The sequence below is a fragment of the Clostridium sp. CM041 genome, from assembly GCF_055081035.1.
Window position 1 is genome coordinate 576,712 of sequence record NZ_CM143648.1, and the last position, 115,343, is coordinate 692,054.

Consider the following 115,343-nt stretch of genomic DNA (forward strand, 5'->3'; position numbering starts at 1 on the left):
TAGCATTTATACTTATGAAAAAAGATAAAACCTCTAAAATTATGGTTGATGCAACAATAATTGAAACTAAAAAATTAATACAAAATCATTCAATAGGAATAAAAATAATGGCAATTGTTACCCCTTTATCATTTATAATAGATATCATATTCATTAAAAAATTCAACTTCATAGGTTCAGACTCTACAGCTCTAATAGGTGGTACAGCAGCAATAATAATGATTATTTCATCTATAATACATACTGATTTTAGAACGTCATTAGGAGAGGTTACTAAATATATTAAAAGCGGTTTTACTTTTGGTATAAACATATTTGCACCAATTATAATTATTGGTGCGTTCTTTTTTCTAGGAAGTGAAAGTACCGCAGTTGATATATTGGGTAATGGAGCTAGCGGCCTTCTAAGTGATATAGGAATATATGCTGCAAGCAAGATACCATTATCTAAATACTCAGTTATAGGTATCCAAACAGCAGTAAGTACTCTTCTTGGACTTAGCGGTTCAGGTTTCGCAGGTCTACCGCTCGTAGGCACTTTAGCTAACACCTTTTCAAATACTATTAATATAGACAAGGAAAAGGTTGCGGCATTTGGTCAAATAATTACAATATGGATAGGTGGAGGAACTATAATCCCTTGGAGTGTAGTTGCTGCAGCAGGAATATGTAAGGTTGAACCCTTTGACGTAGCTAGAAAAAATGTTATTCCTGTTATTTGTGGAATAGTTGCTACCGTGCTACTAGCTATGATAATATTATAGTCTAACGACATTTCAGAAGTCTTTGCCGCGGCACCGCAGGTGATGATTTAACCATTTAAAAAATAGAATAATATATTTTAAGGAGAATTTCAAAGATGAATATTCAATGTTTTGGAAGAAAAAAGTGTTTTGACACACAAAAAACTGAACGATATTTTAAGGAAAGAAATATAAAATATCAATTTATAGATTTTAATATTAAAGGACTAAGTAAGGGTGAATTACAAAGTGTGAAACATTCTGTAGGATTAAACAATTTAATTAACACGAAAGCAAAGGATTATAAAAAATCAAATTTACAGCAAATTAGAGGTGAGGAGACCAAAGAAGAAATTTTATTGAAAAATCCTCAACTTTTTAATACCCCTATAGTACGTAATGGAAAGGAAGCCACTGTGGGCTATGTACCAGAGATATGGACAACCTGGGAATAAGGGATATTCAATTAAATAATAAGTCAGTATATTAACAGCTTTGACTTGTTATTTATTTTCATGCCCCTAAATAATATTAAATATGTATTTTAGAAGATATCATTAGATTATCTCCTAAAATACTACAATAACTTATGAATATTAATTTGAATTCGAATGTTTTGATAATCTAGGGATTAATTGTTTAGCTATGATTATAGCTATAATTGCCTTTATAATATCTCCAGGTATAAATGGTATGCAAGCGTATTTAAGAGCTGCATAAAAATTTATATTTTTCCCTAAATAATTCGTAAAAATAAAATAAAAGTAGGGTATCCCCATAAGATACATTACGGAACTTCCTAAAATAACAGAACATATTATTGTAGAAAGAGATTTATTTTTCTCTGTAATCTTGCCAATTACATATGCTACAACAATAAAAGATATTAAAAATCCAAAGGTAGGACTTACTACAGAAGTTAATCCTCCTGTTCCGCCAGAAAAAACAGGTAATCCAATTAACCCCAAAATAAGGTATGTGATTTGAGATAGTGCACCTAACTTGGCACCTAATATAAGTCCAGATAAAAGAACAAAAAAAGATTGTAGCGTTATAGGAACTGGACCTAGAGGTATAGAAATAAAGCCTCCTACTGCCGTTAATGCAGTAAATAATGCAGTAATTATTAAATCTCGTGTAGATAATTTCAAAATAAATTCCTCCCTAAAAAATTATAAATATGATGTCTGAAACATTGTAAACCCAATTAAATTTATGGTTTACAATGATAATATCATGGATTATTTTGAAAGTCAAACAAACTATAGCTAAGAATTTATTATTTAACAGGAGGGTTTAAAATTGTATTTAATTAGTTTTCTTGAATTTATTGAAATTAAAACAAAATTGGCCAGTATGATACCATTTATATTGGGAACACTTTATTCTTTATACCGATATAAAAGCTTTAATTTGAAAAATTTTATTATTATGGGTATCTCACTATTAACATTCGATATGGCTACAACCGCAATTAACAATTATATTGATTACAAAAAAGATTTAAAGTGTAACAGACATAATCATGAAAATAAAAATGGAATCATAAGATATAACATCAAAGAATCCACAGCTGTAGCTATAATTTTTACCTTACTTGCAATAGCAATTTTCTTTGGGATTCTATTAACTTTAAACACTAATGTAGTTGTGCTCTTAATTGGAATTATTTCATTTTTAGCAGGTATATTCTATACATATGGGCCTATTCCAATTTCACGTATGCCACTAGGTGAAGTATTTTCTGGAGTATTTATGGGATTTATAATTCTATTTTTAGCTTGTTACATTCATATATCTGATAGAAATATAATTTCTATAATGTATGTTAGTAATATGTTAAACATCAGCATAAATCTAGTAGAATTGTTTTATATCTTTTTGATCTCCACCCCAACAATCAATGGCATAGCAAATATAATGCTTGCTAATAACATTTGCGATCTTGAAGAGGATATAACAAATAAGAGATACACGTTGCCTTACTATTTAGGTAAGGGGAATGCACTTACCTTATTTAAGACCCTATATTATATTGCATACCTAGATATTATAATTTTAGTTATATTGAAAATTTCACCAGTTTCATCATTGCTGGTAATTTTAACTATAATACCATTGAATAAAAATATAAAATTATTTCACCAAAACCCTATTAAAAGTGAAACCTTCATTTTATCCGTGAAAAATTTTGCATTAATGAACATGACTCACATCATATTAGTATTAATAGCGCTTATATTTAATTGGTAGGTATAAAGCAGCCCCCTTAAATCATCTCCTGCGGAGCTGCAAACAGCTTCGCAGAAGCTGCATTGACGACTTCAGAAGGAGAGTTATACCCCCCACTGAAGTTTTTTATTTGTTAGGGCAAGTAACTCCTACTTATAAGTTTTCATATTACTTTTATGTTAGTTGAAATATAATAAATTATGATTATTACTGGTATTATTATATAATATAAAAGAAAGTTGAAAATTAGCAAGTGCTACACTAGCTATATAAAGGAGAAAATATATGAATGAAACCATTTTAATTGTAGATGATGAAGAAAGAATTAGAAATCTTGTGTCCATTTATTTAAGGAAAGAACAATATAATATTTTGCAAGCAGAAAATGGCAATGAAGCTGTTAATATATTTAATAAAAATAAAGTAGATTTGATTATTTTAGATGTAATGATGCCTATTATGGATGGCTGGGATGTATGCAAGGAAATAAGAAAGACCTCAAATATCCCTGTTATAATGCTCACAGCTAAATCCGAAGAAGATGATGAATTATTGGGGTTTGAATTAGGCACGGATCATTATATTACGAAGCCATTTGTCCCAAAGCTACTAGTTGCTAAAGTGAAAGCAATTATAAGGCGAACTTACAGCACTGAACCTGTTCTAAAGGAAGGAAATAACTTTGACGGCCTTGTAGTTGATAATTTAAGCCATGAGGTTACTGTAGATAATAGTGAAATATATCTATCCCCAAAGGAATTTGAACTACTAAATTATTTTATACTTAATAAAAGGATCGTATTAAGTAGAGAAAAAATATTGGATGCTTTATGGGGTATTGACTACTTTGGAGATTTAAGAACTGTAGATACTGTTATAAAAAGATTAAGAGAGAAGCTAGGTGAAAAATCTTATCTTATAGCAACCATAAGAGGAGCTGGCTATAAATTCGAGGCGAAAAATGAAAAGTAAAAAGAGCATCACTAGAAAGCTTTTCGCTATAACCTCTATAGTTTTTATAGTTTTTATAACTACTAATTTGATAGTGCAGTCTGCATTTTTTGAGCAGTTTTATATAAAATGGAAAAAGAATAATCTTGAACATAATCTTGTTAAATTCAAAAGCGAATATTCTTTACTCCAAAAAGATGAAGATAAAATTAATTTAGTTAGTTCTTTTGAAGAAAACAATAATTATAAAATAATTACACGAGATAGATTAGGAAATTTAAAATATCTTACAAAAACAATTGATGAAAGAAAAGACTCTATAAAAGTAAGAATCATGAACCAAATAATGTCATCTGAAATAGAAAATAGCGGTGGTATTAATAAATTTAAAGAAGAAGGAAAATCCCTGATTTTTACTACTGAAGAAACCCCCGATATGGTAGCAAGTGTATCAGGTATATTATATGCTGAAAATAGCGATGAAATTGTGTATGCTTTTGCTTCACTACAGCCAGTAAATGAAGCCGTTCAAGTTATAAAGGTATTTTACTTGTATTTCTACATAGGTGCCCTAGTTATAACTCTATTTCTTTCTTTAATTTACTCAAGCATGATTGCAAAGCCATTGATAAAAATAACTAAAACGGCAGCTAAAATGGCAAAGCTTGACTTTACAGAAAAATGTGAGGTTAAAAGTGAAGATGAAATAGGAGCTCTCGCGACTTCACTTAACCTTCTATCAGAAAATTTAAATGAAGCATTAACCTCACTTAAAGAATCTAACGCACAATTAGAAAAGGATATTGAGAAAGAAAAGAAACTAACAGAAATGAGGAAAGACTTTGTGGCATCAGTTTCCCACGAGCTTAAAACCCCTATAACCCTTATAGAGGGGTATACACTAGCGTTAAACGATGATGTTTTAGAAGGCGCAGAAAAACAATATTTTATTGATGTCATAATGGATGAATCAAGGAAAATGAACAATTTAGTATCAGATATGTTGAATTTGTCTCAACTAGAATCTGGGAATTTTAAATTGATTGAGGAAGTATTTTTTCTTGATGAACTAATAAATCCAGTTACTAAGAAATTTTCATCTCTACTTAATGAAAAAAACATTAAGCTCGAATTAAATTTAATCCAAAATGTAAAAGTAAATGCAGATTGGAACAGAATAGAACAGGTACTAACAAACTATATGACTAATGCAATAAGACATACCTATGATGGCGGATCCATAACAGTAAAAATGATAAATATAGAGGGTGCTATCCGCGTCGAAGTGGAAAATAGCGGAAGTAAAATTGATGATACTGAAAAAAATAAGATATGGGATAACTTCTATAAAATCGATAAATCAAGAACTAGAAAGCTTGGGGGAACTGGTCTAGGTCTTTCCATAGTCAAAAACATAGTATTACTTCATGGTGGTAGCTGTGGAGTAGAAAACACAGAAATTGGAGTTGAATTTTATTTTATTTTAAAAAAACAATAGTAGCCTGTAATTATAGCTACTATATTTCAAAAATGGTATGTAAAATGATTTGATCTATCGTTACGACTCAGGCATTCCAATAGTGAATAGCTGAGTCGTAACTATCATTTTACATGCCATTACATATTTAAATTATAATTGTTATAAACTTATTTTTAAAAAATGTACACGATTTGCTCCCCAAGAATCTCCATAAAATATGTTTAAAGCCTCAAAGGTATGTTGAGAAATTAAAGGCTGTGAATATCTAAAAGCGGTGATAATCGCAGAGTGAAAAATATTTCCATCATTATCTTCAAAAAAAATTAAATCACCTAATTCAAGAAGGCGAGTATCATATATTTCAAGACCCTTAATCCCTGAAGCTTTAGATTGTTGATTAGTCTTTAAAGACCAATAAAGGGAATTTGCCACAGCCCATGGAACAGACCATGTATCATCATTTGTACTATTTGTATTAGCCTTTCTGTACCACCAAGGATGTGAGCCTTTAAACCTCATAGGTGCTCCCCCAGCTAATAGACACTGAGATACAAAGTTTGCGCAGTCGCCACTAGTCTCATTATTAATAAGAGAGAAGTACCTAAAACTGGGGTTTGGATGCAAGGCATAGGTCATTGCATAATTAACCGCATTTATTCTAGAATATTGATTTGATCTAAAAAAATCCATGTTACACTCCATAAAATTACTATTATTAAATTCTATGATAAAGACAGTGAGAATGTTCATAAAAATTAAAATTTCATATTTTATTCACAACCCTAGCGAACGTCATATAATAACGAACTTTTTGCTAGAATTGTAATCTTGGTCCAACTCAAACATCAAGATCAAAACTCCGTAACAAAATAATTTTTTATTCATAATATATGGTGAAAACTATTTTTTATGGAGGATATACATGTACATGTGTCCCTATTTTTATAATATGATGAGATTAAATAAATATATGCAGCAGAACAATGAAATGATGCTTGCTAATACGATGCGATCCATAGCACGAGCTTCTGATGTATCCTTAAATGACACCAATATAAATTTAATTTTAGATTTAAAAAATCATCTCTATGAAATTCCAAAACATTTTCGCAAGTCGACTAATATATTAAGTACACAAAGTAGTAAAGAATTAAATCTTAGTGGATTAAACACATTAAACATTTCAGGTAGTCAACAATTTTCCGAGTATAATCTGCCTCTTGTAATAAATAGTCTAGGAACTTCATTACCTATAGCAGTTATTGACTTGAGGCAAGAATCACATGGGTTTATTAATGGAGTCCCTGTTAGCTGGGCTAATGCAAAAAATGATGCTAATATAGGATTAACAAAGGATCAAGTGATGTCTGATGAATATAAAAAATTAAATAGTATTAAATTAAATGTGCCTATTACTTTTTATAATCATAATAATATAGGTATAGTTCCAAAAAAAGTTGAAGATGAAGAGCATCTTGTTAATTCTAAATCACTATCATATAAACGCATTCCTGTTACTGATGGTAAGATTCCAACAGATGATATGGTTGATTACTTCGTAGAGCTCGTAAAATCACAATCTAAAAATACCTGGGTTCATTTTCACTGTAAACAAGGTATAGGAAGGACTAGTACCTTCATGATTATGTATGATATGATGAAAAATGCCCACCAGGTTATGGCAGATGATATTATAAATAGACAATTACTATTAGCAAATTTTGATGAGAGTCATATTAAATCTTTTTATAATAATAATGAAAGAATTAATTTTCTGCGAAATTTCTATAAATACTGTAATGGAAATATAGATGTCTAATATTAAATGGAGCGACTTTAAAAAAACTCTCAATAGTAGTAATTTTATGAAAAATCCTACAATTCCAACTTATTTATATGTTATTTCTCAAGATACAATGACGCCTTGTGAGCGGACAATGATAGCCACCCTTCAAGGGCTTATTAGTAGTCAATCATCTATTCAAATATATACACTTAATTCCTCACAACCAGATTATCAAATATGGCTAGATGATTTAAAAAATAGTTATGGAGTTTTATACGAAAATACATCAGATCCGTGGCGCTTATTAGATGTATTTAAGGATTATATTGATGGATATGTACTTTACAATAATAAATCGCTAAAAGATCCTTCGATAAATAATGCTTGTTCACTTGCCTCGTTAAATAATTGCATTGCAGTTGATGAAGCTATCCAAGACAAAGTACGCGCCTATGGAATTACAAATATTAAAGGCGATTGCAGAAACACAGATGAAAAATGGGCGTACGATAATTTATGGGATTCTGGCCTCAATCATTCCATAATAATTGAGTTATCCCCGAGCAAAGATTCCGCCTTAAGAGATTATGGTATAATGACCAAATCCCTAATATTTTATGAGGATAAAATAAATGATACAACGCTTCGCGATAAAATATTCTCATCCATGGAAAAGGACTCCATTTGCCTCGGGTGGGGACCCGATGAATTTATTAATATAAGTACGGTTTCAAAATATGGTATTAGCATGGTTGCCGCAGATTGGTCATATAATTTAACTGTATTAAGTTCATTCCCATCATTACCAATGACTCAAAAAACGTTAATGAACATTCCTAATAAAGAAAATGTTCATAATGTAACATTTATTGTGTCAGATGGAGATAATCAACAGTGGAACCTTGGAACTAATTATGGTTCTCACAAATGGTATGGTTCTCCTTATAAAGGTAAATTTAATTTGGGGTGGTCATTAAGCCCATCTTTATATTACCTTGCACCTACTGTATTTAAATTATATTATGAAAGTGCAGCTCATGGAGCTACTAATGATTATTTTATAGTTCCACCATCTGGAAATGGGTATATGTACCCAAGTAAATTTGATAAGGATGCTCTCGGAATATATATTAATAGATTAAATGATTATATGAAAAAAGTAGATCAAAAATATATATCAATTATAGATGACTCGTCTTTTTATGATAAGGAGCTTTGGGGCAAATTTACTATGAAGTCTAATATACATGGGTTGTTTTATCTTGATTATCATAGGCACGATAATTATCACGGAGAAATTATTTGGTCTAATAATAAACCTATAGTTTCATGTAGAGATTTACTTTGGAATACTCTTGAAAGTGAAGATGAGCTCGTGAAAAATATTAATCATAGAGTTGACTCTGGGCAAGTAGATATTACTAATTCTAATAGCTACACCTTTGTTTATGTTCATGCATGGAGCAAAAGCCTTAGTAATATTGAAAGGGTTGTGGATAGGTTAAAGGAAAATCCCAAAGTGGCAATAGAAACCCCTAAAACATTTATGGAGTTAATAAGTAAGAATGTTAAAAGCTGATAAACAGCATAATAACTTGCTTCCTCCTTTTGAACGATAAGTTTTTATGGACACTATCCCTGTTCCTCACACGAAGTAATTTATTCAATATGTTATTTAGTTAATATTACTTATAAATTATCATTATAACCACAATCAGAACCATTCAATATAATAAAAGTTATATTGAATGGTTTTGTTTTTACTTGTTTTCAAGCCTTTTTACTGATTTTATATGTATTTTTCAAAGATTTCATGGCATACTTACAATGTAAACATAAAGTATACACAGTAAAATGCATTGTAAACAATGGTATACACGTGTTAACAATTAAAAATTATTTATATTATATAAAAAATTCAATGATAAATATAAGTAAATCACTAAAAAATCATTGAAACCAAGTATCCTAGGAATTATACTGTTTATATAGCAGCTTCTAAGAAGATGAACAGCGCCGAAGGGTATGATTTAACGACATTTCAGAAGGAAAGTCTACCACTCCTATAAGTGGTAGTATAAATCTCCTTCTGAAGTCGTCAATGCATCTTCTGTAAAGATGTTGCAGCTCCGCAGGAGATGATTTAACAAGCTGTAGATAAATTTAAAGTATAAATGCCATTAAGTTATGAAAATAATTAAATTTATTCTATTTATTATAGAAAATACAGGCCTAAGAGAGGAAGTACGAAATGGATGCAATATTAAGCGTAAGAATCAGTGATGAATTAAAACAAAAATTTAATGAGTTAGCTCAGAGTGAAGGAATAAACAATAAGGAATTGATGGAGCAAGTAGTTAAGTATTACGAATTAAATAGAGCAAGAGAAGGGGACAGTACTATGTCCGAAGATATAAAAGAATTACAAACAATAACCAGTAGAATGGCAGATATATACATAAACATAGTAGAAAGAAATAATATTAAAGCCTTAGAGGTAAAAAATATCCATAGAAATGAGTTAATAGACAATAATAAGGAAAATGAAAAACTAAAAGGAGAAATTACATTATTAAAAGAAGACAACAAAAAAATAAGCTCACTGGGAAAAGACCTATCTGATGCAAAGCATATAACTAAAGAATTACAAGAAAATATTAAGAACTTAAAAACCCTTAATAATATGCAGGAAGAAAAAATATTAAGCCTAGCTAATACCAATGAAAAATACATTAAATTCGAAGATGAGATTATAGAGCTTAAAACATCCCTTGATAAGTCATTGAATGAAAATATGCAACTTAAGAATGAATTGTTAAGTAAAAAGGATGAACAAGATAAATTAATAAAACAGATAGATCAATTAAACCAAATAAACAAAAATAAAATAGATGAGCTGCAAATTAAAGCTAAGCAAGATGTTGAAATGCAGCGGGAAAGAACAAGCTTTGAAATGGACAAAGAACTTTTAAAATTAAAAGAGGGGCAACAAATCAAAACACAGGAATTACAAGAAAGCTTTAATGAGAAAATTACTAATTTATTAAAAGAAAAAGAGGAAGCGGCGGAAAAATTTAAAAATATGATTTTAGAAATGGATAAAAAAGAAAATGAAGCTAACGTTATTGCTAATAATAAATAACACACCAACAGAGACTGATATAACCTATATTTTTAAAAGGTGAAATTGAATAAAGAAATAAGAGGTATACTTTACTAGAGGGTGTAAATTATTTTGTGTATTCTCTTCCTTTAAGCAAAATAATTGAATTATTTAATTATGAAAAAATGTTAGTATAGTTGATAAATGTTGTTACTTTGTAATTGCTTTTCAGTATATTATTTCCATTTTTAGTTATTAATATACTCTCTAAATATTAGGTTAGGGTAGTATTGAAAAGTGATTTGAGTCGTTATTGATGAATCATACATGAACGGATTGCCTTTGGGTAGTCCGTTTTGCTTGTTTAACGGGAAAATTTAAGCTATAACCCTTAGGGGTTTGGGGGACGGAGTCCCAAAGCTACGCTCCTTCATTTAGGATCTCACTAAATAATATATTGAGCTGGCTGATAACAATGTCCCAATTTGCATATACTCTAGTCCATTTCTTACTTACCTTTTCAGTTGCCAAATATAGCATCTTCATAAGACTATCATCATTCGGGAATATAAGCTTTGTCTTCGTAACTTTTCTAAATTGACTGTTAAGACTCTCTATAGCATTTGTGGTATATACAATTCTACGAATATAATCTGGAAATATTATGCCGTAAAAATCCATCTTATCTTACTTATCTATAATAGATAAATAATTTGTACTAAATATTATGATCATACTTCGTATTAATATGTGTCAGCTAGATCATTCCTGCCTTTTAACACATCCTGCTGTATAATCTGTAACACTTTTTCAGACTCTTCAAATATTGGACTGTGGGCAGATTCCTTAAAAAGATAAAATCCCTTTGCAGGTGCACCAAGTTTTTTAAGATAAGCTTCCGACATCGAATAGTTTACCGTATAATCATATATTCCCGAAAAGAAATATACCGGAATATCAAGTTTTGTTATCTTGTTACTCAAATCCGTTCTGTAAAGCTCCTCGTTTAAAACAGTAGAATTTGAAAATGCTTTTCCACGCCATATATTAATTTTTTCTCTCAACGTATATTCCCGATTCTGCATAACTGGCATAAAAATTCCAGCGACTACTGATTTCATTTTATGCGTTGTACCAATTCCTGCTCTATGCATCACATTATCCCTTATTTTATTGTATGCATCTGGCAGATGATCCATTGTTTCAATAGGTATTCCCTGAAGCATCTTTACAGTTTTTTCATCACCTGTTACCTTGAAGTACTTAATCATATATTTATATGCGATTTTTTCCGATTCCATTTGATTTGATATTTGTCCGACACCAATATAAGCATGGTATAACTCATATGATATTGCCGCTGCCTCTATAGCTAATGAAACGGCCTGAAAAACAAAGAGCTTATAAAACAGTGTTAAACAATATAATAAGGCTTAAAGGAATCACTGGCAATAGGTATTTGTAACAAAACAACGAAAGAAGAATAATATAAATGGTGAATATTATTTTGGAGGTACTTATGTACGACTACCGTTATAAAGACTGTGAAAATGTTGGACAAAAAATTCCTATGGCCAATATGCCAATGGAGAATACGCCTATGACGAAAATGCCTATGGCTAATATGCCTATGGCTAATATGCCTATGGCCAATATGCCTATGGCCAATATGCCTATGATGAACATGCCTATGGCGAATATACCTATGATGAATATGCCTATGGAGAACATGCCTATGGCGAATATGCCTATGATGAACATGCCTATGATGAACATGGCCATGATGAATATGTCTATGATGAATATGGCCATGATGAATATGCCAATGTATGATGAAGATGATGAAGATGATGAAGATTTAAAAAGCATGTATCCTAAGATCTATAGAATGATACATCCCATGGTAAAAAAACATTGTGATATGATGGAATCCAAGTATGGCCCAATGTATTGCCCTAGTAAGGATGAAATGGAGCATATGTGTAAAGAAGTATCTGAAAAGTGTGAAAAACATTATAGGGATGACGATGATAATGATGATGAGGATATGAGAGACACACGCCGTCAAGGCAGAAGAGGTCCGATTCAAGATTTAATCAGAATACTGTTTATCAGAGATTTACTTGGACGAAGGAGAAGAAGACGTAGAAGAATGTTCCATCATGGATATTAAAATAAACGTCTGTTGACATAAAAAAACACGAATATCTAATTTGTTAAAATGCTTTGTCATACTTTATGAATACATTTTATAAGTTTTTAACCCTACGTAAAGGAATACCTTTACGTAGGGTTATTCATTTTAACATCAAACTATCGTTTTTATTTAAATTATGAGATAGATAATGTGATAAAATATAAGAAAGATAATACTAGCTAGGTATATAAAGGAGATTTACACAATGAAAATACTATTTGTTGAGGATGATAGAATAATTGCATCAGGGCTTTGCTACTCACTGACTCAAGAGGGGTATTTTGTTACCCACTGCTTGAATGTTGAGTCAGCAAAAACTATGCTGCATAAAAATAGCTTTAACTTGGCAATACTTGATTTATCTCTTCCAGATGGAAGCGGCTACGATATTTGTAAAATAATTAAGGCAAAGGAAGATATACCAGTAATATTTCTAACGGCAATAGATGATGAAGTTAATGTAGTTATGGGGCTTGATATGGGGGCAGATGACTATATAACAAAGCCATTTCGTATAAGAGAGCTTCTATCTCGAATTAAATCTGTACTTCGCAGATATGATAAAACAGAAATTACAAAAACAATCATTGAGTTTAGCGGTATAAAGATAGACACTACACAGGCAAAAGTGTATAAAGAAGCGAATGAAGTTACATTAACATCTCTTGAATACCGACTACTTCTAATCTTTGCAAATAATCAGAGGCAAGTTATTGATCGCAATCAACTTTTAGAAGGTCTATGGGATTTTGCAGGGGATTTTGTGAATGACAATACTTTAACGGTATATATTAAACGTTTGCGTGAAAAAATTGAGGATGACAGCAAAAATCCAACAATTATAAAAACAGTTCGTGGAATTGGATATAAGGGAGGTGATTAATATTCTACGAAATAAAGAAATAAAGATATATATAACTCTTTTGGTTTCAATTTCACTAATAGGATCAGTTGCCTGTTTTTTCGTTAATATAATTGCAGGAATTATAGCACTTTTAGTTTTGCTTTTAATAATTGTTATATCTTTTATTTTTACCAGATGGAGATATAATCAATTATACCAATTATCTGAGTATCTAAGGATAATTACAAGTGGAGATTATTCCCTTGATATTAGAGATAATGATGAAGGCGAGCTTAGTATACTTAAAAATGAAATATACAAAGTAACTGTGACTTTATATGAACAGGCTGAACTATTAAAGAAAGATAAACTTTTTCTTTCGGATTCGATTTCTGATATTTCCCATCAACTTAAAACTCCAATAACTTCAATGTTTGTTATGACAGACCTTATATGTGACAAAAGTCTAACCCAGGATAAACGCCAAGAATTCACCCAAAATATTCGGTCACAACTTGAAAGACTTAAGTGGCTTGTTGCGTCACTACTAAAGTTATCTAAGATTGATGCAGGTACAATTGAGTTAAAAAAAGAGAATGTAAATGTACGGGAGCTTATCAGTAGGGCTACCCATCACCTGCTAATTCCTATGGAACATAAAGATCAAACCCTTGAAATTAGCGGTGATGAGCATACTGAGTTTATTGGCGATTTTAATTGGTCCTCAGAGGCTGCTTCAAATATAATAAAAAATTGTGTTGAGCATACACCTTGTGGTGGAAATATAGGTGTTGATTTTTGCGAAACTCCAATATATACAATGATGAAAATATTTGATAATGGTGAGGGGATCCATAAGGAGGATTTACCACATATATTCGATCGCTTTTATAAGGGCATCAATGCTCCCAACGACAGTATAGGTATTGGACTCGCCATGTCAAAAATCATTTTGCAGAAACAAGGTGGTACAATTGAAGTTACCAGTGAGAAAAACAAAGGTACAAAATTTATTATAAAGATTTATAAAAGTGTTGTGTGACAAAATCGTCACACAAATAGTCACTGTAAAGTCATATTAGACAGATATACTAAGGTTACAAACTAACAGAGGAGTGAGCAGCAATGGAGATATTAAGAGTAGAAAATCTGTCTAAAATATATGGTAGGGGTGAATCATCTGTAAAGGCTCTAGATAATGTGTCGTTTTCAGTCAATAAAGGGGAGTTTGTTGCAATTATTGGACCATCGGGGTCGGGCAAATCAACACTTTTACATATATTGGGTGGCGTTGATACGCCAACAAGTGGAAAGGTTTTTGTAGAGAATGCTGACATTTACGAAATGGATGAAACAAAGCTTGCCATATTTAGACGTAGGCAAATAGGTCTTATCTATCAATTTTATAATTTAATACCAGTTTTGAATGTGGAAGAAAATATTACCCTACCGCTATTACTGGATGGTCAAAAGATAAAAAATGGGCAACTAGATGAGATAATTAACACGCTGGGCCTTGTAGATAGATTAAATCATCTGCCTAATCAGCTTTCAGGTGGTCAACAGCAACGTGTATCAATAGGAAGGGCATTGATTAATAACCCAGCGCTCGTACTTGCAGATGAGCCTACAGGAAACCTTGATAGCAAAAACAGTGGAGAAATAATAGAACTTCTAAAGCTGTCAAATAAAAAATACCATCAGACCTTAATAATAATCACTCATGATGAACGCATTGCTTTGCAGGCAGACCGAATAATTTCAATTGAAGATGGGCGAATCGCAAAGGATGAGGTGATTCGAAGATGAATATCATAAATTCTTTGACCCTTCGTCACATGAAATCAAATAAAAAGCGTACTATTGTTACAATTATTGGTGTTATATTATCAGTTTCTATGATAACAGCCATACCTACCTCTGTGATGTCTTTCCTTAGTATGATGCAGCAAAATACCATAGAGGATACAGGTAATTGGCATGTACGCTATAACAATTTACGTAGTGAAAACATTAATGAAGTGATGAATGATAAAAATACGGCAAATGCAGCTTTAAGCAGGAATATAGGATATTCAAAGCTTGAAGGTTCTAAAAATAAGAGTAAACCCTATCTTTTTATAGAAGAATATGATAAGCAGGGCATGGAAAGCTTTAATTTAGATTTAGTTAAGGGTCGTCTCCCTAAAAAATCAAATGAAATAGTTATATCTTCTCAGATTTCAGAAAATGGTGGCGTGGCATATAAGGTTGGTGACGTGCTTAAATTAGATGTTGGAAAGCGTTATGAAGATGGAAATAAGGAAGCCCTTGGACAGATTTATAGCTTCCAAAAGCAAGGCAAAGATAAAAAAGGTGAAAAACTTATTGAGGAATATAAAAAAGAATATACTATAACAGGAATTATAAGTAGACCCAACTTCGAACTCTACTGGTCACCTGGCTATACAGTGATATCCTATCTTGATAAAACGGAGCTTGCGCCTACTGACACTGTTGATATATCAGTAGTTTGGAAAAATGTGAGCAAAAAAGTAAATACACAAGCAAATAAGCTTTCGGAAAGAATAGGAATTCCTAGCGATAATAAAATCTACAATAGTAGCCTTTTAAGGTACTATGGAATTATTAATGATCATTTACTCTTAACTCTATATATTCTTGCAAGTATAATGATGGTTATTATAATTATAGGTTCCGTAGCGCTTATATATAATTCCTTCGCAATTTCAATTTCGGAACGTAGCCGTTATTTAGGGATGCTTGCAAGTGTAGGCGCAACAAAAAAGCAAAAGAGTAAATCTGTATTTTTTGAAGGTTTTGTTGTTGGGGTTATCGGTATTCCTATAGGTGTATTTTTGGGGACAGTAGCAATGGGTATAACTTTTAAGCTTGTGCAACCGCTAATAGAAGGCTTCGGAATAGTTGTTAAACTAAAGCTTGTAATATCTCCAGGTGCAATACTAGTGGCTATATTACTTTCTATTATTACTATTTTAATATCAGCTTACATTCCCGCAAAGAGTGCATCTAAGATATCGCCTATTGATGCGCTGTGTCAATCACGAGACATCAAGCTCACCAGTAGAGTTGTGAAAACATCTAAACAGACAAGATTTATATTTGGATTTGAAGCAGAGCTTGGGCTTAAAAACTTAAAGCGCAATAGTCGCAGATATAAAACTACCATATTTTCCTTAGTTATTAGTATTGTCCTATTTTTATCAGTTTCATCCCTATCCTTGCTGTTTCAAAAATCAGCAGAAAGTAAAGTTAATAATATGCCTTATGATGTTAATGTTTTTGTAACATCCTCTGCTACATTACAAGAGAAAAAGAATTTTTATAATGCCATAACAAAAATGAAATATGTGGATGAAAGTATTATTGAAGAAACTATGAATAATGCTGTAGTAGATGTTAAAAGCAGTTTAATTCCTGATGAAATTAAAGCAAGGATTTCACCAAATAATAAAGATGAAAAGGCTAAAAATTATAAAACACATTTTACGATAAAATCTATTGATGAGGCCGCACTTAAAAGATACGCTAAAGAAACGGGAACTGATCTTACTAGTTTAAAAGATATTGTAAATCCATCTGGCATACTCATTAACACTGTGTCTATCAAAGCGGATTATAAATACCTACGTATGAACCGCTTTAATATTAAGCCAGGAGAAAAATTGAAATTTACAGATACTGTAGGTAATAAGCCTAATGAATATAGTGTTTTATTAGAAATAGCAGCCCTTGCAGATAAGACGCCTATTGGTGAAACCAAGTTAACTAATATAGAAGAACCTATGATCATAGTATCAAAGGATGTGTATGCTAGTATACAAGGGAAGCTGCCAAAAATATCTGAGATTAGCCAGGTTGATATGCTTATTAAAAGTTCTAATCCTACAAAGCTTGTGGAAAGTATTAAGGAATATGAAAATAAGACCTCAATTGCAAGTGTAACTATTACTGATTTTACAATGCAAAATAAACAAGCCAGGCAACAAATGACCTTTATCTATGTATTTTTCTATAGCTTTATAGCAATTATTACCTCTATTTGCGTAGCTAATATTTTAAATACCATATCAACTAGCATATCCCTACGTAGACGGGAATTTGCAATGCTTAAATCCGTTGGAATGACACCAAAGAGTTTCAATAAAATGATTAATTACGAAAGCTGGTTTTATGGAATTAAGAGCTTGCTCTATGGGCTTCCTATTAGTTTTGGAATGATGTATTTGATTTACAGGGTTTTGAGGGACTCATTCGATATTCAATTTGCTGTTCCATGGGGTAGTGTTATTGTGACTATAATTGCTGTATTTGCAATTGTCCGTTCAACGATGATATATGCAACTTCAAAGATTAAAAAAGAGAATATTATTGATGCACTAAAAATAGAAAATATATAAGGTAACATTAATGTTTTTCTAAAAAGCTAGTTTGGAGGTTAGCATCTCCTTGCTAGCTTTTTAATATTGCAGCATCGCAGGTGATAATTTAATTGACATGAAAATTTTTCTTATAGTGTAACTTTTTATGAACTTATACGTGTAAGATGTATAATAAAATAGTTAAGCTATGTTTTTTTCGCAAAGAGGTGATGATTTGATTGATGATAATACAATAATGGATCTAGTCAAAAGTGGTAATAAAATACTACTTGGAAGAAATGGAGCAGGCAAAACTACTTTGATGAGGATACTAGCAACTCTGCTTAATAAAAGTAGTGGCGAAATCAGCATTTGTGGAATAGATATTTTAAAAACTAAAGAATTAAGAAAACTTATTGGATATCTTCCTCAGAACTTCTCAGTTTATCCAAATCTATCCGTTTATGAAGCCATGGATTATTTAGGAGTTTTATCAGAGGTTCCCTCAAGTGAGAGGAAAAAAGTAATTCCAGAACTTTTAGAAAAGGTTAACTTGTTAGATTGTAAAAAAGTAAAGGTTAGGGCTCTGTCTGGCGGAATGAAAAGAAGACTTGGAATAGCTCAAGCAATTTTGCATAATCCAAAAGTTCTAATAGTTGATGAGCCAACTGCAGGGTTGGATCCAAAGGAGAGAATTCGATTTAGAAACCTTCTTTGTGAACTAGCAAAGGATAAAATAGTTATTCTTTCAACACATATAATCGGAGACATTGAGGCCACCTGCAAAAACATTGGAATATTAGACAATGGGAGCCTTATATTTAAAGGAACTGTTCAGGAATTAAAAAGCAAAGCAGAAGGAAAAGTTTTTTCTATGAACGTTAACCCCGAAGAATTAGAAAGAATAAAACAAAAATATATTATAACAGGTATGATTATGTTAGGGGACAGTATCTCCATTAGGGTTATCTCAGATGTTCCTCCAAGCGATAATTCCCAAATTCGAGAACCCACTATTGAAGATTCGTACATGCTTATGATTGGAGGGATAGATAATGTTTAATCTATTTTCAAAGGAATGTAAGCAATTAGGTAAGAGTTTGATTTATATAGTTTTTATTTGTATCGCCATAGTATTTTATAATACCCAATACTATTCAAGTATAAAAGGAAATGATCCACAGTATCAAGGAAGTGCTTTGATAAAGCCTTCTTATGTTCAAGATGTTGAAAAGTACAATAAAGAGAATGATGGGTATCCTTATGGATCTACCTTTAAAGAGATACCAGAACAAATTATTTCTAAATCAACATCAATGATGTATGGAGAGCATATGCAAGGAACATACTCATCCTATCCACATAGCTTGTTTAAAAATGTTAAATTAGATAAGGAAGACACGAAAAAGATAGAAGAAATTTTATGTCAAATAACAGGAAAATCTCTAAGCGAGTTAGACAAATTGCATAAAACCGAAAAATGGAGTGAAATACATTTTAGCAGCAGCTCAAAAGACTATGCTAGCTTTAAAGTATTAATGGAGGAAGCTAATAATATAATAGGAGAGCAATCTAATTATTCAAAAGAAAATTTAAGAAGGTTTGGCGTTAGACCAATAACATATGAGGAAGCAATGAAAACTTATAAAGATTTAATAGAAAAGGATAAGATTACAAATGGTTTTGCAAGGATATTTTGCGACTTTATGGGAATCGTAATGGGTTTATTTCCGGTGTTTGTTGTAGTATCTTTTATTAGGAAAGATAAAAAAAGCAATATGAAACAAGTCATTTATAGTAGAAGAGTAAGCTCTACTAAGTTAATCCTGTCGAGATATAGTGCTTTAGTTATAATGATGATGGTTCCAATTTCCTTACTTGCAATCGTCTCAACACTTCAGGCCGCAAACATTAGTGAAAAACTTAATTTAACGGTAGATTATTTTGCGTTTTTTAAATATTCAATAGGCTGGCTTATGCCAACGCTTATGGCAGTAACTGCGGTAGGGATGTTTTTAACTCTTCTTACAGAGACAGCAATAGCTATTCCAGTTCAAATGTTTTGGTGGTACTCATCTATATCTAAAGGCGTATTAATTGGAAGTTATGATTTAAGTCAATTAATGATAAGATTCAATACAATAAAGGAGAGAGATGAATTTATTTTTCTTATAAATAATATATTTTTAAATAGAATGTTCTTTATCTCGATATCGGCAATTTTCGTGGTTGCATCTATTTATATATTAAATCTAAAGAGAATAGGAAGGATTGATTTTTATGATAAGTATTCGAAATGTTTTACAAATTTCAAAGGTAAATTTAAGAATAGCTTTTCGAAATAATTTATTATTCTCAATTGTATTATTAATTGTAGCTCCCATAATCTTTAGCATTACCAACTTGGATTTTCCAATGGCTGCAAGAATATGTGAGCAATTTATTGTAATGATTGGAGTAGTAATTCTAGTTCCAATCTTTGCACCAGAAGAAGATGGAAATATAAAAGAGACAATAAACGCAAAGGCTATTTCTCCTATATTTGTTTATATAATAAGAATACTAATATCAGTAATTTTACTAGTATCACTAATAGCATTATTTGTTAATATATTGATTTATCTTGGTGGAACCTTTACTTCAGGAAGGTTAATAATGGGAACATTTATATCTGCATTATTTCTAGGCGGATTAGGGTTATTTGTTGCTTCCCTTACTGAAAATGTAAGCATAGGGTATATGATACCAATAGTTTATTTTGTCTTTGATATCATGACAAAGGGTAAATACACAAAAAACTTTTGTATATTTTCTTTAATGAATAATAGCTTTAAAGAAAAATATTATCTTCTTGTAGCAGCAGTAGTTTTAATAATTTTATCATTATTAGTTTATTGGGTTAAGACTAGCAGGGGTGTCGCCAACATTTGAATTTGTTTCTATTATTTGTTTATTGGACATTAGGAGCAGGATGCATTAACTCCTCAAAAACCTCCAGAAAATAAATTCATTAGAATCTTATCTAAAGTAGGATTTGGAGGGAATATAGTTTTATTTATATGCTCTATATTAATTATTATTGGATTTGGCATTATACCTTAATAATTAAGTGACATAAAAAAGGTGTTCATAATAAATTGATACAAATTTATTATGAACACCTTTTAATTTTTGATATAAATAAAAATAATATATATTTGAAACTTTATTCATTAATTATGTGTATATAATAGAGAGAATTATTTTGGAGATGATTTAAGGTAGAAGCCGGAGGGGACGTTGTGGAGATTGAAAAAAAATTAATATCGAGATGCAAAAACTATGACAAATCCTCATTTATTGAACTTTTTAAGATTTACGAGCGGTATTTGTATAGCATTTGCTATAGTTACACTCAAAATGAACAGGATTCTCTTGATATTGTACAAGAAATTTATATAAAGATTTTTAAAAATATATCAAGTTTTGATGAGACAATGCCTTTTCGCCCTTGGTTACGAAGGATTTCAGTAAATACTTGTATTAACTTTAAAAGAAGTATTAAAACAAACATCATTTCATTAAATTATGAATATGCTAATAAACTTTGTTTAGAAGATACTATTGTTTCTGACTACAATTTAGAAGAGGAAGTTGAGAAAAAGGAGTTTAAAAAGATTATTGAGTCTAGACTTAAGAATTTATCTGATAATTATAGAATGGTAATTGCATTAAGATATTTTGATGATCTGAGTTACTTGGAAATTTCAGAATTGTTAAATAAACCACTTGGAACAATTAAAACGGACTTGTATAGGGCTAAAGCGATATTAAAGAAACAACTAGAAAGTGAGATGGAGGCGTAATTATGTGCTGTAAATTTGATAAGGAACTGTTATATGCTTTTGATGATAAGACAATTAAACCATTGGAGAAAATATTCATTGAAGAGCACATAAAATACTGCACTGACTGTCAAAAAGACCTAAAGCTAATAACTATAATTAATGAAAATATTAAAGATGAGCTAAGTCATATTGAATTTCCTGATAAACTAAGCATAATTTCACAACTTGTTGCAGAAAACTGCATATCCGAAATGGACAATATTAGCATTAGGATGAAGGTTCACAATATTATTGCGACATACAAGGGCATACATAACGTTATAACAGAATCAAGCGAAGCATATAAAAATAATCCATATAATAATTTCATAAGTAATAGAATTGATGCTACTTTTAATTATATTAAAACGCCTGTAAAACATATGATTAAAAACAAGATAAATGAAATGAGTATAGTAAAAAAATTAAAATTAAAAGTAGGTTAGATTGCTAAAGGAAAAGGAGGTGCAAGCTTGTTTGTTTTATTTTCAATAATAAAAATACTACTTTATTTATTAATCACTATATTTGGCTTGATTTTATTGTTTATAATAATACCATTTGAATATGAATTCAATACAAAAATTGATGAAAAAATTAGGACAGATGTAAATTTATCATTTTTTAAAAATTTTTTAAAGATGATGGTAGCATATGAGGATAAAGAAACATTATTTTTAATAAAGGTGATGGGATTATGCATTATTAGAAAAAAAATTAAAATGTCCAATAGAAAAAAAGAAAATGAAAAGGTAAAACTAAAAAAGAAAAAGAAGAAAAATGTTGATTTTAATATAAAGGATTATATCCAAGGAGCATTCATAAATGATTTAATTAATTACTTTAAAGATATAATAAATATTACTAAACCAAAAAGAATCAAAATCAATGGCGTTTATGGATTTGAAGATCCTTCATTAACGGGTATAGCTTGTGGAATTGTCCCTTTAGTATCAAGTCTTATTCCTACAAGCGATATTAATTTGCAACCAGTGTTTGATGATGAAATAATTGATATTTATTGTGAAATTCATGGCAGAATTTCTTTATTGGTAGCTGCAATAAAAACACTTAAATTCATTCTTAAGAAAAATAATAGAGGGAAAATATTTAAAAACTTTAGAAAATCTGAAACTTATTAATAATTTATGTGTATTGTTAAGTATAAAGTTAATAATGATTACGCAATCAATAAATACTTAAATTTAAAATATTAGGGGGATTAAGTTATGATAAATATTACAGAAAATACCGAAGCATTATTCTCAAACCTTGAAAAATTTTTAAAAACAGAAACAGTAGTGGGGGAGGCAATAATTATAGGGGAAACAACACTCATACCACTTATTACAGTTTCATTCGGATGTGGAACTGGCGGTGGCACAGGCAACTCTACTAAGGATGGTGAGGGTTCTGGAGGCGGACTTGGAGCAGGAGCTAGAATAACCCCAACTGCTATTTTAGTTATAAAAAATGGAGAAGTAACAATGCTTCCTATAAAGGGTAAATGTAATCTTGAAAGTCTTATTGAAATGGTACCAGAAATAGTATCTAAAGTAAGCTCAAAAATGGGATGTTGTAAGAACAAAAAAGAAGGGTCTGAAGAAGATACTAAAACGGAAAAAGAGTAATTAAACATTATTAAATACATTAAAAAAAAGCATCTATAATATATTTATAGATGCTTTTTTGTATTGATAAAAAATATGAAATCAATTTATACATAATTTTACTAAATATTTGAAACTTATATTAATATTATGTATAATTGAATAATTACACAATGGTAATTTAAAGGGGAGGGATCTAGCCGTTTATGAGAAAATTTAACAAAGTATATTTAGGTATTATTTTAGGTGTGAGCTAGTAGGTCCTAATGCTGGTTGGCAATACATAAAAATGTTTATTAAAAATAATGGCACCTATGCTGTTGTTTTGTAATCAGTAAACAAAGTTATTGGTAGTTAACATAATGAATAGAAAAAAGGAGTTTAGAATTATGCTGAATTTACGCTACAAAGGATATGCAATGGCTATAGTCGGTGCGATTTTGTGGGGGATTTCTGGTACTGTTGCACAGAAACTTTTTCAAAACGAAGGATTTCAACCTGGCTGGCTAGTAACAGTAAGAATGATAACATCAGGTGTACTATTGCTCTTATTCGCAAGTATTAAAACTAATGGACAACATAAGGTTTGGTCTGTATGGAAAGACTCTTCTAAACGATTACATTTGATTATATTCGGGATAATTGGGATGCTCGGAGTACAATATACTTATTTTATGTCCATCAAATCAGGTAACGCTGCGACAGCCACTTTGTTGCAATATTTAGCTCCGATATTTATAGTAGCATATTTGGCAATACGATTAAAAAAAGTCCCAAGCCCAAAAGAATTTATTTCAGTTGGTTTAGCTATTTTGGGAACATTTCTTCTTGTGACTAACGGCACGGTTGATAGGCTTACTATTTCGTTACCTGCCATCGCTTGGGGAGTTGGGTCAGCAATTGCCCTTGCCTTTTATACATTATATCCACATAGTTTGCTTAAGGAGTGGGGGGCTGTGATTGTTGTAGGTTGGGGTATGCTTATAGGCGGAGTTGGGCTGAGTTTCATAAACCCGCCATGGAATATACAAGGTCAAAATTGGTCTTTGCTTTCTAGTTTATTTGTTGGATTTGTGGTTTTATTCGGTACACTAATTGCCTTTTATTTGTACATAGCTAGTTTACAATATATTGCACCTACTGAAGCTAGCTTATTGGCAAGTGCAGAACCTTTATCCGCTACACTTGCTTCTATATTTTGGTTGCATGTTCCTTTTGGATTGTTTGAAGTAATCGGAGGAATGTGTATTATATCTACAGTAGCAATTTTAACTTTAGGGTCTAACACTAATAAAAAACCCTTATAAGAAAAAGAAAAAACCAATTATAAAAGGTTATGTTTTAAAAAACAAAAATATTGTATAATGTTGTATAGAATGATCGTTAAGAAATTTTTAGTGGCAACTTTTTATTGTGAGAGGGGTATAAAAATGATAAGAGAAGCAGTAGAAAATGATTTGATTGATATTTTAGAAATTTGTAATGATGCAATATTAAATACAACAGCTGTCTATGATTATAAAGTTCACACAATTGATGACAGAAAACAATGGTATGAAAAAAAGAAGAAAGAGGGGTATCCAATATTAGTAGTTGAAGAAAATAATAAGGTTATCGGATTTGCTACATTTGGGCCATTCAGAGCATGGCCTGCATATAAATATACTATTGAACACTCTATTTATGTTAATGGTAACTGTAGAAACAAAGGCATAGGAACACTACTAGCTAAAGAACTAATAAGATTTTCCAATGAAAGAGGATTTGCAACCATGGTGGCGGCAATTGATGAATCAAATGAAAAAAGTATCAAATTGCACGAAAAATTGGGGTTCGAGTATTCAGGTAAGATAAATAAAGCTGGATTTAAATTTGGTAAGTGGCTCAATCTTGTTTTTTATCAATTAGAGCTTAAAGGCCCTGAAAACCCAATAGATGGTTAGTGTGTAAGTTTTATAATAATTATAGAATACATAGAATGGCTGAAAATTTCATCAATCTAATAAATAATCAAAAATACCCCATAATATTTTGAGGCCACTGAAAAAAGCACTCTTTTTTCAGTAAAGTTTTTGTCTTAAACAGAAAAAGCATGAAATACCCATATTTTTGGATATTTCATGCTTTTCAACTTGATTATTCTCTTTAGATTCACTGTAAAGATTACTATAGTTAATCATTAATTCGTCATAAACAAATGAAAAGTCAACAAGGTCATTAATTTGCTTTAAAATGTTATGTTTCTGAATAATTAACGAATATAAGCTATGGTATGTATTTATTTCTATTTCCAATTGTCCTTTTAGCATAATAGTTTAACCCCTTTTATTTTATTCTACTATACTAATTCGACATATCGTTTAAAATTCCTTTTTGTTTTTTAATCTTTTATATAAAAAAATCGCCATAATTAATTTGATGACGATTTTTCATATAGTTTTACAGTGGCCTCATAATTTACGGAGTATTTTTCTATTAATATTACACTATTTAAGACAATATTAATAGAAAATAGGAGCTAATTTTTTTTATTTCTCGCTATGAAAACAATAATATTCACAGCAGATAATCCTACTAAAATGTATATTGCTCTAGCAAGGAAGGGAACAAATCCAAAGATAAGACTAACTAAGTTAACATTTAACAATCCTAAAAGTCCCCAATTTAAAGCACCAATCAATACAAACACGAATGAAAGTTTGTCGATAATACTAAGCTTATACATAATTACCCCCAGACTAATATAATTATTCTATTTGTATAAATTATATTATAAATATAATATTTTAGAACTGTTTAATAATTTCTTTAAAGCGTATATAATGTTATGGTATATAAATTTATATACTAAAAAATAATTTGGAAAGTACAAATTAAGTATACGAACATTTTCATTACTTTTAGCACTATTGTATGTTATAATATGAATGAAACTTGTTTTATATTTAAAATTGTACGTATGGAGGCAGAATATGAGAAATTCTTATAATACACCATTAAATAGTAGATATGCATCAAAAGAGATGAGTTATTTATTTTCAGATGATATGAAGTTTAGAACATGGAGAAAGCTTTGGGTTGCACTAGCTGAAGGTGAAAGGATATTAGGAATCAATATTACAGAATCTCAAATTGAAGAGCTTAAATCCTATGTAGATAATGTGAATTACGAAGTGGCTGAAAATAAAGAAAAAGAAATACGACATGACGTAATGAGCCATGTATATGCATATGGGGTTCAATGTCCTAATGCGAAGGGTATTATTCATTTAGGGGCTACTAGCTGCTATGTAGGCGATAATACAGACTTAATAGTCATGAAAAAGGCTTTACTATTAATTAAGAAAAAATTAATTAATGTAATTAGTAAATCTTCAGAATTTGCATTAAAGTATAAAGATGTTCCTACACTAGGTTTTACCCATTTACAGCCAGCTCAATTAACTACTGTAGGTAAAAGGGCAACCCTATGGATTCAAGAATTAATAATGGATCTAGAAAATTTAGACTTTGTAATAGATAGAATAAAGTTACTAGGGGTTAAAGGAACAACTGGAACCCAAGCGAGCTTTATGAATCTATTCGAAAATGATGAGAAAAAAGTAAAAGACTTAGATAAATATGTAGCGAATAAAATGGGCTTTGAAGATACATATCCCGTTACTGGTCAAACTTATTCTAGAAAAGTAGACTCTATAGTATTAAATACTTTATCAGAAATAGCTCAAAGTGCATATAAATTCAGTAATGATTTAAGGATACTTCAAAGCATGAAAGAAGTGGAAGAGCCTTTTGAAAAAAATCAAATTGGATCCTCTGCAATGGCATACAAAAGAAACCCTATGCGTTCTGAGCGAATTAGCTCTTTATCAAGATATATTATAGTGAATTCATTAAATCCTGCTATAACAGCTGCAACACAATGGTTTGAAAGAACATTAGATGATTCAGCTAATAAGAGAATATCCGTAGCTGAAGCTTTCTTAGCACTTGATGGAGTATTAAATTTGTATATGAATATAGCTGGAAATATGGTAGTATATGAAAAAGTAATTACTGCTCATGTAAACCACGAGCTTCCATTTATGGCTACAGAAAATATCCTTATGGAAGCTGTTAAAAGGGGCGGGGACAGACAAGAACTTCATGAGAACATTAGAGTTCATTCTATGGCTGCAGCAAAACGCGTTAAAGAAGAAGGCTTAAATAATGATCTTATAGAAAGAATAATAAATGATGATAGTTTTAGGATGTCAAAAGAAGAGATATTTGCTGTAATTGACCCGATTAAATTTGTAGGTAGAGCTCCAAGTCAAGTAATAGAATTTATAGATGAATATGTAAAACCAATAATCGAGGCCAATAAAGATGCATTAGGAGTAGAAACTTCTATAAACGTATAATCCTTAGTATTGGATAGAAATTATACTATAAAAAGCTATCAGTGATGCAAACAAAACTGATAGCTTTTTTAGTTTAACGACATTTTAGAAGGAAAGTCTCCCAATTCTATAAGTAAGAGTTACATAACCTAACAAATAGAAAATTTCAGTGGTAGTATAAATCTCCTTTTGAAGTCGGTAATATTGTAGCTCCACAGGCCATGATTTCACTATAACTTTCGAAGAATAAAATTCAAATTGCATGTGGAAATAATAAAAATAATAAAAACATTTGTTTATTTTTATTATTTTAGAAAAATCAGGATTTTGCTCCCCCTCTTGTAGTATAATAATGTCGTGAAATGTAAGTTTCACGACATTATAATGATTTTTGGAGGTACTTATGAAATCGAATATAAATACTATTTATAACAATGAACTCCCACCGTTTCTAAATGATTATCTGAATTATTTATCTACTATTAAAGGATGTTCTAGTTCTACTGTTGTTGCTTATACTGCTGATTTATCATTGCTATTAAAGTTCTTAAAAATATACAAAGGTCTAGTCTCTTCAGAAAATGCTCTGCCTCTTGAGAACATTATAATTAGTGACCTAACTTTAGATACATTAAAAACTCTTACATTGCAGGATTTATATGCCTATATCTCCTATCTTGGGAAATATAGGGCTAATGGTAACTACGCTAAAGCAAGAAAAATTGCATCTATAAAGTCCCTATTCAAGTATTTAACCACTAAGGCTAAAGTGCTAACTATAGACCCGACAATAGATTTAGAGTCACCAAAACTTGGTAAAAGAAGTCCTGTTTTTTTAACATTAAGTGAAAGTAAGGCACTACTAGACGCTACAAGCTCTAGAGATAAGCATTCTATTCGCGACCATAGTATTATTACATTATTCTTAAATTGTGGTATCAGGCTGTCAGAACTTTGTAGTATAAACATATCCGATTTTAAAGATGATACATTATCTATTATTGGGAAAGGAAATAAAGAACGAACCATTTATTTGAATAAAGCTTCATTGAAATCAATTTATAAATATTTGCCTATTAGAAATATGAACATAGATAAAATTCATTCTGAAGATAAGGATGCCCTTTTTATAAGTGGTAAATATGGAAGAATTAATAAACGCACTGTGGAGAGAATTGTAAAAAAATATATAGGTAATGCTGGACTTAATAAAGATAAGTATACTCCTCATAAATTAAGGCATACATCTGCTACTCTTATGTATAAATATGGAAATGTAGACATTAGAAGTCTACAAGAAATATTAGGCCATGAAAATATATCTACCACCCAAATATATACTCATGTAGATAATGATAAATTAAGAAATGCGGTTAAGTCAAATCCACTTTCTGATGAATAAAAAAAAGTATATATTACGCGTATTGCAATACGGTTAATGCATTATGCGTAATATATACTTTCTAATACTTATATTTTTTTTAGTCTTATAAGTCCAGGAAATTCTTCTTGAAGTAATCCTGAGTTATCATCTTCATTTTCAAGTAGCTCTTTTGCCCCGTCTATGTCATCTATAAATTCCCAAACCTCATTGTTTTCAGGTATGAACTCATCTTTATGTAGTTTTAAAAATTCATCGCTGGCTACCACTGAGTCATAATCTTCAAGTTTTGGTAGTTCATCATTTTCATTTTCATCATTATCTACTTCTTCCGCTAAATTAATTTCAGACCTGTCACAAATATTTTCGTCTACCTCTTCTACCCCTTCAATCTCATTATCCTCAAAAACTTCATCAATTTTTATAGCTTTTACATCGTAACCTTCCATTTCTAAGCATTTACCGCAATTATTACATTTCTTATTTGAATTTAATTCACAGACTTCACATTCTCCACAACTATTACAAATTTTCTTATTATTAAATATACAATTTTTAGACATACAACACTCCAATCTATTTATTTCAAATACTTTCATAATAGACTATTATAGCAAATATATTTTCAATAATCAAACACTAACACCCCTTAATAATGACTTATGTATTCATACATAATAATATATAATTTTTTATTTTTATTAATAACTATAAAACAGAACGTAAGTTTGATGTTATTACATTTATATGGTATAATTATACTATGAATGGGAGGCGTTTACATGTTAACTGAAAAAAAAGATAAGCAAAGTGAAATATATAACTTTATAAAGAAACAGGTACAACTAAAAGGATATCCACCTTCAGTCAGAGAAATATGTGATGGCGTAGGATTAAGATCTACTTCGACTGTTCATGGGCATTTAGCAAGACTAGAAAAAAAAGGATTTATCCGTAGAGACCCTACCAAGCCTCGTGCAATTGAATTAATAAAGGATTCTGTCATAAGAAAAGAACTTATAGATATACCTATTATAGGGAAAATCACTGCTGGCAAACCAATACTCGCAGTTGAAAATGTTGAAGATACATTTACACTTCCTTTAAATTTCACTAAAACCAATAATGAACTATTTATGCTTAAAGTTTCTGGTAGCAGCATGATTGAAGCAGGAATATTGGATAAAGACCTTGCTATAATTGAGAAAATCAATACCGCTAAAAATGGCGATATAGTTGTAGCTCTTATTGATAATGAAGCAACTATTAAAAGATTTTTCAAGGAAAAAGATCATATAAGGCTTCAGCCTGAAAATTCAACTATGTCCCCTATCATAGTTGATGACTGTGTAATTTTAGGTGTACTTGTTGGTATTTACAGAAAGTATTAAATATCCACCTTTAAAGATTTTATGTAACAAAAAAGTCCTGCAATGAATATATCAATTGCAGGATTTTTTTATTCTATTATTAAGTCATAAATATTTACTTTCTAGTTCAAATAACTCTTGAAAGTGCTATTAGTATTCCAATTTTAGCATGATCAAACGTTAATCCACCCTGTAAATATGCTATATAAGGCTCTCTTATTGGAGCGTCTGCAGATAATTCTATAGATGCTCCCTGAATAAATGCACCTGCTGCCATTATAACCTTATCTTCATATCCTGGCATGTCCCACGGTTCACATTGAACAAAAGAATCAATGGGAGACCCCTCTTGTATACCCCTACAGAAATTAATTAACTTTTCCTTATCATTAAATTTAATTGCTTGAATTATATCACTTCTTTTATCAGTATACTTAGGAAGAACTTCAAAACCTGCAAGTTCCATAATTCTTGCACAGAAAATAGCGCCCTTCAATGCTTCCATAGCTATATGTGGTGCTATGAATAGTCCTTGATATAAAGAACGCATAACTCCAAACGTAGAACCACATTCCCCTCCTATTCCAGGAGTTGTTAGTCTGTAAGAAGCTTGTCGTACATATTCTTCTTTACCTGCAATATATCCACCTGTAGGTGCAATTCCACCACCAATATTTTTTATGAGGGATCCAGCAACTATATCTGCTCCTACATCTGTAGGCTCCGTAACATCAATAAATTCACCATAACAATTATCTACAAAACAAATAACCTTTGGATTTATAGCTTTTGCAGCGCTTATAATATCATCTATTTCAGAAATTAATAATGCTTTTCTCCAGCCATATCCAGTAGATCTTTGAATATGAATTAGCTTTATTGACTTATCTTCAATCAGTGTCTTTTTCATTAAATCAATATCAACTTTAGAGTTATCGTTTAATTCTAATTGTTTATATTTTACACCATAATCTTTTAATGAGCCTATATCCTCCTTAGCATTTATACCTATTATATTAAGAAGTGTATCATAAGGTGTTCCGCATACCGATATCATGGTATCATTAGGTCTTAAATTACCAAATAAGGACGCTCCAATTGCATGTGTTCCATTTACGAAATGCGGCCGAACGAGTGCACTCTCACAATTGAAAATTCTTGCATATACTTTATCTAATGAATCTCTCCCAATATCGCCATAACCGTATCCAGATGAATTTGTAAAATGGCATTCGCTAATTCGTTCATCTTGTAGTGCGGTCAAAACCTTAAGTTGATTAAACTCTCTTATTTCATCAAGAATTTTAAACTCATCTTGTACATCTTGTATTGCTATATCATAGAGTTTTAGCGTTTTTGAACTTATTTTATACTTCTTTTGAAGGTATACTTTTGTTATGTCTATCATGATTCCAGGTCCCCTTTTTATTATGTATATATTATGTGTTTTAAACTTTAACTACCGTAATAATAGTAACATAAATAATACCGATGTAGAATAGTTTTATTTATATATCAATCATATTAGTATGTATTTAATTGTCTCTTTCTTTACTATTACAGCACCGCAGGTGATGATTTAACTTTTTCAATAATCTCTTCAACAGTTTCCTCTAATTCTTTTCCAACTTTTTTATACTCAATTTCAAATTTTTCATTTTGATTTTTCATAAAATACATTAACGCATAATAAGTAGGCTTAAATTTATCCTTTAGCTTAAATTCAGCTTCATTAAACATTTTAAATAAGGAATTGTATTGTTTTTTAGCCATTAGAAAAATTAAATATTCATTAATAGATTTATTATATTTATCTGTATTATTAGCTGATCTTAAAAATAAGCGAGCTTTTTCTAAGGATTCTTCTATTCGATCATTAGAAAGTAAGGTTTCAGATAAAACATAAATGGTATTAAAATCATTTTCATTTTTTTCATTTTTTTCATTTTTTTCACTTTTGTTAATTAGGTCCTCTTTATTGCACCAGCTTTCAAAAAAACCCACAAGCCATTTCACCTGCTGTTTTTCTTTTTCTCCCCCAAACCTCATCATATACCATATGTTAAAAAATCGTTCTTTTATTTTGTACATATAATTTTTCTTATTTACAGGTGTTTTATTTATTACTCCGTTTTTTTCTAATTGATTTAACTGAGCGGATACTTCTTTACTTTGCATTCTTATTTTATCTGCTATTTCTTTTGTGGTTATGGCATCAAAGCGTAAAGCTATAACATCAACAATTTCCTGTTGCACTGGAGATAACCTATCCATTGTATGTTTATAAAGAGGTGTTACTCTATCTAGTAATGTATCTAATTGTTTAAATACGGGTCCGTTGTCAACATTTAAAATATCGAAAAGTAATGCCATGATTCTTGGCACCCCACCTGTTAACCGCCTTAAAGCTTCTATTTTCCCACTGTTACTTTTAAGTATCTCATTTATACCCTTCTTATTAAAAATTCCACCTAACTTTTCAAAAAATTCCACAGTTTCTTCTGAATTTAATCCTTCTAATTTTATCAGATTAAAGAAGTTATAGAAGGGATTACTATAATCAAAAGTAAATTCTAAAACTTCTGAAGATGCTCCTATAATTCGAATTTCAGCAGAGGTTAATAGAATTTCTCTAAGTTTTTGCTGCTCATAGATTTTAAACTTCTTTAGAATACCGAAAGTATCATCTATTAATAGTATTAATTTTTTATTTTTTTCTTTAAGTTTTTGCTCAAGTATTTTAAAGCATATATCTTCGTAGTCTTCTACCTCTGCATATTTATCCATTTCATCATAAAGCCCTACAAACTCATCATTTTCCATTTCAAGATTCGCAGCCGTTACCTCCCAAAGTTTAAACAGTCTCCGTATACTGTATTGCTCCTCAGGAAATATAACAGGGATAAACTTTGCTTTTAGCTGCTTATCTCCTTTTATTTCAAAGTATATTCTTTTTAATAAAGTTGTTTTACCATATCCTCTTTGACCTTCTATGATATAATGCTGCTCTGGATATTTCATGTCAGAATTTTTTATATCTTTAAAAATCTTTTGAAATTCTTTTTTCCTTATTACAAATCTATCAACTAATTCTTGATGCGATAAATTATTGGGATTATAAAAACTTAAAGTACTAGTTTGCATTTTTTTTACACCACCACATTCTTAATATAGGAGAGGTAAATGTATATAATTTTTCCTCCTCATCATTATTTATATATCCATCATCAATAATAGTATTTAAGAGATCTTTATATGTTTCGCAAAGATTATATTTTACAGCTAAATCATATATTTCGTTATAAGTTATCTTCTTAGCTTCTGTTATAGCTATTATGTTTAATACTTCTATAATAAACTTATAGTCATTATTTTTGTACACCTTAAGCCTCTCATGCCAACTGCTAAATTTATTATTTTCCTCTATCATCCGTTTAATTGCTATATCAACCGATTTATTATATATAGAGCATATTTGATCTTCATCATAAATATCCTGAATTTTATCCATAGCAAGTTGAATATAAAAAGGAATCAACCACTTAATTTCATGTAGCATATGATTTATAGTAGCGGTATCCATTGTGAAATCAAGCCCTTTAAGTAGTTCATTTATAAGACTTTTCCCCTCTGATTCACTTAGTGGAGTGACTTTTAAAATATCTAGATCATTTATAAACTTTGAAGAGTCCATTCGTCTTGCAATACCCTCGAGGCTTATGGACCCTGTATATATGAATTGAAATTTATTATTTATATCACTATTTTGTCTTAATGCTCTATTACTTTGAAGAAGATGAACTGCATATGTAGTGCCTTCATTTTGTTGAATATTTTCTATCGTTTGAGCAAATTCATCTATCATTATAATTAATTTGTGCCCTTCTAAATCAATAGATCTCATAATTTCTATAAACTTTTCATAATAATTAAGTTCAATAGTCTTAGTAAACTTAACAGTGTCTATGCCTACTTCGTCAATACTTTTAAAAATGGTTTTAGCTAAATCTTTAATTGAATTTATTACTTTGTCTCTTTTCTTTATTGAATCGCAATTTAAAATGGCCTTTACAATTTCCTTATAATACTTATTTTCGTTGTAAACAGACTCCGTAATTACATAGATTATATAATATTTATCCCTTGGGTTATCTTCTATATACCTCATTAAAGATGTTTTCCCAACCCTTCTTGGAGCTGAAATTATAATACTACTAGCTGAATCGATTTTTCTCCATAATTTATTTATTAAAATAGGTCTTTTAAAAAAATTTTCACCTCGTGCAGCTTGCCCTGTTGTAATTTTCATAATTAGCACCTCCGCAATTACTTATATTTACAATTATATCTAACAAAAAATATTTTGTCAAGCATTCTAACAAAATATTTTTTGTCAAAGTCAAACCCCTTATTCACTTTTTTTACAATTACTAAACAATTTAAGAAACATGTAACCTAACTACTTAAAATAATATCTGAGGATTACTATAGCAAATAAAACTTCCTATTAATAATATCAATCCTAAAATTCTAATAATTAAGATAGTTTTTTTAATCCCTAATTTACTAAATGTTTCTGGTGTTCCAAATGGGAATACAATAATACAGCACTTAATATCATAACGCCTACACATATGTTATTTTCTCATTTTATTATTTATGCTCTTTCCATAAACAATCCCCTATCTTCATTTCAGTAAAAACAGCCTTAAAAGAATTTTTACTTGGTGAACATGCAAGTAACCCAATATTAATTTCTTTTTCACCTTCAAACAAGTGGAAAATCCGCATCTGTTTGAAATTTACACCATCAAAGGAATTTTCAAGACAATAATCACTCTCTCGTCTGCTTAATCTATACCACATACAATTTACAAATGCTCCAATATCCGTAGTTGCCCAATCAGAATATCCATGATTTGTTACCACACTTCCAAGCCATGCAGTATTATTGTCATGAAATTCTATTCCTGCCTTTACCCAATTTTCACTGTTTTGATAAATTGCAACTCCACATTGGTCAAACAATGCTGTACTATTAAACTCTGCCTTTACTGTAAATGAAAAATATCTTTCATCTGTTGTAATATAAAGAACATGAGCATTATCATTTCTAAATCCATAATAAGTTCTTTGCCAAAAATCAGTGTTAGGGTCTGTTATAATTTCAACTCTATCTCTTCCAATTACATAATTTCGAGGTTTAAAAAACCATTTTTCTTCTTTATCACTAATTTCAAACATCTTAATCCTCCCCCAATTCAAATAACTTTTAATACATAATAAAATACAACTGCGTCGTAACTAATGTAATATTATCATAATTTACCACACTTTGGAACAATTTCCTCATAAATAAAGACCATACATTGTTTATATATACGCAACACTAAAATCAATTGTCCAAGCCATTTATATGTGAATTAGTATAGATAAACAAGCAATGTTGGCGCTACTACGATAATAATAGGGACGACTCATAGTCCCCACTTCATTGATATATCAATAATGTGGAGACTCAGTACAAGAAACGGAAAACAGTCCCATTTCAATAACTCTGTTACTTTATCTTTGTTTCCTTCAATATCAAATTTATCATCAAATCAACAAACTTGTCTGGTTCGTTTCTCCATGGATCGTGCCCTGAGTGTTCAAACCAAATGAGCTCTTTAGAAGGGGCTTTTAGTGAATTGAAATAATCCTCAACCAATACTGGTGACGCGTTGACATCGTGACGACCTTCCATAAAGTACACTGGAACATCTAACTTTATAGCTTGTTTACGTAGATCTAAATTGTATAACTGAGGATAGACATGATTAAAAGTAGTAACTAAACCAAAAAAATAATTTACTTTATCGCATAACCCATACTCAGTACCTCCAATTTCACCAAATGTATTATATCCTGCTCTCTCAATTTCAGAATTTTTTGTCATATGTTTACTCAAGTACTGTGAGAGGGTAGAAAATTTCCAAACTACATCTTTACCATGGTATGGTGGCAGGCCTTGATTTTTCATTTTTTCAATTTGTTTTATATCTCTGCTATCTTTTGCCATCTTAAGCACTAGTTCATACATACGGACATCGGTTTCAACGAATTCAACCATCTGACCAGTACCAATAAAAGCAGAAAATAGTTCTGGGTAACATTGCACAAGCAATATACCTAGTGCACTCCCCCACGACTCACCAAGTACATATACCTTTTCTTGTTTAAATCTATTGCACAGGTACTGTGTTAGCTCATGTCCATCAGAAATATATCGCTCAGGGGTAATTGATTTAAGAGGTACAGCATTAATTGACTTACCCGCCCCTGGTTGATCCCAGTTAACAACCACATAATTATCTTCAAGTTTTTTTAGTTGCTCTCTGGTTGCGGCTAGCTGTGTTCCACCGGGACCACCAGCTAGAAAAAGTAGCACCGGATTATTTTTATTTTTTCCACGAATAGTTATCCACTGATCACTACCACCTAGACTTACTTTCTCTAAGGTAGCAATACTACCCACTAATGGTTTGCCATTATCTCCAAGTATAGGTGGCGTGTATGCCATCCACTGGCTACATAGTATAGAAACAACATTCACAAATAATAATACTACTGCTACAATCAACTGACTCCGCAGTTTCAAAAGCCAGGGCGTTATCCTTGCTTTTTTACGTGTACAAACAGCAATAATTACTGCAATCAAAATTGAGATGAAAAGAGTTGCTATTGCTACAACCAAAGAAAGTATCAATATTAACGCAAACCCTAACTCTATAGGGACAGTTTTCATTGTAATCATAAGATGTGGGCGTATAACAATAATATACAAAGCGATTATAACTGCTGTGAGTAGCGGTAAAAGAAAACGTAGTTGAAGCAACAAATTGGTTTTTGACCCACGAGAAGTTGTATCTTTTTTAAATAATGATTTCATATTAGTCTCCCTTCTACAAATATTTAGTCTGTTTTCTCAGATACTTCCAATTCTTATTTGACACAAAAAATGGATTAAATATATCTTTTGCGATTTCTGAAGGCATTCCAATCCCATTATCCTTAAAGATAATAACGACTCCATCACCCTGCTCAAATAAGCTGATCATTAAGAGTGTTCCTTTGGGATTATATTTTATTGTATTAGAAACAAGATTTTGGATTACTCTATTCATCTGCTTTAAATCGATGTCAATAAAGATTTCTTTTTCTGGTATCTCAAAATCATATGTAAATTGTGCCTTATCAAATGTAGTTATAAAAAAACCTATTTCTTCCCTCATATACTCACATATATCAACTCTGGTTTTATTCAATAAATATTTCGAACTTTCCATTTTAGACAGCTCAAATAGGTTAGTAACTAAATTATTTACTCTTACGCTGTTTTCACATATTACTTTCATGTATGTACGGTATTCTTCTTTTGATAAATCAGGTTTGTTATAGCTAAACTCTGCATAACCCATAATACTTGCAAGAGGGTTTTTAAGATCATGAGAAATATTAAGTATAAGCCTTTTACGGTTTTCTTCAGACTGATTTCTAAGATATATTTCCTGTTCAATTTGTTCTGCCATTTCGTTAAATATATATTCTAATTCTCCAAACTCATTTTTCAAATTAAGCTCAACTCTTGAAGAATAATCTCCATCTTTCAATCGAGAAGCACTGTGACAAAGTTTCTTTAATGGGCTTATAATGCTTATAGATGATAGCTTTGAATATATCACGGTGCATATTGCAAGCAGTATGAAGTAAAGTAAGGTAACAGCAACAATAACACCAACTACTCCCTGTTTATCAACGGAATTGTATTCTTTGTTGTATACGAAATTCAAATCAATTCTAATAGAAGTTGGAAACGTCACTACCAGCCAAAATTGCTTTTTAGAATTATATTTAATACTATAGCTATAACGTCTTTCAATACTTTTACTCTTCATCAAAAAATCAGTAAACTCCGCTGTGGTAAGTTTACCTTTTGAAATAGTGTTAAGCCCTAAAGAATATGCAACTTCATAATCGGTGTTAATTACCTGTACACCGCCGCCATTATAAATAACCTGTTCTACGTCAATCCTTTTATAATCATCCTTCATTAGGCTTTCTGCAGTATAATTATTCTTAGCAAGGGTCTTGGATATAACATCGTTTGTAAAACCTAAAAGCATAAGTGCGAATAGAGCTATCATTATGGAAATAATAAACATGAGGACATAGTTTGCTAAGAATCTGCTTTCTATTTTTCTGTTCATAAGCTAACCGTGCTCTGTTTATGAAACTTATATCCAATACCCCTAATGGTTTTGACATATTCCGGATTTCTTGGATCAGTCTCAATCTTATTTCTGATATGACTTATATGCACCATAATGGTGTTATTGTCACAATAAATATCCTCATCCCATACTGCCTTGTATAACTGCTTTCTGGTAAAAACCCTTTCCGGATTCTCCATAAGGTACTTAAGCAACATATATTCTTTTGCATTCAGTACCACCAGCACATCCTCTTTATAGACGCAGCAGGCATCTTTATCCAAGCACAAGCTGCCATACTTTATTTTGGAGAATGCGTGCGTATTTTGCACCGAGTATTCAAGGTTTCGCCTAAGCTGTGCACCAACTCTTGCAAGCAGTTCTGGCATGCTAAACGGCTTTACTATGTAATCATCAGCACCAATCCCGAGTCCTAAAATCTTGTCCATATCATCACCTCTAGCGGTTAGAAATATGACAGGAAGATTACTTGTTTGACGGATTTTTCGTAGCAGATTGAATCCATCCAGTCGTGGCATCATAACATCAAGGATAGCAATATCAATTGCTTTGTTTCGTATGATTTCTAAAGCCTCAATGCCATCCTCTGCAGCAAATACAGAGTATCCCTCCTGCTCAAGCTCTAACTTTAAAAGGATTCTGATGTCCTTTTCATCTTCTGCGATTAATACATTCAAAAAACCACTTCCTCATCGTGTATATTTGTTTGCGCTGATATCAACATCTACTCCTCCTTAATTAATGCCTACCTTTAAACAAAATAACTTTTATGTTTCCTCAATCTACATTTACGCTTGTTCAACAAGCAATTTAATATTTTCTTCCGTTGAAAGCAAGGCATTTTGTATACTATCGAGCTTTTCTTTCAGTGAACCTATTACATTTTCTACATTGTTTGCAACACGATGTACACTATCTAATGATTCACAGATCCTTGATTGTACAACCCAATCAGATATAAGACCATCAATAAAATAATCTGCAAATGTTTCGAAAGACCCAATATTTATATCTATATTCATTATTAAATTCACATCGGATAATTCATTTTGGAATCGTATCAATGCAATTTTTGTATTATTTGCATATTCCTTAGCTTCATCAATATGTGAGTGCTTAGCTGCAGTTGCAAGTAAGCCTCCTCCTAGTATATCCCATGTTCCCCAGCCTTCAGCGCTTTCAAGAGAATTTTTTACCCGTCCAAGTTCAATTTGTACAGCCTCACCTGACGCAATTGCTTCCTTCAATTCTTTCTTCTGTGCTTCAAGGTCAGCTAGGTTGTCTATAAGTTGAAGTAACTTTTGAGATTTACCATCATTTAATCGCAGTATAAACTCTTTTTTGTGCTTCAATACAGTTTCATATTCACACTCTACGCCAAGTAGACTGTTTAATGAAGCTTTATACGATACAATTTCCCTCTCTAATGCTAAAACTGATTTACAACACTCATCATACTTTAACCTAGCAGAAAGCAACTCTTGCCTCTCTTTTTCAAGCTGTTGATGTTTACTCCCGAGTATCGAATAAAATATACTAGTAATACTTAATGATTCAAGTTTTTTGACATCCTTATCCTCATCTTTAAGAATATTTTCGAGCTCTATCTTTCTATCTAATTCTTTTTGCAACACTTCCCTAGTCTGGTTAACCGAACTTTGAAATTTCTTTTTTCTCAACAATTTTTCTTTGACATTTATAAGTTCCCTGTTAAGTTCTTCAAACATACTAAACTCCCTTTCTGCATATAACTTTTTTATACACAATAAAATACAATACGACCATGATACTTTAAATATTCATTAATAATTAGTTTAATTTGCTACCGGACTCCCAAACTGACTATTATAGAGTTTTTCATAGAAACTGCCCTTTTTCATTAACTCATTATGGGTTCCTTGTTCTATAATATTTCCTTCATCTATAACCAATATTAAATCTGCATTACGAATAGTTGAAAGTCTATGTGCAATAACAAAGCTAGTTCTTCCTTTCATTATATTCCTCATAGCTTTTTGAAGTAATATTTCTAATCTAGTGTCAACTGAACTAGTTGCTTCATCTAATATTAATATTGCTGGATTTGATATTATAGCTCTTGCTATAGTCAAAAGTTGTTTCTCTCCTTGAGATATGTTAGAAGCCTCTTCGTTTAGAAACATGTTATACCCATCTGGAAGTGTTTTAATAAAGTGATGTACGTTAGCTATTTTAGCCGCTTCAATAATTTCTTCCTTGGTAGCTCCAAATCTACCATACTCAATGTTTTCATAAATTGTTCCATTATATAGCCAAGTATCCTGAAGAACCATACCGAATATAGAACGTAAATCTTCACGTTTCATATCTCTAGTATCCACTCCATCTATCTTTATAGCTCCCCCTTGAATATCATAAAATCTCATTAATAAATTTATTAATGTTGTTTTACCTGCTCCTGTTGGACCTACAATAGCAACCATCTGACCACTTTTTATCTCTGCGTTTAAGTCCTCAATTAAAATCTTATCTCCACTATATCCAAATTTGACATGTTCAAAAGTAACATTTCCACGTACATTCGCGAGCTTTATAAAAGAGGCTTTATCTGGAATCTCCTCCTTCTCATCTAATATTTCAAATACACGTTCAATTGCCGCAAAGGCTGATTGTATTGCAGCAGATAATTGTGTTACTTGAGAAATTGGTTGGTTTATTTGCCAGATATAACGAATAGATGCTTGAAGATTACCCACTGTCATTATTCCATTTATAGCATATGTTGCGCCAAGAATTCCAATGGCTGCAATTCCTAAATAACTTACCAATGAAACTAATGGAGAAATTATACTAGATATAAATTGCGCCTTAAATCCAGTATTAAAAAGTTCTTCATTAATATTTTCAAAATCTTTTATAGCATCTTCTTGCTTTCCATACAGCTTTATTTCGTTAAAACCAGTATATATTTCTTGCACTTTACCATTTAATTCCCCCAAAACATTTTGCTGTCTATAAAATAAATTTTGTGATTTACTTACTATAAATTTTGACACTAAATAACTTATCGGTATTATAAGTATAGCTACCAATGCAAGTTTTATATTAATTGTAAACATCATCGCAATAGCTAGAGTTATTGCCAATATTGAATTTATAACTTGGCTAAAACTCTGTTGAAGTGCATTAGAGATAGTATCTATATCATTTGTTATGCGGCTCAGCATATCCCCATAGCTATTTTTATCAAAATAACTTATAGGTAATTTTCTAATTTTACCTTGTACAGCATTTCTTAAATCTTCCATAGTGTTTTGAATAGAATTAGTTAACAACAAACTTGCTGCATATGTTGATAATGTTCCAAATATATAAATAAAAGCCAATATTACCAATACCCTTAAAATATAATTAAAGTTAACTGAAGCTCCTTTTATACCTTTTGCTATATTCACAACATCTTTGGCAAGACTAGTTGTAATTAATCCCTCTATTTTTGGAGCAATAGCAGTAAAAATAGACGCTACTACTATAAATAAAATTGCGCCAATCAGTGCTCTCCTATATGGTTTTACGAAGGGAGAAATTTTTCTTATATTATCCGTTAACTTTTTCATTGTTCCAGTTCCTCCTTTGTAAGTTGAGATGATGCAATTTCATAATAGATTTCGCAGGTTTTTAGTAATTCTTTATGAGTTCCTATTCCTACTATCTCGCCTTCATTCAATACTATAATCTTATTAGCATCAATTATGGATCCTATCCGTTGTGCAACCATTAAAACTACGGAATCTCTAGTTTCGTCCTTTAACTTTTCTCTAAGCATTGCATCTGTTTTAAAATCTAAAGCGGAAAAACTATCATCAAAAATATAAATTTCAGGCTTTCTAACTAATGCTCTTGCAATAGATAATCTTTGCTTTTGACCTCCTGACATATTAGATCCACCTTCACTTATTAATTCTTCAAATTTTTTATGTTTACTATTAATAAAATCATAAGCCTGGGCTACCTTAGCCGAATGTTCAAGTTCTTGTTTATCTGCAGCAGCTTTACCAAATTTAATATTAGTGCCTATACTGCCAGTAAACAACAATGTTTTCTGAGGTATAAACCCCATTTTTTCACGTAGTGCTTTTAAATCATATTCTCTCACATCTACGCCATCTATCTTTATGCTACCCTTTGTAACATCATAAAATCTTGGAATTAAATTAATTAACGTACTTTTCCCACTGCCTGTACTTCCTATAAATGCAACTTTTTCTCCTTTTACTGCTGTAAAGGATATATCACTTAAAACTGGAATCTCTCCATCTGGATAAATAAAGGTAACATTATCAAACTCCACAATCCCCCTAATAGCCGTATTTTTAACACCATATTTAGGATTTTTAATAATAGGCTCTTCAGCTAATATCTCGTTAATTCTATTAGCTGAAATTTGTGCTTTTGGATACATGATAAACATCATTGAAAAAAGCATAATTGAGAACATTGCATGAAACAAATATTCTATAAATGCTACCAGTTGTCCAACTTGTAGCGTTCCTGCATTTATCATTTTGCTAGAAATCCAAAAAATAGCGAGCACTGCTAAATTCAACAAGAAAAAGAAAGTTGGCTGAGAAATTGCCATAAGCTTATATAACTTCTTAGATAGATTTGTATACTCATTGTTAATTTCTTCAAATCTTTGGTTTTCATGATCATCGTTACCAAATGCCCTAATTACTCTCGCTCCAGTTAAATTTTCTCTTGATATTCTATTTAATTTATCTAATTTTTTCTGTTGCTTTTCTGATATTGGATAAGATATCTTAGATATAATAATTACCCCAAGCACTATGAATGGTACCGTTATCGCTAATACTACAGACAAATGTAAGCTCGTTCTTATAATCATTACCAAACTTACAATAAACATAACCGGTGCAAGGAATGCTACTCTTAATAATGTATTTGTAAATTGTTGTAATTGAAAAACATCATTGGTTGTTCTGGTTATCATTGACGATATCCCAAACTTATCATATTCACTATGTGAAAATTCCTGAGATTTTTTAAAAATATCGTTTCTTAAATCTCTAATCATACTAGTAGAGATTTTTGAAGAACAGTATCCTAATAATATTGTACCCATGGCTCCAACTATAGATATTCCTACAATTACAATACCCATATGCTTTGTGTATTCTATATCCTTATTAGCTATTCCTGTGTCAATCACTCTAGCCATTATTGTTGGAATTCCTAATTCCACTAATACAAATCCAAAAACGGATATTATATTCAGCACTAGAAGCGGTTTATATTTTTTTATATATTTTAATATTAGTTTCATTCCTTCTATTCACTGCTACTTAAAATATGGACAATTATCCCCATACCAAGAAAATTCCTTTTTCAACGTGTCTGTCCTCATATAGCAAACTATACTACTAACATTTGATATAACACTCCAAAGGCGTAAATTCCCGACTAGCCATCGGTACATATATACAATAGCTTGGTTATGCTACTTTGTATGTTTTAGCATTTGCAAGGTTTATACTAGCATTTTTATCCCTATCAATTATAAGTCCACATACTGGACATACATACTCTCTGTCTGAAAGTTTTAAATCTTCCTTAACACGTTGTACTTGATGGATACCATCTATCAACAATTCTTAATTCTATATTGTTAATCTTACATTTGAAAGTAAGTTTAACTCTAAAGCCATAAAAATTTTGTTGTGCTATTGCCTTTGCCAAATGCTTATTCTTCATCATTCCTTTTACGTTTAAATCTTCAATTATTATATAAGACGGTTTGGTTTTTACTATCTTATTAACTACTTGATTAACATAATTGTTTCTAATATAAGAAAGTTTCTGATGAAGTTTTTGTACCATAACTATTTGTTCGGATATATTTTGCCTGGTAGCAGTTCCTCCTTTTATATTTATTTTTTTATTTCTTACCTTTAAACTCTCATATTTCCTTGAAAGTTTAATGTGTTCTCTTTTTAACTTCTTTGGTTTTATTTATATGTTTAAATGGTAGCTTCATTGTGTTGACTATTGCCAAGTCTTTTATTCCTAAATCTATTCCTATTCCTTGATTATTAGAGCTTGCATAATCATTAGTACCTTGAACATTAATTAAAACAGAAACATAGTACCTACCTGCTTTAAAACCTACAGTTCCACTAGTTACTTTTAACTAATTAAGTCCACTTCCAATATCCTCAAATACCTCATCAATTATGATACCTCTAGCATTGGCAAATTCTTTAAGAGTAGCAACTTGATTTTTTAAATCATCTTTCTGACCACTACTCGAAACCCTTGTATAAATAATGGTTTTTTTGATGTCTTTATCTTGAATTATTTTCCCATATATTAAGCATATTGGTTATGGGTATAATATCTTCTATTAGAAGGATTTCTAAAAGCTATTAATTTCTTATCGTTATCCCATCTTTGTAATGTTCTTACCGAAATACCTATCATTTCAGCAAATGCTTGTGGGTTGTATATATTTATTCAAATCATACCACGCTCTTTATCGTATAACTTATCTTACTAATCCTAAATTTACTAAAAAAATGTTATAATTACAGAAACAAAGATTACGAATACTCCACTTAGAATTAACAAAATTGATTCTCCTTTTTTGTTATTAATATATGAGTCATACCCATTTAATATGCTCAAGATACCTAATAATAGTAATGCAATTGGTATTATAATTTTTATATTAATGATATTAAATAAACCTAAAAGCGATAATGTAATAACTATTGCTGAGATTAATATTTTTATAACTCTTACTTTTTTCAAGTTATTACCTCCCAATAAAAATAATCTTCTCAATTTTCTACAAATGTTTAGGTATTATGGATTTACGATTGACGAATTATCTAAATCCATTAGTATGGTGTTAAAAAATAAAGCCATATTGATATTCAGAAATCCCTATTAATTTTACTGTCCAGTAATTTCTACTCACGACCTATAAAAAAAATAAGCGTTTATAATAAATCCTAAGCTTGTTTTTAAGTATTGGCACTTAATTTTTTATGTTTAAATTTATACACTGCTAAAATTAAAATCAGTATTATAATTACAATAATTGTTACATAATCAAAATATAAACTGAAAACCAAGTTACTAATTTTTATATCGAAAAGTAAAAAATTGTTAGATTCACCTGTTATGAAACTATAAAAATCTACTACGAAATGTAACCCTATAGGCAAATATAAAGATTCTGTTATTATATACAAATACCCCAATAGAATTCCCATAATAAACACAACAAATAGGGCATGAAATTGTTGATAATACTGCGTATGAAATATTGTGAAAATTAATGAGCTTATTATCAGAGCAACGACTTTCCCTTTAAATTGCATTAAATGCTTTAAAATAATACCCCTATATAATATTTCTTCAGTAAAACCGACTATTGCACAAGTCACGAATGCACTAATAATAGCTACAATAATTTCATTTGTAGGGTAGAACATAAACCCTATACCTTTGAATTTTACAATTTTTATTACACTCAAAATCAACACCCTAGCGAAATACATTAGCGTTCCTATGCCAATACCTATAAATAACTGTTTAAAACTATTTTGTTTAAACTTCATGTCAATAAAATCAAAACTAACTCTGCCATTATTGTACTTTTTAATAACAAAATACTGGCCGATTAATATACTAATTTCTAAGCCACTATAATTTATAAAATTATTTTCAAGCAATTTAAGCCCAAATTTTCTACTAATAAGTGTTATTACATACCATACAAATGCAGCTAAGATAATATTTACAAAAGATACTGCTACGATTTTTAAATTTCTATTAACCTTCTTCATTTTAACCCCTACTTTAATTTACTCGTATTTAATTAAACATATCATTCTTATTAAGCGTCATAACTATAAAACCGAACAATTCAATGTTTGTGTTTATGATTAGTGTTTTACTTTCATAGCATTCCGATAGTAGTACATCTAAGAATATTTTTGCATAAATGCAATATTTACTTACTTATTTCATAGTAATCCATAGTATAAGTCTCTTCAAAGCCACAAGATTTATAAAGATTTAAAGCATTTTTGTTTTTTACAGACACTTGGAGCATAATATCCTTTGAGTTTTTCTCTTTCAATTTTTCTATTGATAAGAGTAAAATGTCTCTTCCATAACCATTCCCACGGTATTCTGGAAGCACACCAAATCCATAAATACCACCTACACCATCACATATTTCTAAACGAACTTTTCCTATGATTTTATTATTAATTTCTGCTATATAAGTAATTGCGCCACATTTTTCTTCTTCCTCAAACATACAAATATCCTCTTCTTTTAATTCCACATTTGAATATATATGATCCTGCACTGCAATTTCTTTTGCATCCTTATTTGTAGTTTTTCTTAAAACTACATCATGCGCTATTGTATTTTGTTTTAATTTATTTCTTAAAAACATCTCATATTCAGAGTTATCAAAGCTGGCACCTGTGGATTTAATAAATTCCTGTCCAGAACTAGAATTATTATCACTTAGCAAAAGCATTTTTGTTGCATCGCCTCTTCTCCATTCATCTTTAACTAAAGAAAATAACCTTTTAAATACACCCATTCTTCTATACCCGGGGTGCACCATACCATTTACTTCTAGTACAGCTCCCCCAAAGTTACATATACCAGCATAACCTATAAGCTCATCTCCATCATAATACATGAATTCATTAATTTTGCTTAAAGTATCAATTTTTCCTTCTGCCCTGCTTAGCTTATAATCAATCTCTAATTTTAGTTTTACTCTATCCATTTCTAAACAAATTCCTTGAAGAGCATATATATCTTCATAGTCATTTTTATTTAATCTTTCTCTTAATCTTATATAGGGACTTTTTATTTCACCCATAATCTATATCTAACCCCTTTTTATTATTTATTAGTAATAGTTAATACTATATATTTGCACCATCCTTTTCTCTTACAGTTGTTTATGACGAACCTTAAGAATTATTTGTCTTAACTGTTAATTGATATGGATAATGCTCATTTTAAGAATATACTTTTCTTATTTGCTTGCAATTCATTTGATAATAGATGAATGAATAATTCTTCAAAAGCAGCGGCACTTGCAACCATACAAATTATATACATCAGCACATCTGATTGGGAAAAAGCAAGTGATAGTGGGAATGCAAATAGCACAAGCCCTGTAATTTTATTCCCATAAGTATGAAGTATCCCAAATGTTTTATACTTTACAAACACCACTATCATTGACACTACTCTAACTATTCCGATGATAACTACCCAAACAATGATTTGAACTGTTGGATTTATAATTGAATTAATAATTGAATTAATAATTGGATATAGCACAATTGTCAGTATCACAACCATTATCAAATCTGCAACAGAGTCAAGTTTTTCACCCAATTTACTTGCGGTATCTGTTTTTCTTGCTATGTATCCATCAAAAACATCGCTAATTCCACAAACGAGATAGATTGCGAAGAACACTATACTTAATGGTTTTGCCACAAGCAATGTAATGGAAAAAAATATTCTCGCAATTGATATATAATTTGCTATTGTCTTCACTGCATCACCTCTTAAAATATAAATTAGCCTTACTTCCTATAAGAATACAAGTTGACATACCCCCATTATTCTTTCAAGAATTCTTGTAGTTGTTTATGCTGAACTTTATAAAAATCGGACTTAAAATGACCACACATTATGCTCATGCTCTTACCATATTAAATACTTTAAAATCACAAAACATATCCCTGAAATAACAATCGACCCAATTACTGATATTACACTTCCCTTTAAGAAACCGATAAAATGGAATTTATAATCTTTGTACGCTTTATTTCCCTCACTCCCAGGAAGTACAATAAACTTCGGCTGCCAAGTGCAAAAAATAAGCCAGTCCATCACGATTAAATCAAATATATTCCAACACAGGCAGACTATAAGTATATGGCAAAAGATTATCCAATAACTTACTTGATTTTCATGATATGTATATATGCCACTCCAAAATATAAAAGCTACAATTAAAAGCATCGTTATTGTTTCAAACATATATGCAGCTTTTTTGTTTGTAAATGGAGGAAGATTAATAACCTCCTGTAGTTCTTTCGGATAATCTTGTAGAAATAAATGAGGCCACTTTATTTCAATAAATGTAACCGTACTGCTCCACATAAGTGCCCAAATTAATCCATGTATCAATGCTGTTCCCAAATTCACTAACATACACATCCTTTCACCTTCACATAATATAAAAGCTGGAGGAAATTTTTTGTTTATGTAAAATATTGGCGAAGTCAACTTGACTCTTTTTTTATATAAATCTAAATCCTTACCTAAAAAACTTTCATTTTGTATTTTTATAATCGGGGAGTTAAGCTTATCTAAATTGCTTTTATATAAATATTAGGCTATGTTTAATCATAGTGTTGATAATATGCCAATTTTAAAGGAATCCATTTTAGGATTCCTTTAATCAATATTTTACAAATTCACGAATTGTTGTTTTTCAAGTTTATCAATTAAATACCCTAATAAACCACCGAAAATCAATGTCATTACCATAGTCCAAATTGCTCCTGTTAAATTAGATTCTATTACAAAAATAGTTGAGGGGATAAATATAAGTATAGAAATAATAATTCCTTTTATAACTCCATGGAATCCCAACTTTGTTGTTGAAATAAAGAAGCCCACTATAACCCAAGTCAAGAAAGTTGATATATTAGCATCCCAAGCTACCTTTTGCAATATCATCGGTAAAACATTTATAATTCCTACAATAGTGCCTAAAATAATACCCAAATATGTTTTATTAAAAATTTTCATAAACAACTACTCCTTTCAATTTATTAAATCATTATGTCTTTATTATATTATACAATAATTAAGTATATATTTCAAATATTTAACATTATTGCATATAAATCGCTTCCCTAATTTTAAAATCCTTTAACTTTGTATCAGAATGAGATGTATGTGATTGAACTAATAAATGTTTGCTTTTTTCAGTATCCTTCTCTGTTTTAAAGAACTCTAACCACTTAAACCAGTACATGTAATTAGCAAGATATTTTGTTGCAACACTATGAAACTGATACATCCACTCTTTTAATTTGCTATGGAACGCATTAATATGCTGTATATGATATATGCCTTCCTTGCGCTTACCACGTTTAATCTGTTGTAGTTCAACATTTTAATTTTGAGCAAATTTAATATGCCTCTTATGTGAATCAGTACACAGAATAGATTCATCCTCAATTCTGTCTTTAAAAAGCCTTTCTAAGTCTGTGTGCTTTATTCTAGCCTTACAAATTAGTTCTGTTATAATATTTCCAGTTCTATCAATAGCACAAATTACTACCTCTATTACCCTCAACCCCTCGCATATGAGCTTTTCGGGGCATGATAAAAGTCTTGCTTTTCTTGTGGTTACCTTTAAACGATTCTCTAAAAAAAGTTTGTCCACTTCAATTACACCACCGACATTACCCACACCCATGTAGACTCTGATAGCATCTAAAAATTATATCTCCAAAAGAATGATGTAGGTATGCTTATTCCAACTAGCTCTGCACATTTTCTTATAGAATAACCATTTGCCATACATTTTGAATATAGTATCCACTTCTTAATATCTTTTTTACTGTTATAACGTGGTGAGAGTGTAAAGTCGGTAAAGGTCTTTCGGCAGGACTTTTTTAAAGCATTTTTGTTTTTTACAGACACTTGAAGCATAATATTCTTTGAGTTTTTCTCTTTCAATTTTTCTATTGATGAGAGTAAAATGTCTCTCCCATAACCATTCCCACGGTGTTCTGGGAGCACACCAAATCCATAAATACCTCCTACACCATCACATATTTCTAAACGAACTTTTCCTATGTTTTATTATTAATTTCTGCTATATAAGTAATTGCGCCACATTTTTCTTCTTCCTCAAACATACAAATATCCTCTTCTTTGAATTCCACATTTGAATATATATAATCCTGCACTGCAATTTCTTTTGCATCTTTATTTGTAGTTTTTCTTAAAACTACATCACGCGCTATTGTATTTTGTTTTAATTTATTTCTTAAAAACATCTCATATTCAGAGTTATCAAAGCTGGCACCTGTGGATTTAATAAATTCCTGTCCAGAACTAGAATTATTATCACTTAAAGAATATACTTTTCTTATTTGCTTGCAATTCATTTGATAATAGATGAATGAATAATTCTTCAAAAGCAGCGGCACTTGCAACCATACAAATTATATACATCAGAACATCTGATTGGGAAAAAGCAAGTGATAGTGGGAATGTAAATAGCACAAGCCCTGTAATTTTATTCCCATAAGTATGAAGTATCCCAAATGTTTTATACTTTACAAACACCACTATCATTGACACTACCCTAAATATTCCGATGATAACTACCCAGCCCTCTGGTGCTCCTGCACGAATTAGTGTATTACCTGTTGCATTACATGTCATCCAATCAATAAGAATTTTTTTCTTATCGTCTGTTAATATATCTCCAGTTGTGTATGCTTGTAAATCAGTTGCCAATTGTCTTGGTGTGCTAGTGTCCCTAATATCTTCAGGTATGGCTTCGTTTAGATCTGGTTCTATACGTGTAGGTTGCGTAACGTTATCCCCTAATTGATTAAGTGCTGATTTAAAACCATTAGGTCCACCTATATGATCAAATAAAAGGTTTACAGCTGTATTATCACTAAACCGTAATGCTGCATTGCAAATTTCTTCAATGGTCATGCCTTTATCAATGTTATCTTTTGTAATTGGAGCATAAGAAAGAACATCTTCTTTGTTATATTTAACTACTTGTTTAAGCTGCTCTAATGAATCTTGTTTTAAAACAGCACCAGCGGCTAAAGCTTTGAATGTAGAACAGTAAGCAAACCTATCATCATGGGCAAAAATACCCAACTTACAGGTGCAGTGCAAAGTGAAAATCAAAACTCAGAGCTTAAATTAAATGCACCCGAGCTTCTTCTATAAATTCCTACTTATATTTTTCTATCATACAAACACATTTTGACTTCATTTGAATATATATAATAGGGTAACATAATAATTTTTGGAGGAACAATATGAATCAAATGTACAATATGGAAGAACCCATGATGCCGTGGAGGATGGCACCTGCACCTATGCCTAATATGCCAAACATGCCCAATATGCCCAATATTCCTATGCCCATTATGCCTATATCTAACAGTACTATGCCTATGACTATGCCTGAGCATATGCAAATGATGCACATGCATATCATGATGCAAATGTATATAACTATACCGGAGTTCGTCAACATAGTTGTCGTAATTTTTATTTTTAACCTTTTTATGAAGATGCCTTCTCTATACAAACAAGCTCTTCTTCCTTTATCGGATTTAATGCCACATATTTTGGCAAATCCCAATTTCTGATTTCCCTACTCCACCTTTCAGGATGATTCCTCTTTGCCATTTCATACACTTTTTTTCTATTCTCTATGATATTTTTATCTAAACTATAGTGGCGCTGGTATGGGGTCAAATATTTGATGCCACTATGCATATGAACATGGTTGTACCAGTAAACAAACCTAGCCACCCATTCTCTTGCGTCAGCAATGCTTACAAAACCAGCATTAGGGAATGAAGGTACATATTTCATTGTTTTGAATAATGATTCCGAGTAAGGGTTGTCATTGCTCACTCTAGGCCTTGAAAAGGAACTCTGAACCCCTAGTTTTTCTAATGTAGCAAGGAAAGTTGCAGCTTTCATAGGACTTCCATTATCAGAGTGAAGTATAAGAGGCTTACCTGATATTTTCTGAGAAAGAATGGCGCGTTTAACAAGGAGTTGGGCATACTCTGCATTCTCTGTTTCCCAAACTTCATAACCAACAATCATACGGCTGAACATATCTAGTATCAGGTATAGCTTAAAGTATAGACCTTTCACAGAGCCGTCGAGCCAGGTTATGTCCCACGTCCAAACTTGGTTTTGTGCGGTTGCTATGTGGGTAGGCGGAACCCTTTTTACAGGAGCCTTCGTCTTAAATCTATGAGTGTTTTGTTTTTCTTCTCTAAGTATTCTGTGAATCGTAGATTCTGAAGCAATGTAAATTCCCTGATCAGCAAGCTTTGGAACTATTTGTGCAGGTACTAAATCAGCATACTCGTGGCTATTTATAACCTGTAGAATCACAGCTCTTTCTTCATCACTAAGCTTGTTTTTAGGGGGATTCCTATGTACTATGGGACGTTTATCTTCCGTGGATTCTGGCGTTAGCGACCATCGTTCATAGGTCCTAGTTGATATTCCAACTTCGTTGCAGCATGGGCTCACCCGAGCACCAGCTTGCACCGCTTCATTAATCAGTTTTAAAGCTTTAATGCGATCTGAGGCACTGATTAGTCTTCCTCTTGGTCCCCCCAAATCGCATGGACGTTTTTTCTTAGTACTAAAAGTGCCGCTGTTTCGGCTAAAGCTTTTTCTTTGAATCTAAGTTCTTTTTCAATTTTTCTGACTTTATCTTTTTCTTCTTTTAGTTCAGTTTTTAATTTTTTAGGATCTTCTATGCTACCACTGTTTGCATTAATACATTGTGATTTCCAGGCTTTTATATCATCTTTGTGGGTACCTTTTCTTCTGCAATATTCACCAAGTTCTTGCTCAGTTAAAGTGGCTGCCTCAAGAACCATATGAAATTTTTCCTCTGATGTCCAATCTCCATTTTGTTTTAAAATCTTTATTCCCTCTTTTTTTTCAGCATCTTTAATCCATTTATAAATTGTACCTTTATTTATCTTTTTATCTAGCGAAACTTTAGTTATACTTTCTTTTTCGGATCCTGTTACTCTTGCAAGTACTTCTTTTCTTATTTCTTCAGGGTACCCAATTTTACTAACCATGATATATTTCTCCTCTCGTAAAGCCTCTACTGTATAGTATACTATATTTATCTCTACGACAACTATCTTAACACATAGGGATACAAATGAATACTATGAAAATGATGGATAAAATGAATAAGATTGAGAATATGGATAAGAAATAAATGCAGGAAAAATTAATAAGTATGTAGTAGTTAAAATTAGAAAAGCATGAGTCTTAAACTATACTTATGCTTTTCTAATTTTTGTTAACAGCCTAAACCCAATTAATTACAATAAATTAAACTACTATATTACGTAATAAAAAAGAAGCCAATTTTTAAGCTTCTTATTATTCCATATTTATTTTATTATTTTTCTTAATAATTCTTTTTCCTTAATAAAAAATTCTTCTTCTGTTATAATTCGTTCATCTAATAATTCTTTATATTTCATAATTTCATCTGTTACACTTTGTTGTTCCATTAAACTTTCCATAGGTTGTTTAATAAGCATCTTGCACCTCATAACCCTTTCTTTTCCCTTTAAAGTATAATCTTAATAATTTATTTTGCTATCGATTTAAATAATACTGTCTGTTCTTTAATACCTTTCTCAGCTGCAAATCTTTCAATACTTGATGCACCAAAGAAACCATCTATCCCTTCTGTTCTTTCAATTACGTATGTAGCATCTTCTGGTTCTGCAATCGGTCCACCGTGACAAATTACCATAATATCTGGATTAACTTCTCTACCCGCTTTAATAATAGCTTCAATCTTCTTAACACAATCATCTAATGTAAGAGCTGTTTTTGCTCCAATTGTACCTTTGGTAGTCAAACCCATATGTGCGACTAAGATATCTGCTCCTGCTGCTGCCATAGCTTTTGCTTGATCTGGATTAAATACATAAGGAGTCGTAAGCATGTCTAATTCATGTGCTGTTCTAATCATTTCTACTTCTAATCCATATCCCATACCTGTTTCCTCTAAATTTTGTCTGAATACGCCATCAATTAAACCTACTGTTGGGAAATTTTGAACTCCATTAAACCCTTGATCCTTTAGTTGTTTTAAATATATTTCCATAACTCTAAAAGGATCAGTACCACATACCCCCGCTAAAACGGGTGTATGTTTTACAACAGGTAATACTTCTGAACCCATCTCAACCACAATTTGATTTGCATCACCATAAGATAATAATCCTGCAAGTGATCCGCGGCCTGCCATTCTATATCTTCCAGAATTATATATAATTAGCATATCAGCTCCGCCAGCTTCGCTGCTTTTAGCAGTAATACCTGTACCCGCTCCTACTCCTAATAGTATCTTTCCATTTTTAACTTCATCCTTAAACTTTATAATAATTTCTTTTCTCGTCATTTTATTCATTTCCAAATCCTCCTTAAATAGTTTGAATTTTGGTCACTAGTTTTTCAATTTTGGGATTATTACCTAAAATCCTATTACTACACTAATATATCCGAACATTATATCCTACTTACTCATTAAATCTATTAATTTTTGTGCTGCTACTTCTGCAAATACTGCATTGTTAATCTCACAATCCATTTCAATTACTTCTACAATGTTTTTGTTCACACCATTTCTTAAGGTGTCAAATAGCATCTTATCTTCTTCTACACCATAGAACTCTTGACCTTCTACATCAATGCCCGATATGCCTCTTAGTGGTAAAAATAAAGCAGTTTTCTCTTTTGCCATATTTAATTTCTCAACAAGCTTTTTCCCGATTGCTTCATTTTCTGCTACATTTGTTCTCATAAGTGTCACTGTCGGATTGTGCTTATAAAAATTACGTCCCTCAAACTTTTTTGGTACTGTATCGTATGTCCCAAAGTTGCACATATCAAGTGCACCTACTGATACAACTTGTGGAACATGATTTTTACTTGCGGCTTCTAAACGATGTTCCCCTGCATTCAAAACTCCACCGATAACTTCATCTGCCCACTCTGTTGTTGTAAGATCTAAAACTCCTTCAATAAATCCAGCCTCAATAAGTGCTTCCATCGACTGTCCACCTATACCTGTTGCATGGAACACAAGCACTTCATATCCTCTATCCTCAAGATATTTTCTGGCTGCCGTTACACATGGAGTTGTTACGCCAAACATAGTTGCAGCAATTAATTTTTTTTTCTCTACCACTTTTATGTTTTCAAATTTAACCATACCTGCTATTGCAAATACTGCATTTGCAAAAATCTTAGTTGAAATTGAATTAAGCCCTGAAACATCTACTACAGATGGCATCATAACAATATCACTTGTTCCTACATATGGAGCAGTATTTCCCGATGCTACTGTCGATACCATAACTTTTGGCACCCCAATAGGAAGTGCCCTCATTGCTGGTGTTACTAGTGAAGTTCCTCCACTACCTCCAAGGGATATTATTCCATCAAATTTACCTTCTTTGTATAATTTAGGTGCTAATTTTTCCATACCTTTTGATAATATTTCTGTTGCTAATGCTCTGTCCTTTTTATCAACGAGAGTTTTAATGTCTACGCCTGCTATCTCTGCTACTTCATTGTTTGATACATCAGGTTTAAATGTTGGCTTAAACACTCCTGTGTGAATCGTAAAAGTACTTAACCCCAAACCTTCAATCAATTCTTTTACATATAAATACTCATCACCTTTAGTATCAAATGTTCCTGCAATTGCAATTGTTTTCAATTTTTAACCCCCTATACAACTCTAAATTAATCATACTGCCATAGCTTCTTACCGTAAACGCTTTTATGTCTTATGTTTTTGTGCTTATGTATTATTTTTAGCTTTATATTGTTTGGGAGACAATCCCTTGTACTTTTTAAACATTTTGCTAAATTGTGAATAATCATGATAACCAACTAATGATGCTAACTCTGATAACTGGATATTTTCTCTTTCTAAAATTTCTACTGCTTTATTTATACGGAATTTAACTATATACTGTGGAAAACTGCAACCAATTTTCTTTTTGAATAGACTGCTTAAATAACTCCTAGATACATGCGCTACTGTAGCTAAATCTAAAAACGAAATATCATTCATATAATTTTCAGAAACGTATTCCTGCACAAATCCAACATAATCATAGTGTTTTGAAACTCCATCCAACATCTTAATCATTAAATCTTCTTCATTCAGCTGCCCTGCTATTTTGAAGGCTTTTGTTATATTTGTAATCGCCTTTTCTGATGGAATCCTCTCAAATGCAGACCCACCTATATATCCCATTAAGCTTTTATTACTACTATACATATACTGAATATCAATTGGTGTCTTTACAGGGCCACCATAAACCAACTTAATTACTTCTGGCTTTAATTCATTACATTTATTAAATATCTTGTCCACTTTAACCTTTGCAGCTTCCAGAGAGAATACTTTTTTTGCCCCTAATAACCCGCCTCCCGTTAATCCTAAATGTGCACAAATTATATCAGCTCCAGCATCAATCATCTGAGCTGTTTGTACCTCGTCAAACACAAATGCAACTGTAAACATATCTTTTTCATGGGCTATTCTTATTGCTTGTACTTCAATTAGATAATGCTGTCCATTGTCTTTAAGAGCCTCGCTAAATTGACCGTCAATTAGTCCAACTGTCGGGTAATTATTAATACCAGAAAAACCCATGCCCCTTATTTCATCTATGTAACTATTTATGTTTTTTGTAGGGTCTGTTGCATTAAGGCCAAAAATAATAGGTATGTCAGTTACCAAAGGCATTATTTCTTTAGAAGCAAAGTCCATTACCATATCATTGCTATTACAAAACGGTAAAAAACCTGCTAGTGAGCCCCTCCCCATTTGGCGAAACCTACCTGAATTTAACATCAAAAGAAAATCAGCCCCACCCTGTTTGGCATACGTTGCTGTTATTCCTGCACCTGCAGCTACCCCAATAATATGATTACCCATTTTTATTTGTAATTTTAAATTTTCTAGTATTTTTTCTCTTTTCATGCTTTCTAAGCCCCTTATTTTATTCATAATTCATTTCTTTGCTCATATTTTCTCTTCCAATATAATCCTCGCAGTCCTCAACCTTATTCTATCTTCATTATACTGCAAATTTTATCATTTTATCTTTATTCTACCTAAAATATCTTTTTTTACTTTTATCCATATTTAACGACATTTCAAAAGGTGATGATTTAACTAAAATTCTTCCCTCTAAATCACTTTGCTATCTTTTCTTATTATGGCATATATATTTTTTTTATTAGCATCAAACATCACACCACATTTCAAGTTTCTTACTCATTTGCCTAAATTGAAAATTAAGCCTAGATAAAACACCCTGATCATAATCCACCATGTTGAAAGAATAATTCCCCTTCATTATTTCATCTACCTCTAAAGAAAAGCTGTCTAGTTTTCGAACAAAATATTTTATTATGTACCACAAAAAAGCGATGCCAATCACAGCTATTACTGTAAGCTTCTTATATTTACAGCTATAGTATTTGGGTCTATAAAATCCCCATCAATATTCCACAATTCATTTAAAAGCTGCTCCTTTGCTAGAAATTGCTTAGGATTAATAATTAAATATTTGAATAATTTCAGTTCTGTATTACTTAAAAATATCTCCTCTTGATTTTTTTATATCTTCATGTCCTTAAGAGAAAAAACTATACCTTGAGACATAATCTTTTCTTCTCCTTTTTTCACACAATTCTTTCTAATGAGAGCATTACCTCAAGGTGATAAAAATTGAAAATATTATTAGCATATATTAGCTAATGTAACATCTTTGAGAACAATATTAAAATAACACGAGTATATTTAATATTCCCCTGGATTTATCGTTATTTTAATAATATTTTCTTAACGTGGTAAATTTACGCTTAGCGGTTACTACACCTTTTTCAGTAAGAATGGAAACAGATGATATAGAAAAACTCATAGAATTCATTCAAGAAAAGGGTAAGAGTAGTAAAGAGTTTAATCCTAGCGGTGAAGTAAAGCATTTTGATCAAGAAATGTAACTTTAGATACTAGATTAAGTATAATATATTCACTTGAATTTAGAATCAATTCTATTATATTTGTCATATTATGAACTAAAGATGCAGTTATATATTTGAAATTATATCTTTCAAAGAGCTGGATCTGTATACAAACTACTATATTTCTTTCAATATTGATCAAAAATAAATAAACAGGAGTGATAAGAAAATGAGTGTTAGACATTATGTGCTTGTTGCCACTGATGGGTTTATAGAACTTCCTACTTCTCCAGACCTACCGCCAGTAGGAACTGAGCGTAGAAAAGTGTATGTATTTGGTTTTGTTGGTGGGCTGTTAAGTGTTAATGGTAAAGTAGTAAATGAAGACCTTGATTGGACAAAGCCCTCTAATTGGCCAAAATTTAAAGCCTTGATAGGAACTGCTACCATACCTTCACCAATGATCTGGGGGGAAATGGGCGATAGAGTTTATATAACCTTGATAAATTTAGGCATGCCTACCGCAGGTATTATGGATAATCACACTGTGCATATGCACGGTGCCCATGTAGCGACTCAGCTGGATGGCTTCCCGGAATCATCCTTTGGAGTTCCTATGTGGATGGATTTTGATAAAGCCCCATCCGTGGCAACTTATCTTTTTGATACGGAACATCCCGGAACCTATATGTATCACTGTCATGTTGAGGCATCTGAGCATGTTCAGATGGGTATGTACGGAGCCCTGGTTGTCTATCCGTCCATGAAAAGTCTTAAATTGGTAGGTATAAGTAAATTATGTAATGGCGGCTGGGTATACAAAGGAAAACTACAACACCATATTTCTAAAACTGCTACAAATAGAAATTTTGCATACAATGATATACGTTCTTATTTTGACAAGGAATATATCATGTTACTTTCTGATATAGATACCAGATGGCATGATAGTGTTCAAACCGGTGGTAATTTTAATCCTGTGGATTTTAAACCTGACTTTTGGCTTGTAAATGGTCGTGCCTTCCCGGACACCTTACTTCCACATCCCTTAACTCCTTCTCCAGGCAGTAATAAAGATGTATCTCAGATTAACTACGAATCCTATGTGCATGTGAAAACAGGAGAAATGTTCCTGCTTAGAATGATTAATATGGGCTATCAGGTCGTACCATGGCATATACACGGATGGCATTTTGCAGTAATAGGTAAGGATGCTAATCCAAGCCCATTCTTAAAGATGTCTGAAACACTAGTTTTACAAGGACATGAGGGCCTTGAAAGAGGCTTTACAGCTACAATAGGTTCAGGAGAAACGTTTGACCTATTGATAGAAGCCGAAGATAAACGTCCACAATATAGAAACTATATTGTAAATGGACAAGATTGTATACCCTCTTTGTGTAAGCAAATGCATGAAATAAATAATATAGACCCAAATGCAATAGCTAATATTCCAACTGAACCAGTCAACATCAATAATATAAATACAGTCAATTATGTAGATATCTGCGATGAACCTTCAGCTGTTAATGACAACTTTTTCCCTCAATTTTATCCTATGCACAATCATGATGATTATAAAGTTACTAACAATGGAGTGTATCCAGGAGGACAATTGACCTACATTCAAACTGATGCTCCTGAGTCAAAGCGTGAAAAAAAGCATAATCACGTTACTTGTCCTGAAGATGGGTGTGATCCTTGGTGTGAAAAAGAAAATTAGTATAAATGTAGTTGAGGTAAGGCCTTTCTGTAAAAGGCAGTGACTTCTTATTTATACTCCTTCATAGCAAAAGCACCATAAAATCCATTCCTGAATAATACGGTGTTTTCATGCTCTGCTGTGTTTTTTAATGTAATACAAAAGTTGAACTGATCCCTATAAAATAGACAGTGGAAATAATAAAAACTAATCAAGCGGCCTGACCCCTAAATTTCAAAGGGCTAAGGCCGTTTAATCTTTTTGTAAACGCTTGGTATTGCAGAATATAATATATTCATCAATTGCATTAGACAGATCTTCATATGTATTATATTTGTGTAAATAGTACTCTTCACACTTGAGATGTAACACCAGTAATTGTAACCTCTCTATTTTTTTCTTATTATCAGCAAACAACAAATGTGCGCTATATTACGAGATAATTCAATTAAAATAAAATTACACTAAGCTTTTTTTAATCTCTAATAAATAGTTTTTTCTTATAACAAGGAAATATATGATTTGGACAATCAACATAATTCCTACAACCTGTAATGCTGGTACAGTTATCTCAAATCCAAAAGCGGATTTTAATGAACACATGGCAAAGAAAAAATGTACAACAGCAATTATATATGGAAGTAAAAATAATGCCCCTATCTCAATATTTAACACCTTCTTTATTTCACTATAAGTTAATCCTATTTTATTCAATTGTTTATACTTCTTTTTATCCTCTATAAGATCCATGTAACACTTGTTATATAAGAAACTTGCGGTTGTTACAAAAAATATAAGTCCTATAAATATTGCGCTAAACAAAATTACCCCATAGTTTATTTTAGTTCTTTCCAATATATATGCTTTCAGAAAATTATTATAATATTTATCACCTTTATCATCGCCAAACTTATTATAACAATTATTACCTATACTTAATGTATCCTTATAATTATTTACATTAAGTGCTCCAAAGTAACACTTAGACCCCTTCATTTTTTCATATACATCATCTTTAACCACATATACCTTTTCATAAATTGCTGGGATTACTCCTTCATCACCGCTACTAACAACCTTTAATTCCTTATTTTCTAAAGTAACATTTTCTCTTTCATCTTTAGCTAAAGCTTCGACTATTCTGGTCTCATTTTCTTTTAAAATAATAGTATTTAAAGATAATTCTACTGCTAATTTGTTATAAATTTCTTCTTTAATTATAGTTACTTCATCTTTGCCACCATCAGGTATAACAAACTTCATTTCGCCATTAACCTTAGTATAATCTATCTCTTCATTTTTCAATGAATCTTCTATAAAATCGACTTTATAATCAATTTTAGTTTTATTATTATAAGTATCAACACAGAAAAATGCTTGTGGAAAATTTTTATTTACCTCGTTTTCTTTATCTCTCCAATAGGCATATACTGATCCTATTGATGAAAGGGCAACGGTTGAAGTTATTGTAATTAAGAAAAGCATTCTTGTATTATCCTTAATTCTATATAATAAATCTGATACCCATAGCACTGTAGTTTTTTTCATATAAAAATTTCTATTTTTTTTAAGTAACTTAAATAAAAATACACTTAACTGAGAAAATAATAAGTATGTTGCTGTGACCACCATTATTGTTACAGGTATTATTCTATAGATTATTGTCTTTTCCGTCGATGTAATTGATAAATAATATCCTATTGTAAGTAATAATATGCATATAATCGAGAGAATAGCCGATGATTTTGGTTCTGATTTGGGTTTTTTAGTTCCTTTAAGTAATCTTAAAACCATATCTTCTTTTATAATAAAGCAGCAAAATATTGGAATTACTATTCCTACCATTACAAATGCAATTAAGGTAATAATCATAGCTTTAACTGGAATATAAAATCCTAGAGCATTAAATCCTAATAACTTTCCACTAGCTGCTAAAAGTATTTTCGAAAATACTATTCCGACTATTATCCCTACTACTCCCGATACTGAACTAATTATTATATTTTCAATGCTTATCATCCTCTGTATTTGTTTTTTTGATGCACCTATGATATAAAGTATTCCAAATTCTTTATATCTACTTTTTAAAAAGACGCTTACTGAGTAAAATACAAAGAAACATAAAAACAAGTATGCAATTACGGCTGTAACATAAAGTGTATTTCTTAGCTGATTAGGCACCATAAAGTCAGGATGAACTATTATCATAGTAAAAGAGAATAGTAAGGTCGCTGATATGCTACTACTTAAAAAGTAAGCGAAATACGCTTTTATATTTCTATACACATTTTTAGTGGCAAACTCTCTAAAATTCATTAGTTTCCCCCTCCCATTAGTGCAAGCACATCAATAATTTCTTGATAAAACTGTTTTCTGCTATCTCCCTTATAAATTTCATTATATATAGTTCCATCTTTTATAAATAGAATTCTATTACAATAACTTGCTGAAAATGCATCGTGAGTTACCATCATTGTAGTTACTTTTTCATCTTTATTTATTTTTTCAAATAATTCCATTACATTTTTAGCAGCTTTTGAATCCAAGTTACCAGTTGGCTCATCAGCGAGTATCAGCGTAGGATTATGTATTAATGCCCTTGCAATAGATGTCCTTTGAGCTTCTCCACCTGATATTTCAAAAGTTCTCTTGTTAATTAGTTTTTCTATTACAAGTATCTTTGATATTCTATTAAGTTCCGCATCCTGGTTTTTTACTGGTACACCATCTAATGTAAGTGGAAGCACTATATTTTCACCAATAGTTAAAGTATCTAGCAAATTGAAATCTTGAAATACAAATCCTAATTCTCTCCTTCTAAATAAGGCCAGATCATCACCCTTAAGCGTTAAAGGATTTATATCTTTTATTCTTATCTCTCCGGAGGTTGGCTTATCTACTGTTGAAATCATATTTAACAGTGTTGTCTTACCACTTCCTGACGGCCCCATTATCCCTACAAATTCACCTTCTTCTATTGTGAAACTTATATTATCCAATGCACTGAATGTTATTTTATTACCATATACCTTGCTTAAATTCTTTACAGCTAAAATATCCATATTACTTACTCCTCCTATTATGTTAAAATGATTATGTTAAGATGATAATCTTAGTTAATACTAATACTCCAAGTAAAATCCCTACTACTATTCTATATACTGCAAATACTTTCATTGGCTTCTTTTTTAAATAATCAACAAATTTTTTCATAACAATTAAGGACACCATGAAAGCCACAACAAATCCAGCTATTAATGAAATCCATAATGTTTTCGTCATTATAGAATAATCAAATTCAAATAAGTCCTTACCTGTTGCCCCTATCATAGCTGGAATCGCTATGAAAAACGAAAATTCTGCAGCTATCGGTGTTGATAATCCTGCAATCCATCCACCCATAATTGTAGATGCACTTCTTGACATTCCTGGCCACACACAAAGAAGTTGTAATATACCAATTTTTAATGATTGTACAGGGGTTATGCTATCTATACTATCTACCTTATGCTTCTTTCCTACGAAACTCTTTTCGACTATCAGTAATAATAATCCACCAACTATAAATCCTACTATGACAGCTTCGGGTATAAATTTCGATTTTATTTTATCGTAAAATGTTACTCCTACAATAGCCATGGGAATAGAAGCTGCAACAACATTAATCCCAAATCTAAATCCCTTTTCCCCCTCTCTTCCTTTAGTAAATATAAACTTAAAAAATTCTATTATACTTTCTTTGATTTTCTTCCAATACAAAACAACAACTGCCATTATTGCCCCAAGTTGAATTACAACTACAAACATCTCTACGAATTTTCCTTCAAACCCAATTGCCCATCCAATTAATATCATGTGCCCTGTAGAAGATACTGGGATAAACTCAGTTAGGCCCTCTACTATTGCTATTATGATTGCTTTTAATAAAAATATTATATCTATGTCTTATCACTCCTTACAAACTAATTATTACTTTATATATAGTTTATAATAATAATGTATAAAGTACTATCTGCAAAGCTTACAGGAATGTGACATGGTTGTAAGCTTTGCAATTATTAGTTGTTGCAGCTCCGCAGAAGACAATTTAACGCCCTAAAAAAAAGCATATAAAATAATACTATTTTATATACTTCCATTCACATATTATAGAAATCCTATTTTCTTCGAGTTTTGATATTACAACTCCATTCATCTTTTCCATTAAACTTTTTACAATAGACAGCCCAAGTCCTACACCATTCCCCGTTCTCACTTTGTCTGCCATATAGAATCTATCAAACATATGTAATACATCTTTTTCATCAATGCCTGTACATATATTTGAAATTTCAAAAGTAACTTTAGCATCACATTCTTCTAATTTTATTTCAATAACTTTCTCAGCATATTTTAATGTATTAGATAGCAAATTATCTATTATTCTCTCTAGACTATCCTTATCCCCCATTATAAAAATTGGCTTATCCGGAATGCATATTTTGGGCTCTATCCCTTTTCTCTCAAAAGATTCATAAAGTGATAAAATTTCGTCTCGTACTATATTAGTTAAATTTATTTTTACCATCTCTAACTCATAATCTTCAGTCTCTATTGAAGCTAACTCAAAAAAATCATTTATAAGAACATTTAATTTGTTAGTTTTATTTTCAATTATCTCTAATGCCTCTTCTTTATCTATGGTATTTTGTTTAAGAAGTTTTAAATATCCTATTATTGATGTTAAGGGGGTCCTTAAATCATGAGACATATTAGCTATGCCTTGTTTTAATGTATTTTCAAACATTACTTTTTCTTGTTCATTTCTTCTGTAAAGTTCTAAATATTCATTAATTTCAAAAGCTAAATTTTCTATATATTTATCAGCTATTTCAGTATTAACTTTTTTATTGGTTTCTCGCACTCTAAAATTTCTGATTTGCTTAGTTATAGCTCCTATTTCTCTTTTATATAAATGTAAATTAATAATTGCTACTGCCAAAATTAATATTAGAAAAATAATCATTAAAATAATAGCTAAATACATTTCATTTCTCCTACTCATATAATAAAATTTTTACTTATCTTTTACTTAATATCTTCACGCCGTACATATAACATACTACCTCCAATTGTTATAATAAAAGTTAAAAGTGATGAAATTATCCCAAATATAATCTCTTCTTTAGGTGCAAATTTTGATATTGCCACTCGCCCAGCAACATAAGGAAGTATATATGCACTTATGTTGCTTGGCAATTGAAAACTCAGAAAGAATATAACTGGTGAAACAAATGTACAAAGAGCACTCTTTGTTATCATAGCAATCATAGCAATTATACATATTGTGACTGCACTATACATTATTCCAATAATAATTACTCTGGTTAAGTATAAAATAGCACTTAAATTTAAGACTTCACAAAATCCATGATTTATTGAAACATATATAACTAAAATTGTTGTATAAATTATTTCTAAAAATAAACAAGCCATTATAAATACTATTAATTTACTTAATATAACCTTACTTCTCGTATATCCATAACTGAAACTTTTACTTATATTATTATTCTTAAAATCCTTAGCAATAAATTCTCCGCCTAATAATGCAAATATAAAACTAGTATATATACTATATTCGAATCCATATTGTATTGAATATGCTCCATTCATAAGAAAATTAGGATGTACTTTCTGCAGTCGTTGTATATCCTTATCCCATACAGTAATTAAAAAAAATGAAGCCACTATTGACATAAATATCATTCCAACAAAATATCTACTTTTCCTTAATTTATAAAATTCTCCTCTAATTAGATTACTCATTATCTTCTCCTCCAACTAACTTAGTAAAATAATCCTCCAGTGATTCACCCATTTGCATTATTTCTTTAACGCCTATGTTATGTTTAGATAGAGCAATAGTAATCTTTTCTCCGTCAAATTCATCATATATTCTTATGATATTATTTGGAAAAACTTCAAAGTCTTTTATCCCAATCTCATTTTCTAAAATAACTGAAACATCCGAAGTATAATTTACTTTCAAATGAAGATAAGTTCTACATTTGTTTGAAAGTTCACAAGACGTCATTTCTTCAATTAATTTCCCATCATTTATAAAACCATATCTATTGGAAATATGAGTAAGTTCAGATAACATATGACTTGATATTAAAATAGTTGTTCCTCTTTCTTTGTTTAATTTAATTAAAAGCTCTCTTATTTCTTTTATTCCAATTGGATCTAGCCCATTCATAGGTTCATCTAAAACCAAAAATTCTGGCTCACTTAATAATGCCATAGCAATTCCCAGTCTTTGTTTCATTCCTAGCGACAAATTCTTAGTTTTCTTTTTCGCGACATCCTTAAGTCCTACTAAATTTAAAGTCTCATTAATACATTTGTTTCCTGGAACTCCTCTTTGAATTTTGACAAGTTCAAGATTTTCATACGCCGTCATGTTAAGATAAAGAGCTGGTGATTCTATTAATGTACCAATTCTACTTCTTTCCTTAATAATCTCTTTCTCCTCACTATGTCCAAATAGTTCAACTTGTCCAACATTAGGTATAACAAGACCTGTAAGCACTCTAATCATAGTTGTTTTTCCGGCACCATTTTTCCCTATAACTCCATATATATCACCTTTTTTTATCTTTATGGACAAATCATCTAAAACTTTGCGACTACCATATGATTTTGTAATGTTACTAGCTATAATTACATACTCACTCATTTTATTACCTCCTTATGAATCATTCTTTTATCATAACTAATGTTTCATAAGAAAACTTTACTAAAGTCTTTCAAAAGTCTTAATTCTTCTTAATTTATACCCCATTGCCCAAATTGTTTCTATGTAATCTTCACTATCATTTGCAATAAACAGCTTATTTCTTAGTCTACTCACATGTACATTTACAGTATTATCATCGCCCAAAAATTCTTCTCCCCATATACTTTCGAAAATATTAGATTTACTGTATACCTTATTGGGATTTGTTAATAACAGTTTTAGTAATGCAAATTCTTTTGCAGTTAGCGTAAGTATAGTTTGTCCCACTTTTACTTCTTTACTTTCTGTATTTAAACTAATATCTTTATAACTCAAAATATTATCTCTATTTTTCTTTCCCTCATCCTTAAAAAATTCTAGATATCTTCTCAAATTACAATTAACTCTTGCAACAACTTCATCTGGATCAAATGGCTTACAAATAAAATCATCTGCTCCACTTTCTAATAATTCTATCTTAGTTTTTTTAGATGTTTTTGCACTTACTACAATTATTGGTGCTTTTGTTATTTCTCTAATTTTTAATATAGCTTCTTCTCCACTAATCCCTGGGATCATCAAATCTAATAAAATCATATCCCACCGTTCATTTTCTACACACATTAAAGCTTCTGTCCCTGAAAAAGCTGCTCTAACTCTATAACCCTTATTTTCAAGAATACTACAAAGTAATTTATTAATTTCATTTTCATCTTCAACTACTAAAATCTTAGCTCTTTTATCCATATTCCACCCCATTATAATCTATATATAAAGCTATTTTTCATTTTGTAAATCTTATTGTAACCACTGTTCCTTCATGCACAGTGGATTCTATCTCTATTGCATGGCCTAAATTTACACATACCTCTTTGGCTATATATAATCCCATACCAGTTGATTCTCCATATCTACGCCCATTCTCTCCAGTAAAGAATAGGTCAAATACCCTTTTAATATCTTTCCTTGGGATTCCTATTCCCTCATCAATAACACTTAATTTAATTTCTTTTTCTTCTTCCCATGCTTTTATAATCAATTCTTTTCCCATGCCTTTTGAATACTTCACACCATTAATAATAAGTTGATCTAATACAAACTTTATCCACTTTACATCACTGTATACTTCAATATCTTCATCTATTTCTACTCTAGGAATTATTCTGTTTTTTATGAAAATCTTCTTTTCTTCATTTACTGTATCAATAACTAACTTCTTCAAAGAAATTCGCTCTGCTACAAAATCTTTTTGGAAAGAATCTATTCTTGCAAAATGCATTGCCATATTTAAACCTTTATTTAGTTTATTAACCTCTTCTTCTATACTTCGCGCCTTTTCTTCTCCTGCGTATTCTTGAAGGAGAAGTTGTATTACAGAAAGAGGTGTCTTCATTTGATGTACCCACTGATTTATAAAAGTTAAATGCTCATTATGATTTTTGTTACACTTTTGTATTTCAGCTTCATATAAATTATGTTGCTTCTTTAATATTTCAGAAATATTTTGACTCAAATCCGAACTATCAAGTTCCAAAAAAGCATCATTCAAACAATTTAATCCATTTCTTAATAATTTGTATAACTGTCTATTTTGATAATACCTAAAAGCTAAGAAGCATACCAGAATAAATGTATTAAATACAAGTATATAAATGATTTCACCAAACTCTATGAACCCCATAATATTACAATACATAACTGTAAGAGCTAAACTTGATAAATATATAAAAACATAACCTCTATTATCCTTTAAAAATAATTTCATATCATTCCACTACCAGGTTTTATTTAATCTATAACCTGCTCCTCTTATAGTCTCTATGCCCATATCTATTCCTAAAACCTGCAACCTCTTTCTTATTCTACTAATATTTACGCTTAGGGTATTTTCCTCTACAAACTCAATGTCATCCCATATTCTTTCTAAAAGGAAATCTCTACTAACTACCTTAGGATACTTTTCCATAAGGCATTCTAGTAGTACGCCTTCCCTTTTAGTGATAATTAAACTTTCACCATTAAATTCTACTTCTGACCTTTCTGGGTAGAACTTAAGACTATCGGCTTCAACTATTCTTTCCTCTACCTTAGGTGCATAATCTCCAAAAGCTCTTCTTATATGGCTTTTTATCTTTGCAATAACAACATCAACATAAAAAGGTTTGGTTATATAGTCATCTGCGCCACTCTCTAAAGCCATAACCTGATCCATTCCACTATCTCTTGCAGATATAAATATTATAGGAATCTTTGATTGCTGCCTTATCTTTCTGCACCAATAAAATCCATCAAATTTAGGTAAATTAACATCTAATAATACTAAGTCTGGGTTACACCCATTAAATCCTATCATTATTTCTTCAAAGTTTTTTACCGCTATTACCTCAAACCCATACTTAGCTATGTATTCTTGTAATAAAGTACTTATTGATAAATCATCTTCTACAATATATATTTTGTATTTCATATTTATTTCTCCTTAATTTAATAAATTCAAAATTATTTTCAACGACATGCTTCTAAACCATATTTCTACAAAGTACCCTGATTACCCTTCTAAATTTGTAGAAAGAAGTAAAAAACATAGTAATCTCACTTTGCAAAGTCCTCTTATAGCCTTAGAATAAGCCACACATTTTTATGGGGAATCATGACGAAAAAAAGGTTTTGGTTAAGCTTGTAATGTAAATCTCTTACGTATATAATTAATCTATACGGTTTAGGTATACATTCGAAAAAAATTCCAAGTATGGTTAATGCAGTAAAACATATTGATTAGATGTATTCCAAATGTAAAAATAATTGGAGGAGTTTGATGAGTTTTGCTTGCAGCAGCTCAATGTTGTGGTTTTACAGATTTCACAAAGCAACATTTACGAAACCGTATTAATTAAAGGGGGGTATATTTATGTTTTTTAAGACTAGGCAGCAACATGAAAATTTGAGGACAAAGATCAGAGAATTTGCAGAAGAGGAAGTTAAACCTATTGCATTTACCTTGGATCAGGAAAATAAATTCCCTATGGAAGCAATTAATAAATTAGGTAAAATGGGGATGCTGGGGATCCCATATCCAAAAGAATACGGCGGAGCAGGTCTGGATGTAATGAGCTATGCAATTGCCGTTGAAGAATTATCAAGAGTGGATGGTGGTACAGGCGTAATTCTTTCCGCTCATACATCTTTGGGCACCTACCCAATTTCTGCCTATGGAACAGAGGAGCAGAAACAAAAATACTTAGTGCCACTCGCAAAGGGAGAGAAACTTGGTGCATTCGGTCTTACCGAAGAAAATGCTGGTAGTGATGCTGGCGGTACGGAAACCATTGCCGTACTCGATGGTGATAATTACATTTTGAATGGTGAAAAAATCTTCATAACAAATGCTGGTAAGGCTGATATTTACGTTGTTTTTGCAATTACTACGCCGGATATAGGTATTCGTGGTATAAGTGCATTTATTGTGGAAAAAGATACAGAGGGCTTTACCTTCGGTAAGCATTACGACAAGATGGGTATTAGATCATCTGCAACTGCAGAGCTAATATTCAATGACGTGAAAGTCCCTAAGGAAAATCTACTAGGAAATGAAGGTGACGGGTTCAAGATTGCTATGGCAACTTTGGATGGTGGTCGTATCGGTATTGCAGCTCAGGCTCTAGGAATAGCTCAAGGCGCGTATGAAAATGCTTTAGAGTACTCAAAAGAAAGGGTTCAATTTGGTAAACCTATTTGTCAGCAACAGATTATCTCTTTTAAGTTGGCAGATATGGCGACAAAACTTAGAGCAGCTAGATTACTTATTTACAGTGCAGCAGAGCTTAAAGAAAATCATGAGCGTTACAGTATGGAAGCTGCTATGGCGAAACAATATGCTTCAGATGTTTGCCTTGAGATTGTAAATGACGCACTTCAAATATTTGGTGGAAACGGCTATTTGAAAGGTATGGAAGTTGAGCGTGCTTACAGAGATGCTAAAATTTGCACAATATATGAAGGAACTAATGAGATTCAACGTGTCGTTATCGCTGCTCACATCATAGGCAAGATGCCGAAAAACAAGAATACAGGTAAAGCTACTGAACGTGGACCTGCAACAGGTTATCGCAGAAAAGTGATTTTCAAGGAGGGAACTACGAGTGAAAAAGTAAATGCACTTGTGGAAGCTCTTAAGGCTGATAAATATGATTTTACAGTTGGAATTCCACTGGATACTCCTATAACTAAGGCTGAAAGGGTAGTCAGCGTAGGACTAGGTATAGGGGAAAAAGAAAATATGAAGCTTATAGAAGACTTGGCAGTTCAAGCTGGTGCAGCTATAGGATCTTCGCGTCCAGTAGCTGAAACACTTAAATATTTACCACTCAATCGTTATGTTGGTATGTCTGGTCAAAAATTTAAAGGAAATCTCTATATTGCTTGTGGTATTTCAGGTGCAGGTCAGCATTTGAAGGGCATAAAGGATGCTGCCACAATAGTTGCTATAAATATTGATCCCAAAGCGAAAATTTTTAAGAACTCTGATTACGGTATCGTTGGCGATTTAATGGAGATATTACCATTACTTACTGCTGCTTTAGATAACGGAGAAGCAAAGAAAGATGCTCCACCAATGGTGAAGATAAAGTCAGCTGCTCCGAGGGAAGTTGTTCCAACCTGGAAACATTATGTATGTAACGGATGCGGTTATGAATACGATCCTGGTATGGGTGATCCCGAAGGCGAAATAGCCGAAGGTACTCTCTTTGAAAACATACCTGAAGGTTGGACTTGTCCATCTTGTTATGAAGAAAAAAATATGTTTATAGAAGTCTAATTTTTATAATAATTAAATTTAATAATGTGTTTTTAGTATAAAGGAGGATTATATATATGCATTGTGTTAGAAATATAACTGAGGATCTTTATTGGGTTGGTGGAAGTGATCGTCGCCTTTCCCTTTTCGAAAACATTCATCCAATTCCACGAGGAGTTTCTTATAACTCATATTTGCTAATGGACGAGAAGACAGTACTCTTTGATACAGTAGACTGGTCAATTTGCCGTCAGTTCCTTTTGAATATTCAATCAATCCTAAAAGGCAAGCCTTTAGATTATATGGTAATTAACCATATGGAACCTGATCATGCAGCATGCATTGAAGAGATTATTCTTCGTTATCCTGATGTAAAGATTGTATGCACCCAAAAAGCTTCCTTGTTCATGCATCAGTTCGGTTTCGCTATTGATGGCAAAATAATGGAAGTTAGTGAAGGAGATACAATGTCCTTTGGAAAACATAACGTTACATTTATAGCTGCTCCAATGGTACATTGGCCAGAAGCTATGGTGACATTTGATACTGTAAGTGGTGTATTATTTTCAGCTGATGCCTTCGGTTCTTTCGGCTCATTAGATGGTCAGCTGTTTAATGACGAAATGAACTTTGACCGGGATTGGATTGACGATGCCAGAAGGTATTATACAAACATTGTAGGAAAGTATGGTCCTCATGTTCAGAATCTTTTGAAGAAGGCGGGCACTCTCGACATCAAGATTATCTGCCCGCTACATGGACCGGTATGGCGTAATGATTTGGGGTACTTGTTAGATAAGTACGACAAGTGGAGTCGATACGAGCCTGAGGAAAATGGAGTAATGATCGTTTATGGAACAATGTACGGCAATACGGAGGCCGCTGCAAGTGACCTAGCAACAAGGCTCGTGGAAAAGGGAATGACTAATGTGGTTATGTATGACGTTTCAAAAACTCACGTCTCCTATTTGATTTCTGAGACATTCAAATATAGTCATGTGGTTCTTGCCTCTGTAACCTACAACTTGAAGATTTATCCACCGATGCTGAATTATATGATGGATATGAAATCATTAAATCTTCAAAAACGTACTTTCACTCTTATAGAAAATGGCTCATGGGCTCCTCAATCCGGCAAATTGATGCGTGGACTTTTGGATGAGATGAAAGAAATGACTATTTTAGATAATGAGATGTCATTGAACTCCAGCATGAAAGAAGATGATGCGGATTCAATGGATGCCATTGCAGGCAGCATTATCGAGTCAATGAAGTAATTTTAGAAAAATATAAATTTAGGACCTGCTCATGGATAAAGTTCATGAGCAGGTCCCTTTTGGTATACATGTTACTATTAAATTTATATTAGTTTTTTTTATATTAGTTTTTTTTATATAATTTATAAGTAAGATTAGGCATGCATAACTAATCTTTATTGCATACCTAAACTTCTCCCTCTACTAGTTGTTTAAAATTTATACTTTCTAATTCCGCATTTAAATTCTTTTGTACTTTTGTCATAGCTCTATGCACAATGCATTCACCACTTCTATTCAAATTACAAAAGCTTGATTCAATTACGCATCTATTAACACATATTGGACCGTCTATTGCTTCTATAACACCTTTTAAGGTTATTTGTTCTGGCAATTTGTTTATAGCATATCCACCCTTGACTCCCCTGTAAGATTTTAGAATATCTGCTTGTATAAGCTTTCTTAAAAGTTTTAAAAGGAATCTTAGCGGTATACCCTCTTTTTCTGAAATTACTTTTGCCTCTATCTTTTCACCATAGCCTAATTTGCATAAGTAAATTACTACTCTAAGAGCGTAATCTGCCTCTTGTGTTATTTTCATATTATATTTCTCCCTAAAGTATATACATTTGGTATAGTTTTATCTTAAAACGTTTACCCTATTTTGTCAATAGTTTTTGATTTTTTTATACTAATTAGGTTTCAGAGTAGCATTGTTATAACCATTACACCATTTATATAAAAAATTATGATATTATATAAATAAAAGTGTTATCTGCACACAGCAGGCTAGGAGATATTATGGGCTAAGAATTATTCATTATACTGTTAACATCTGCTTCAACTTCTTTTAAAAATTCCAATTTAATTCTCCTTCGCATTATAGACGCAATTCGCTTAATTCATCTAATTTCTTAAGTGATTCTTACAAATGTTTTAAGATTCATGTATTAATACCACTTATATTGGTATTCCAAAGCAAATAATAGTCCCATTCAATGAAGATTCAACGCAATTTATAAAGCCACCATGAGCCTCAACAATATACTTAGAAATGGAGAGACCAAGGCCGGATCCTGGAATATTTTGATTTCTGCATTTCTCGGCTCTATAGAATTTATTAAATATATAAGGAATATCAGCCGAAGAAATTCCCATTCCTGTATCTTTTATGTATACATTAAGATACCTACCAGTGTTTTCAAAATATATTGAAATGGATCCATCTTCTCTTGAATACTTTATACTATTTGAAACTAAATTGTACATTACTTGAGAAAGTCTTTTCTTATCACCATTTAACAAAAGGTTAGGTATTTTATCTGGGAAAATAAAATGAATTTCCTTACTGGTTATCTCTACAGATAAATCATCTAATATATCCTTAAAGAAATCGCCACAGTAGAACTCAACTAATGATATGTTCATTTTGTTAAGCTCTGCCTTTGAATGCTCTAGTATATCCTCTAGAAGCTTAGATAACATTTTTACTCTGTTTAATATTATTATACAATAATTTTCAATACCCGCCTTATCTTTAACAATGCCATCCTTAATCCCTGACACATATCCATGGATGGCAGTTAGAGGGGTTTTAATATCATGAGATAAGCAAGCTAAAAGCTCCTTTTCACTTACCTTTATTGATATTTCCTTTTCCTTTGAAGATTTAAGTTCATCTCTCATAGCTTCGAAATCGTGGCAAAAAACACCCATTTCTGTATCATAATCATAATGAATTTCATATGTGAAATCACCCTTTAAAATTCTCCGCGCACTTTCATTAAGAGAATCTAAGGGCAATAAAATATCCTTTTTCAATAAAATATAAGTGAGGATTATTAGTATAATTATTGCAGATAAAGAGATGATAATAGGTAATACATCTCTAAAGGTAACTAGCTTGGGTGAAGTAGATAAAAAATCCTCCTTAGGAATTAAAAATATTGCTGTGCCAACTTGTTTACTATTTATAATTAGTGGGATAGTATATTTAATTAGTCCCGGATGCTGCATCGAAGCTTTATTATCATATTCCATAAATTCATTTAAATCAGCTACAGCATCTTTTTTATAAATACTTATAGAAGAGTACAAAACCTTTCCATTTAAATCTATAACAGCATAGGGAAAATCACTTTTCAAAGAAAATTCAGAATTATTACTCACTAATGCTTCTTCTACACTTATTTTTATAGAACTTGTTAAAAGTCTGCCCTTATTAACTGTAGGATAAAAGCTGTTTTTATTATATATAAGATTTGTTGAATAAATAATTACAAAGGCTACTAATACAATTACAGATAAAGTGAAAACTTTAACTTTCAAAGCTATGCTTTGCTTATTCATCTATTGCTTCCTCCCATTTGTAACCAACTCCCCAAACAGTTTTAATGTAATTTATATTGTGCAGAGAAAATTTCTCGCGAATTCGATTTACATAAACAGCAACTGTATTTAAATCTCCAAAGTCGCTAAGTCCCCAAATATTATCATAAAGCTGCTGCTTAGAGAATACTTGGCATGGATAATCGGATAAAAAGTCTACTATTTCAAATTCTCTGGATGTTAAGTGAATCTCTTTTCCCTTAAAGGTTACTTTATAGCTTTTACTATCTATAGCTAACTTACCAAACTCTTTTATTTCAGAATCATACTTTTTAGAAGGATAAGAATCCTTTAATGGAATTGAAAAAGTTTTATATCTCCGCAGATGTGCTTTTATTCTAGCTATTATCTCCATGGGAGAAAAAGGTTTAGTTATATAATCGTCAGCGCCAACTCCCAGGGATAATATCTTATCAATATCCCCACTTTTAGCAGAAAGCATTATTATGGGTACTCGCGAGGTGGTCCTAATAATTCTGCAGATTTCTATGCCATCCACCTCAGGAAGCATTATATCTAAAACAACAATATCCGGATTAAAAGAATTAAACGCGACAAGAGCTTTTCCTCCATTATCACAATAATCAACTATAAACCCTTCACTATTAAAATAATCTTTTAATATATTTCTGATATCTATATCATCTTCAATGATAAGAATTTTTTCATTTGCCATAATTACCCTCCAAATGCTTTATAATTACATTTTACCATAAAAATATAAAAAAGAGAGTTTACCACCCTCTTTCTTTCAAAAATTCAAATATTAAAACCTCTCTATTTCCATCGTCTGATTTAAAGAATTTATCTAAATCAAGTTCTCCATCTATTCTACCATCCTTTAAATATATTAATCTGGAAGCACGAGCAGCAGCCTTTAAATCATGAGTGACCATAACTACTGTTTGACCATTATTATTTAAGTCCGACAATATGTCTAGAACCTCTTCTCCCGCAGTGGAGTTAAGTGCTCCTGTGGGCTCGTCTCCAAATAGTATTTTAGGGGATGTGATTATAGCTCTTGCCACTGCTGCTCTTTGTTGCATACCACCAGAAATTTCTGAGGGGTATTTTTCCTTAGCATCTTTTATACTCAGGGTTTCAAGAAGCTTTAAGGTTTTCTCATTGACTTCTTTTTTGTTTTTATTTACTCCATAACCACAATAAGCTATGTTTTCAAAAACCGTTATATCAGGTAATAAATTTATACTTTGAAATACAAAGGAAATGTCTTTTTTTCTAATTAATGAAAGTTCATCCTCTTTCATTGATGTAATATCCTTTCCTAAGATATTAACGCTGCCACTAGTGGGTGAGTCCATACCACTTAAAGTATATAATAATGTAGATTTTCCAGAGCCTGAGCTTCCCATAATTACAGTAAAGTCCCCTTCATAGATGTCTAAACTTAAATTTTTTATCACATTTAGCGCAGTTTTACCTGTGACAAAGGATTTGCAAAGGTTATTAGCTTTTATAACTGATTTTTTCATCAAATCACTCCTCCATTAATTCAGTAATCTTAGTATTTTTTATAGAGTTACAGCATATAAGTGTTGTTACTAATATTAAAATAACCATAGTGATTATTAGTAGTAACATTGTTATTGGAGATATTATTAACACATCTAATTTACTAACTGCTGCAGCAATCATAGGTCTTGCTAGCGTTAAATTAAATATGATAGCTATAATTGTGCTAAATAATGTTAGGATTAATATCCTATATAGATATCTGTTTCTTATTTCTTTAGATGTAAATCCTAGGGCCTTCATTATTCCAAAGTTTCTTCTATTATCTCTAATATTGATTATGATAATATTTAATATCGTTATTGCACCAAATGCTATAAATACCACAATTAATAAATTGGTAATAGGGAGTACTGTTCCAGGGATAGATACTATGACATCTTTAATTGCAGGTGGAATTTCACTGGCATCTAAATTAGGATATATATTGTTAATCTCTTTCTTAAATTGTTTTATATCTGTACCAGCTGTTAGAGTTATAAAAATTTCACTGCCTATAAATTTTGGAATCTCCTTTTCTATTGCAGCATTTAATATTCTTATACCATATCCATTTTGCATCATTGAATTATAAGCGCCTGTTATTAAATAGGAGTCTTTTTTATTATTTATAGATAGTTCTATATAGTCTCCTACGGATAACCCTGCATCTTTTAATATTTTTGAAGAAACAGCTACTTCTTTAGAATTTTTGGGATTATGCCCATCTATGATAGTAAAGCCTAAATCACTGGTGTAAGAATTCATCACAAATATATCGTAAAGTGTACTCTTTATAGGGTATTTTTTAGTATCAAGTTCTACTACATCCGTTAGCATCATAGATCCATAAACATAATTTTTAATTCTATTGTCCTTCTTTACATCATTCAAAACCTTATTTAAAACTTCTGATTGTCTAACCATTTGCGGAGCACTAATGGTTACATTACTTTTAGGTAGTCCAAACCAAATAGGAGCATTTTCCTTCATCTTTGACATAGATCCATTTGCATTACCAAATATCAATACCAGTGTTAGGGATAATGTTAATGTTAATGTGATAAAGGCAGTAGTCTTTTTATATTTAAACATATCGTTTATTGCAAAGGCTAAGGAAGATATATTATCTTTGATCAATGACTTTGTTAGCTTTCGCCTTGAAGATGTAATCCCTGTTCTAAGAGCCTCCACAGGTGTAATCTTATTAGTTCTTCTAATTACAAAATACAGATTAATAATCACCACTAATGTAAATAAAATTACTGTAGCTAAAATAACATATGCATTAATACTTACACCTTTAAAATCACCAATATACTTTAAAACTTTCGAGGCTGTATAATTTAATATAGGGATACTACACAGAGCTCCAAGGATACTTCCAATAAATGCAATTATTGAGTAACCTATAATATAAAATTTGAGAATATCTCTTTTAGAAAAACCAAGAGCTTTGTATATTCCAATAGATTTATATTCTTTTAAAATATTATTCCATAAAATAAATCGCATAAGAAGCACTGAAACAATAAACACTAGAATTGAAGCTAAGGTTGCAATGCCACCTATCATAGAAGAAGCCATCGTTGAACTTAAGCTTAATAAATCTTTATCAAATACAAAGCCACCAACTTTTATAGCCCCGGTCAAATCCTTTTCTACATTAGCTACATTAGTCCCACTTTTAACATCTATAAAAATTAATGATGCTTTCCTTAATGAAGAGAATTCCTGCTCACTATTCTTATTGGTATATAGATTAATTATACCAATAGTAGAAGATGGCTCAAGAGAGTCATTAATTAAGGAAGAAACCTTTAAAGTAACGTCCTTTGTCTTTGTTTTTATGGTTAAGTTATCTCCAAGGTGAATATTATTATTTTCTGCTAGAATCTTAGTAATCCACACTTCACCTTTTTTAGGACAACTGTCATTATTTGATGAGTTACCCTTAGTTAGTCCAAATGGAATATTTTTGCTATCTTCTATGGGAACAACATCGTACATTGAAATCTTTAAATTTACACCATTGTGATAAAGGTCGTTACCAGAAGTGAACGCCTCAGTAGCTTTAACATCATTAACCTCTGTATTATTTTTACCCCACTTAAGTACATCATTTGTAGAACTTTCATTAGCGTTATAACAAATTATATAGTAAAATTTATCATTAGAATAAAATTTATTAATATACCCTTGAATAGAAGTTAACATAGACAAACTACTTGTAAATATTAAAGAGGATAAAAATAATAACGCTCCTATTAAAAAACATTGAAGTTTTTTCTTTTTTAGTTTTTTAAGCCACATCTAAACACATCCTTTCTTTAATTATATAATACATAAGAAAAGTTAAAGAAATATATTTAAATTATTAATGAAATCTTACAAAATAGTAAGATAACTTTTTTATTTGTAAGTGTAGCGACATTGAGTGTTAGCAGCTCGTGGAGTACACTATGTTATAGTGATGAGAAATGAAAAAAATTCAGGGGGCATATTATGGCTAATGAAGTATTAAAAATCGAAAAACTAAAAAAAGTAATTGGTAAACGTACAATCGTACAACATTAACTTCTGCAGGCATAGCTATTTTCGCTATGGACAGACAAGTGATCCATAGGAAATATGAAAAAAAGCATAGCTGAAGATGAATACAGCATTGTTAACAATATCAGGCCAGAATCCAAAGACAGCATTTGGACAAGAATCACAAAGTTTGATTCATATGTTCCATATAGTTTAATTATTGCACTTCTTTTAATAATAGCATGTTCAGCTTTATTTGCAGGTGAATTTTCAGAGGGTACAATGAAAATGATGATATCACGGCCTTATAAACGGTTTGAAATTCTTACTGCAAAACTAATTGTTACATTATTTTATGGTCTTGTACTTTTGGTAACATCATTTTTGTTAAACTTTATATTGCTGGGTATATATTTCGGTTTCAATGGCATGGGTGCTAAGGAAATGATGTGGACGAGTACTAAAATAATATATATACCAGCCGTACTAAAAACATTTATTATTTATGGCCTTAATTTTCTTACTGTGCTTGTGTATGTATTAGTAGCTTTTGCACTTTCAATAATATCTCGTTCACGCTCAATTGCAACCGGATGCTCTTTATTCTTGCTTTTAGCTGGTAGTTCTATGGTGCAACTATTCTCAACCCGTTTCAGCTGGGGTAAATATCTTCCTTTTGGACTGTCGGATTTTACTAACTTTATTGTTAACGGATCATTCGTCGTTGGTACAACACTTGCATTTGCTATTGGCGTATCCGCTATATATTCTGTTATATTCTGCGCTGCAGGTTATTTAGTTTTTGAGAAACGCGATATTTAACGACATTTCAGAAGAAAGTCTCCCTCTTCTATAAGATGGGGTTATGGACTATAACAAAGAAAAAACTTTAGTGGGAGTATAAATCTCCTTCTGAAGTCGTTGATATTACAGCACCGCAGGTGATGATTTAACTGGTAATCGTATTCTACCTAGATTCTCCTAAAAAGCTCTGATTTTCTTAAGAAAATCAGAGCTTTTTTAATAACCACCATGTTCTGCTAATGTTAATATTGCAGCTCCGCAGGAGATGATTTAATTAAATCATACTACAGTACTATTATAAAATATAGTTGCATTCACAACTATATTGCCCTATTATATAATTAGTAGGAATTGCAACTAATTTAGGAGGAATACGACAATGAATAAAAATATGAACTCATTAGGAAGATGGATTTCTCTTTTACATAGAAATGGTCATGTATACGTAGGAATGCAACTTAAGCCATATAATATAAGTAAGGGTCAATATACATTTTTAAATGCATTATATAAAAAAGATGGAGTACGTCAGGAACAATTATCAGATTACCTTAAAATTGATAAAGGTACCACAGCAAAGGCTATAAAAAAGCTGGAAGCTGATGACTATATCATTAGAAAAATAGATGCAAAAGATAAAAGAGCATATAATGTTTATCTTACTGAGAAAGCATTGAAAATAAAACCTATGGTTAGAAAAGCCATGATGGATTGGATATATATTTTATTTTCAGGATTTAGTGAAGATGAAAAGAAAACATCATTAGCATTACTCGAAAGGATGGGAGAAAATGCTACAACTTTCACACATGATTATTCTAAAGATGATGAAGCTCATTAGGAGATGATAAAAATTAATATAGTGGTTAATACTAAGAGAATTATTAACAAAAATTTTCATGCTCTTACCCATAAAAATTATAGATATTTTTGGATGGGTCAGTGTCTTTCTTTAATAGGTACCTGGACACAAAATATAGGACAATCCTGGCTAGTACTTTCTCTGACAGGATCTCCATTTTTACTTGGACTTGTCGGAGCAATGCAGTTTTTACCCATAACCTTTTTCTCATTGTTTGCGGGGGTACTAACTGATAAGTTTCCAAAGAAAAAAATACTGATTTTCACTCAGAGTGTATCGATGATATTAGCTTTTATATTGTCTGCATTAGTCTTTACGAATACATTAAAGTATGAACATCTAATAGCTTTAGCTTTGTGTCTTGGATTTTGTAATACTTTAGATATGCCAACTAGGCAAGCCTTTAATGTTGAAATAGTAGGAAAGGACGATTTAATGAATGCCATCGCTTTAAATTCAGCCACTTTTAATTTAGCAAGAATTATTGGACCGGCTATTGGAGCTCTACTCATGGGATATCTCGGAGCAGGATGGTGTTTTTTATTAAATGGTTTTAGTTTTATGGCAGTTATCTATGGACTGGTCCATATTGAAGCAATCAATTATATTAGAAAGAAAACTTCTGAAAAAGGAATGCTTAAAGAAATATTGGATGGCCTTAAATATATAAAAAGCAAATCTATCTTACTCGAAACCTTGATATTAATTAGCATTATGGGAATATTCGTTTTTAACTACAACGTTTTGATACCTGTATTTACGAAAAACGTACTACATATGCAGGAAAAAACCTATGGAATTTTACTATCTGCACTTGGAGCAGGTTCCCTCATTGGAGCACTTCTCATGTCTTTTAAAAGCAAAAATGGTCCAAATAAAATTCTTATGATTGGTAGCTCTATTGGAATTGGCATAATGTTAATTTTTACAGGTATAAGTAACTTATATTATTTTACTGCCCTAAGTTTAGCTATAACAGGAATATTTAATATGTTTTTTTCCACCACTGCAAATTCAATGTTACAACTAAATTCTAAGGATGAATACAGAGGACGAGTTATGAGTGTATATTCACTTGTATTTGCTGGATTCACCCCCCTTGGAAGTCTTCTTTCAGGGTTTGTGGCTGAAAAATACGGCGCTAACACTTGTTTCATATTATCAGGTATTTCTGCAATAATGTTGATATTGTTACTTGTTACTTGGTCTAAACTTAGAAAAAATGGTAAAGTTGCATCCGTATAAATTAAAGCTATTGCTACTTCCGTTTCTAGTATTGTTAAAATAATTCTACTATGCTAAAATTATATTAACTATAATTTAATAAAAAAAAGGGGTGAATTATTTATGAAATACTCAACTGGTGAAAAACCCGGAAATGGTACATATGTTTGTAAAATTTGCGGTCAAAAAGTAGTATTAGATGATAATACTGATACTTTACCTCCCTGTCCTAAATGTAAAAAAGCAAACTATAGGAAATTTTAAAATAAAATAATGGTACAATATAATCAAAAAAATAAGCCCTAGTCTTGGGCTTATTTTTTTCTTGTAACAACCTATGCATTTATTAGCATGTATTATTCTACAATAGAAATCTTATAACTATATGTAAACTCTTCTCCAATAGTTAATGAAATCGAGCCCTCTTTATCTTTAAATTCACCAGTAAAATCTTCATAATCTGCATGTCCAAACCAAGGTTCTATGCATAAAAATGGTGCTCCGCCTTTTGGTGACCATATTCCCATGTAAGGGAAGCCCTTAAATTCTACTGATACTGACTTTTCATGATTTTTTGATTTTATAGTTATTTTATCAGATTTCAAATCATCAAATACTAAAGCATCCTCTTTAAATAACTCTTTTGATAGTATCATGATATCAGTATCCTTTAAACATTCTTTTCTCTTATGTGAAAAATAAGCATCTTTAGTTAATTCCATAATATCACTTGTTTCTTTCTTATTAAATTCAAGGTAATAATCTTCTAATTTTTCATTTTTTTCAATAGGACACATAAATGCAGGATGTGCACCAATTGAAAATGATATATCCTTATTATCTAAATTTATAACATTATACGTTACTTTAACTGTATTCTTTTCAATTGTGTAATTAATAAGTAAAGAAAATTTATATGGATATCTTTTTATAGTATCCTCAGAATATTTTAGTTCAAAAGTAATTGAATCATTAGTTTGTGATATAAATTTAAAATCTGATATCCTACCTAATCCATGAGATGGCAATTCATATAGCTTTTCATCAATTTTATATTTTGAATCAACTAGATTCCCGACTATTGGAAATAAAATTGGTGAATGATATTTCCAATAGTTTTGGTCTCCATTCCACAGATACTCTGTTCCTTCTTTTTTTCCAGTTATTGAATGTAGTTCTGCACCATGAGCGCTAGCCGTTATTTTAATTGTTGAATTTTCTAAAGAATAAATCATCAAAAACACCCTTTCATTATTTAGTTTACATAAAGCCGCATAAGCACATCCTTTAGCCTTAGGACTTCCATTAATAAGTAATAATTTCATCTTTACAACTAATTTTATATTCAAAAATAACTATCAACTACTAATATACATCAGTATAACTATAAATAGTAGAATGAATAAAAAATTAAAAATAAAAGTAACTTCTTTGTAATAACTCTCTTTCAAAAATCAGTTATAATGTACTTAGTTGCAACAAAATATGTATTAATATACGGAGTATAGTCGGAAAACAATAATTGTGAGGAGAGGTGCAAGAACATGAGTTTAAATATTATGTCTAAAGCAATCAAAAAAAGAAAAAAAAGGTTAAGAACGACCTTGATTATATTAGGAATAATTGTGTCTCTAATAGGAATCCAATTAATTATTATGTATTCTACTATATCAAAATACGACTTAAAGATCTATCCCGAGGTATGGGTGGAAGATATAAATTTAGGTGGCATGACTAAGGATGAAGCAAAAATTGCTATTATTAAAAATCGTAATAATATTATTGCTAAAAAAGATATAACAATAAATCTCAATGACAAACAATATATCGTCCATACATCAAAACTTGGAATAAAACATGATTATAATGTTGTCATTAATAAAGCTTACGATATTGGTAGAAAAGAGAATTTATTTAAAAACTATTTTGCTATAACGTCTCCTGGCAAGCAAACTTTTGATGTTAAATATACCTACAATTATGCAATTCTAGATACCCTACTTAAAGATATTGCTAAGGACAACAATAAAAATGCAATAGATGCAACTATTTTCAGAAACAATTCAGGTCAATTAGTTATAACTGAAGATGAATATGGTCTTAGTGTTGATTCTGCCAGTTTAAAAAAAGCTATAATTAACAAAGTTAATAATATTGAAAAAGATCAAAATTTAGTAATCGAATCTAAATTAAAAAAAGTTGAACCTAAAATTAAAGAAAATGATTTAAAATGTATCAATGCTCAAATATCTAGTGTTACGACTAACTTTAGGAATTCAAATGAAAATCGTTCAGAAAATATTAGAGTATCTTCTAATTCTATAAATGGGAAGCTACTTATGCCAGGAGATATTTTTAGTTTTAATGATGTAGTAGGCGATAGAACTATTGAACGAGGCTATAAAACATCAAAAGAAATTATAGGCGACAAATATGTAGATGGCATAGGTGGTGGAGTATGCCAAGTTTCAACTACACTTTATAATGCAGTACTTAGAACTAATTTAACATCTGTAGAAAGATATCCACATACAATGCATTCTAGCTATATTGGTGCAGGATTGGATGCTACAGTTGCCTACGGCTCCCTCGATTATAGGTTTAAAAATACTACTTCTTATCCTATATATATAGAATCTGCAGTACATAACAAAAATGTAACATTTAGTATCTACTCAAATTCAATTCTTAACAATAAAAAATATGATATTGTTAATGAAATTGTGGGAAAGAAAGTAAATGTATTTAGAATAACATATGAGAACGGTAATCAAGTGTCTAAAACCCTTCTTTATACTAATAAACTTTCATAGGAAATATTAATATTAGTTGGACAACCTACCTTTCCTATGAACTGAACCCCTAAAAGTGGTCATTGCGAAATTCCCCCAATTGTAGGATAAGAAAACTATGATTGGGGTGATTTTTATATTCAAGGCAAATTTTCTCTAGGCAGTAGCTTTTCTTTTCTTAATTTACTCTATATCTAATCCTATTTTTTAATATTCCCAATTAATTCCAACATCATCTAAAAGTACAATCCTCTTTTTAGTTTTATCAAAAAAACTTACTCGTATAAGCCCCTCTGGAGTAAATTTAAGATTAACTTTTTTGAGGTCCTGTAGTCTAAAATTATATTTTTGGAATACAGCTTCACTCTCTGAAATACGCTTATACTAAGCAAATGCTCTTAGATGGCTAGATACTTAAAAATTCAAATGACAATATTAACAGAGAAATCATAAATGAATTTATTAAAGAGACTGTATTTAAATTTTATATATATAATATCCTGAACATAATGGCTAATTTGATAATATTATATAATATGGTTCTTTAATTGTATAGAAAATCTAGAAAAAATAAAGGGGAAGATTATATGTGTTTAGATAATATAAATACCTCGAAATCTTCAAAAATTCAATATTTATATTCTAATAATATGGAAATAGTTTATCCTGTTTTGAAAGACATGTTTCAAAGGGGCATAGCTCAGTATGGGATAAGCAATGATAATGATGAATTTTTAGATATTACTTCCATACTTTTAATAAAGATTCACAAGGATAAAACAATTTTACCTATTATAGTAGACATGATTTTTTTTAGAAATAGAAGAGGTCTTTTTACTCATGATCTAATCTGGGCTTTTTTTCAAGCAAGAGATCCATATAGCTTAATGTTAATCGCAAATTATTTAGGCTCAGAGGACGTAAATGATGTTGAATTAGCATGCAAACTTTTAGGCTTTGTACCTTCCATAGATATGACTATGGGAAAAGGTAGTAGAAAACAATATACAGCTTTTTTTAATTGGCTTGCGGAGAATTATCCCTTTTTATATTTTACGGGGGAAAGTTTTCAGAGAACTAGTAAGCCTATACCCTATATCGTAGATTTAGATTCCAAATACCTGTGTAGATGGATATCACTTTATACTGGAAAACCATTCATACCATACACGGCAAAAGAAAATAACTTATTGAGCTCTTTTAACAACCTTGATGAAGATAACAAGCTACTGCTATCGAGATTCTCACCTAGAATTCATTATAAAAGTATATATTTATGGAAGTCATGGATTAACAATACTATAACTAATCAAATAAGCATTGCTAAAACTAGGTTAAGGTATTAGCAATCTATAATTATAATCTCAATATAAGTTATATAAGGAGGCTAGTAAATGATAATAATTCCAGGCACTATTTTTAAAGTTGATACTTTTATAAATGAATATAAACCAAATAATCTTGAAAAAGATATTATTAGTAAAATGGATTTAAGTAAAGGAAAGTATGAGTATAATTCAGTAACCCAATTACAATTTGAGCTAAAATTACGAAATAATATTGTAAATGCTGCTAAAAAACTCAATGAAGGCGATATGTCCTTTAGAACCTTTCGTAAATCAATGTGTAATCTTGATTATTGGGATCGTACTGATGAAGGTGGATTTAAATTAAAAATAGGAATAGCTCCAAGTGCGGCTATTAAGGATATTTCTATAAATAGCTCAAAATATGGTACTGAATGTGCTACTGCAGTTGTTATTATTTATTATCAAGCATTGCTTAATATATTTACTGACAAACCTTTCAATGATTTATTTCCAAAAATACATTTAATGAATTGGCATTATCTAGATAGTTTGATTGAGAGTGCAGGTTATTTAGAAAAACGAAGTGATTATTTAGCAGGGGATAGAAGATACTTTTATAACCCTGATGTAAATCCAATAACGCCTGAATGGCAAGGAGAAAATGTTATAGACCTAGGTAATGGGTTTTATTTTGGACACGGTATAGGCATAGGAAATGCTGATGAAATAATTAGTGAATTAAATAAATATAGGTTAGAAGGATCAAAAACATACGCTTACTTATTAGATTCAGCTGCACGTCTGGATTTTAAATATTTAGCAGATATATATTATAAACTTCTTTCATCCTCTACCAGTTAAAATTCCAATCAGACTTAAAAGTACAAAATGCTATAATAACCCTATAAATCTCTTTAGGATATTGTTGATCCCAGTAAATGGGATCACTGGACTTTTAGGTCTAGTTATGACAGAGTTCGTATATATAAATGTTGTAATGGCAAGCATAATTGCCATTGTACTCCGAGTAGCTTATGATGTCCAAATTGAAGATGTTTATAAAAAACAAAAAAACAGATAGAAAAATTCAGATAAATATGAGATTATTAAACTACTAGCTCAAGAATAAAACTTAAAAATCAGAATAAGTTAAAACATTAAATATAGAAAATCAAAATATATTTGTAAATAAGAAAAAGCCTAGCGGAATTGCTAAACTTTTCTTGTTTTAAGTATTATACGTATAATACTTTTAGCCAATTACATTTTTTTGTTTTTTCAGTTTCAATCTTTGTTCCTTCAAATTCCATCTTTAGTAATGTCATGTCTTTTTTAAATCCCATTAACCCCATAGCTATTAATACACTACCGATAACTCCTACTATAATATCTGACCCCATATGATTTTTTCATCTCCTAAAATATCTCATAATTTCAATCTATGTTAAAACTATACTATGATATACAAAGGCTTAGCAACTTCTCAAATGGGTAGTTAATACGTTTACTTAGGTAAAATCATTTAAAATGATCTTAATTGCTATTATAAACTGAGATTGTAAAAAAATCACCAGATGTAATGGTTGACCTGCTAAAGCAAGCGGTAGCTAATGACGTACCTGGAACCCATGTTTTGTTCGATAGTTGGTTCACCTATCCGAAAACTTTAATAAGAATTTTGGAACTTAAATTTCATACAATAGCTATGATTAAAGCTATTGTATGAGTTTACAAAGGCTGAGAACCACTTTTTAAATAATTCAATCCCTTATAATTGAAATTTATGTTATAATTAGTATTTAAACGAACTATAATTTAGTTAACACTTGTAAAAATGACTGAATTTACTTAGGTCTGCAGTATGAGTTAACAGATTTGTAAGTGTAACTGGTTTTGGAAAATCATTTTTGATTTTAAAACCAGTTACATATTTATTACCATACTTTAAACTTCTTGATATATACATTACATTTTGCCTAATTGTTAAAATTATTTACCAACCTCTAACAACTATTAGTATATAGGTTATTTTCTTACAATGTATTTCAATATTTCTTAATTTTTTCTTACGATTTCCATACAACATGTAAGTATAAATTTGATACTCTAATCAATTTCTATGCTTTTACATTAACTATTTTCCAATAAGAATTAACAGTTAATATATAATATATTAAATAAATCAGAGTGTATACTCCCACAGTTATAAGAAGGGGATATACTAAGCTCGAGCTAAGCATAATTTGCAGAATTGTTAATGCAATAATACTATGTGTTATTCCAACAACTAAAGGTAGTGCAAATATAAAAATCATTTGCTTTGCTATAGAAATCCTTATTTCTGATTTTTTCACACCAATCTTTTTTAGTATATCGTATTTGTCCTTATCCTCACCAGCCTCTGACAGCTGTTTGAAGAATATTATACTTCCAGTGCATATCAAAAACACAAACCCTATAAATGATGCTAAAAATATTATAATACCCATACTAGTCATAGTATGTATGTAGCTCTTATAATATGATGATAGGGCCTCTTTACTACCTAGTGCTGTTTCTATTTCTGATGTAAGCTTTTTACTTTCTTTCTGATTTTCAATATTTATAAATCTTCTTTTTATAACCTTATCTTTATCATATAATTTATTGTAAACCTCATCCTTTACAACTACGGTATCTTGCATAAATGAATCATTTATATCAATTGAATTAGTTAGAAGGCTCTCTTTAAAATCTTTTATTTTTAAGGGAACTGTTCTATCCTTTATTTTAAGCTGTATATTCCTCCCAACAGGATTCTCCATCATCTTATCTGAATACATACGCATAAAAAATAATACTTCATCTGAATTTAAAGATATATTGTAATCTATTCCTCTTGCTTTTGATAATTCTTTCATAGTACTTTCTGATATAATAAAGGATTTTGAATTTGTTAATGGCTGCATTTTTATCTTTGATATCTCAGGCCATTTACTATCTATAATTAAAAATTCGCTATTAGTAGAACTTTTAATTTTATTACTCGGATATTTATTTATGATCTGATCAATTTGTTCATCTAACGTTTTGCCATTGCTCTTATAGTCATAACTAAATGGGGTTAACCTATTTATACTATTTACTTGATCATAATAAAGCGATGCTGCGGTTCCCATAGCCGTAATAGTTGTTGCACTAAGCACTGCAATAGTAGCTAAAGATCTTCCATTAGCTTTTATTCTATATAAAAGCTGAGAAGTACCTATCATATTTAAGCCCCTAAAATATTTAACCTTATTTTTCTTAGAAAGTTTAACAATAAATACTATAAGTGAAGAGAAAAACATATAAGTTCCAATAACTGTACTAACTAATATAACTAACAATTTAGATAGAACATCAAATTTATAGGTTAGTGCCATATAATAACCCGTCCCAATAAAAATTATAGAAAGCAGAGCCAATATTAGTGAAGCTTTTGGCTGCTTCTGTGCCACCTTCTCTGATTTAAAAAGTTCTATTAGCTGAAATCTATAAATTAGTGTATATGAATGCACGGATGCTATAATAAATATCACTAAAAATACTATAATTGTGCTAATAATAGCCTTTAACGATATAGCAAATTTAACATTTACATCAAAGCTCATAATATGAATTAAAATCATTACAAATAATTTTGAAAATAACGTTCCTATTAATATGCCTGCCACAAGTGCCAGCGCTCCCATTACTAGATTCTCATAAAATAACATTCTTCCTATCTGCTTTTTCTTAACTCCAAGCATGGAGTATAAAGCTACTTCCTTTTTTCTTTTTTTAGTAAAAAATGAGTTTGAATACCATATAAACATAGCTACAAACACTGCTATAACAATGGAGGCTGCATTAAAAGCAGTACTTACTTTCATAGAATCCGCCGCTAAGTCTGTAACCTGTTTATTGTACTCGATGGAGGTAAAGGTATAATAAATCATTATGCAAAATACCATGGATACAAAATATATTAAATAGTTATGAAAATTTCTCTTTATGTTTCTAAAAGTAATATTAAATAAATTCATCTGTATATCACATCCTTTCTAAGTTAAATTGATACTTCATCGAAGTTCCCGCCTAAGGCAGCCAATACATCTAGTATCTTTTTAAAAAATTCTTTTCGTGATGTTGTGCCCTTGACAAGCTCCGTAAATAGCGAACCATCTTTTATAAATATTATTCGTTTGCAATAGCTGGCAGCAAAGGCATCATGCGTTACCATCATAATAGTAGCCTTTTGAGTTTCATTTAAATCACTTAAAGATTGTAAAAGTTCTGTGGAAGATTTAGAATCCAACGCACCTGTCGGTTCATCGGCTAGTATAATCTTAGGTTTAGTAATAATAGCTCTGGCAGCAGCTGCTCTCTGTTTTTGTCCCCCAGATACCTCATAAGGATATTTATTGAATATATCCTTTATACCTAAAGTAGCTCCTATAATACTAGCCCGTGCTTCAATATCTTTTATGTTTATTCTAGCAAGAGCTAATGGAAGCACCACATTTTCTTTTAATGTTAACGTATCGAGTAAATTAAAATCTTGAAATATAAAGCCTAATTTGTCTCTTCTAAAAGAAGCTAACTTATCTTCATTCATTTTTGCAAGATCTTCCTTATCAATAGTTACTACTCCCGAAGTTGGTTTATCTATAGTTGATATAATATTTAATAATGTAGTTTTTCCTGCACCTGAAGGCCCCATTATTCCAATAAACTCCCCTTCTTTTATTTCAAGGTTTATACCATTCAATGCAGTGTAAACATTCCCCCTTGAGCCGTAAACCTTTTTCAAATTTCTCGCAACTAATACATTTTCCATTTTTATTTCCTCCTTAAATCATCCTCTTCGAAGCTGCAATATTAACGACTTCAGAAGGAGATTTAGATTTCTACTGAAAATTCTCTTTGTTGTAGTATACCCCCACTTATAAAAGTTGGAGACTTCCTTCTGAAATGTCCCTAAAACCCTTTCGCTCCTATCGCTTATTACAATTCTATTTTATAACAAATCTAATACCCAATCCATTGTGTAACATTACAAAGTCCATTCTAAACTTACATTGTTGTAAGTTTTAAAAAAATAGGGCTACAAACCACATTTTTAGTTTGTAACCCTATAATATTCTATAAGTTTTGGAAAATGAACTGTTACTCTAGTAAATTCAGAATGCATTGATTCAATAGTTATATGGTGACCAAGCTTTGTAGCAAGATTTTTTGATAGATAGAGTCCCATACCTGTGGCTTTAAAATCATCCCGTCCATTATATCCAGTAAATCCTTTGTCAAAAACCCTATTAATATCCTCGGATTTTATTCCAATTCCATTATCTTGGATAATAAGCTGTTTCTCATTGTGCTTTAATACTCCACTAATTTTAATAAATCCATCGCTTGTTGTATATTTTAATGAATTTGATAAAATCTGATCCAAAATAAAGAAAAGCCACTTTTTATCTGAGTCTATAGTAAATTCTAAGTCACTTAATTCTATCTTTATTTTTTTACCTATAAATTCCTTTGCATGTTTTTTCACAACCCCAACAATTAGACTACGCATATTTATTTCATTTATTAAATAGTCCTTTGAAAAGCTATCTAATCGTGAATAGTACAATGCTTGTTCAACGTAATTCTCTATATGATCTATTTCATCCTCTAAGTTACTTAAGGTCTCCTCCTTAGACTTGTACATACTGTTCTCTATAACCAATCTACATGCAGAAATAGGCGTTTTTATCTCATGAACCCAGGAATTTATAAAGTCTACATTTTCTTTTTTCCCAACATGTAATCTATCTGTTTTTAAATTGAATTCTTCGTTAACTTTCATAAGAATTTCTCCATATAGCCTTTGTTCATAATTTAATGGCATAGGCAACGAATTAACAATATTCTCTTTCTGGTTATCTATAATACATTTAATAACATTATAATATCTTCTATTTTTTAAATACTCAAATATTAAGTAAAGTATAAACATAATAAACCCTACTATATTGATATAGGCTATATCGCCAACACTTATTTTTACTTCATTGTTAAAATACACCACCGAAGAAATAAATAGCATCAATATAAAATAAAACAAAATTAAAAATATCCTGTCCCTTAAAAAATTTCTAAATCTCATAGTATTGTATACCCTTGCCTTTTTTTTGTTTTAATTAAGTCTTCTAGTTGAATATTCTCTAATTTTTTACGCAGTCTATTGATATTCACTGTAAGGGTATTATCATCAACAAAACTTTCATCCTCCCAGAGACTTCGCATAATTTTATCTCTGCTTATTAAATTGCCATTATTTTTCATAAGTAGATATAGAATGCTAAATTCATTTCTACTTAGTTCTACCCTCTTATCTTTAAAAAACACGCTATTATCCTTCATATTTAAAACAATGTTTTTATACTCAAGCACATTAGTCTGCGCATCTGCGTAGGAATATGTTCTTCTTATCAATGCATTTATTTTGGCCATCAATATTTCTAAGGAAAAGGGCTTTTGAATAAAATCATCTCCGCCCATATTAATTGCCATTATTACATCCATATTGTTATTCCTTGAAGAAACAAATATTATGGGAACCTTTGATATTTCTCTGATTTTATAGCACCAGTAAAAACCATCAAAATAAGGAAGGTTTATATCCATAAGAACTAGATGTGGAGAGTATTTTGAAAACTCGATAAACACCTCATTAAAGTTCTCAATGGCTTTTCCATCAAAACCCCATCTCATTACATTTTCAAGCAATATTTCTTTTATCCTAATATCATCTTCTACTATCATTATCTTAAACATGTAAAAACCTCACTTTAAAATGGAATTTTATTCTTCTCCATTATACTATAAAATGGGTATCAGCACCATTATGTTGGCTTACAACATTAACCAAGTACTGTAATATAAAACTATACTTTAAACATTAGTGGCTTTAAAAACTTAATATTACATGGCCCTTTACTTCCGGTTAGTTTAAAGTATTTTGTATATTTATGTATTCACCATAAAGTTTAATTATATAAGTAATTAAAAAATATTTATTTAGCATAATATTAAATTTGCTTTCTATTAAATTGCTCTTTTAGATATGTTGAAATTTCGATTAAAGCCTCATCTGATTTATTCGTAATCTTATCCATTGAGATAAAGCCATGTGTAACACCTTTATATCTGGTAGAAATTACATTCACACCTGCTTCCTTTAATTTATTACCGTAAGCTTCACCGTCATCCCTTAATGGATCAAATTCGGCTGTGATTATGAGTGTGTCAGGTAAATCTTTAAAATTTTCAGATAATAAAGGCGAGGTATATCCACTTTTTCTTTCTTCTAAACTTGGAGTGTATAGGGATATAAATTTTTCAGAGTTTTCCCTTGTAAGATTATAATCCATACCAAAATACGACCAAGATTTAGTATTTAGTTGATAAATGTTTGTTGATGGATATATTAGTACCTCAGAGATTATGTGTGGGCCACCTTTATCACGTGCCATTTGTGAAACTACTGCAGAAAGGTTGCCCCCAGCACTGTCCCCTACAACACATATCCGACTGGAGTCCCCATTAATACTCTTAGCATGTTTGTAAACCCATTGGAGCACATTATATACGTCATTAAGACCAGCTGGGAAGGGATCTTCTGGCGCAAGACGATAATTTACAGATACGACTATAGCCCTTGAGTTTTTTGAAAGCTTCCTGCAAACATTGTCATAGTCATCAATACTACCACTAATCCAACTGCCACCATGGGAATAAATTATGATAGGCAATTCATTCCCATTGCCGTCAGGCGTATATATTCTCACTGGCACTTGATTTGAATCTGTTTTTATATCCATATTTTTTATGTTGGAAAAGGGTATCGGTTTGGAATTCCATATAGTTGCTGACTTATGTAATGCTGCACGCATTTCATATATTGATTTTCCTTTAAGTGAAATAGGATTAAAATGTTCTTCTACTTTTGACATTACACCAAATAATGTATCAAGCTTACCATCACCTGTTCTAGAAAAGTTTTTAATTAAAAGAAAACAGTATATTGTAAGAATCAAGACAATACCCTGAAAAATCCACAATGTTTTTTTCTTTTTCATTCAGTACCTCCACCATTAACTTAACTATTTACAAAATTCATTTTTATTTATGATTGGTACCATCATTTCATAGTACGCTCTTCCATTTAATTTTTGTGATATAAATAAATTGCGAGTGTTTATGCATTTAGAAAACCTTATATAAGATAAACAACAGTAAGTGGAGTAATTTAATATTGATGTATAAATAAAATACTGCATTAGGACTAATATCCAACACAGTATTTTATTGGAATTGCCTTGAAAAATATAATTCCAAGGTGACTTCCTTCCATAGCTAAAACTCCAGTTTCGGCTTGTTTTTTTTAATCTTCATCGCTTATTAGATTTTTTATTACTTTATCAACAGCCAAACCGTTTTTTCCATAGTTAAGAAAAATGTAAGGGATAATAATTCTCCTCCTGATGTTGTCTCATGTTAATACTACCGATATTATAAAACTTCACTACGTTATGTTACGTGTAATATAACATTAATTAACAAAAAATTAGATTTAAAGCAAAGTGGTTCCTACCATTCATAAAAATTTCACCAACAAATGCAATTTCTTCACTTGATCATCAATTAGAGCCACCATTTGATTAATTTCATATATGTCATCTGATTTAAACTCTTTAGCTTTTTTATATCCATAATTTATATTTATCATCATAATCTAATACTTAGTTTATTTTTTACCTGCAGCTATAATAGCTTCTGAACGTTCATTAAATTCTTTTACATCTTCTAAAGTGTTAGAATTAATATTATTAGTCATAGTAGACATATCAGTGCTTGGATCGTCCTTGGATGCATAAGATTGTTCATTACTTAGCACTTTTACTGAACCAACCTTAAAACCAGTTGATTCTTTACTTGATTGTAATGTAGCACCACTAGTGCTACTGCTTACATTAGCGTTTTTATTTTTATTATTCATAAGTATTCTCCCTCCAAATATATAAGTTACACTGTATTAATCAGTGTATACTATAGTTTACCCAATTTTATAAAATATAGTTTTAAAATAGTTATTATTATATGGTACAACCTTTTAAGTGATTTATCGTCGATGAATCTCACAAAAATCAGGAAACAACATACATATTCTTACCATACATTCTTGGAAGGTCCAATGACGAACCCATGGAACCTACTTAATTTCTTGTTCTTTAGTTTTTTTAAAATTTTTATTGTAAAAAGTTAAGTTACTTTTATTATCTTGTTCAGTTATTTCAATTACTCCTATGTTAAAGCTTCTATTAGAAATTGTTTTTTCTCTAGTTTGATTCTTATAGAATAATAGTAACAATAATATTAATGCTATTATTAGAAAATAGCAACCAAGTAAAGGAAGAGACCCTCCCCTAATAAATTTGGTATAAACAAGTAAAATAAGAAATTAAATATCCATTTATTAAAATTTATGAATGTAACACAATACTGTTGAGTTACATTCATAAAAACTACTTTTTATTTTAAAAGTTGTATTGTTGTTATTGGCCCGACAATTCCATCTGGTTTTAACCCTCTTGAATCCTGAAAATGCTGAACCGATATTAATGTGTTCAATCCAAAATATGAATCAGATCCAGTTTTACCACAACTAAATCCTAATGCAATAAGTCGCTGCTGTATCCACCTTACAATTTCATTATGGGCGCCTCTAGTAACAAATAACTTAGCTACAACCTCAATAGTATGTGTACCTTTGATGCCATCTTCAACGAGCTTGTCCCCGTTTTTATCTTTTAATCCGACTAAGTTGACAGCATGTTGAAAAGCTACTACAACAATATTTGCAGGTACATGTGAGACTGAATTAATAAATATATCAGATTTAAATTCATTTAAATCAACAGGTCCATTTATTCCGTTTACTCCCCCAGAGCTTGAATATTGAAATCCTATATAATTAATTACATCGGGCTTTGCTACTCCATAATGAGCCACCCACAAAGGTATATCTTTAACTGAGCTATTTAAATTGTTTGCGTAAAAATAATCTCCTGTATAAATGCATACTTCCTTATTATTTGATATTAGATAATTCGCGAAAAGTCTTACATTAGAACTTATCTTAGTTACGGTTTGCCCTAATGCCACTTCTACATCTATAGCGTATTTACAATCGGTTGAAAGCCCTTGTATAACACTTAGAAAATGTTTTGCTTCTAATATTGGATCATTTGCTCTTAAAAAATGATAAAACCCAATTTTAAGCCCTGCTTCAATTGCTCCACTATATTGTGATTGTAACAGTGGGTTTTTATAATTGATTCCTTCCGTGGCTTTAATATAAACTATTTCTATTCCACTGTTTTTTACTTTTTTTAAATCTACATTTTGTTGGTAACTAGATATATCTATTCCCTTCACAAAACCCATCTCCGATTTTAATCATTTTCTCGTAACAATATATGTTTCAACCCATATCTTTGATACCTCTCAGGTGTTTATGATATTTTTATGTAACAAAGAAGTATCTTGCTGGTGAAAACTTCTCTGATATTTATGGTCCCCTGCCATATAGCTTAGTACTATAAGTCTGAAATCTCCAGCATCAACTGGAATATCAATATTTAATATTTATCCATAATTAAAATTATAAGGGCAAATTGTATCAGCAGTATCAATTTAATATGTGAACTTTATGTGATAAGTTATATAAAAAGGCTACCTAAGAAAGGTAGCCAGTTACTATTGGGGTGGTTACTACTATATTAAAGTTATCATGTTTTACTTTTATCAAAGCTGAAACAATATTGGCTCCTCCTCCGGAACTGTGATTACTGAATATTATTCCTATGCCAATTCCATTTAACACTCCACCGTATAAACATAATAGCAACGTATCGTTTGTGCCAATCAGTCCTTTTAAAGGAGCAGTTAAAATCAAGAACAAAGAAAATGAGATTATACCTATAATTGAAAAAATAGTAAATCGTTTGTTAAGATATTTATAACTTAGTATTAATAACGGAATATTTAATAAAAGTATAGTATAGCCGTTTTAATTCTTTTTGCATCACATTCATTGAGTTTGCGAGTCTTCCATTAAAAATTTTGATATTTTTACTATTCTTAAACATACCTAACTATATAAATTGATAAAATCATATTGTTTTACTTTTTAATCGGTGTTTTATCTTAATTTGCTTTATCTGTACAACTTCATAAGATATGAATATATACACTAATAAGACAAATAATAAATAAAAATAACGTTCCGTAATAATACTTTTTTATTGATATATTTAAATGTACGTGCTAAGGTGTTAAAGTAACAAATACAAATTAACTTTACCTTATATATAAATTTGATATCATTTAAACAGTACTCTAATGTTGTAGTACAAATAATTGTTTAATTAAAGATAAAGAGGAGTGATATGCAGTGGCAGAGAAAAATAAAAGAGAGATGTTTTCTACAGGATTTGCAATTTTTTTTGCAACATTAGGTTCAGCCGTGGGTTTAGGTAACATATGGAAGTTTCCTTTTTTAATAGGGACAAACGGTGGAGGAGCTTTTCTCTTAGTATATCTTTTATGTGTTGTGTTGGTTGGTATTCCTATTATGGCATGTGAATTTTACATTGGAAGAAAATCAAGAAAAAATGCAGTTGGAGCTTTTAAAAAATTAAATGCTGCTAAGGGCTGGAAAACTATTGGGTTTATGGGGACAACTACAGCATTTCTAATTGCATTTTTTTATAGCTGTGTTGCAGGATGGGTTTATTCCTATGTATTCAAAGCAATAAAGGGCGATTTTAGGGGGGTTACTTCTAGTACTGCTTCGGCAAAATTCATGTCAACCTTAATTGGACCACTGTCGCCAATAGTATGGCAGTTTATAGTTCTCATCGTAGTTTCAATAATCTTAATTGCAGGAGTTAAAAATGGAATTGAAAGAATAACAAAGACACTTATGCCTGTATTATTCATACTAATTATTATATGTGGTGCAAGAGCATTAACACTTCCAGGTGCATCACAAGGATTAAAATTTTTATTTCATGTGGATTTTTCGCAATTAACTGGACCTGTTATATTAGCAGCTCTTGGTCTAGCCTTTTTCAAACTGTCCCTCGGAATGGGAACAATGATTACCTATGGAAGTTATTTTACACCTGATAATAACATGATAGCGACTTCAGTTAAGGTGGCTTTATCTGACTCACTAATTTCAATATTGGCAGGAATTGCAATATTCCCAGCCGTGTTCTCCTTTGGTCTAAAACCTAGTGAAGGTCCTGGTCTTTTATTTATGACGATACCACTTGTATTCTCAAAAATACCTTTTGGCAGTGTATTATTAGTCGCATTTTTCTTTTTAACTGCAATAGCCGCTACAACAGCACTGATATCTATGGTTCAAGTTCCAGTTGCGTATTTTACAGAAGAAAAGGGTATGAGTAGAACGAAAGCTGTGTTATTTACAACAAGCATAATGATGGTGGTTGGAATTCTCGCAACATTATCGGCTCATCCCACAAGTACCCTTGCTAATATTCATATAATAGGACAGAGAGGATTTTTCGATTCCTTTGACTACTTATCTTCAAATATACTACTTCCAATAGGCGGGCTTTCAATAGCGATTTACGTTGGATACTTTACTAAAAAGGAAGATTTCAAACTAGAACTATCAAATCAAGGAACTTTAAATAACGATTCTGTGTTAAACATTATATATGTATTTATTAAATTTATATCACCAATCCTTCTTATAATTGTTTTCTTAAATTCTATAGGAATATTTAAATTTTAAACCACTTCATTTCTGAAGTGGTTTACCTTTTACATCTATGCCACTAATTTGGTTTTCAACCTTAATAACCTCAATTACCGTGATGAATTATTTAAAGCGATTCCAGTTCATTATCAATCTTTTCAAATCTATTTACCATTTTACCATCAATTCCTTTTTTCTCTAAAAACATACTTAATGGTCTAACCCATATTCCTCTTTCTCCATAAAGGGCCTGATAAACCACCATATCTTCACGAGTTTCTGAGTGTCTTGCTACATAAAGCACTAAATACTCATTACCTTTAAAATGTCTATATTTTTTACCGATTACAATATTATTTTCATTCATTGTTACATACCTTCTTTATAGAAATATATTTTTTAATCTTTAAATCTTTTAAGTTATCTCTTCTAAATTGAAATGAGTGAGTTTACTATTAATCATATCTTAAATTTTTGCACCATTTCATTAAGCTTTTGAGCAAGTCCCACTTGACTTTGTATAATCATCGCTACCTGTTCTATAGCTTTCGTAGTATTATCCATACTCCCTTTTATTGTTTCAGCATGTTCATTGGCTTCTTGCGAGGATTGTGCCATATTCTGCACAGCTCCACTTACTTGCCCTACTCTAGCTGTGATTTCTTCTGACATGGCCGCAATTTCCTCTGACATTTTACTTGCGAAATCAGAGTCATTATAATATTGATTTCCTGTTTCACCATATGCATCAAATTGTGCATGTATATCGTTGTTAATAAATTGTAATATATCACTACCAGTATTAGTACTACTTTTAAACGCATTCTGAACACTTATAATTGTATCTTTAATACTTGTTACTGCCTGTGATGATTGTTCTGCAAGTTTTCTAACCTCATCAGCAACCACCGCAAATCCTTTTCCCTGTTCCCCCGCTCTCGCTGCTTCTATAGCGGCATTTAGTGCAAGTAAGTTAGTCTGTTCTGCAATAGTTGCTATGGTATCTGCCATAACCTTGATACTATCTACTACCTTACCATCTTCAATGGCTTTTAGCATATTACTTTGCTTTTCAATATACAATTTCTCAGTATCTTCTATAGCTTTTTCACTACCCTTTTTAACCTCTGTAGCCCTTTCTTTTGCCCCATTTGCATTATCGCTTCCTTCCATAGCCTTTTGTGAAAGCTCATTAATGCTTGAATCGACTTCTTCTATGGATGCACTTATCTCCTCAGTCGCTGCACTTGAATCCTGCATTCCATTTGCAATATTCTTAACAGCACCACCTATTGTTACAATTGTTGATGTTAATTCCTCCATGGTTGCTGAAAGCTCATCAGAAGATGCCGTAAGTCTCTGTGAATTATCCATAATCCCTTTTATCAAATAAGAGACACCATTTCGCATGTTGAACATTGAATTTGCAATTGTACCTATTTCATCTTGCCTTTTTATCAATTCACTGATTTCATGGCTATCAGTAAAATCAAAGTTACCTATTTTATCAATACCTGCGACCATCATATTAAGTGGAGACAGTACTTTACCGAAAATAAGCATTAGCAAGATGCTTATTACTATAAGTGAAACAATAAATATTATAGATTGAATAAACAATATTTTATTTACAACCTCGGTTATTCCTGCTTCTGGTATACCAATATCAAGCGTTCCCATTAGTGTTTCATTTTTATATATCGGTACCATAATGTCATATGTCCACTGTTTTTGAACATCGGCATAAAATCTGGAAGTTTTTATATTTCCATTTTTTGCTCCGTCTAAAGTATATTCGTCATCATAGCTCTTTCCTATTTTCAGCTTATCACTGTGCGCTATGGCTTTGACATTAGTATCTATTATAACTGCATATGTAATATTACTCTGCTTTGCCTTGTTAACAACAAAATTTTGTAAATCCTCAATATTACTATCTTTTGTGTTTACTATGTTTTTTGCCTCATAAGAAATTTCCTTTGCAGTTTCAATTGATTTGCTTAATAAAACAGTTTTCATCTCATTTTTTATGAGCAAGCTTACAATAACTGTACTTAATAATAATACTGTAAAAAAAGTAGCTAAGGTTATAAAAACTAACTTTCCCTTTAATGTCTTTGATTTTTCATTTTTCATTTATATCGCTCCTTTAATATAAAAACTTAAGTCCTGTGTTTAACTGTTACTTTCTTAAAACAAGGAAACTTTGCTAAAAAATTCATTATTTCTCCTTTAAATTACAATTCCCCTACATATCATACCATAACCCATTGGAAATTTTCACTTTTGTAAAGAATATCCACTCTTTAGCTCTTTCTTTTTCAACTCTCTTAATAACTTCTTACCTTTTAATCTCGATAACTAACTTTTTAAAAGAAAATTTGCATACTTTTTTGTAAATATATTTTACATAGATTATTTAGCAGGAAAAACAGATAGTAAATAAGTTAAGTTATGGTTATACTATTAAAAAAGTGAGGTGTTAAAAATGGCTATAGCCCATAAAACAGTTATTTCATTTGGCCTTGTTGCTATACCAATATCCATGTATACCGCAACACAAGATAACGACATACATTTTAATCAACTTCATAAAGATGATAATTCAAGAATAAAATACAAAAAATCATGTAGTCATTGCGGCAAGGAAATTACAACTAAAGATATTACCAAAGGATATGAATATGACAAAGATCATTATGTAGTCATAACCGATGATGATTTAGAAAAAATCAAAACCGAAAAAGAAAAATCAATACAGATAATGCACTTTGCACAACTTAATCAAATCTCCCCTATTTTTTACGACAAAACATATCAAGCCATTCCTGAGGCTGGCGGTGATAAAGCTTTTGAGCTTTTGCGTGTAGCGCTTATGAGCGAGCAAAAAATTGCAATTGGCAAAACTGTAATGGGTACAAGAGAGACCTTACTTGCTATAATCCCACGTGAGGATGGAATACTAATCTCGAAAATGTACTATGAAGATGAGATTAAAGACCTTCCCAAATCTTATAATAAACCCGAAATAATAGATGCTGAGATTACTATGGCAAAGGCATTAATTAATTCAATGGCCACTCCTTTTAATCCGGCAGAATATAAGGATGAGTACCAGGTAAAGTTACGCGAGTTACTGGAAACTAAAATATCTGGTCAAGAGATCGTTGCTTCCAAACCCGAGACACCAAGTAATATTATTAATCTTATGGACGCATTAAAAGCAAGCATCGAGCAAAATAAAGTAAAAGAAACTCCAACAAATAAAGAAAAACGTAAAAGAACTCCAAAAGGTGCATAATGGATTTGTTTGATAATAAAAACATTAAGCCTATGTTAATCGGTGAAATACAAGAGGCATTTGACAGCCCTAATTATATTTATGAGTTAAAACTTGATGGTGAACGATGTATCGCTTATTTAGATAAGGACATGACAGAACTACGTAACAAACGAAATATAAAGATGCTTGTAAAGGTACCTGAATTGTCGAATATACACAAGCAGATAAATCACCGTTGCATTTTAGATGGTGAGTTAATCGTTATTAAAGATGGCAAACCAGACTTTTATGAAATTCAAAGACGATCTCTGATGTCAAATACCTTTAAAATACAACTTGCATCATCTAAATTACCAGCCAGTTTCACAGCCTTTGATATTCTCTACTATGATGATCAACAGGTTACAGATTTGCCATTGATGGAGCGGAAAAAGCTACTTGAAAAAGCTATTAATGAAAATGAGCGCATTGCTATTTCTAGATATATTGAGAAGCGAGGGGTTGAATTTTATAAGATTGCTAAACAAAATGAATTGGAGGGCATAGTAGCTAAGAGTAAGGATAGTAAATATTATCTAGACAAACGCACTAAGGATTGGATTAAAATTAAAAATCTTCTGGATGATGATTTTATAGTGTGTGGTTTCATTTTTAAGCAAAACGGTGTAATCAGCATTGTACTTGGTCAATATTCAAGCAAAGGGTTGGTATACAAAGGCCATGTCACTCTGGGAATATCGACCGAAGACTTTCAATTAATAAAATCCATGCCCGGAATAATCACACACCCTTTTACTGATTTGCCTTCTGGAAACGATAATGCAGTGTGGATACAACCTAGGCTTGTATGCACCGTAAAATATATGATGAAAACAGCAAACGGTTCCTTGCGTCAACCCGTATTCAAATGTTTGAGGAACGATAAAGAGCCTGAAGATTGTATCGTAGAATAATTATTATAAAATTATTTTTGTTTAAACTAGTTTCTATTACTAATAATAAACCTAGTCTCAATACCCATTAGAAAAGATTTCAGGTACCATTCAACATCAACAACTATTATTTTGAATCACTTCCGATAAGTATGCTGATAAACAAAAAATGCAGCCTAACAGAACTGTTAGGCTACATTTTACTTTCTCATATTTCCTGAAGCGTAATTTGAAGTATTTCTTACTATAGAAGTCTAAAGTCCAATTTTCATAAAGCCCACTGTGAAAGGTAAATGTTTATACTTTCTTGTACCTGTATGTATAAATCCTAACCCGCTGTACCAATTCCTTAATTTCGTACTTTCTTCAATTACTCCAATAGTCATTTTATTACTTCCCATTTCTCTGACTTTATCCATTGCAAAAATAATCATTTCTCTGCCATAACCTTTATGGCGATATTCTACCAATACAGCAAGATTATTCAGTTCAAAACTCCCACCATCATTCTTGCCAAGCGAAAAATAACCTACAATGATACCATTATCAAGGCACGCAAACATTGGTCGACCTTCATCATACTGCTTATATAATTTTTCAACTTTCATAAAACTTGCATTCCCTGGACAATTCTCTTTTGTAAGATTAAATTCTTGTGCTACCGTTCCAAAACTTTTTCTGATTACTTGTACACATACTTTAATCTCATCTCTTTCTATCTGCCTTATCATTTTTATCACTTCCATACTCACATTTTATTAATAATCTTTACTTTGTATTAAACTACGAGTTCGACATATCGCCGGTCTTTAACGAAGAGAAATGTCTGTAAAACATGACTTTTCAGCCGACTACGATATTCCCTACCCTCATCAATTAACATATACCTTAATTATACTACAAATTTTATCATAATCTCTTTATTTTACCTTTAATATTTCTTTTACTTCTATCTACGATTTAAACTAAAACCGCTCCATCTAAATTACTAGCCTAACAAAAAAGATAGCAAAACCTTATAACAAAGTTTTTACTATCTTTTTCTAATTATCATACCTCTATTTTCTTACGGGTAGCGAACAGCACTCCACATGCCTTGATACGTTAAAAAGAACATATTTTAGCTTTATTAGTTATACTCCTTTTTCACACAGTGTGTTGTACGTTGAAGATAAATACACATCTTCAATTGTATTCTTATAGAAAAGATGCCTGTAAATGCAGTGTTTTAGCCGACTGGCTTGATAGTCGAGTTGCTAAATCGGGCTGTTTCGTTGACATAGGGAAATGGTAAGTATAGTATTGGAAGTGAAAAAATACTAGGAGGAATTTCTATGGAAGATAAAAAGTCATTTGGTGAATTTATTACGCAAAAAAGGAAAAAAGCAGGATTGACTCAGAAGAGTTTCTCAGAGAAAATATTTGTAACAGAATCTGCAATTTCAAAATGGGAAAGGGGAATCTCTTATCCTGACATCACCCTTATAAGTGATATCTGTGAGGTGCTTAAGATTAACGAACATGAACTGTTGACCGCCAGTGAAGACCTTCAAACAAGAGCTACTGAAAAATTAGCCACAAAATATATAAAAATAGTAAACAGATATAAATATACATTATTTTTTATGTATGGAATATCTTTATTAGTATGTTTTATATGTAATCTGGCTGTTCAACATAAGCTGTCGTGGTTTTTTATTGTGCTGACTGCAGAATTGATTGCATTTACGTTAACACTGCTGCCTGTTTTGGTGACTGAGTATCGTGGAGAGATCACGCTAGGAGCTTTATTTACTTCGCTTGTTCTTCTTTTGATGACTTGCTGCATTTATACGGATGGAGACTGGTTCTTTGTGACATTTATACCGTTGCTGTTTGGTATGACGGTTGTTTTTTTACCAATTATACTAAATCGCATATGGCTTCCGGAGTTCTTGGCAAATAAAAAAGTATTGCTGTGTTTTATGGTAGATACCGTGTTACTATTATTACTGATTTTTGTATGCGATATGTATACAGGCGGAGGATGGTTCTTAACGAAGGGTCTTCCGATTACGTTATTATGTCTGATTGTTCTGTGGAGTATGATGCTTATTATTAGGTATTCTAGAATCAATGGGTTACTGAAGACTTCAGGATGTTTCGCTGTAATTTCTGTATTTGAATTTTTTATACAAGGTCTGATAAATATGGTATTTGGGCTTGAACCTTCTGTATTTGGATTTCAATACAATTTTCATGATTGGAGTGACGAATATATGAATGGGAATATACATATGATTATATTCATTTTGTTATTTGGAATGACTGCGTCGTTTGCAATAGCAGGAATTATGAAATCGCTAAATAAAAGTTCTCAAAATTTGAACACTAATTAATAACTCTAGCAATTTTAAAGAAGTATCTTTGATGAAAAACAAAAAAAAATTGATGAAAATTTATATATATATCGGAGTAATTATTATAGTATTGCCAATAATGGCACTTCTCTTTCCTACATGGACTCCGGATATAAAAGGTAAAAACAGTATAAGTGTATTAGAACAAGTAAAGATAAATGGAAGTAATCATGAAATTATGATACGTGGTAATGATAGGGATAATCCAGTTATTGTTTTTGTACATGGAGGACCTGGATGTCCGGAAATACCATATGCTGATAAATACCAAAATTTATTGGAAACCAAATTTACAGTTGTTAATTACGACCAAAGAGCTAGTGGAAAATCATATCATCTTTCTGAGGACTATTCGAACCTTTCACCAGACTTATTGGTTAAGGACTTATTGGATATGACGGATTATATCTCAGCACGTCTTGGCAAAAAAAGGTAATACTGATTGGTCATTCTTTTGGTACATATATTGCAATGCAAGCTGCCTATAAAGCTCCTGAAAAATATGAAGCATATATTGGCATTGGACAGATGAGCGATACAACAGAAAGTGAGATCGACAGTTTGAATTACTGTATTAATCAAGCTCAAAATGCTGCCAATACAGATGATGTTTTGTATCTACAAGGATTAACTAAAGAAATCAAAAATGGCAATATGTATACCCCACGATCTTATGTTATTAAATATGGTGGGGCTTCAAGACTTATTGATGCCCCCGATAATAATAGTATAGGTTTTTTATTCAGTAGTGAGTATAACTTGCTAGATGTTATCCGTTATGACTATGGGATATCCTTTGAAGAGAAAGAAAGATTTAATAAATGGATGTGCGATACATTTATTAAATAAATATAATGCAAACTTGAATTAATTCGCCGTCCTTACTTATTACAACTTATGTTGGTCTTTAACTTTTTTATTATTAGAGATACCTATTATTGACAATATATATTTGAAAGATAAGTACGTAGCTGAAATTATGTTAAATATTATATTGTTAGTTTTTGTTAGCCTACTGGTATTTAGAGGTAACAATGCAATGAAAAACGATTTAGTTAGTTGCATTAAAGAAATAAGTTATAAAAAGATAGCTCGATTATACCTATTGAATATAGGTCTTTACATTGGAGTAGGTCTTATTTTATTAGTAGGTACACATGTAACTGCTACAGGTCTGACTTTAAGCTATTTAATATTTGGTGTAACAACAGCGCCAATAATTGAGGAGTTGTTTTTTAGAGAGGTATTGTTAAATAAATTAACGTTTAAATACGGGTATCAGACTTGCAATCTTAATATCTGCGACAATATTTGCAATAGTACACTTTGATTTAAACTTTATAGGTAGGTTTTTTATGGGTGTGTTAAGTGCATTATTATATATAGAAACCAAGAATATTGTAAACTGTATTATTTTTCATATGTTACACAACTTTAGCATTTTTATATTTGTTGTTCTATCTCAATATGTTTTTATACCTATGTCCAATTCAGATGGTACGGCACAACCTTTAGTCGTAGTTGTAGTTTTTGCATCTATAATCATATCTATTGTAATGAACATTAAGTATATAAAGTATAATTTACCAAAAAAAAGAAGTTAATCATTATAGACGAACTTTAAGAACATTGAAAACCAACTGCATAAATATAAAATTATTTTTTCTAAAGGCAAATATTATAAATACTTTACAGGATTATCTAAAATTTCTTGAATTTTATTAAAGTAATGTCCAACATGTACTCCATCTACCAGTGAGTGATGTACTTGAACAGATAGTGGTAACTTTATCTTTCCATTTTCCTCAAAGTATTTACCCCATGCTATCATTGGGACACTAGCAACAGGGTTCATTTGAATTGGGTGAGTTATACTAGTAAATGAAACCCATGGAATACTTGTAGTATATATAAGGTCATCACGACCTGGTTCATTTCCAATACTTACATTATTTTTTGTTCTTTCTATTTCATTTGATGTTTTAATCTTAAATTCTTTAAATCCATCTATAAATTCAGCTGTACAAAAACTAAATATTTCATTTGAAGTTATTACTGTAAAAGAAGGACTGACCATTTCATGTTCAATTATTTTATCTTCTCTTATCCTATAACGAAATTCCTTTATGCTATTTGCTGTTTTTGTAACAACATACAACATTGATATAAAAAACGGATTATCTTTTTCCTTAATAAATCTATAAAATTCAGTAATATCAACATTCCCACAAATTTTAAAATGAGGATAATCAAGTTGTTTAAAATAATTGTAATGATTTTTTCTTTCCCAATTTTCCATGTCTATAAACTTCACCTGTATACCACTCCCCCTAAAAATTCTCCTAAACTTAGTCTTATTCTACAAGTTAGACATATCCCCCGTTATTCTTTAACGGAGGGATAGCTTTGTATAACCATGACCTTTCAGATGCTTCTTATATTCCCTACCCTAATCAATTAAGTGTTAATTTTTTGAGCTTCACATTATAGCCGCAACCTGCCCAAATAATCTATCTCTTTAATAATTCTTACATTTGGTTATGGCGAACTATGTTTGCATTACGTCTTAACATCTTAAGCTCTTCATTAAAAAAACGCCTACTATACCGGGTATTATTTGACCTATACAAAGACTAATGGCTAATGGCTAATGCGAAATATGGTATATGTAATAGATATGAAAGCCATATAGGTACTAATAAGCCTGGAATAAATACTATCGGAATAACAATCATCCACTTATTTAAATTAAATCTTTTTATAAGATATATTAATGTTGTCGTTATGATTCCCACCATTGTTCCGCCTATCATATCGAATACTCCTAAGCCACCCATTAATGTATTGCTTAATAAATTTGCAGCTCCCATAGGAACTATTAAAAATGGATATATATACCCTAGAGCATATAAACTTGTTGCCATCCTTATTTGATAAGGTCCGAATGAAAACCCTTGTGTTAAATACATTATTACTATATACATCGCCATGACTAAGGCTGCTATAGTTAATTCCTTAATTTTTATAATAAACACTCCTCACAAAACTGTAACTTCAATTTTACCTTTTATTAAGTATTATATTATTCAGCAACTTTTATACGCCACCAAATTCCCTCGTCTGTTTCCTTATATTTTCCCATTCCACATTTTTGCAAAACTCTGTGTGAAGCAATATTGTCTTTTTCTGTTTCTGCAGTGATAATGGAAACATCATGTTGACTAATAGCCCACTTACAAATAGCCTGTGCTGCCTCGGTCATATACCCATTATTTTGATAGGTACTATTGATACCATATCCTATTTCAACCTCACCATTTTCATCTGGACATTTCATAAAACAAGCACTACCAATAGCCTTATTTTCTGATTTTAAAATAATCTGCCAATTTGTGTACCAAAAATATCTTTCTTTATTTTTTACAGCTTCTTGATATAATCCCTCCATTGCTTCTTGAGTATCTCCATCTAAACATTCATTTGAAGCACTTAACTTTAACTCCTTCTCCATCTTATCGATTCCATTAAGCAATAATTTAAACTGATTAAGTGTCAAAGGTATAATTTTTAAACGTTCTGTACTTAACTCCATTTAATTTTCTCCTTTTCTTTCTATATGAATAAAATATTCTATTAATAAATATATTAGCTTCGTTATAAATAAACATTGTGATGCAGTTTAAAAAAATTGTGTATTTATTATTCTGCGAACTGCTTTTGCTCTTCAATGTGAATTTCTATTTCATCATTGTTTAATTTACAATTGTTTGGAAAACCCCACTCCTTTAGGTATGGGAATTTCAGATATCATAATACATACCTACTTTCTTCCTTGAAGTATTAAGCCAATAACAATAATTATTGTCACTATTATATTTACAATAAAATTATCAAATACAAACCAATAAAGTAACAATGCCATTACACTAAAAGGTGTCATCCATAAAGTTATAATAAATTTTCTTCTATAACTTAAATTCCAGTAGGTAGGTTCAAAACCTTTGTCCACTTTATTTTACCTTGACATATTGTGCCCCCTTTTTATATAGTATAGATTCTATAGTAGTAACTAATTTATACACCTTCGACCTAACTCTATAGAAATTATATCATATTATACATATTTCTACATTCCTATAATCGTAAATATTTTCATTTTTTAATACCGGATTATTCAATTTTCAAATTCAATAGTTATGTTGCCTAATATCTTATCTTCCTCAACATTTAGTATTCAAAAAGTAGCAGAGCCTAAGAGCAACTTCTCTTAAAATATTCTATCTAACACAATATATTGTCAGCCAAAAACCTAAATTGTCTAAGCCATTTCTATGTGGTGTAGTATAGATAATCCGACAAAACCAACGTTAAGGAATTATATGGATAAAAGAGACCATAAATGACCATTTTAGATACTCTCAAATAAAATAAAACTAGAGTGTTTTTTACTCTAGTTAGTTAACACTATAAAAAAAGTATGAATTAACTATAATTACGGATTATACTTATTAACTTTATTGTTGTTTCCTATTTTTGTTCGCTATTTTCGCATCTATTGCTGCTCCACTAGCAACCCCTATAGCAATACCAATAGCCAGATTATTACTTAATAATCCAAATACAACATCGAGACTAATCCCAATAGCAAGGTAAGACCCATTTTTAGAGTTCTTTTTGTTTTCATTGATGTTTTTTCTATCGTTACTTTTTTTTAAATCAGCCATAGTGAATTCCTCCTCATAAAATATAAATTAACCTTACTTCGCATAACTCTACAAATTCGACGTATCGCCGTTATTCTTTTTCCCTACACTCATCAATTAAGTGTTCATTTTTCCAGCTTCACATTATTGCTCATAATCTTATAGTTCAACTGTGGTTCCCGTACTAAAATATTGCAACCGTTCTCCCAGTTTCTCTTTCAATACCTTATAAGCAGGATTACCAGTACAATGACCAGTATATATATGCTTTACATTCAAATCAAATAGTCGTTTTCCTAATGCTCTAACCTCTTCCGGTTTTCCACTCATAGACTTGGTGCCTATAATCCCCATTAAATGAAAACCACCGATTATAGCCAGAACTTCCTTTCCGTTGAACGTTTCCATTACCTCTTCAATAATGTTATCAACGCCCCCGTGACAGCAACTATTTAGAATAACTAAACCGTTCTCTACTTCAAACACCAAACTTTGTTCATGCTGAAAATCATCGGTAACAAATCCTTTTTCTGTTTTTCGATACATATGTGCTTTCTTCCCCCGTGCTGCTAGCCCAATCGTTTTATGAGAAATTAACCATACACCTTCATCAATTTCATAATCTCCATCTACAAAGACAAATCGGTCACTATATGTATCTAAAATGCCTCGTGGAATACCATTATATATTTTAATCAATCCTAGTTTGGCATAATACAGTTCCCTTGCTGCGCTTTGGAGATATACTTTTGCTTTACTGTTTTCAGAAAAAAATCCAACATATCCACCAGAGTGGTCATAATGACAATGTGATAACGCAGCAGTATCAATATTTTTTAAATCTATGCCTAGTTTATTGGCATTATTCTGGAACTTATTTGATGCACCAGTATCTAAAAGATACTGTTTTCCATTGTATTCGATATGAACAGCAAGTCCATGTTCCCCACTCAAATTACCAGTAGCTTTATTTTCAATAAGTGCCGTTAGTTTCATTACACACCTCCATATACACTTAATAAAGTAAACCCATATCATTAGGTATGGGTTTACTTGTGACTACTTAGAAGCATATTGTGACCTAATTCTGCCTATTATTTACAATTTCTATAGCTGCTTTACCTGTTATATGTTCGATTTTGATTTCAAGTAAACATACTCTATTCCATTCACTTTCAATTTCTCGCTGTCCTTCTTCAATATAGTCAGGTGAATACTTTTCAACTAAACTTTCAATGGCATATCTCCTCTCGTCATCTTCTGTAAGAATCCTTGCTCTACCAAAAACAGACACACTACGAAAATGGGTAGTAAAAGTTTTTTGTATTACTTCGTCTTTTTCTATGACACAAAATGTCACCTTATCATTCCTTTTTATGCTGTCAATCTTATGCCCTTCTTTTGCACCATGAAAAAAGAGTTTTCCGTCTTTATAAGCATAACTTACGGGAACGGTATATGGGTAATCATCATCGCCTGTTACACCTAAAACTCCAGATGTGCACTCTTGTAGAATTTCAATTGTTTCTTCTTTGGACAATAACTGCTTTTTTCTTCTCATTTCTCTGAACATAATTACACCCCTCTATAATTCTTTCATTATTATTAAGCCCTTGTTTTTATTACGTTTCCTCAATAAATATTATCATTAATTCATAAATTTTCATAGCACCGCAATATTTTATAAATTTATCATAAAATATATATTTAATCATATCATAATTATTAAAGCTAATAGACTGTATTTTGCTTGAACCTGATATTGAAATACTCCTATTAACCTCTTTTCAAATGTAATGACTAACAAAACTTATTAGAAATATAACCGTCCTATGATATATATCGACTTAAAAAATTAAAAAACAAGGTTATTTTAGAAATTGTATTGCTATATTTTTGTAAGATGTAACTGTGAAAGCAAAAACCCTACGTAAATGTATACGGGGTACGGCAACGATTCGTGCAAAAAACAGCCACAAGACAGCATTTTCGATGAACTATAAATCAAAAATGGAACTACTATTTTGTGGCTGTTATGACGTACTATGAATAGGTTTGGATTCAGATGTTGAGCCGCTAAAAACTATCACCATAAGTATATGCTTAAATGATGATAGCCACTAAAGTTGCTCAATTTCTGAAACAAGCTAAAGAACGATGCCGCGTTTCCACTACTATGGAGATTCAATCTTTTCCCTCTTTCTGAAATTTTCTTTAACACTAAGAGTATTAACTTTAATTTCCACAAATGCATCTTAAATCATTCTAAGCCTTGATTATTTTCTAAAAATAGACGTAATTTCCCCCTCCCCTAAATAAAAACTTTATGCTATTTTATTTATTCCTCCTGGTGGCGAATAATTTTGGCGATTTAATTTCTCTTTTGTAATCATTTTACCTTTACCACAGCAAGAACAGATATTTATATCTATCCCTGTCAGCTTTAAAAGAAGCTCCGCTGCACTTAACTTAACTTCTAAATTTTTATTTTCTATTGTTCCTGTAAGTTCTTTGCATTTTTGAAGCTTAGTTGACCTATTTCTATTGCTTAATATTCCATAATGTCTAATTTTAACAAACTTTCTTGGTAAAACATGCATGAGAAATCTTCTAATAAATTCATCTACTGTAAGTGTCATAAACTTTTCTTTATTATGGTCTTTATAATCTCTCCATTTAAATGTTACATATCCATTTTCTAAATTTACAATTCGATGATTAGATATCGCTACTCTATGAGTATATCTACCAAGGTATTCAAGTACGTACTCCGCACTCCCAAAAGGAGGTCTACAATATACAATCCATTCTTTTTTATATAACTTATCTATGAAGCTCTGAAATATATGTTTCTTTGTTAATTCCTCAATTCCTGTAGTATATTTAAGTGCATTACTATAATAAGCTCTTTTAAGGTAAAATAAAAATTTACCTCTAAATTTTCTTGAAAGCACTTTCACTGGGATAAAGAAATCTTTTTTTGAATTTATCCATCGGTTACCATCTAAAGTTAATCCGCCACTAGGAACTATGCAATGTACGTGTGGATGATTCATTAAATTTTGACCCCACGTATGCAAAATTGCCATAAATCCAATTTCTGCTCCTAAATGTTTTTTATCACTTGAAAGTTCAAGTAGTGTTTCAGAAACAGATTTAAATAGAATAGAATACATTTCCTTTTGATTTGTTAATGTTATATAGTTAAGCTCTTCAGGAATAGTGAAAACTACATGAAAATACCCTACGGATAATAAATCCTCTTTTCTTTTTTCAAGCCATCTTTCCTTGGCTAAAGTTTGGCATTTAGGACAATGCCTGTTTCGGCAGGAATTATAAGAAACCCTAACATGCCCACATTCATCACATTCGTCTACATGACCACCAAGCTCTGCTGTTCTACAAGCTTCAATATCTATCATAGTTTTTAAAATATTCAGCGGAAGCTGATGAGTTCTCCTATATTCATCACCATGTTGATTGAATATATCTTGAATCTCAATCATCGTTCTCTCCTAAGAGGATATCCAACGGACTCTTTATATTAAGTAAATCCATCCTTCTAAGATGTAAATAGATAGTGGTAGTAGTAATTCGGGTATGTCCTAAAAGTCTTTGAATATAGCAGATATCCGTGCCAGCATCCAATAAGTGAGTTGCAAAGCTATGGCGAAGCGTATGGACAGTTGCATGCTTAGTGATTTTAGTTTTTTTTATAGATTTCTCGAGCATTTTCTGAACACTACGTGGACTTATAGAATCTGTACGACACTTTCCAGAAAATAAATATTCCGTAGGATGATATCTGCTCCAATACTCTCTGAGGATTTCTAAATTTGCTTTAGATAACAATGAATATCTATCTTTTTTACCTTTGCCCTCTCTAATTAATATTTGCATGTTTTTACTATCAATATCTGTTATTTTTAGGTTACAAACTTCACTAACTCTTAATCCTGCGGAGTAGACCGTCATGAGAATTGCTTTATGCTTAAGGTTTTCAGTAACATCAAAGATAGATTTAACCTCATCTGGAGATAATACAGAAGGTAATTTTGATGGTTCTTTCATCCTTGCGATTTTGTCCGAATTCCAATATCTATTTAGAGTTTTAGTATAAAAAAATTTAAGACTTGAATTAATATAATTAACTGTTCCTTCACTTAATTTTTTTTTAATGATACAATAATGTAGATAGTCACAAATTTCTTTTTCACCTAAATACTTTGGTGATTTGTTGTAAAATTTAGCAAAGTTACTAACGTGATTGATATAGCTTTTTATAGTCATTGGACTATAACCCCTTAGTTCCATATTCATTTTCATTTTTTCTCTTAATTCTGACATAAATAATAACACTTCCTTATTTTTTATTTCGACAATAAAAGTTTATAGGAAGTGTGTATTATAATAAAGAAGTATCTTAGTCAAATAGGATACTTCTTTCTATTTTATTTAAGTAAAAATTAAATTAATATGATTAGCACTTGTCTGCCACCGTTTTTAGCGGTTTAGTTCTCTAAAAAGAGTGTGAACTAATATGCTCAAAATATAAGTATGTTTATATATTTTATGTTTATAAATTGTTAAGGATTTTGTTTGTTATCTCCATACAAATTCTTGCGGATTCATTGCAACATTACTTATTCCATCAAATATTTCTCTCCTATAACCCATAAAATCTACTACTAAATAACTCTGTTCACTTTCCTTTACCATTAGTTGCATATAGGCTGCCTGTACATTTTTTTGCTT

Annotated in this window: 111 protein-coding genes and 6 pseudogenes (2 of these 117 only partly in view); 42 read left to right on the top strand and 75 right to left on the bottom strand. The window is 31.0% G+C overall.

The features are described 5' to 3' along the window. On the top strand, window positions 1–764 hold the 3' portion of the coding sequence (locus ACWJJT_RS02820) for a TRAP transporter large permease (RefSeq protein ID WP_462955999.1). It extends 607 nt beyond the left edge of the window; the window shows 764 of its 1,371 coding nt (coding positions 608–1,371); its start codon lies off the left edge, out of view; the stop codon is at window positions 762–764. A gap of 95 nt (window positions 765–859) precedes the next feature. Beyond that, on the top strand, window positions 860–1,198 hold the full coding sequence (locus tag ACWJJT_RS02825) for an arsenate reductase family protein (RefSeq protein WP_220286553.1): 339 nt from the start codon (window positions 860–862) through the stop codon (window positions 1,196–1,198). A gap of 141 nt (window positions 1,199–1,339) precedes the next feature. Here ACWJJT_RS02825 and ACWJJT_RS02830 read toward each other — a convergent pair whose 3' ends face one another. Beyond that, window positions 1,340–1,894 carry a biotin transporter BioY gene (locus tag ACWJJT_RS02830; protein WP_220286552.1) on the bottom strand — a complete coding sequence of 185 codons (555 nt, stop codon included), beginning with the start codon at window positions 1,892–1,894 and terminating at the stop codon, window positions 1,340–1,342. Window positions 1,895–2,045: 151 nt separating this feature from the next. Between ACWJJT_RS02830 and menA the strand changes: the two genes are divergently transcribed. From menA to ACWJJT_RS02845, 3 genes are all read left to right on the top strand, one after another. Beyond that, on the top strand, window positions 2,046–2,996 hold the full coding sequence (gene menA / locus ACWJJT_RS02835) for a 1,4-dihydroxy-2-naphthoate polyprenyltransferase (RefSeq protein ID WP_220286551.1): 951 nt from the start codon (window positions 2,046–2,048) through the stop codon (window positions 2,994–2,996). Window positions 2,997–3,260: 264 nt separating this feature from the next. Further along, window positions 3,261–3,947, top strand: a complete 687-nt coding sequence (locus ACWJJT_RS02840) for a response regulator transcription factor (RefSeq protein ID WP_462956000.1) — start codon at window positions 3,261–3,263, stop codon at window positions 3,945–3,947. After that, window positions 3,937–5,424: a sensor histidine kinase gene (locus ACWJJT_RS02845; protein WP_462956001.1), complete on the top strand. Its 1,488-nt coding sequence runs from the start codon at window positions 3,937–3,939 to the stop codon at window positions 5,422–5,424. The genes ACWJJT_RS02840 and ACWJJT_RS02845 overlap by 11 nt, the downstream gene beginning before the upstream one ends. 141 nt (window positions 5,425–5,565) lie before the next feature. On the opposite strand, the gene ACWJJT_RS02850 is transcribed toward ACWJJT_RS02845, so the two are convergent. After that, complete coding sequence (locus ACWJJT_RS02850) at window positions 5,566–6,096, bottom strand: amidase domain-containing protein (protein ID WP_216303479.1); 531 nt, start codon at window positions 6,094–6,096, stop codon at window positions 5,566–5,568. A 361-nt stretch (window positions 6,097–6,457) separates the two neighbouring features. Here ACWJJT_RS02850 and ACWJJT_RS02855 point away from each other — a divergent pair. Next, a pseudogene (locus ACWJJT_RS02855) lies at window positions 6,458–8,771 on the top strand (GxGYxYP domain-containing protein); the annotation flags it as partial. A gap of 672 nt (window positions 8,772–9,443) precedes the next feature. Then, a complete protein-coding gene (locus ACWJJT_RS02860; RefSeq protein WP_216303480.1) occupies window positions 9,444–10,334 on the top strand; it encodes a hypothetical protein in 891 nt (296 codons plus the stop codon). A 381-nt stretch (window positions 10,335–10,715) separates the two neighbouring features. Here ACWJJT_RS02860 and ACWJJT_RS02865 read toward each other — a convergent pair. Both ACWJJT_RS02865 and ACWJJT_RS02870 read right to left on the bottom strand, forming a co-directional pair. Further along, window positions 10,716–10,955: pseudogene (locus ACWJJT_RS02865) on the bottom strand (transposase); the annotation flags it as partial. Between the two features lie 83 nt (window positions 10,956–11,038). Further along, entirely contained in the window at window positions 11,039–11,596 is a 558-nt protein-coding gene (locus tag ACWJJT_RS02870; RefSeq protein WP_462956002.1) for a hypothetical protein, read from the bottom strand. A 218-nt stretch (window positions 11,597–11,814) separates the two neighbouring features. Here ACWJJT_RS02870 and ACWJJT_RS02875 point away from each other — a divergent pair, with 218 nt between their 5' ends. The 14 genes from ACWJJT_RS02875 (at window position 11,815) to ACWJJT_RS02940 (ending at window position 25,137) form a co-directional block, all read left to right on the top strand. Then, entirely contained in the window at window positions 11,815–12,468 is a 654-nt protein-coding gene (locus ACWJJT_RS02875) for a hypothetical protein (RefSeq protein ID WP_462956003.1), read from the top strand. Between the two features lie 229 nt (window positions 12,469–12,697). Further along, the gene (locus ACWJJT_RS02880; protein ID WP_216304066.1) at window positions 12,698–13,375 is read left to right on the top strand and encodes a response regulator transcription factor; all 678 of its coding nucleotides are present in this window, start codon (window positions 12,698–12,700) and stop codon (window positions 13,373–13,375) included. Then, a complete protein-coding gene (locus ACWJJT_RS02885; protein WP_462956004.1) occupies window positions 13,368–14,378 on the top strand; it encodes a sensor histidine kinase in 1,011 nt (336 codons plus the stop codon). The genes ACWJJT_RS02880 and ACWJJT_RS02885 overlap by 8 nt, the downstream gene beginning before the upstream one ends. Before the next feature lie 83 nt (window positions 14,379–14,461). Beyond that, a complete protein-coding gene (locus tag ACWJJT_RS02890) occupies window positions 14,462–15,145 on the top strand; it encodes an ABC transporter ATP-binding protein (RefSeq protein WP_216304065.1) in 684 nt (227 codons plus the stop codon). Next, on the top strand, window positions 15,142–17,757 hold the full coding sequence (locus tag ACWJJT_RS02895; RefSeq protein WP_462956005.1) for an ABC transporter permease: 2,616 nt from the start codon (window positions 15,142–15,144) through the stop codon (window positions 17,755–17,757). Before ACWJJT_RS02890 ends, ACWJJT_RS02895 begins: the two co-directional genes overlap by 4 nt. Before the next feature lie 196 nt (window positions 17,758–17,953). Then, window positions 17,954–18,781, top strand: a complete 828-nt coding sequence (locus ACWJJT_RS02900; RefSeq protein WP_462956006.1) for an ABC transporter ATP-binding protein — start codon at window positions 17,954–17,956, stop codon at window positions 18,779–18,781. Next, window positions 18,774–20,063 carry an ABC transporter permease gene (locus ACWJJT_RS02905; RefSeq protein WP_462956007.1) on the top strand — a complete coding sequence of 430 codons (1,290 nt, stop codon included), beginning with the start codon at window positions 18,774–18,776 and terminating at the stop codon, window positions 20,061–20,063. The genes ACWJJT_RS02900 and ACWJJT_RS02905 overlap by 8 nt, the downstream gene beginning before the upstream one ends. Window positions 20,064–20,133: 70 nt before the next feature. Next, complete coding sequence (locus ACWJJT_RS02910) at window positions 20,134–20,649, top strand: hypothetical protein (RefSeq protein ID WP_462956008.1); 516 nt, start codon at window positions 20,134–20,136, stop codon at window positions 20,647–20,649. A gap of 350 nt (window positions 20,650–20,999) precedes the next feature. Then, the gene (locus ACWJJT_RS02915; protein ID WP_462956009.1) at window positions 21,000–21,563 is read left to right on the top strand and encodes an RNA polymerase sigma factor; all 564 of its coding nucleotides are present in this window, start codon (window positions 21,000–21,002) and stop codon (window positions 21,561–21,563) included. Window positions 21,564–21,565: 2 nt separating this feature from the next. Beyond that, entirely contained in the window at window positions 21,566–22,030 is a 465-nt protein-coding gene (locus ACWJJT_RS02920) for a zf-HC2 domain-containing protein (protein WP_462956010.1), read from the top strand. 27 nt (window positions 22,031–22,057) lie between these two features. Next, complete coding sequence (locus ACWJJT_RS02925) at window positions 22,058–22,726, top strand: DUF2953 domain-containing protein (protein WP_462956011.1); 669 nt, start codon at window positions 22,058–22,060, stop codon at window positions 22,724–22,726. 87 nt (window positions 22,727–22,813) lie between these two features. Next, window positions 22,814–23,215 (top strand): GerW family sporulation protein, encoded by a 402-nt coding sequence (locus ACWJJT_RS02930; protein WP_216304057.1) that lies wholly within the window; start codon window positions 22,814–22,816, stop codon window positions 23,213–23,215. A gap of 368 nt (window positions 23,216–23,583) precedes the next feature. Beyond that, window positions 23,584–24,501 (top strand): EamA family transporter, encoded by a 918-nt coding sequence (locus tag ACWJJT_RS02935; RefSeq protein ID WP_253198262.1) that lies wholly within the window; start codon window positions 23,584–23,586, stop codon window positions 24,499–24,501. Between the two features lie 123 nt (window positions 24,502–24,624). Continuing rightward, window positions 24,625–25,137 carry a GNAT family N-acetyltransferase gene (locus ACWJJT_RS02940; protein ID WP_216304055.1) on the top strand — a complete coding sequence of 171 codons (513 nt, stop codon included), beginning with the start codon at window positions 24,625–24,627 and terminating at the stop codon, window positions 25,135–25,137. Between the two features lie 225 nt (window positions 25,138–25,362). Here the strand turns inward: ACWJJT_RS02940 and ACWJJT_RS02945 are convergent. Together ACWJJT_RS02945 and ACWJJT_RS02950 are read right to left on the bottom strand one after the other, a co-directional pair. Then, window positions 25,363–25,503 (bottom strand): annotated as a pseudogene (locus ACWJJT_RS02945) (IS5/IS1182 family transposase); the annotation flags it as partial. 209 nt (window positions 25,504–25,712) lie between these two features. Continuing rightward, window positions 25,713–25,919, bottom strand: a complete 207-nt coding sequence (locus ACWJJT_RS02950; RefSeq protein ID WP_165412978.1) for a DUF378 domain-containing protein — start codon at window positions 25,917–25,919, stop codon at window positions 25,713–25,715. Between the two features lie 247 nt (window positions 25,920–26,166). Between ACWJJT_RS02950 and purB the strand changes: the two genes are divergently transcribed. Both purB and ACWJJT_RS02960 read left to right on the top strand, forming a co-directional pair. Beyond that, complete coding sequence (purB, locus tag ACWJJT_RS02955) at window positions 26,167–27,597, top strand: adenylosuccinate lyase (RefSeq protein WP_216304027.1); 1,431 nt, start codon at window positions 26,167–26,169, stop codon at window positions 27,595–27,597. A 382-nt stretch (window positions 27,598–27,979) separates the two neighbouring features. Continuing rightward, window positions 27,980–28,978 carry a tyrosine recombinase XerC gene (locus ACWJJT_RS02960; protein WP_220287164.1) on the top strand — a complete coding sequence of 333 codons (999 nt, stop codon included), beginning with the start codon at window positions 27,980–27,982 and terminating at the stop codon, window positions 28,976–28,978. 68 nt (window positions 28,979–29,046) lie between these two features. Here the strand turns inward: ACWJJT_RS02960 and ACWJJT_RS02965 are convergent, their stop codons facing one another. Then, on the bottom strand, window positions 29,047–29,520 hold the full coding sequence (locus tag ACWJJT_RS02965) for a hypothetical protein (protein ID WP_216304025.1): 474 nt from the start codon (window positions 29,518–29,520) through the stop codon (window positions 29,047–29,049). Between the two features lie 219 nt (window positions 29,521–29,739). Between ACWJJT_RS02965 and lexA the strand changes: the two genes are divergently transcribed. Continuing rightward, window positions 29,740–30,348, top strand: coding sequence for a transcriptional repressor LexA (gene lexA / locus ACWJJT_RS02970; protein WP_216304024.1), 609 nt, complete (start codon window positions 29,740–29,742; stop codon window positions 30,346–30,348). A 106-nt stretch (window positions 30,349–30,454) separates the two neighbouring features. On the opposite strand, the gene ACWJJT_RS02975 is transcribed toward lexA, so the two are convergent. From ACWJJT_RS02975 to ACWJJT_RS03115, 29 genes and pseudogenes are all read right to left on the bottom strand, one after another. After that, on the bottom strand, window positions 30,455–31,735 hold the full coding sequence (locus ACWJJT_RS02975) for a methionine gamma-lyase family protein (RefSeq protein WP_216304023.1): 1,281 nt from the start codon (window positions 31,733–31,735) through the stop codon (window positions 30,455–30,457). A gap of 149 nt (window positions 31,736–31,884) precedes the next feature. Next, window positions 31,885–33,471 (bottom strand): ATP-binding protein, encoded by a 1,587-nt coding sequence (locus tag ACWJJT_RS02980; protein WP_220287162.1) that lies wholly within the window; start codon window positions 33,469–33,471, stop codon window positions 31,885–31,887. Further along, window positions 33,461–34,636 (bottom strand): ATP-binding protein, encoded by a 1,176-nt coding sequence (locus tag ACWJJT_RS02985; RefSeq protein ID WP_216304021.1) that lies wholly within the window; start codon window positions 34,634–34,636, stop codon window positions 33,461–33,463. Before ACWJJT_RS02985 ends, ACWJJT_RS02980 begins: the two co-directional genes overlap by 11 nt. A gap of 344 nt (window positions 34,637–34,980) precedes the next feature. After that, window positions 34,981–35,571 carry a DUF1349 domain-containing protein gene (locus tag ACWJJT_RS02990; RefSeq protein ID WP_216304020.1) on the bottom strand — a complete coding sequence of 197 codons (591 nt, stop codon included), beginning with the start codon at window positions 35,569–35,571 and terminating at the stop codon, window positions 34,981–34,983. Between the two features lie 316 nt (window positions 35,572–35,887). Then, on the bottom strand, window positions 35,888–37,258 hold the full coding sequence (locus ACWJJT_RS02995) for an alpha/beta fold hydrolase (protein WP_220287160.1): 1,371 nt from the start codon (window positions 37,256–37,258) through the stop codon (window positions 35,888–35,890). A 13-nt stretch (window positions 37,259–37,271) separates the two neighbouring features. Beyond that, window positions 37,272–38,576, bottom strand: coding sequence for a HAMP domain-containing sensor histidine kinase (locus tag ACWJJT_RS03000; RefSeq protein WP_220287158.1), 1,305 nt, complete (start codon window positions 38,574–38,576; stop codon window positions 37,272–37,274). Continuing rightward, window positions 38,573–39,277, bottom strand: coding sequence for a response regulator transcription factor (locus ACWJJT_RS03005; RefSeq protein ID WP_220287155.1), 705 nt, complete (start codon window positions 39,275–39,277; stop codon window positions 38,573–38,575). Before ACWJJT_RS03005 ends, ACWJJT_RS03000 begins: the two co-directional genes overlap by 4 nt. A gap of 111 nt (window positions 39,278–39,388) precedes the next feature. Continuing rightward, window positions 39,389–40,327: a hypothetical protein gene (locus ACWJJT_RS03010; RefSeq protein WP_220287153.1), complete on the bottom strand. Its 939-nt coding sequence runs from the start codon at window positions 40,325–40,327 to the stop codon at window positions 39,389–39,391. Between the two features lie 87 nt (window positions 40,328–40,414). Next, entirely contained in the window at window positions 40,415–42,196 is a 1,782-nt protein-coding gene (locus ACWJJT_RS03015) for an ABC transporter ATP-binding protein (protein WP_220287150.1), read from the bottom strand. Beyond that, window positions 42,193–43,923: an ABC transporter ATP-binding protein gene (locus tag ACWJJT_RS03020; RefSeq protein WP_216304014.1), complete on the bottom strand. Its 1,731-nt coding sequence runs from the start codon at window positions 43,921–43,923 to the stop codon at window positions 42,193–42,195. Before ACWJJT_RS03020 ends, ACWJJT_RS03015 begins: the two co-directional genes overlap by 4 nt. A gap of 169 nt (window positions 43,924–44,092) precedes the next feature. Beyond that, window positions 44,093–44,781 (bottom strand): annotated as a pseudogene (locus ACWJJT_RS03025) (RNA-guided endonuclease InsQ/TnpB family protein); the annotation flags it as partial. Window positions 44,782–44,790: 9 nt separating this feature from the next. Continuing rightward, a pseudogene (locus ACWJJT_RS03030) lies at window positions 44,791–45,110 on the bottom strand (recombinase family protein); the annotation flags it as partial. Window positions 45,111–45,164: 54 nt separating this feature from the next. Next, a complete protein-coding gene (locus tag ACWJJT_RS03035) occupies window positions 45,165–45,407 on the bottom strand; it encodes a hypothetical protein (protein WP_216304013.1) in 243 nt (80 codons plus the stop codon). A 215-nt stretch (window positions 45,408–45,622) separates the two neighbouring features. Then, entirely contained in the window at window positions 45,623–46,450 is an 828-nt protein-coding gene (locus tag ACWJJT_RS03040; RefSeq protein WP_216304012.1) for a CPBP family intramembrane glutamic endopeptidase, read from the bottom strand. A gap of 167 nt (window positions 46,451–46,617) precedes the next feature. Continuing rightward, a complete protein-coding gene (locus ACWJJT_RS03045; protein ID WP_216304011.1) occupies window positions 46,618–47,511 on the bottom strand; it encodes a GNAT family N-acetyltransferase in 894 nt (297 codons plus the stop codon). A gap of 137 nt (window positions 47,512–47,648) precedes the next feature. Beyond that, window positions 47,649–48,203: a CDP-alcohol phosphatidyltransferase family protein gene (locus ACWJJT_RS03050; protein ID WP_216304010.1), complete on the bottom strand. Its 555-nt coding sequence runs from the start codon at window positions 48,201–48,203 to the stop codon at window positions 47,649–47,651. 150 nt (window positions 48,204–48,353) lie between these two features. After that, window positions 48,354–48,866, bottom strand: coding sequence for a hypothetical protein (locus ACWJJT_RS03055; protein WP_216304009.1), 513 nt, complete (start codon window positions 48,864–48,866; stop codon window positions 48,354–48,356). Window positions 48,867–49,124: 258 nt separating this feature from the next. Beyond that, window positions 49,125–49,469 carry a hypothetical protein gene (locus ACWJJT_RS03060; RefSeq protein WP_220287148.1) on the bottom strand — a complete coding sequence of 115 codons (345 nt, stop codon included), beginning with the start codon at window positions 49,467–49,469 and terminating at the stop codon, window positions 49,125–49,127. A 370-nt stretch (window positions 49,470–49,839) separates the two neighbouring features. Continuing rightward, complete coding sequence (locus ACWJJT_RS03065) at window positions 49,840–50,112, bottom strand: hypothetical protein (protein WP_220287144.1); 273 nt, start codon at window positions 50,110–50,112, stop codon at window positions 49,840–49,842. Window positions 50,113–50,162: 50 nt separating this feature from the next. Further along, the gene (locus ACWJJT_RS03070) at window positions 50,163–50,528 is read right to left on the bottom strand and encodes a GNAT family N-acetyltransferase (protein WP_220287168.1); all 366 of its coding nucleotides are present in this window, start codon (window positions 50,526–50,528) and stop codon (window positions 50,163–50,165) included. Then, window positions 50,525–50,842 (bottom strand): hypothetical protein, encoded by a 318-nt coding sequence (locus tag ACWJJT_RS03075; protein WP_216304006.1) that lies wholly within the window; start codon window positions 50,840–50,842, stop codon window positions 50,525–50,527. The genes ACWJJT_RS03070 and ACWJJT_RS03075 overlap by 4 nt, the downstream gene beginning before the upstream one ends. Window positions 50,843–51,059: 217 nt before the next feature. Next, window positions 51,060–51,581, bottom strand: a pseudogene (bla, locus tag ACWJJT_RS03080) (class A beta-lactamase); the annotation flags it as partial. Window positions 51,582–51,992: 411 nt separating this feature from the next. Beyond that, complete coding sequence (locus tag ACWJJT_RS03085; protein ID WP_220320458.1) at window positions 51,993–53,075, bottom strand: IS3 family transposase; 1,083 nt, start codon at window positions 53,073–53,075, stop codon at window positions 51,993–51,995. Continuing rightward, window positions 53,051–53,551, bottom strand: a complete 501-nt coding sequence (locus ACWJJT_RS03090) for a hypothetical protein (RefSeq protein ID WP_462956012.1) — start codon at window positions 53,549–53,551, stop codon at window positions 53,051–53,053. Before ACWJJT_RS03090 ends, ACWJJT_RS03085 begins: the two co-directional genes overlap by 25 nt. A 324-nt stretch (window positions 53,552–53,875) precedes the next feature. Further along, window positions 53,876–54,028 carry a hypothetical protein gene (locus tag ACWJJT_RS03095; RefSeq protein WP_216304030.1) on the bottom strand — a complete coding sequence of 51 codons (153 nt, stop codon included), beginning with the start codon at window positions 54,026–54,028 and terminating at the stop codon, window positions 53,876–53,878. 50 nt (window positions 54,029–54,078) lie between these two features. Then, complete coding sequence (locus ACWJJT_RS03100) at window positions 54,079–54,909, bottom strand: phosphoenolpyruvate hydrolase family protein (protein WP_216304004.1); 831 nt, start codon at window positions 54,907–54,909, stop codon at window positions 54,079–54,081. A 105-nt stretch (window positions 54,910–55,014) separates the two neighbouring features. Next, entirely contained in the window at window positions 55,015–56,223 is a 1,209-nt protein-coding gene (locus tag ACWJJT_RS03105; protein ID WP_216304003.1) for a Tm-1-like ATP-binding domain-containing protein, read from the bottom strand. An 84-nt stretch (window positions 56,224–56,307) separates the two neighbouring features. Continuing rightward, window positions 56,308–57,501 (bottom strand): phosphoenolpyruvate hydrolase family protein, encoded by a 1,194-nt coding sequence (locus ACWJJT_RS03110; protein ID WP_216304002.1) that lies wholly within the window; start codon window positions 57,499–57,501, stop codon window positions 56,308–56,310. Between the two features lie 468 nt (window positions 57,502–57,969). Beyond that, window positions 57,970–58,128, bottom strand: a complete 159-nt coding sequence (locus tag ACWJJT_RS03115; RefSeq protein WP_216304028.1) for a winged helix-turn-helix domain-containing protein — start codon at window positions 58,126–58,128, stop codon at window positions 57,970–57,972. 591 nt (window positions 58,129–58,719) lie between these two features. On the opposite strand from ACWJJT_RS03115, the gene ACWJJT_RS03120 reads away from it, so the two are divergent. Continuing rightward, on the top strand, window positions 58,720–60,213 hold the full coding sequence (locus ACWJJT_RS03120; protein ID WP_220287142.1) for a multicopper oxidase domain-containing protein: 1,494 nt from the start codon (window positions 58,720–58,722) through the stop codon (window positions 60,211–60,213). Window positions 60,214–60,444: 231 nt separating this feature from the next. Here the strand turns inward: ACWJJT_RS03120 and ACWJJT_RS03125 are convergent, their stop codons facing one another. The 10 genes from ACWJJT_RS03125 to ACWJJT_RS03170 all read right to left on the bottom strand — a co-directional run bounded on the left by ACWJJT_RS03125 (window position 60,445) and on the right by ACWJJT_RS03170 (window position 69,419). Continuing rightward, complete coding sequence (locus ACWJJT_RS03125) at window positions 60,445–60,564, bottom strand: IS3 family transposase (RefSeq protein WP_369811884.1); 120 nt, start codon at window positions 60,562–60,564, stop codon at window positions 60,445–60,447. 87 nt (window positions 60,565–60,651) lie between these two features. Then, a complete protein-coding gene (locus ACWJJT_RS03130) occupies window positions 60,652–62,508 on the bottom strand; it encodes an FtsX-like permease family protein (protein ID WP_220287140.1) in 1,857 nt (618 codons plus the stop codon). Next, complete coding sequence (locus tag ACWJJT_RS03135) at window positions 62,508–63,254, bottom strand: ABC transporter ATP-binding protein (RefSeq protein WP_220287138.1); 747 nt, start codon at window positions 63,252–63,254, stop codon at window positions 62,508–62,510. Before ACWJJT_RS03135 ends, ACWJJT_RS03130 begins: the two co-directional genes overlap by 1 nt. A 31-nt stretch (window positions 63,255–63,285) precedes the next feature. Further along, window positions 63,286–64,134: an undecaprenyl-diphosphate phosphatase gene (locus tag ACWJJT_RS03140; RefSeq protein ID WP_220287136.1), complete on the bottom strand. Its 849-nt coding sequence runs from the start codon at window positions 64,132–64,134 to the stop codon at window positions 63,286–63,288. 178 nt (window positions 64,135–64,312) lie between these two features. Continuing rightward, window positions 64,313–65,218 carry a sensor histidine kinase gene (locus tag ACWJJT_RS03145; protein WP_462956013.1) on the bottom strand — a complete coding sequence of 302 codons (906 nt, stop codon included), beginning with the start codon at window positions 65,216–65,218 and terminating at the stop codon, window positions 64,313–64,315. Window positions 65,219–65,259: 41 nt separating this feature from the next. Continuing rightward, a complete protein-coding gene (locus ACWJJT_RS03150; RefSeq protein WP_462956014.1) occupies window positions 65,260–66,000 on the bottom strand; it encodes an ABC transporter permease in 741 nt (246 codons plus the stop codon). After that, entirely contained in the window at window positions 65,993–66,913 is a 921-nt protein-coding gene (locus ACWJJT_RS03155) for an ATP-binding cassette domain-containing protein (protein WP_462956015.1), read from the bottom strand. Before ACWJJT_RS03155 ends, ACWJJT_RS03150 begins: the two co-directional genes overlap by 8 nt. A gap of 60 nt (window positions 66,914–66,973) precedes the next feature. Beyond that, window positions 66,974–67,699 carry a response regulator transcription factor gene (locus ACWJJT_RS03160; RefSeq protein WP_462956016.1) on the bottom strand — a complete coding sequence of 242 codons (726 nt, stop codon included), beginning with the start codon at window positions 67,697–67,699 and terminating at the stop codon, window positions 66,974–66,976. A gap of 37 nt (window positions 67,700–67,736) precedes the next feature. Further along, window positions 67,737–68,717 carry a sensor histidine kinase gene (locus tag ACWJJT_RS03165; RefSeq protein WP_216304182.1) on the bottom strand — a complete coding sequence of 327 codons (981 nt, stop codon included), beginning with the start codon at window positions 68,715–68,717 and terminating at the stop codon, window positions 67,737–67,739. Window positions 68,718–68,726: 9 nt separating this feature from the next. Next, window positions 68,727–69,419, bottom strand: coding sequence for a response regulator transcription factor (locus ACWJJT_RS03170; RefSeq protein WP_220287127.1), 693 nt, complete (start codon window positions 69,417–69,419; stop codon window positions 68,727–68,729). A gap of 441 nt (window positions 69,420–69,860) precedes the next feature. Here ACWJJT_RS03170 and ACWJJT_RS03175 point away from each other — a divergent pair, with 441 nt between their 5' ends. Both ACWJJT_RS03175 and ACWJJT_RS03180 read left to right on the top strand, forming a co-directional pair. Continuing rightward, the gene (locus tag ACWJJT_RS03175) at window positions 69,861–71,768 is read left to right on the top strand and encodes an acyl-CoA dehydrogenase family protein (RefSeq protein WP_462956017.1); all 1,908 of its coding nucleotides are present in this window, start codon (window positions 69,861–69,863) and stop codon (window positions 71,766–71,768) included. Between the two features lie 56 nt (window positions 71,769–71,824). Then, complete coding sequence (locus ACWJJT_RS03180; RefSeq protein ID WP_462956018.1) at window positions 71,825–73,024, top strand: FprA family A-type flavoprotein; 1,200 nt, start codon at window positions 71,825–71,827, stop codon at window positions 73,022–73,024. Window positions 73,025–73,190: 166 nt separating this feature from the next. Here the strand turns inward: ACWJJT_RS03180 and ACWJJT_RS03185 are convergent, their stop codons facing one another. The 5 genes from ACWJJT_RS03185 to ACWJJT_RS03205 all read right to left on the bottom strand — a co-directional run bounded on the left by ACWJJT_RS03185 (window position 73,191) and on the right by ACWJJT_RS03205 (window position 79,216). Beyond that, window positions 73,191–73,604, bottom strand: a complete 414-nt coding sequence (locus tag ACWJJT_RS03185; RefSeq protein WP_462956019.1) for an RrF2 family transcriptional regulator — start codon at window positions 73,602–73,604, stop codon at window positions 73,191–73,193. Between the two features lie 359 nt (window positions 73,605–73,963). Then, window positions 73,964–75,352: a HAMP domain-containing sensor histidine kinase gene (locus ACWJJT_RS03190; RefSeq protein WP_216304175.1), complete on the bottom strand. Its 1,389-nt coding sequence runs from the start codon at window positions 75,350–75,352 to the stop codon at window positions 73,964–73,966. After that, on the bottom strand, window positions 75,345–76,067 hold the full coding sequence (locus tag ACWJJT_RS03195) for a response regulator transcription factor (protein WP_216304174.1): 723 nt from the start codon (window positions 76,065–76,067) through the stop codon (window positions 75,345–75,347). The genes ACWJJT_RS03190 and ACWJJT_RS03195 overlap by 8 nt, the downstream gene beginning before the upstream one ends. 58 nt (window positions 76,068–76,125) lie before the next feature. After that, entirely contained in the window at window positions 76,126–76,884 is a 759-nt protein-coding gene (locus ACWJJT_RS03200) for an ABC transporter ATP-binding protein (RefSeq protein WP_462956020.1), read from the bottom strand. A gap of 4 nt (window positions 76,885–76,888) precedes the next feature. Beyond that, entirely contained in the window at window positions 76,889–79,216 is a 2,328-nt protein-coding gene (locus ACWJJT_RS03205) for an ABC transporter permease (protein WP_462956021.1), read from the bottom strand. Window positions 79,217–79,534: 318 nt separating this feature from the next. On the opposite strand from ACWJJT_RS03205, the gene ACWJJT_RS03210 reads away from it, so the two are divergent. The 4 genes from ACWJJT_RS03210 to ACWJJT_RS03225 all read left to right on the top strand — a co-directional run bounded on the left by ACWJJT_RS03210 (window position 79,535) and on the right by ACWJJT_RS03225 (window position 82,589). After that, a complete protein-coding gene (locus ACWJJT_RS03210; protein WP_462956022.1) occupies window positions 79,535–80,257 on the top strand; it encodes an ABC transporter permease in 723 nt (240 codons plus the stop codon). 361 nt (window positions 80,258–80,618) lie between these two features. Next, on the top strand, window positions 80,619–81,080 hold the full coding sequence (locus ACWJJT_RS03215) for a MarR family winged helix-turn-helix transcriptional regulator (RefSeq protein WP_462956023.1): 462 nt from the start codon (window positions 80,619–80,621) through the stop codon (window positions 81,078–81,080). A 3-nt stretch (window positions 81,081–81,083) separates the two neighbouring features. After that, on the top strand, window positions 81,084–82,346 hold the full coding sequence (locus ACWJJT_RS03220) for an MFS transporter (protein WP_462956024.1): 1,263 nt from the start codon (window positions 81,084–81,086) through the stop codon (window positions 82,344–82,346). Between the two features lie 102 nt (window positions 82,347–82,448). Beyond that, the gene (locus tag ACWJJT_RS03225) at window positions 82,449–82,589 is read left to right on the top strand and encodes a zinc ribbon-containing protein (protein WP_462956025.1); all 141 of its coding nucleotides are present in this window, start codon (window positions 82,449–82,451) and stop codon (window positions 82,587–82,589) included. Window positions 82,590–82,681: 92 nt separating this feature from the next. Here ACWJJT_RS03225 and ACWJJT_RS03230 read toward each other — a convergent pair whose 3' ends face one another. Next, window positions 82,682–83,560, bottom strand: coding sequence for an aldose 1-epimerase family protein (locus ACWJJT_RS03230; protein WP_462953140.1), 879 nt, complete (start codon window positions 83,558–83,560; stop codon window positions 82,682–82,684). Between the two features lie 309 nt (window positions 83,561–83,869). On the opposite strand from ACWJJT_RS03230, the gene ACWJJT_RS03235 reads away from it, so the two are divergent. From ACWJJT_RS03235 to ACWJJT_RS03245, 3 genes are all read left to right on the top strand, one after another. Next, window positions 83,870–85,138, top strand: coding sequence for a VanW family protein (locus ACWJJT_RS03235; protein ID WP_462956026.1), 1,269 nt, complete (start codon window positions 83,870–83,872; stop codon window positions 85,136–85,138). Window positions 85,139–85,704: 566 nt separating this feature from the next. Then, entirely contained in the window at window positions 85,705–86,463 is a 759-nt protein-coding gene (locus ACWJJT_RS03240) for a hypothetical protein (RefSeq protein WP_462956027.1), read from the top strand. A gap of 48 nt (window positions 86,464–86,511) precedes the next feature. Beyond that, entirely contained in the window at window positions 86,512–87,288 is a 777-nt protein-coding gene (locus ACWJJT_RS03245) for a protein-glutamine gamma-glutamyltransferase (RefSeq protein ID WP_462956028.1), read from the top strand. Between the two features lie 374 nt (window positions 87,289–87,662). On the opposite strand, the gene ACWJJT_RS03250 is transcribed toward ACWJJT_RS03245, so the two are convergent. The 10 genes from ACWJJT_RS03250 to ACWJJT_RS03295 form a co-directional block, all read right to left on the bottom strand. Further along, complete coding sequence (locus tag ACWJJT_RS03250; protein WP_462956029.1) at window positions 87,663–87,827, bottom strand: hypothetical protein; 165 nt, start codon at window positions 87,825–87,827, stop codon at window positions 87,663–87,665. Window positions 87,828–88,544: 717 nt separating this feature from the next. After that, a complete protein-coding gene (locus ACWJJT_RS03255) occupies window positions 88,545–90,473 on the bottom strand; it encodes an FtsX-like permease family protein (protein WP_462956030.1) in 1,929 nt (642 codons plus the stop codon). A gap of 23 nt (window positions 90,474–90,496) precedes the next feature. Continuing rightward, entirely contained in the window at window positions 90,497–91,267 is a 771-nt protein-coding gene (locus ACWJJT_RS03260) for an ABC transporter ATP-binding protein (protein ID WP_462956031.1), read from the bottom strand. Between the two features lie 282 nt (window positions 91,268–91,549). Next, complete coding sequence (locus tag ACWJJT_RS03265; RefSeq protein ID WP_462956032.1) at window positions 91,550–92,431, bottom strand: sensor histidine kinase; 882 nt, start codon at window positions 92,429–92,431, stop codon at window positions 91,550–91,552. Between the two features lie 146 nt (window positions 92,432–92,577). Then, on the bottom strand, window positions 92,578–93,252 hold the full coding sequence (locus ACWJJT_RS03270; protein ID WP_462956033.1) for a response regulator transcription factor: 675 nt from the start codon (window positions 93,250–93,252) through the stop codon (window positions 92,578–92,580). A 254-nt stretch (window positions 93,253–93,506) separates the two neighbouring features. After that, entirely contained in the window at window positions 93,507–94,556 is a 1,050-nt protein-coding gene (locus ACWJJT_RS03275; RefSeq protein WP_462956035.1) for an alpha/beta hydrolase, read from the bottom strand. A gap of 518 nt (window positions 94,557–95,074) precedes the next feature. Further along, window positions 95,075–95,209, bottom strand: a complete 135-nt coding sequence (locus ACWJJT_RS03280; RefSeq protein WP_462956037.1) for a hypothetical protein — start codon at window positions 95,207–95,209, stop codon at window positions 95,075–95,077. A 15-nt stretch (window positions 95,210–95,224) separates the two neighbouring features. Continuing rightward, complete coding sequence (locus ACWJJT_RS03285) at window positions 95,225–95,476, bottom strand: hypothetical protein (protein ID WP_462956038.1); 252 nt, start codon at window positions 95,474–95,476, stop codon at window positions 95,225–95,227. Between the two features lie 533 nt (window positions 95,477–96,009). After that, a complete protein-coding gene (locus tag ACWJJT_RS03290) occupies window positions 96,010–96,915 on the bottom strand; it encodes a GH25 family lysozyme (RefSeq protein WP_462956039.1) in 906 nt (301 codons plus the stop codon). Between the two features lie 301 nt (window positions 96,916–97,216). Continuing rightward, window positions 97,217–97,537, bottom strand: a complete 321-nt coding sequence (locus tag ACWJJT_RS03295) for a YitT family protein (protein ID WP_462956729.1) — start codon at window positions 97,535–97,537, stop codon at window positions 97,217–97,219. A gap of 420 nt (window positions 97,538–97,957) precedes the next feature. Here ACWJJT_RS03295 and ACWJJT_RS03300 point away from each other — a divergent pair, with 420 nt between their 5' ends. Further along, the gene (locus tag ACWJJT_RS03300) at window positions 97,958–99,307 is read left to right on the top strand and encodes a sodium-dependent transporter (RefSeq protein ID WP_462956730.1); all 1,350 of its coding nucleotides are present in this window, start codon (window positions 97,958–97,960) and stop codon (window positions 99,305–99,307) included. 91 nt (window positions 99,308–99,398) lie between these two features. On the opposite strand, the gene ACWJJT_RS03305 is transcribed toward ACWJJT_RS03300, so the two are convergent. Further along, window positions 99,399–99,638, bottom strand: coding sequence for a DUF1653 domain-containing protein (locus ACWJJT_RS03305; protein WP_462956040.1), 240 nt, complete (start codon window positions 99,636–99,638; stop codon window positions 99,399–99,401). Window positions 99,639–99,730: 92 nt separating this feature from the next. Then, window positions 99,731–101,407 (bottom strand): methyl-accepting chemotaxis protein, encoded by a 1,677-nt coding sequence (locus ACWJJT_RS03310; protein ID WP_462956041.1) that lies wholly within the window; start codon window positions 101,405–101,407, stop codon window positions 99,731–99,733. A 352-nt stretch (window positions 101,408–101,759) separates the two neighbouring features. Between ACWJJT_RS03310 and ku the strand changes: the two genes are divergently transcribed. After that, complete coding sequence (gene ku / locus ACWJJT_RS03315) at window positions 101,760–102,572, top strand: non-homologous end joining protein Ku (RefSeq protein WP_216303710.1); 813 nt, start codon at window positions 101,760–101,762, stop codon at window positions 102,570–102,572. Continuing rightward, window positions 102,572–103,507, top strand: coding sequence for an ATP-dependent DNA ligase (locus tag ACWJJT_RS03320; protein ID WP_462956042.1), 936 nt, complete (start codon window positions 102,572–102,574; stop codon window positions 103,505–103,507). Before ku ends, ACWJJT_RS03320 begins: the two co-directional genes overlap by 1 nt. A 233-nt stretch (window positions 103,508–103,740) precedes the next feature. Here ACWJJT_RS03320 and ACWJJT_RS03325 read toward each other — a convergent pair whose 3' ends face one another. Then, window positions 103,741–104,217: a GNAT family N-acetyltransferase gene (locus tag ACWJJT_RS03325; protein WP_462952955.1), complete on the bottom strand. Its 477-nt coding sequence runs from the start codon at window positions 104,215–104,217 to the stop codon at window positions 103,741–103,743. Window positions 104,218–104,820: 603 nt separating this feature from the next. On the opposite strand from ACWJJT_RS03325, the gene ACWJJT_RS03330 reads away from it, so the two are divergent. The 5 genes from ACWJJT_RS03330 (at window position 104,821) to ACWJJT_RS03350 (ending at window position 107,489) form a co-directional block, all read left to right on the top strand. After that, window positions 104,821–105,864: a helix-turn-helix domain-containing protein gene (locus ACWJJT_RS03330; protein WP_462956043.1), complete on the top strand. Its 1,044-nt coding sequence runs from the start codon at window positions 104,821–104,823 to the stop codon at window positions 105,862–105,864. 28 nt (window positions 105,865–105,892) lie between these two features. Next, window positions 105,893–106,321: an alpha/beta fold hydrolase gene (locus ACWJJT_RS03335; protein ID WP_462956044.1), complete on the top strand. Its 429-nt coding sequence runs from the start codon at window positions 105,893–105,895 to the stop codon at window positions 106,319–106,321. A 35-nt stretch (window positions 106,322–106,356) separates the two neighbouring features. Beyond that, on the top strand, window positions 106,357–106,734 hold the full coding sequence (locus tag ACWJJT_RS03340; RefSeq protein ID WP_462956045.1) for a hypothetical protein: 378 nt from the start codon (window positions 106,357–106,359) through the stop codon (window positions 106,732–106,734). A gap of 190 nt (window positions 106,735–106,924) precedes the next feature. Further along, a complete protein-coding gene (locus ACWJJT_RS03345) occupies window positions 106,925–107,215 on the top strand; it encodes a hypothetical protein (RefSeq protein ID WP_258280661.1) in 291 nt (96 codons plus the stop codon). 10 nt (window positions 107,216–107,225) lie between these two features. Continuing rightward, window positions 107,226–107,489, top strand: a complete 264-nt coding sequence (locus ACWJJT_RS03350) for a CPBP family glutamic-type intramembrane protease (protein WP_462956731.1) — start codon at window positions 107,226–107,228, stop codon at window positions 107,487–107,489. A 74-nt stretch (window positions 107,490–107,563) separates the two neighbouring features. On the opposite strand, the gene ACWJJT_RS03355 is transcribed toward ACWJJT_RS03350, so the two are convergent. The 10 genes from ACWJJT_RS03355 to ACWJJT_RS03400 all read right to left on the bottom strand — a co-directional run. Further along, window positions 107,564–108,199, bottom strand: a complete 636-nt coding sequence (locus ACWJJT_RS03355; protein WP_462956046.1) for a CatA-like O-acetyltransferase — start codon at window positions 108,197–108,199, stop codon at window positions 107,564–107,566. A gap of 319 nt (window positions 108,200–108,518) precedes the next feature. After that, on the bottom strand, window positions 108,519–108,920 hold the full coding sequence (locus ACWJJT_RS03360) for a QueT transporter family protein (RefSeq protein ID WP_462956047.1): 402 nt from the start codon (window positions 108,918–108,920) through the stop codon (window positions 108,519–108,521). 47 nt (window positions 108,921–108,967) lie between these two features. Beyond that, window positions 108,968–109,477, bottom strand: coding sequence for a GNAT family N-acetyltransferase (locus ACWJJT_RS03365; RefSeq protein WP_462956048.1), 510 nt, complete (start codon window positions 109,475–109,477; stop codon window positions 108,968–108,970). Between the two features lie 228 nt (window positions 109,478–109,705). Further along, window positions 109,706–109,894, bottom strand: a complete 189-nt coding sequence (locus ACWJJT_RS03370; RefSeq protein WP_462956049.1) for a hypothetical protein — start codon at window positions 109,892–109,894, stop codon at window positions 109,706–109,708. A gap of 505 nt (window positions 109,895–110,399) precedes the next feature. Then, a complete protein-coding gene (locus ACWJJT_RS03375; protein ID WP_462956050.1) occupies window positions 110,400–110,609 on the bottom strand; it encodes a hypothetical protein in 210 nt (69 codons plus the stop codon). Between the two features lie 138 nt (window positions 110,610–110,747). Beyond that, window positions 110,748–111,584, bottom strand: a complete 837-nt coding sequence (locus tag ACWJJT_RS03380) for an MBL fold metallo-hydrolase (RefSeq protein WP_220285862.1) — start codon at window positions 111,582–111,584, stop codon at window positions 110,748–110,750. Window positions 111,585–111,669: 85 nt separating this feature from the next. Then, window positions 111,670–112,161 (bottom strand): pyridoxamine 5'-phosphate oxidase family protein, encoded by a 492-nt coding sequence (locus tag ACWJJT_RS03385; protein WP_220285863.1) that lies wholly within the window; start codon window positions 112,159–112,161, stop codon window positions 111,670–111,672. 751 nt (window positions 112,162–112,912) lie between these two features. Continuing rightward, window positions 112,913–114,094 carry an IS91 family transposase gene (locus ACWJJT_RS03390; protein WP_462955275.1) on the bottom strand — a complete coding sequence of 394 codons (1,182 nt, stop codon included), beginning with the start codon at window positions 114,092–114,094 and terminating at the stop codon, window positions 112,913–112,915. Further along, entirely contained in the window at window positions 114,087–114,935 is an 849-nt protein-coding gene (xerA, locus tag ACWJJT_RS03395) for a site-specific tyrosine recombinase/integron integrase (protein WP_462955276.1), read from the bottom strand. The genes ACWJJT_RS03390 and xerA overlap by 8 nt, the downstream gene beginning before the upstream one ends. Window positions 114,936–115,190: 255 nt before the next feature. Then, on the bottom strand, window positions 115,191–115,343 hold the 3' portion of the coding sequence (locus ACWJJT_RS03400; protein ID WP_462956051.1) for an enhanced serine sensitivity protein SseB C-terminal domain-containing protein. 6 nt of this gene lie beyond the right edge of the window; the window shows 153 of its 159 coding nt (coding positions 7–159); the start codon falls outside the window, past its right edge — the gene reads right to left on this strand; its stop codon occupies window positions 115,191–115,193.

Coding starts and splice junctions, on each gene's coding strand:
- ACWJJT_RS02845 (WP_462956001.1), top strand. CDS start 3,937: ATGAAAAGTAAAAAGAGCATCACTAGAAAGCTTTTCGCTATAACCTCT.
- ACWJJT_RS03145 (WP_462956013.1), bottom strand. CDS start 65,218: ATGTATTTAGCTATTATTTTAATGATTATTTTTCTAATATTAATTTTG.
- ACWJJT_RS02880 (WP_216304066.1), top strand. CDS start 12,698: ATGAAAATACTATTTGTTGAGGATGATAGAATAATTGCATCAGGGCTT.
- ACWJJT_RS03255 (WP_462956030.1), bottom strand. CDS start 90,473: ATGAATTTATTTAATATTACTTTTAGAAACATAAAGAGAAATTTTCAT.
- ACWJJT_RS02990 (WP_216304020.1), bottom strand. CDS start 35,571: ATGTTTGAAATTAGTGATAAAGAAGAAAAATGGTTTTTTAAACCTCGA.
- ACWJJT_RS03380 (WP_220285862.1), bottom strand. CDS start 111,584: ATGAAACTAACGGCACTTATTGAAAATAAAGCTACTGGTAATTTGAGT.
- ACWJJT_RS03020 (WP_216304014.1), bottom strand. CDS start 43,923: ATGAAACTAATATTAAAATATATAAAAAAATATAAACCGCTTCTAGTG.
- ACWJJT_RS02960 (WP_220287164.1), top strand. CDS start 27,980: ATGAAATCGAATATAAATACTATTTATAACAATGAACTCCCACCGTTT.
- ACWJJT_RS03090 (WP_462956012.1), bottom strand. CDS start 53,551: ATGGTTAGTAAAATTGGGTACCCTGAAGAAATAAGAAAAGAAGTACTT.
- ACWJJT_RS02870 (WP_462956002.1), bottom strand. CDS start 11,596: ATGGAATCGGAAAAAATCGCATATAAATATATGATTAAGTACTTCAAG.
- ACWJJT_RS02930 (WP_216304057.1), top strand. CDS start 22,814: ATGATAAATATTACAGAAAATACCGAAGCATTATTCTCAAACCTTGAA.
- ACWJJT_RS03285 (WP_462956038.1), bottom strand. CDS start 95,476: ATGAATAATAAAAATAAAAACGCTAATGTAAGCAGTAGCACTAGTGGT.
- ACWJJT_RS03225 (WP_462956025.1), top strand. CDS start 82,449: ATGAAATACTCAACTGGTGAAAAACCCGGAAATGGTACATATGTTTGT.
- ACWJJT_RS02890 (WP_216304065.1), top strand. CDS start 14,462: ATGGAGATATTAAGAGTAGAAAATCTGTCTAAAATATATGGTAGGGGT.
- ACWJJT_RS03270 (WP_462956033.1), bottom strand. CDS start 93,252: ATGTTTAAGATAATGATAGTAGAAGATGATATTAGGATAAAAGAAATA.
- ACWJJT_RS02940 (WP_216304055.1), top strand. CDS start 24,625: ATGATAAGAGAAGCAGTAGAAAATGATTTGATTGATATTTTAGAAATT.
- ACWJJT_RS03250 (WP_462956029.1), bottom strand. CDS start 87,827: ATGGGGTCAGATATTATAGTAGGAGTTATCGGTAGTGTATTAATAGCT.
- ACWJJT_RS03170 (WP_220287127.1), bottom strand. CDS start 69,419: ATGAAATACAAAATATATATTGTAGAAGATGATTTATCAATAAGTACT.
- ACWJJT_RS02895 (WP_462956005.1), top strand. CDS start 15,142: ATGAATATCATAAATTCTTTGACCCTTCGTCACATGAAATCAAATAAA.
- ACWJJT_RS03040 (WP_216304012.1), bottom strand. CDS start 46,450: ATGAAGAAGGTTAATAGAAATTTAAAAATCGTAGCAGTATCTTTTGTA.
- ACWJJT_RS03365 (WP_462956048.1), bottom strand. CDS start 109,477: ATGGAGTTAAGTACAGAACGTTTAAAAATTATACCTTTGACACTTAAT.
- ACWJJT_RS03045 (WP_216304011.1), bottom strand. CDS start 47,511: ATGGGTGAAATAAAAAGTCCCTATATAAGATTAAGAGAAAGATTAAAT.
- ACWJJT_RS03345 (WP_258280661.1), top strand. CDS start 106,925: ATGAAAAACGATTTAGTTAGTTGCATTAAAGAAATAAGTTATAAAAAG.
- ACWJJT_RS03100 (WP_216304004.1), bottom strand. CDS start 54,909: ATGAATAAAATGACGAGAAAAGAAATTATTATAAAGTTTAAGGATGAA.
- ACWJJT_RS03265 (WP_462956032.1), bottom strand. CDS start 92,431: ATGTTTATACTTTACTTAATATTTGAGTATTTAAAAAATAGAAGATAT.
- ACWJJT_RS03130 (WP_220287140.1), bottom strand. CDS start 62,508: ATGAATTTTAGAGAGTTTGCCACTAAAAATGTGTATAGAAATATAAAA.
- ACWJJT_RS02825 (WP_220286553.1), top strand. CDS start 860: ATGAATATTCAATGTTTTGGAAGAAAAAAGTGTTTTGACACACAAAAA.
- ACWJJT_RS03390 (WP_462955275.1), bottom strand. CDS start 114,094: ATGATTGAGATTCAAGATATATTCAATCAACATGGTGATGAATATAGG.
- ACWJJT_RS03175 (WP_462956017.1), top strand. CDS start 69,861: ATGTTTTTTAAGACTAGGCAGCAACATGAAAATTTGAGGACAAAGATC.
- ACWJJT_RS03200 (WP_462956020.1), bottom strand. CDS start 76,884: ATGAAAAAATCAGTTATAAAAGCTAATAACCTTTGCAAATCCTTTGTC.
- lexA (WP_216304024.1), top strand. CDS start 29,740: ATGTTAACTGAAAAAAAAGATAAGCAAAGTGAAATATATAACTTTATA.
- ACWJJT_RS03235 (WP_462956026.1), top strand. CDS start 83,870: ATGAGTTTAAATATTATGTCTAAAGCAATCAAAAAAAGAAAAAAAAGG.
- ACWJJT_RS03010 (WP_220287153.1), bottom strand. CDS start 40,327: ATGTTTGAAGAACTTAACAGGGAACTTATAAATGTCAAAGAAAAATTG.
- ACWJJT_RS03060 (WP_220287148.1), bottom strand. CDS start 49,469: ATGAAAATTTTTAATAAAACATATTTGGGTATTATTTTAGGCACTATT.
- ACWJJT_RS03215 (WP_462956023.1), top strand. CDS start 80,619: ATGAATAAAAATATGAACTCATTAGGAAGATGGATTTCTCTTTTACAT.
- ACWJJT_RS03280 (WP_462956037.1), bottom strand. CDS start 95,209: ATGATGATAAATATAAATTATGGATATAAAAAAGCTAAAGAGTTTAAA.
- ACWJJT_RS03260 (WP_462956031.1), bottom strand. CDS start 91,267: ATGGAAAATGTATTAGTTGCGAGAAATTTGAAAAAGGTTTACGGCTCA.
- ACWJJT_RS03205 (WP_462956021.1), bottom strand. CDS start 79,216: ATGTGGCTTAAAAAACTAAAAAAGAAAAAACTTCAATGTTTTTTAATA.
- purB (WP_216304027.1), top strand. CDS start 26,167: ATGAGAAATTCTTATAATACACCATTAAATAGTAGATATGCATCAAAA.
- ACWJJT_RS02905 (WP_462956007.1), top strand. CDS start 18,774: ATGTTTAATCTATTTTCAAAGGAATGTAAGCAATTAGGTAAGAGTTTG.
- ACWJJT_RS02850 (WP_216303479.1), bottom strand. CDS start 6,096: ATGGATTTTTTTAGATCAAATCAATATTCTAGAATAAATGCGGTTAAT.
- ACWJJT_RS03320 (WP_462956042.1), top strand. CDS start 102,572: ATGGATTTGTTTGATAATAAAAACATTAAGCCTATGTTAATCGGTGAA.
- ACWJJT_RS02875 (WP_462956003.1), top strand. CDS start 11,815: ATGTACGACTACCGTTATAAAGACTGTGAAAATGTTGGACAAAAAATT.
- ACWJJT_RS02840 (WP_462956000.1), top strand. CDS start 3,261: ATGAATGAAACCATTTTAATTGTAGATGATGAAGAAAGAATTAGAAAT.
- ACWJJT_RS03340 (WP_462956045.1), top strand. CDS start 106,357: ATGCAAGCTGCCTATAAAGCTCCTGAAAAATATGAAGCATATATTGGC.
- xerA (WP_462955276.1), bottom strand. CDS start 114,935: ATGTCAGAATTAAGAGAAAAAATGAAAATGAATATGGAACTAAGGGGT.
- ACWJJT_RS03300 (WP_462956730.1), top strand. CDS start 97,958: ATGTTTTCTACAGGATTTGCAATTTTTTTTGCAACATTAGGTTCAGCC.
- ACWJJT_RS03185 (WP_462956019.1), bottom strand. CDS start 73,604: ATGAAAATAACACAAGAGGCAGATTACGCTCTTAGAGTAGTAATTTAC.
- ACWJJT_RS03330 (WP_462956043.1), top strand. CDS start 104,821: ATGGAAGATAAAAAGTCATTTGGTGAATTTATTACGCAAAAAAGGAAA.
- ACWJJT_RS03015 (WP_220287150.1), bottom strand. CDS start 42,196: ATGAAAAAGTTAACGGATAATATAAGAAAAATTTCTCCCTTCGTAAAA.
- ACWJJT_RS03165 (WP_216304182.1), bottom strand. CDS start 68,717: ATGAAATTATTTTTAAAGGATAATAGAGGTTATGTTTTTATATATTTA.
- ACWJJT_RS03000 (WP_220287158.1), bottom strand. CDS start 38,576: ATGAACAGAAAAATAGAAAGCAGATTCTTAGCAAACTATGTCCTCATG.
- ACWJJT_RS03155 (WP_462956015.1), bottom strand. CDS start 66,913: ATGAGTGAGTATGTAATTATAGCTAGTAACATTACAAAATCATATGGT.
- ACWJJT_RS03190 (WP_216304175.1), bottom strand. CDS start 75,352: ATGAATAAGCAAAGCATAGCTTTGAAAGTTAAAGTTTTCACTTTATCT.
- ACWJJT_RS03220 (WP_462956024.1), top strand. CDS start 81,084: ATGATAAAAATTAATATAGTGGTTAATACTAAGAGAATTATTAACAAA.
- ACWJJT_RS03195 (WP_216304174.1), bottom strand. CDS start 76,067: ATGGCAAATGAAAAAATTCTTATCATTGAAGATGATATAGATATCAGA.
- ACWJJT_RS03135 (WP_220287138.1), bottom strand. CDS start 63,254: ATGGATATTTTAGCTGTAAAGAATTTAAGCAAGGTATATGGTAATAAA.
- ACWJJT_RS03325 (WP_462952955.1), bottom strand. CDS start 104,217: ATGATAAGGCAGATAGAAAGAGATGAGATTAAAGTATGTGTACAAGTA.
- ACWJJT_RS03385 (WP_220285863.1), bottom strand. CDS start 112,161: ATGTTCAGAGAAATGAGAAGAAAAAAGCAGTTATTGTCCAAAGAAGAA.
- ACWJJT_RS03110 (WP_216304002.1), bottom strand. CDS start 57,501: ATGAAAAGAGAAAAAATACTAGAAAATTTAAAATTACAAATAAAAATG.
- ACWJJT_RS02980 (WP_220287162.1), bottom strand. CDS start 33,471: ATGCAAACTAGTACTTTAAGTTTTTATAATCCCAATAATTTATCGCAT.
- ACWJJT_RS02995 (WP_220287160.1), bottom strand. CDS start 37,258: ATGAAATCATTATTTAAAAAAGATACAACTTCTCGTGGGTCAAAAACC.
- ACWJJT_RS03150 (WP_462956014.1), bottom strand. CDS start 66,000: ATGAGTAATCTAATTAGAGGAGAATTTTATAAATTAAGGAAAAGTAGA.
- ACWJJT_RS03245 (WP_462956028.1), top strand. CDS start 86,512: ATGATAATAATTCCAGGCACTATTTTTAAAGTTGATACTTTTATAAAT.
- ACWJJT_RS03310 (WP_462956041.1), bottom strand. CDS start 101,407: ATGAAAAATGAAAAATCAAAGACATTAAAGGGAAAGTTAGTTTTTATA.
- ACWJJT_RS03275 (WP_462956035.1), bottom strand. CDS start 94,556: ATGAAAAAGAAAAAAACATTGTGGATTTTTCAGGGTATTGTCTTGATT.
- ACWJJT_RS03075 (WP_216304006.1), bottom strand. CDS start 50,842: ATGAATTGCAAGCAAATAAGAAAAGTATATTCTTTAAGTGATAATAAT.
- ACWJJT_RS03375 (WP_462956050.1), bottom strand. CDS start 110,609: ATGGCTGATTTAAAAAAAAGTAACGATAGAAAAAACATCAATGAAAAC.
- ACWJJT_RS02950 (WP_165412978.1), bottom strand. CDS start 25,919: ATGTATAAGCTTAGTATTATCGACAAACTTTCATTCGTGTTTGTATTG.
- ACWJJT_RS03180 (WP_462956018.1), top strand. CDS start 71,825: ATGCATTGTGTTAGAAATATAACTGAGGATCTTTATTGGGTTGGTGGA.
- ACWJJT_RS02985 (WP_216304021.1), bottom strand. CDS start 34,636: ATGAAAATTACAACAGGGCAAGCTGCACGAGGTGAAAATTTTTTTAAA.
- ACWJJT_RS02935 (WP_253198262.1), top strand. CDS start 23,584: ATGCTGAATTTACGCTACAAAGGATATGCAATGGCTATAGTCGGTGCG.
- ACWJJT_RS03095 (WP_216304030.1), bottom strand. CDS start 54,028: ATGCTTATTAAACAACCTATGGAAAGTTTAATGGAACAACAAAGTGTA.
- ACWJJT_RS03240 (WP_462956027.1), top strand. CDS start 85,705: ATGTGTTTAGATAATATAAATACCTCGAAATCTTCAAAAATTCAATAT.
- ACWJJT_RS03055 (WP_216304009.1), bottom strand. CDS start 48,866: ATGTTAGTGAATTTGGGAACAGCATTGATACATGGATTAATTTGGGCA.
- ACWJJT_RS03230 (WP_462953140.1), bottom strand. CDS start 83,560: ATGATTTATTCTTTAGAAAATTCAACAATTAAAATAACGGCTAGCGCT.
- ACWJJT_RS03160 (WP_462956016.1), bottom strand. CDS start 67,699: ATGGATAAAAGAGCTAAGATTTTAGTAGTTGAAGATGAAAATGAAATT.
- ACWJJT_RS02920 (WP_462956010.1), top strand. CDS start 21,566: ATGTGCTGTAAATTTGATAAGGAACTGTTATATGCTTTTGATGATAAG.
- ACWJJT_RS02860 (WP_216303480.1), top strand. CDS start 9,444: ATGGATGCAATATTAAGCGTAAGAATCAGTGATGAATTAAAACAAAAA.
- ACWJJT_RS03305 (WP_462956040.1), bottom strand. CDS start 99,638: ATGAATGAAAATAATATTGTAATCGGTAAAAAATATAGACATTTTAAA.
- ku (WP_216303710.1), top strand. CDS start 101,760: ATGGCTATAGCCCATAAAACAGTTATTTCATTTGGCCTTGTTGCTATA.
- ACWJJT_RS03120 (WP_220287142.1), top strand. CDS start 58,720: ATGAGTGTTAGACATTATGTGCTTGTTGCCACTGATGGGTTTATAGAA.
- ACWJJT_RS02910 (WP_462956008.1), top strand. CDS start 20,134: ATGGCTGCAAGAATATGTGAGCAATTTATTGTAATGATTGGAGTAGTA.
- ACWJJT_RS03210 (WP_462956022.1), top strand. CDS start 79,535: ATGAAAAAAAGCATAGCTGAAGATGAATACAGCATTGTTAACAATATC.
- ACWJJT_RS02965 (WP_216304025.1), bottom strand. CDS start 29,520: ATGTCTAAAAATTGTATATTTAATAATAAGAAAATTTGTAATAGTTGT.
- ACWJJT_RS02975 (WP_216304023.1), bottom strand. CDS start 31,735: ATGATAGACATAACAAAAGTATACCTTCAAAAGAAGTATAAAATAAGT.